Source organism: Pseudomonas sp. TE3899, from assembly GCF_056279105.1.
This window is the reverse complement of the sequence record NZ_JBWBQR010000001.1, coordinates 2,164,227-2,273,166: the sequence shown is the minus strand read 5'-3', so window position 1 is coordinate 2,273,166 and position 108,940 is coordinate 2,164,227. Positions and strand designations below refer to the sequence as shown.

The following is a 108,940-nucleotide window of genomic DNA, read 5'->3' as shown; positions in this document are numbered from 1 at the left end:
CCTTCGTCAACGCCATCGGCGTGCTGGATGCCCGCGCAAAAAGTGCCGGCGTGGCGATCCTTAGTGGCTGCAGCTCGGTGCCGACGCTGTCGTCAGCCCTCATCGATCAGCACCGCTCGCGTTTTAAGCGCATTGATCTGATCGAGCACGGCATTTCCTCTTCGGCCAAGATGCCCGGACTGTCCACGATCACCGGGGTACTGGCCTACGCCGGCAAACCGATCAAACAGCTCAAGAACGGCCAGGTGCACGAAGTGTTCGGCTGGCAGGACCTGACCCTGCGCAAGATGCCGCAAATGGGCACGCGGGTATTGGCCAATGTCGACGTGCCGGACATGGACATCTTCGCCAGCCGCTACGGCGCGCAGACCTTGCGGTTCAAGGCCGGCGCGGGGCTCAAGCTCGGCAATGTGGCGACCTTCCTGCTGGCCCAGGCCCTGCGTACCGGGCTGGTTCGCGACCACGAGCGCTGGGCCGCGCGTCTGCATCGGTGGGGCTGCGGGTTCGAGCGGTTTGGCGATGGCAAGAGCGCGATGTACATCGACGTCGTGGGCCTCGGCATGGACGACAAGCCGTTGTCCCTGACCGTGCAACTCACGGCGTTCAACGACAAGGGGCCGGAGATCCCCAGCTGCGCCGCCGTCGCCCTGGCCGCGAAAATGCTCCAGGGCTACGTGCCCGCACCCGGCGCGCGGCCGTGTGTTGGTGAAATCAGCGTCGATGAGTACATGGCCGCCATCAACGACCCGGACAACCTGCACATGTCCGTGGTGTTTTCCGACGGGCAGGGCTGAACATGCTCTACCTCGGCCTCAAATACGCCCACATCATCGCCGCGATTTTCCTGTTCGGCTTCGGCATGGGCTCCTACCTCTATTTGATCGCCGCCAGCCGCACGGCCAACCCGTTGGTCATCGCTCATGTGGCGCGGATGGTGGTGTGGTTCGACACCTGGATCACCACGCCGGCCGGTTTCCTGCAAATCATCACCGGCTATGGCCTGGTGAAACTCAGCGGCTTGCCCCTGACCACGGAGTGGGTCCTGACGGCGCTGGTGGTCTTCCTGTGCACGGGCGCGCTGTGGCTGCCGGTGCTGGTGTTGCAAAAGCGTTTGCAGGTGCTGGCGATGAGCGCGGTCGAGACCGGGGAGGGGTTGGCGGTCGAGTACGACGCGGTCTACCGCAAGTGGTTCTGGATGGGGGTGTTGGGCTTTCTCGGGATGTTCGTGATTGTGCTGATCATGGTGACGCGCATGACGCCGGGGCAGTGGCTTGAAATGTTGAGTTAAGAACACCGCCAACCCCCGTAGGAGCCGCCTTCGGCAGCTCCTGCAGGAACGTGTCTTATTGGTCGCCCTTGGTGTTGTTCTGGATATCCTGCAGGGCTTGTGTGGTCAGCGAGATGCAGTCTTTTTTGCCTTCCTCGGTGCCTTTGGCCTGTGCTTTCTTGGCCTGTTCTACGGCATCCTTGATGTTGTCTTGCAAATCGGCACTCTGTGCTTCGGTGCTGACTTGAGCATCCTTGATTTTCTGCAGATTGACCGTGCACAGGTCGTCCGCAGCAAATACCGAAGGTGCCAGCAGTGCAGCGGCGACGAACAATCCAGCAAGTGCAGAACGCTTCATGGAAATCTCCTTAATCGAAAGTTCGGTGCCGTTGCTGATGAGCTGTAGCACCGAGGCAATCAGGCCCTGAAAACAGGGCCTGGAAAATGACTATAGCTAAGCGTGGCAAAAAGGCCGGTGACGCTTACCCGCGTGTCAACGAATGAACGCCTGCAAGTCAGCCGTCAGCTTGTTGATCGCCGCTTTGAAGTCATTGGTGGTGATCTTCTGGCTTGAGTTCTTCAACTGCTCACCGAACACTTTGCGCACCACTTTGGCCATGATTTGGTTGTTGCTGGCGTCTACCAACTCGGCTTCCAGAAACAGTGTGGTGTCCTGGCTGCGATGGCCGGAAGCCGCACTCACTCCGCCCACCACGGCGGCGACCGGGACCACTTCGTACCATTGCATGCCTTCATTGGAGGCCGTGACCCCCGTGATCGCCGCCCGCAGGACCAGGGTTTTCGAACCGGCCGGGGCTTTTTTGGCGCTGGATACGACGCGGTACTTCTGGCCCAGCACACCCTTGGCGCTATTGGTCATGTAGGTCTGCAATTCTTCCAGGGTGCGCTGGTCGACCCGTTCGTTGGGTTTTGGCTTCGGATAGAGTTCCAGCTTCATGAACGCCACGGTGTCATAGGCGTTGGGATTCCATGACGGGCTGACCCAGCGCATGGCTTTCTCGCCGCTGGTGGTGGTCACTTCCTGGAGGTTGTTGTAGTTGGGCAGGAAGCCCGAGTACTGCTCCTTATCGGTGACTTTGGAGGTACAACCGCCCAGCAACAGGCTGGCCAGCGCGGCGCCGATAAACACGTTTCGGGACAGGTTCATGGTGGTGGGTGCTCCGTGGGGGGAACGCGTTATGTGTCGATAACGGTAGTTCAAAAAACACGGGAGCATGGGGCAGGTGGCCGCATCAGGCCGGATACTCAGGCGTCACGCAGCAAGTCGTTGGCGTTGAGCAGCTCGTAGGCAATCTCCGGGCGTTTTTCCAGGCTGCGGCGAATGGCGGCGGGGATCGCGGCGCGGGTCTTGCGGCACAGGCCCGGCAGTTCTTCGATCTGAATGCCGATCCCGCGCATGGTCCGCACCTCGTTGAAGCTGGGGATCAATTCCACGCGAATGCCCAAGCGCTCGTGCATCAGCTGTTGCAGGTGTGCAAGGTCGGCGAGGTCTTTGAGGTTTTCCAGGCGTTCGAGCAGGCGTTTCTCTTCCTGGCGGGTCAGGAACAGGATGCGCACATCCGCGCCGGGGGTTTCCAGCAACGGGTCACGCCCGCAGATGCAGGCGCCGGGAGGGCAGGGTGAGCGGATCGGGGCCGGGGTCGTCATGGCCTCAATCATAGAGGCCCGCGAACGGTTTTGCCCAGCGTGTTCAAGCGAGGTTCAAGGGCAGGCGTTCATGCAAGCCTGCCCTTGTTACTCACGCGGGTGAACATCGATATCAGTGAGCGGCTGGCCCCTCGTACTGCACGAGGATCGCGTTGGCCAGGTCTTCATCGGTGGCGTTGAGGCCTGGGTTGTCCTGGCGGATCTGTTGCAACACCGCCTCCATGTAGACCCCGCGGATCGCGCCGTTACTGGCGACAAACGCAGAGACGTCATCCCGGGCCGGAATCACCATTTTGTGGTCTTTGAACGTCGAATACAGCGAAGCGGAAACCCCTGCCGAAGTCGCGACATCCTTGCCGCTTACGGCCAGGGCAGACCCGATGGGCAGGCACAACATCAGTGAAGTAATGAGTAACATGCGGCGCATGGCGTCGTCCTCCAACAGCGTAAAGCGAAAAGGAAGTAACACATTACTTAGGAGGTGCGGCGAGGCTCAGGAGTTCCGTGCCCCCCGGCAAATGGCCACATGCTTCGGACTCTGCCACCGGTCTTAAACCGACGGGCCCACGGAAATAGGCTTAAATAACCACAGGATGGGGTCGATAACCTCTTCAGAGTCGTCTTTCGCAGCGTCCAACAGGGGAACAACAAAGTGTCCATAAAACTCCGGTTACTTCTGTTGATGGGGACGGGCCTGCTCACGGCATTGATCATGAGCCTGGTCAGTTACTTGGGGAACGCCCAGATGGCCCAGGCCGTGAACGACAGCGAAGTCAGCATGGCGGCGCTGCGCAATCACCTCGAAGCCGACATGATGCATGACGCCCTGCGTGCCGACGTACTCTCGGCCATGCTGGTGGGCTTGGGCAAAAGCGCCAGCAGCAAGGACGAGGTGCGCAGTTCCATCGAGGAGCACGCGACGCGTTTTCGGGAGGTGCTGGGTGAAAACCTCAAGCTGCCGGTCAACGCCACCATCATGGCCGGCCTGAACAAGGTCAAGCCGAGCCTCGATACTTACATCAGTGCCGCCGAACGCATTGTCGCGGTCGCACTGGAAAATCCTGAGGCCGCGCAACAGCAAATCGGTTCATTCAACGCAGTGTTCACCCAGCTCGAAGGTGACATGTCGGCGCTGAGCGAGCTGATTGAAACCAACACCCAACAGGCCAGCCAAGGTACTCAACAAGCCATCAGCCACGCCAACATCGCCCTCGGCAGTGTCCTCGCGGCCAGCCTGTTGTTGCTGTTGGCCCAGGGTCGTTGGGTGATCCTGAGCATCATGGCGCCGTTGCGCTCGGCCATTCGCATCGCCGACAGCATCGCCCATGGCAACCTCAGCGAACCGATCATCGAACCTACCGGCAACGACGAAGCCAGCAGCCTGATCCGCACCCTGGCAACCATGCAGCGCGACCTGCGCGGGATGATCGAAGTGGTGCGCAGCAACGCCCACGGCGTCAGCGGCATGAGCCAGCAATTGAGCAACGGTTGCCACGAAGTCGCCGGCAGCAGCCAGCAGCAAAGCGTCGCCGCCAGCACCATGGCGGCAGCGGCCAGCGAAATGACCGCCAGCATCGAAGAAATCACCCGCCACGCCAACCGCGCGCTGGACATGGCCAACCAGGCCGAAGAACTGGCCAAGGACGGCGGCAAGGTGATCCATCAGGTGGTCAGCGACATGGACGGCATCGCCCGTTCGGCGCAGCAGTCGGCCCAAGTGATTCGCACGCTGGACAAGGAGTCCGAGGGGATTTTCAGCATCATCCAGGTGATCAAGGGCATCGCCGACCAGACCAACCTGTTGGCGCTGAACGCCGCGATCGAGGCGGCGCGGGCCGGTGAACAGGGCCGTGGTTTCGCCGTGGTCGCCGATGAAGTCCGCAGCCTGGCGGGCCGCACCAGCGCGTCCACCCAGGAAATCGCCGCCATGGTCGCGCGCATCCAGCAAAGCACCCGTGAAGCCGTCACCAGCATGGAGGCCGGCGTGGCCCAGGTCGACAAAGGCATGGCCGTGACCGCCGACGTCGAACGCGCCATCCGCGAAATCCTTGAAGCCACGCTGAACACCACGCAACTGGTCAACGACATCAGCCGCACCATCGGCGAACAAAGTCTGGCCAGTAACGAAATCGCGCATCAGGTGGAAATGATTGCCGGCATGTCCGAAGACAACAGCAAGGTCATTGGTCGTACGGCGTCGACCACGGATGAGTTGTCGTCGCTGGCGGGGCAGTTGTCGCAGTCGGTGGATCGCTTCAGGCTTTAAACCTTTCCTTGCTGGGCAACAGACCTGAGTGCTGTAGGGTACTGGCGCCCCCAAGGAGAGTTGAAATGATTGATTTGGCCACCTGGAATCTGACGATCCCTGTAGGGACGCCCGCCAAAGTCATCGATACGCCGCGACTGGTGGATGGCTATACCGACAACTATTTTCGCTCCGGCGACTCGCTTTTTTTCTGGGCGCCGGTCACCGGGTCCAGCACGTCGAAATCCGAATTCCCACGCAGCGAATTGCGCGAAACCCTGAGCGACGGGACCCTGCGCAACTGGACCTATCCCGAAGCCGATCACCGCCTCAAGGCCGTGTTGAAGGTCAATCAAGTGCCTTCAACCGGTCGGATCGTGATCGGGCAAATCCATATCTACCAAGACAAAGGCCCGCTGCTGAAAGTGGAGTATCAATACGATGCAGCCACCAAAAAGGGCAATGTGATTGCCAACTATCGGCTGAAGCCGGGCAGGGAAGACATCACCGTCGTGATTGCCAGGGACATTGCCCTGGGCAAGCCATTTTCGTATGAGGTGCGCTTCAGTTCTGCCGGTTATTTGAATGTCAGTTCGCAAGGGTACAGCTGGGGCAAACAAATCAGCTCTAGCTGGAAGAACAAGCTGCTGTACTTCAAAGCCGGGGTTTATGCGTTGGATAACACCGGCTATAAAAATGAAGGGGGGCAGGTGACGTTCAGCCAACTGGACGTGGCGCATACCAGGCCCTGAGCTGCGGAAATAATGCTGTGGCGAGGAAGCCAGCTCCCCTCGCCACACGTGACTCGGCGTTTAGATACGAAACGCCTGACGCCCCACCAACAGCCACTTCCCATGCTGCTTCTGCCATATCTGCAGGTTCTCGATCTCGGTCGGCACCACTTCCGTGCCATTGAGCGCCTGCGCCGAGAAGTGATTACGCACCAGCGCCGTATCGCCCGACAAGGTAATGGTCTGCTTCTGCATCTCCAGGGTCTTGAAGGCACTTTTGCCGGTTTCGATATCAGCGATAAACGCTGCCTTGTCCTGAACCTTGCCGCTGGAATGGCCGTAGCTCAGGTTGGTCGCCGTCAGCTTTTGCAGCTCGGGAATGTCCTTGTGCAGCATGGCTTGGGTCAGATGGTCGACGGCTTGCGCCACGTCTTTCTCGGCGGTGGCCGGGGCGGCGGCGACGTAGCCGCTGAAGAGGCAGAGAAAACCGATCAGCAATTTGGCTTTTTGCATGGGTATTTCCTTGTTGTTGTAGGGGATCGAGACTGAGCTATTTGTCAGTCGTCGTACAACTTAGCAGAAATTTTGCCGGGCAAACAGACAGCGCTTTTGGCCGACCTGCCATTGGTCGGGCGCGAGGAACGGCCCCCCAGCGCGGTCCTTCCAAGGGAAAACGACCCTTGGGAACCCAGCCATATGAACGATGACCCTAAGCAAGAAGCCTTGGCCGCCTGGTACAAGCTGCTCAGGCAACCCGAAATCCGCATGGACAGTGAAGAGCACTACGACGAACTGCTGAAAGCCGCCGATGAGATGGAGCGCATTGGGCTGATCAATGGCTCGGAGTGGCGCGTACTGGTGCGCGAGGCGGGCGTCGCCTTTGCCAATTCGATTCAAGGCGTCGGCGGTGGAACCTGATGAGCAAAGCGATCAGCGCCAGCGACCTGGGCATCCACCTGAAGAAAGGCGATGAAGGCGCCTTGTTCAAATGGTTTGTCGCCAGCTTCCTGATGGGCAAACGCATCCAGGCAGACATCGCCGCCCAGGCGTATCGCGTGATTGTTGAAAAACACAGCCGCGACACCGCCCGCAAACTGGCCGCGTGTACCCATCGGGAGCTGGTGGCCATGCTCGGCGAAGCTCATTACGTGCGCTACGACGAAACCACCGCCGAGCGCCTGCGCCACTTGGGCAAAAAACTCAGCGATGAATACGCCGGTAAAATCGGCGCCATTCAGGGCGCCAGCGAAGACCGCCAGACCTTCGAAAAGCGCCTCGACGCCTTCGAAGGGGTAGGGCCGAAAACCATCGAAATCTTTATGCGTGACGCGGCGGCGGTGCTCTATTGAGTCCGCTCTACATCGGCTGCGCGGGTTGGACGCTGCCCCGGGAATACTGGCCGCTGTTTCCCGACACCGGCACCCATCTGCAACGCTACGCGACGCAACTGCCGGCCGTGGAAATCAACAGCTCGTTCTATCGCCCGCATCAACCTCAAACCTATTTGCGCTGGGCGCAATCGGTGCCCTCGGCTTTTCGATTTTCGGTCAAGCTGCCCAAGCTCATTACCCATGTGCAGCGCTTGCAACACTGCGAGGGCTTGCTCGACGAGTTTCTTGCCCAGTGCCTGAAACTGGGCGAAAAGCTGGGTTGTCTGTTGATCCAGTTGCCGCCGTCGCTGGCCTATGACGCCACGGTAGCCAGCGAATTTTTCCGCATCCTGCGGCAACGTTATGCAGGCACCGTGGTGCTCGAACCCCGTCATGAAACCTGGCGCGCGGCCAGCGGTTTACTGATCGAACACCGCATCGGGCGGGTCGCCGCCGATCCCTCGCCGATCACCGGCGGCACCACGCCGGGTGGCTGGTCCGGGGTGCGTTATTGGCGCCTGCATGGTTCGCCACGGATTTACTACAGCGACTATGACGTGGGCCGATTGCAGGTGTTGGCCCAGCGGATGCGCAGTTCGATGGAAGAGGGGACTGAGACCTGGTGCGTTTTTGATAACACGGCGAGCGGGTTTGCGCTGGGGAATGCGTTGAGTTTGCGGGCGCTTCTGGAACCGTGAGTTTGATGGTACGAGCCCAGTCTGCGATTGACTCAAGGCGCGCCCACCAATCCATTCAAATACTCAACTCGCTTTTGCGTCTGCTCCAGCAGGCAGAAGGTATGGATAGTGCCAAAACCACTGCCTTCCCTTGATTCGTAAGTCTCGAAGTCGCAACTGGCATCTCGCAAAGCAATCCAGGCCAACTGAGCCTTTTTCAGCATCTGATCCTGAGTGGGGGGCTTCCCGGAAATACCATTGTCTTTGTACCGCGCGATCAAGGTTTTGTAAGCCGCGTTCAGCGCCTGATCGGATGCTTTGAGTTTCTGCTGCAGGCAATCGTACATCTCGCCTTCATCGTTGGCGGCAGGGCAGATGTTGCTGGCTTGCGCGGTGGGGCATAGCGCGAAAAGCAGGGCTGGGACAAGCAATGAGCGGAGGCGGGGAATCGTTTTCGGCTCAATGCCGGTGTGCAGGCCATCCATGGTTCATCGTTCTCAGGTGTGTGGGGGGCGTCACTTTAACGGTCTGGTGCTGTTTGTAGCGAATTCGTTGGTGCGCGCGGTATTGTCACTCTCAGGGATGGTTGCGCATCAAGGAAAAAACATGACACTGACTACCGAAACGCTGATCGATATCGCGATGACCAACCCGGCCAACGCCGAGATAGCCCGGCGCTTGCCCGCACTTGGCCTGAACCAGTGCCTGTTGACGGCCGGTTGTCTGTTCCAGGCCGTTTGGAATCGGGAGTCAAACCTTCCGCCCGCCTGGGGCGTGAAGGATTACGACGTCTTTTACTTCGATGAGGATGTGTCCTGGGAGGCCGAGAATGAAGTCATCCAGATCGCCCAGCGGCTCTTCCACGACTTGGATGTGAACATCGAGATCAAGAATCAGGCCCGGGTTCACTTGTGGTACGCGCAACGATTCGGCAAATCGTATCCTCGACTGCAATCGGCGAAGGATGGCGTTGATCGCTACTTGATTGCTGGTACGTGCATCGCCATGGATCCCGTCACCGGGGAGGTTTATGCGCCTTACGGGTTAACGGATATCGAGCAGGGCCTGTTGCGCATCAACCCGGTCAATCATCAACCGGATCTGTTTGTGCAAAAGGCCCGCAGTTATCAGGCGCGCTGGCCCTGGTTGACGATCCTCGATCCCGAGGGCATTTAGCGCTCGGGCAGCGTCTACTGGCGCCATCGTCCATCTCACTTTGCCCGCCACCACCGATACATCCAGACACAGACCCAGACCGCCAAGTCGCGAACAGACGCGCGGGTTTGCTATGTCGTGATATTCTTCGCGCCAACTTGCTTTGACCCATTCCGTTCGCGCGCCCCTGAGGCGCGCAAACAGGATCAATGTCGCTCAAGTAGCTGAAGCCAATAATGATAAGAAGTCAGTTCAGTAGGGACATATAAACTGAGGTCGATGGACACGTCGGCCTTGTGTGCCCACCCTCCAATCCTGATGTGCGGGAACCCGCGACATGCTGCCTGCATGGCGTGAACCAGGGGCCTTCGCGGTTGGGATGGAAGGGCGGATGGCGTTTTATCATAGGTGCTACAGATGCTTAAGAAACTCAACACGGCCCTGCTGGGGCTGGCTTTGTCGATGGGGATCACGTCCGTTCACGCGGAAGAGGCAAAGAAAGTCGATGTGCTGCTGATTGGCGGCGGCATCATGAGCGCGACCCTGGGCGTGTGGCTCAACGAGCTGCAACCGGACTTGTCGATGGAAATGGTCGAGCGCCTCGACGGCGTCGCCCTGGAAAGCTCCAACGGCTGGAACAACGCCGGTACCGGTCACTCCGCACTTGCTGAGCTGAACTACACCCCGGAAGACGAAAACGGCAAAGTGTCGATCCCGAAAGCCGTTGAAATCAACGAAGCGTTCCAGATCTCCCGCCAGTTCTGGTCGTGGCAGGTTCAGCAAGGCGTGCTGAAGAACCCGCGTTCGTTCATCAACTCCACACCGCACATGAGCTTCGTGTGGGGCGATGACAACATCAAGTTCCTGAAAAAACGCTACGAAGCCCTGCAAGCGAGCCCGCTGTTCGCCGGCATGCAGTACTCCGAAGACCCGGCTGTGATCAAGAAGTGGGTTCCGCTGATGATGGAAGGGCGTGACCCGAACCAGAAAGTCGCGGCCACCTGGACCCCGATCGGCACCGACGTCAACTTCGGCGAAATCACCCGCCAGTTCGTTGCGCACCTGCAAACCACACCAAAGTTCGACTTGAAACTGTCCAGCGAAGTGCAGGACATCACCAAGAACGAAGACGGCACCTGGCGCGTCAGCTACAAAAACCTGAAAGACGGCACCAAATCCGAAACCGACGCCAAGTTCGTCTTCATCGGCGCGGGCGGCGGTGCACTGCACTTGCTGCAGAAGTCCGGCATTCCTGAAGCCAAGGAATACGCAGGCTTCCCGGTAGGCGGCTCGTTCCTCGTGACCGAAAACCCGACCATTGCCGAGCAACACCTGGCCAAGGCCTACGGCAAAGCTTCCGTCGGCGCACCGCCGATGTCCGTTCCGCACCTGGACACCCGTGTCCTGGACGGCAAGCGCGTGATCCTGTTTGGCCCATTCGCGACCTTCAGCACCAAGTTCCTGAAAGAAGGCTCGTACCTGGACCTGCTGACCAGCACCACCACCCACAACATCTGGCCGATGACCAAAGTCGGCATCAAGGAATACCCGCTGGTCGAGTACCTTGCCGGCCAACTCATGCTGTCCGACGAAGACCGCCTGAACGCCCTGAAAGAATACTTCCCGAACGCCAAAGCCGAAGACTGGCGCCTGTGGCAAGCCGGCCAACGCGTGCAAATCATCAAGCGTGATGAAGCCGCCGGTGGCGTGCTGAAGCTGGGTACCGAAATCGTGGCTTCCGAAGACGGCACCATCGCCGGCCTGCTGGGCGCATCGCCAGGCGCATCGACCGCTGCACCGATCATGCTGACCGTGCTGCAAAAGGTCTTCAAGGATCAGGTTGCATCCCCGGCCTGGCAAGAAAAGCTGCACCAGATCGTGCCGAGCTATGGCACTCAGTTGAACGGTAGCCCTGAGAAAGTGGCTGAAGAGTGGGCTTACACGGCGAAGGTGTTGCAACTGACTCCGCCGCCGGTGATTCCTCAGGTAGCGGCTCCGGTTGCTGCGCCGGCAGATGCTGGTAAGGCTCCGAAGGCTAATGCTGCAAGTGATATGGCTTTGTAAGTAGAGGCCTTGCCCGATTTGGGTGTCTGGATACTTATATCCGTAAAAAACCGCTGAACCGGTAACGGTCAGCGGTTTTTTTCCGGCCGAAATATATATTTTTTGGTTATTAGCTCGTCTGATCGACGTATTAGTGGTAAAGGGGGGGGGGGCTAGGGGCGAAAGCTTGTTGGGCTGAAAGATCGTAATTATCTCGCGATTGGCCGGCATCATTGAACAGGCTTTGAGTAGGCGTAAGAAATTATCGGTAATGTAGTGGCATTTAGATGGCTTTCCGCTCAAGATGGAATCTTAGAAAATAAAATGGATTTATAATGTATATTTCAATAGAGCAGTCTTTAGAGCTGGATAAGATAGTAAAAAGTTACGAGGTGGCTCTTAGAAGTTTTGTAGCTAGTGTGCTGGCAAAAAAATATACCGATCTAAATTCATTTGAAGTAGCACTAAATTCTATATCAATTTCAGATAAGCTTATATATTCAAAAAAGTTTGATGCGAAACTTAGAGGGTTTGTTTCGAAATCAGCTCAGCTATATGATTTAATTTGTAAGTGTAAAGTATCTCTGGATTCAAAGGAGTATAATAACGATGTTCCTTATGTTTCGGAATTGATTGACTTAATGCTAATGTTTTTTAATGCTCACTTTTCAGATAAGGCAATAGTTAAAGCGTTTAGTTCTATCGAGGAGTTTCATTACTGTTGCACTATTTATCACAAACTGCGAAATAGTCTGTCGCATCCGGCATCTCATCCCACGACCATTGCCGATGCAAACAAAGTAATTTACTTCATAGAAAGCGGGACACTGGCATTAAGTTCTACTTTTTTTTGGTATGTTTCTAAAGAAAAAATATCCAGTTATGTAAAAGCATATAACGAGATTGATGCTGATGGATTCCCTAAATATCATAATTTAAATCTTGCACCGTCAACGCATAAAAGATTGCTATGCCGTGACTCAGTGATAAAAGGGTTGTACGACGCGTTACTCGGCAATGATGTGCGTCAGCGATTGGCTGGGTCTGTTGTTCTATATGGATACGGTGGTGTGGGAAAAACAGCAATTACTACTGAGTTTTTATATAGGCTTATAAGAGATAAAAAAGACAAGAAATATCCAGATCTTGAATATCTACTGTTTTTTTCTAGTAAAGACGAGTACTTAAGGGCGAATAATACTTCAGGGGAGTTATATATTGATTCTGCGAAGCCTGAGTTTTCAAGTCTTGATGAGCTTAGGACGTTGATATGTACTTGCCTGAAGATAGAGGATATCTCTCAGATTAGCGGTAGGGGCATTGTTGCAATTGACAATATAGAGAATATAGAGAATGTCGAAAAACAGAAAATTATTGACTTTATAAAATCTTTGCCGCGAAGTGTTCAGTTTATCGTAACATCAAGGAACGAAGAAGCGTGTGAGGAAAAAATCCATGTCGAGGAATTTAGGAATGATGAAGTAGGTATCAATTTTGTAGAGGAGATTGTTGAGTCGGAAGGGTTTGATATCAATCTCAAAACAGGTATGGCTGGGCAAATATTAAAATCGTCTAAAGGTAATGCTCTTATTATTGTCCAGACGCTGAATATAATTGATAGGCAGGTGTCTACGTTTGCCGCAATAACTGCGTCGTTAGAAAGTATGCGATCAAAAAATTCTGAAATGATTGCTAATTTTATGTATAAAAATACGTTCGATGATGCTTTGAAATATTTGTCATCTAATGGATATCCCGTAAATGAATTGATGCAGTTGATTTCACTATATGACGAGCGAATTGAGTTGTATTCAATAAGTAAGCTCTTGAACTTGGAAATAGCAGATGCAGAAAGAATATGTAATTATCTTTTGGAGCGCCTAGTTCTTAAAAAAGTTGGAGAATTTTACGAGCTAAATGAGTTTGCTAAACGCTTTGTCTTTATTAAATTGCTCCCGGATCGATTTCAGCTAAATATAATAAAAGAAAAAATAAAAAGTCATAAGGAACGGATGAAGCTTAAGCTAGAGCAGCTGGATAGCACGCTTAATGCTAATTCTGCGCTCCACAGAATTGTTAATGAATGGCAGCCTAGGGATTACATAGATAAAATTGTAATCGCTGAATTGTTTTCGCTGTATGGTCAAGCCATTAAGTGCGTCAGACTCAATAATAAGAAAAAATACGAGCAGTTTTTGAAGGAGTTTGAAGAACATTCGTTTATTACTAACCATCCTTACATCCCTTTGCAAAAGGCACGTTTGTTAAAGGAAGGTATGTATAAGTTTTATAAAAACCATCCGGCGATGTTGACTCAAGTTGAACGCTTGTATGAAGAGGCGGTAGAGTCGATCGAATATGATTACAGGTATCTAATTAATAGTATGGCGCACGGTTCTTTGTTGATGATGTTCGGAATATTTCTGTGTCAGCATTTAAAGGAACACAGCAGGGCTATTCGGCTTTTGGAAGATGCCAAATTGATCCAGGGTGATCGTAGAGATAAGGGTTGGTTTATTATTTGTAATTATCTTTCATCGTCATATGAAAAAATGTATCTGAAAACTAAGGATGCTGTTTATAGTGAGCAGCTGAATAGTATTGTTTTTGATGTTATTTCTACGGCAAAAATGGCCCCTCTAAAACAAGGATTTAACATTGGTCAATATGAAAGGGAGTTTTCTAGGTGGTTGAAGGTGTAAGTAACTTGCTGGTGTTTCGATGCGATTGCTCAAAAAGTGGAGTCTTGTCAGAAGAATCTGAATGCAGAGGGGCTGAATGGTTTTTGATTTTACATGGGTTTATAGGGTAGTAATGGAAAGGAATGGTTTTATGTTAATAATAGATATCCCTTTTTTATCTTTTACGTAGTGTGGAGATGTTTCTGGAGGAGTTAAAACGTTGTTGTATAGAGGGTTGCAGAATCCCGATGTCCAATACTTTTTTACTGTTTAATATCAATCTGGTTTATCCCCTTCGCCCGACTCCTCGGACGAGGGGATTTATCAACACTATGGCATCTTAGCTGTGGCGGTATTAAAGATGAGCAATATAGTCAAAAGCGAACTGGCTTGTTTGCATTAGTAATTTGTAAGTGTCAGGAAGATGAAGCTGTGTTATGTCGTTGTCGTTTGTGAAAAGGCAGTGCTTTCTTCACTGCTTTTTTCATTTTCCGAGATTTCTAGATCGCTTGTGGCTTCGCTATATCTAGGGTGACTTGTAATTAAGGTGTTAGGGTCTAAGATCCATGCATCTGGTGTTTCGTATCCCAAGGTTTTACGGCCAGAGATATACGTATGCTCAGCTATGTCACCTCTGTTTTTCCATTTTACTCCAATAATTTGCGATGTTAAGTGCTCATATATTTTGAGGATCTGGGGCGCTCCGCCGATAGATGCATTTGCATATAGGTTTCGATCTGTCTTTACATCTATAAGCATATCCCTAATCACTTCGAATGGTTCCCAATCAATCTTGAATAGGTCGACTTGGTGCGGGCCAGATTTTTTTGAGTTCAGTCGCTCAGAAAACATAAGTCTTGCTTTTTTTACATGATCTTCATCGCCGGCAAATATCCATGGCTGCCCTTTCCACTCTTTTGCTGGATGAGCCTCAAAAAAATCCATCCCTGGACTATATAGAATGTGCCATATCATGAATTTTTTTCGAATCCAAGAGTAACCGCCGAACAGGAACTCAGCGGAGGGAATATCTTGCCCTTCAATTGCGTCGTGTATCTGAGATCTCAAACCTTCAAAAATTTTCAGTACATGCGTTTTTAGTTCGACTATGTCTTGGGCGCGAGACTTGGCTTTTTCGTATGTGGATATAGCAGATATCACTTGGTGCATTAAAGGATATGCCCAGCTGGTGTCTCCGGCAAAGCATATGAATGCGTCCGATCGCGGAAGTACATGTACTTTTTGGCCGCAATCCATTTTATTCGCGCCGTTTAATCGGCTATCTGAGACTACAATTAGTTCTTTGCAATTTTTTAATGTTCTAACCCACGCGGCTGTTATTGTCATGGGAATGGTGATGTCCTGTGTGATTGTTTCTAAGCTACTGACAAATCAAGCATGATTGCATGCTTTTTTTAATGATTAACTGATTATCAGCAGCTTCCTAAGCTAAGCAAGTTATCGGTCCACACTCCATCCGCATAAGTTCTTAGATAAGGTGAAGCATTGGTAGGTTTGACTACACCTACATTCGCTCGTTTTCCATTGGAGTCCATGACGAAAAAAGTATCTGTTCCTCCCTCGATCCGCCTGATGGCATCGCTGGTTGAAAGAAACCAAGGTACAGATGCATTCCCCACTTGAATGATACGCTCATGGGATCTCAATGAGTTTGACAACGTTATGCATGTGATTCTGCAGTCAGGCATTTTAGTCTTCCTTTTGTGAGTGGTTCAGAATCTTTGTGGTGGCAATGACTATAGACTCAACTTGAATTCTCGCTAGTTTTATAAACAAACAAGTCATGAGCAGGAAAGCTACGATAAGAAAAATCGAAGATGCCTTGTATGAGGAGGTAAGACTTCAATTTTTGGCGTGTCGGCTTACGGAACCTTCGGCGTTCTCTGATAATTCGCCGGACTTGCGCTTTGGGGGGCGCCTCGCTAACCTTCCCCCCGTCGCTGCCAATTCAGCGAACGGGTGTGGTAGCCCGGATACTTCATAGACCCAGAACGCCGTAGGGCGTTTTTTTGTGCTGGCTGCTTTGTGGCGGCTGTGCATGGGAGGCTTCGGCCTGCCGGGTTCCTATGACCGGTCTACCACCCTGTGTACAGCCGTCTCCCAGTTTGCGTGGTAGCAAAAGGGAGAGGCTCATTTCATAGGAGCTTCACAATGATAAAAGACACTCCAAATCCCCCTGGTTCAGACGGCCAAACTGAAGCCGATCCCATATCCGAATCCCGCAACCCAGCCATGGCCGAGCGCCGTCCCAATCCTATCTTCGCCATCGTCCCCAACGTAAACAACGAAACCCTCCTGGTTCACGCCTGTGAAACCCTTGCCTCGGCAAGCGTCATGGCCAGCGAGTTGGCGTTCATTCTCGAAGGGCCTAAGTTCAATTTGGCGTTGGGGATACAGCAGATGATTGCGTTGGCAGAGTTGTCGGTGAATCGGGTGCTGGATGAAGTTGATCCGCAGGGGTAGGTGAGGGCATCGCATTACCTGTTACGTAGTAAAAAGCCCACTGGACCGGTGACGGTTAGTGGGCTTTTTTGTGGGCGGGATTTGAGAGATGCGTAGCTAGCCTGTCGCATCTTCTGTTCTAGAAGAAGCCCAACGGATTGATGTCGTAGCTCACCAGCAGGTTTTTGGTCTGCTGATAGTGATCGAGCATCATCTTGTGGGTTTCACGCCCGACGCCGGACTTTTTGTAACCACCGAACGCGGCATGCGCCGGGTACAGGTGGTAGCAGTTGGTCCACACACGACCGGCCTTGATGGCGCGGCCCATGCGATAGGCGCGGTTGATGTCGCGGGTCCAGAGGCCGGCACCCAGGCCGAACTCGGTGTCGTTGGCGATGGCCAGGGCTTCGGCTTCGTCCTTGAACGTGGTGATGCTCACCACCGGGCCAAAGATTTCTTCCTGGAACACGCGCATTTTGTTGGTGCCCTTGAGCAGGGTCGGCTGGATGTAATACCCGGTCGCCAGGTTGCCCTCGAGTTTTTCCACCTTGCCGCCGGTCAGCAGCTCGGCGCCTTCGCCCTTGGCGATTTCCAGGTACGAAAGGATTTTGTCGAATTGCTGCTCGGACGCCTGGGCGCCGACCATGGTGTCGGTGTCCAGCGGGTCGCCACGTTTGATCGACAGGACTTTCTTCATCACCACTTTCATGAAGTCGTCGTAGATCGATTCTTGCACCAGTGCCCGGGACGGGCAGGTGCAGACTTCGCCCTGGTTGAAGAAGGCGAGCACCAGGCCTTCAGCGGCTTTCTCGATGAAGGTTTCTTCGGCTTGCATGATGTCGGCGAAGAAGATGTTCGGCGACTTGCCACCCAGCTCCACGGTGGACGGAATAATGTTTTCGGCGGCGGCGTGCATGATGTGCGAGCCGACCGGGGTCGAGCCTGTGAAGGCGATCTTGGCGATGCGTTTGCTGGTGGCCAGGGCTTCGCCGGCTTCTTTGCCGAACCCTTGCACCACGTTCAGCACGCCGGGTGGCAGCAGGTCGCCGATCAGTTCCATCAGCACGGTGATGCCCAGCGGGGTTTGCTCGGCAGGCTTGAGCACCACGCAGTTACCGGCGGCCAGGGCCGGGGCGAGTTTCCAGGCGGCCATCAGGATCGGGAAGTTCCATGGGATGATCTGCCCGACCACGCCCAGGGGTTCATGGATGTGGTACGCCACGGTGTTGCCGTCGATCTCGGCGGCGCTGCCTTCCTGGGCGCGGATGCAACCGGCGAAGTAGCGGAAGTGATCCGCCGCCAGCGGGATGTCGGCGTTGAGGGTTTCGCGAACGGCTTTGCCGTTGTCCCAGGATTCGGTGATCGCCAGCAGTTCCAGGTTCTGCTCGATGCGGTCGGCGATTTTCAGCAGCACCAGCGAGCGCGCCTGGGCAGACGTGGCGCCCCAGGCATCGGCAGCGGCGTGGGCGGCGTCCAGGGCTTTGTCGATGTCTTCGGCCGTGGAGCGTGGGAATTCGGCAATCGGTTGGCCATTCACTGGCGAGGTATTGGTGAAGTACTGACCTTTGACAGGCGCGACGAACTCGCCGCCGATGTAGTTACCGTAGCGGTGCTTGAAGGTCACGAGGGCGCCGGGGGCGCCAGGATGGGCGTAGATCATGACGAGTCTCTCTTGTTGTTTTTGGTGGTGGCCGTCCGGGTGACGGCCACTGTCACTTCAGTGGCCGAGTGGGTTCAGGAACCTTGAGGGGTTTCACCGCGCGCCAGGCGGGCATTGATGTCTTCGATGACTGCCGGCAATTCGACGATGGTGTCGATCAGGTAGTGCGGACGAGAGCCTTCGAACATCTTGATGATGCGGGCGCGCTCTTCGGCCAGTTTGTCGGAGGGCAGCGCCTGGTACTGTTCGTAGGTCAAACCCAGCGCGTTGCCGGAGCACGTCAGCGCGACTGTCCACATGCCGGCACTGCGGCCTTCGAGGATGCCGGGCCAGGTGTCGTCGACCTTGACGCAAGCGGCGACGTCGCTGATGCCCAAGGCGATCACGTTAGCCAGAGCCTGGGCCGGGTGTGGGCGGCCATTGGGCACTTCGTCGGTTGCTACCACGTGGTCGGCGACGTAGCCATTGTGGCGCGCCAGTTCCACCACTTTTTCCATAACGACAGCCGGATAACCCGAACAGGACCCGATTTTCAAACCCTGGTCGCGCAGCGCATCGATGGCGTTCAAGGCGCCAGGAATCAGCGCCGAGTGCAGGGCAATCTTCTCGATTTGCAGCGGCATGAAACGCTCATAAAGCGCTGTGACGTCTTCATCGGTCGGTAAGCGATCAAACACCGCACGGTACCGTTCGGCAATCTGTGGCTGGTTGCATAACGTGCGGATGTGGTCCCACTTACCCATACCCATGGGGCCGCGCGCTTCCTCCAGAGAAACCGCTACGCCAAACTCGGCAAAGGCCTCGACAAAAATTTGCGTAGGGGCGAATGAACCGAAATCTACGACGGTGCCTGCCCAGTCCAGGACCACGGCTTGCAGTTGAGCAGGTTGTTTGTAATGCATGGTGAATCTCCACTTTTGGGTAGGGGAAGACCGTCCCTCTCACCAGTGAGAAGTAGGGTTATCGATTGTTAAAGTGCGCTACAGAATCAGATGACAGGTGTTGAACTAGCGTCGAACAACTCCGCGATCATCGGCCGGTTTCTGCGAATACCGAGGCAGCACAAGTGGTAGTCGATGGAAAACGGGTGATTTACAAACGTGATCGGTTTTGTACCTGGGGTTTCGGCGTATTCGACGGCAGCGACAAAACCTATGCCGATGCCCTTGGCGATGGCATGAACAATGGCTTCCCGGCTGTTCAACTGCATCACACAGTTCAGCGAGACGTCGAGGCGCTTGCAGCTTTCCTCCACCAACTGGCGAGTGCGTGAACTTTTTTCCCGAAGCACCCACCTCTCGTTGCTGATCTGCTCGACGTGTACCTCTTTTTGACTTGCCCAGGGATGGTCTTCGCGCACAACGGCAATGATCGGATAGCGCCGGTAAAGTTGCGTATCAAAACGCTGGTCAAATTCGGACAGCGCCAGAATCGCCACATCAATGTCGAAATTGAAGAGCCTGTCCAGCGTCTCCTTTTCAGGGGAAAACGAGGTCTCGAGTTCGATGTCCGGGTGCCGCTGCATCAATTCGTACGTCAGGTTCATCGCAATGGGCGGGGAAACCGCCCCCAAGCGCAACATACCTATCTTGCGCTGCTTGAAGCTTTTCAAAAGTTGCACGGCTTCATCCTCTTGGCCGAACAGGCCCTGGGTGATCGCATAAAGCTTGTGTCCTGCCGAACTCATTTCGATAAAGCGGCCGCGACGATGGAACAGTTCTACGGAAAACTTCTTTTCCAGCGCGTTGACCTGCTCACTGACCGTCGGTTGGCCGACGCTCAGGTACTCGGCAGCGAGGGTGAAACTGCCGGTCTTCGCTACCGCATGAAAAGATCGAAGCCACTTGTGGTACTGGTACATAGAAGATCCTGTTCCTGAGCCGCAACCTATGATTCAAGCCTCTAAACCTTGTACTCAGCGCCTGATGAACAGCGCAACCACCGCGCTGCAAAGGCACGCGGTAGTGACCACAAGGAAGATCAACGACGTATTGCCGGTACTGTCGAGCATACTGCCGATCAGCGGTTCCGCCAGGCCCGCAAACAGATAGGACGAAAAGTTCATGACGCCGGTTGCCGTGCCAGCACGTTTTGCTCCGACCAGGTCAGGGCAGAGCGCCCAGAAACTTGACGCAGGGCCGTAAACAAAGAACCCGCAGAGGAATAACGCGATAAGACCAGTGGCGCTGTGTGGCGCAAGCGTCCACATCCACAGGCTGGTGGCGGCACCGAGCACCATGTAGAGCATGATTGCCAGGTAGCGTTTGGAACCGAACAGTTTGTCCGAAATCCAGCCATTACTCAGCGCGCCGATAGCCATGCCTACCGGCAGGGCAACAGTGATCCACTTTGGATCGATCATGCTGTCGCCGCTCTTCCAGTTGGCACCCAGAAAGTGAACAGGTACCCAGACGATCAGGCCATAGCGAGCGGCGTTCTGGAAACCCAGGGACACGGCGGCAATGATCAAACGAAAGTTTTTCAGGACGGCTTTATAGCGTTGCGCAGAGGTCTCGACTTCGCCATGGGCCACTTCGTGATTTTTGTCATCGGCATTCGCTACACCGGTGTCTGCGAGCGGCTCGAAGCCCATATCCTGTGGGCGTTCCCGCGCCACCAGGTAGAAGATTATCCCGCCCGCCAGCATCAGCAGCACGGGCAACCGAAAGATCCAGCGCCACTCCAGATGCATCACCTCAAGCACCACGATCGAAGTCACGTAAGAGAGGACCGAGGCGCAACCGGCGGCGAACACGTATAAGCCATAGACCTTGCCGCGCTCGCCGGCACTCCACCAGTTGGAGATCAGCCGACTGCCCGGCGCCCACCCCAACGCCTGGAAATAACCGTTGATGCCCCAGGGCAGGATCAGTGCGGCAAAATTGCCGGCGAAGCTGGTCACCCAGTTGGCGGCGCAGGACAACACCGCACCGGCGGTCATAATGCGGCGACCGCCGTATTTATCGGCAAGGTTACCGTTGATGGCCTGGCCGATGGCATAAGCCCAAAGCATGGCGGCCGATGCCCAACCGAGGTGTTCCTTGGTAAAACCGAATTCGGCCTGGATGCCCGGAATGGCGAAACCGAAGGTTTGCCGACCGGTGTAGAAAAACAAATAACAGAACATCGCTGCCAGCAACATGCGCCATTGAGCGACTCGGAATGAGGCGGTGTGTACGGCCAGAGCAGGCATGGTTTGGGCACGATTCATGATCTTTTCCTTATTATTGTTCGCTCTCACCAGTTGGCGCCGGCGGATGCACTCTTTTGTGAGGGCAGTAGGAAATCGTCGCGGCTCGTCATGCCGCTGACAGTGCTTGTCGGGTGTTGGCAGGGCTACGCGGCTTGAGAGCCGATAAAGTTTTTGCCCCTTGCGCCCTGCATGGCGAAAAGAATCATTTGCTCGGCTTGCTCCGCCGTTACGCCATAGTCGGAAAATTCCGTTTTCACGCCCAGGCTATGCAGGAATTCACGCAACTGATCCTGAGCTTTGTCCAGGTCGTTGCCGAAAATTCGTTGAAGGGTACGGTCGCGCACTGCGTCGTGACCCCAGGCCAGTCCCAGCACCCGCGGCAATGTAAAGGAGCAGGCGATGCCATGCGGCAGGCCGTAGTGCAGTGTCATCTCGTAAGATATGGAATGGGCAAGGGCGGTTTTGGTGTTGGAAAACGCCAATCCGGCCTTGAGGGCGGCCAATGCCATGCGCGAACGCAGTTCCTTGTTGGAGAGATCACGATGCAGCAGCGGCAGGCACTCCAGGATGTCCGCAATGGCGGAGATGGCGAAGGTGTCCGAAACCGGATTGGCGTTGATGTTCCAGACCGACTCCAGCGCATGAGACAAGGCATCCAGTCCTGTAGAGACGGTGACGCCGCCAGGAACGGTCAGCATCAGCTCCGGGTCCACAATGGCGACTTTGGGCCAGGTGCATTCAAGGTGCAGCGAGTATTTTTTGTGGTTGGCCGAATCCCAGATCGTCGCCCAAGGCGTCACCTCGCTGCCGGTACCTGCCGTGGTGGGCGCCGCGATCAGTATTTTGCTGCGCGCCGGGACGAAGGGTTTGCCGGTTGCCAGCAACGCGAGCAATTCATCAAAATGCCCCGATTCAGTCCCCACGATCAACGCCTTGGCGGTATCGATGGCACTGCCGCCACCCACTGCGATGACCGCCTGGCATTCGCCGGCTTGCTGCCAGAATCGTTCATAGGTCTCACGTAGCTGGGCCACGTCAGGATTAGGCTGGACATCTTCAATCACATACACCAGACGGTCGCCCAGCAGGTCTTGAATGCGATCAACCAAACCCAGCCCACGCGCCTCGGGAAAGGTCACAAGGGCGACTTTTTGGTTTTCAGTGATGTTGGCAAGCTCAAGCAGGCTGCCCCAGCCGAATCGTGTATCAACGGGATTGTGGAATCGGGCAATCATGGCGGGTCCTTTGTTTTTGTTGTTGGAAGTGGCCCCATACTCGGGGCGCTTCAACAACAGCTCAAATCGATAGTTCGCAGGCATTAATCGGCTGAACCGATACTTGATTCAATCTGAGTGCTTGCTAGTGGCGTGTTTAGTTGTGAACGCCACGCTGGATCGCGTTGCGCAATCGACCCGACACCGCGTCAGCGACGATCACCATGAGCGTGATGACGATGATGCAGGTGGCAGTCTCCTGATACTTGAATAGTTTCAGGCTGCTCACCAGCTCAAAACCAAGCCCACCGGCACCCACCATGCCGAGTACGGTCGCCGAGCGTAAATTGACTTCGAAGCGGTAGAGGACCACTGCAATCCAGGCAGTGATGACCTGCGGCAGTACCCCAAAAACGATGACCTGCAAGGGCCGTGCGCCGGTAGCCTGGAGCGCTTCAATCGGGCCTTGGTCGATCTCCTCGATACTCTCGGCAAAGAATTTCCCAAGCATGCCCAGGCCATGCAACGCCAGCGCCAGCACGCCGGGGAAGGGCCCAAGGCCTACCGCCGAGACAAATATCAGGGCCAGAATCAGTTCATTTATGCTGCGAGCGAAATTAAGAAATTGCCGGGTCGCGTGGAAGACCAACCGGTTTTGGCTCAGGTTGCGGGCCGCGAGAAATGACAGCGGAATGGCCATCAACACGCCGAGCAATGTGCCCCAAATGGCAATTTGCAGAGTCTCCACGGCGGGCGCCAGCAGTCGAGGAAGAATGCTCAGGTCGGGTGGGACGGTGCGTGCAAGGAAATCACCAATTTGTGGCAACCCTGCCGCGAGTTCGCCCACGCTTAATTGCGCTCCCGTGGCACTCCAGTGCAGAGTCAGAATGACCGCCAGCACGATTGCGCCAGTGGACAGCCAACCACGCGGTCCGCGAGGCAGGCCCACCGTCCACAGATAACGTTGCTGTTTCATGCTCAAACCCTCAGTTGCGCGCAAGGGGTCACCCGCTCGCCCGCGCTCGCAGTGGTACCTTGGGCGTCCGTTGTCTGGCCGGGGTATATGCGCTGCAAGTCGTCTTCGGTCATGCTGGAAGCGGTACCGTCATACACAAGTTTTCCGTGGGCCAGGCCTACGATCCGGTCTCCAAACTCTCGGGCGTAATCAACCTGATGCAGGTTGCACAACACCGTGATACCCAGCTCCCGCGTGGCGTCGCGCAAATATTGCAGCACCAGGCGCGCAGTCTTTGGGTCGAGACTGGCCACCGGTTCGTCCGCCAGAATCACTTTTGGGCGTTGCGCCAGAGCACGTGCGATGCCCACGCGTTGCATCTGCCCCCCGGAGAGCGAATCGGTCCGTTCGCGGGCTTTATGCGCCAGCTCGACGCGCTCCAGGCACTGCATGGCCAACGCCACGTCCTCGCGCCGAAACAACTGCATGATCGAGGTGAGCGTTGATACAGCGCCCAAGCATCCGGTGAGTACATTCTTCAGTACGCTGAGACGTGGCACGACGTTGTGGTGCTGAAAGATCATCGCCGCCTGACGTCGCAGAACGCTGGTGTCGCGGCAGGCCAGTGCGTCAATACCTGCCACTGAGAGCGTCCCTGAATCGGCTTGGACAAGTCGGTTGATACAACGCAGCAAAGTAGATTTACCCGCACCGGACTGGCCCAGCACCACCACGAATTCTCCCGCTGCCACCTCCAGGTCGATCCCACGTAAAACCGGGTTTGATCCGTAGTGCTTGGTCAGTTGGCGGATGCTGATCATTTGAGCCTCCGCAAATCGAGATCGAGCACCTTGGCGGTTTCGCGCACGACGTCGTAAGCAGCATCGGTAGTGGGCTGAAAGCCATCCAGTTGGCCCTGGTCACCCCAAGGCACATCCTTGATCGAAGCCAGGGCAGCAGCGACTTTTTGCTTGAGTGCCGGGTTGAGGTTTTGCCGCCAGACCATCGGAGACTCCGGGATCGGACGAGAACTCCACACCACTTGGAATTCATCCTGCTTGACCAGTCCTCTGGCGACGGCGTTGGTCAGAATGCGGTCGGCGACTGCGGCTGCATCCACCTTCCGGTTGGCTACCGCGAGGATGCTTGCGTCATGGGAACCGGAGAAAATTACCCGCGAAAACAATGTTGCGGGATCAAAACCAGCCTGTTCCAGTCCAGCTTTGGGGAACAGATGACCAGAAGCAGAGCTGGGGTCGACAAACGCGAAGGTGTGATTCTTGAGATCTGACAATTCGTGAATGCCGCTGTCCTTGCGAGCAAGGATCAAGCTCTTGTAGGCGCTCTGCCCCGTTTTTTTGGTGACGGCTACCGCGAACGCTTCAACGTCTGCGACCGACGTTGCCAGAACATAGGAGAAAGGGCCGAGGTAGGCCACGTCCAGTTTGCCTGCACGCAGTGCTTCGATGATGCCGTTGTAGTCCGTGGCGACAAAGGGTTCGACTGGCATGCCCAGTTTGGCCTCAAGGCTGCTGAGCACTTGCTTGCTCGATTCGATCATCGCTTGGGAGTCTTCCGACGGGATCAGGCCAATTCTCAATTTTTCGTTCGCTCCCGCTTGGCAGACCGCGCTTATCGAGAGGCAGGCAATAGCGGCGATACGCAAGAATCTGGAGAAATTATTCATGGCATTCCAGGCAGTTGGTGGGAGTGGCCTCAGGCTAGAAATGTCACGTGACAGTCATACGATCAATTCAATATAGGTTTTCGCAGCTAAGTATTGATGGAGTCTATGGATGTCGACCGCCAAGATGCGTGCCTTCCTCGCCGTGGCACGTCACGGTAGTTTCAGTGCCGGCGCGCGGGCACTTGGGCTCAGCCAACCTACGCTCACCACACAAGTCCAGAGCATGGAGCGGCAATACAATCTAGAGCTGTTCCACCGTCGCGGGCGGCGCATTGAGTTGTCCGATGTCGGCCGGCAATTACTGCCAATTGCTCAGGCAATGGCTGCGCTGGATCTGGACGCGCACAACCTGCTGCGAGACTCCGGCCGGCTTGACAGTGGTCAGCTCAAGCTAGGGGCGGTGGGGCCTTTCCATGTAATCGAGATGGTCGACAACTACCTTCAGCAGCATCCTCGCATCGATGTTTCGATACGGGTTGGCAATTCGGCGCAGGTGCTGGCTGATCTTGAGAATTACGTGACGGATATCGCGGTACTTGCCGGACGGCACGATGATCCAGGACTCTGCGCCGTGCATTACGCACGTCACGCCATCATCCTGTTTGCCCACCATGAGCATCCTTTCGCAGAACGCGATTCAGTACGACTTGAGGAGTTGGAGGGGCAGCGGCTGTTGCAACGAGAGCCCGGTTCCACAACTCGTCTGGTCCTGGAACAGGCCTTGATGGCGGCGCAAGTTGTGCCGCGCATCGCCATGGAAATCGGCAGTCGCGAGGCACTGCGTGAAGCCGTCGTGCGTGGGATCGGGCTGGGGGTGGTATCTGAAGCGGAGTTCATCGCCGATCCGCGTATTCGCACGATCCGCATCGAAGGGGATCCGCTCTACACCGAAACCTTTCTTTATTGCTTGGCTGAGCGTCGCTCCAGTCGACTGATCACATCATTTTTTGATGTGGTTCTTTCGGCGGAGGTGAACAGCTCACATTAGTTTGCCGAGTATTGAACGTCCGCTTTTCGCCGACTCCTTTATTGATCCCCTATCGGATAATGCTCAATCCGACACGCATAACTATTGCCATCGCCCTTACACACCCCATCCAGATACCGATAGTCAACCCGCACCGACTGTCCCTTTTTAGGCCACTGTCGCCGTGGCAGCGGGTTTTGATAATCAGGTTTTTCCGGAATGAACGTGACAGTCGCCCCAACTTCAGGGCATTCCACGGTGTTTGATACCGGGCTGACTTTCAGGATTCGGGCCTGTAGCTGGGGAGAGGGTTGTTTCAATACATCGGTAACCAGCAACTCCAGACTGCAAATTTGCCATGCGGCGGCGTGTACGGAGTCGCACATTACTAAGAGCGTTAAGGCAAACAGCACCGAGGGCGTGACACGGTTTTTCATGATTGCGTTTGCCTGCCTTGGACGCATCGAATCATCGGGCGATTAAATCTCTTCGGTGTCGAGCGACACGTTGATGTAGAAGAACTTTATATCGGGCCACAATTCGCGCTGGTTGATGGGCGTTTCCTCAGAAGCCATGACGAAGCTATACCCGAGATCTGTTTTTTTATCGCGATAAAAATAGGGCATGGAGTCCCAGACGCAGCAGTAAAACTTGAGTGGGGGCAGGGCAAAGCGTTGGGTCATGTAGCGCTCGGCCTTGAGCGCGTCAGCACCGGTTACGCGGTACTCGGCAACCAAGGGTTTTCCCTGTCGGTCCGTGGCTTGAGTGCATTGCAGAAATTCTACAAAGGCAGGTTTGTCACTCATCTTCGCCAGAAAATCCTCGCAGCCGGTTGCCGCGCTTGCCCAGCTCGACAGCGTGCACAGGACGAGTAAAAGCAGTCCGCGAATAAATCTGTTCACGTCTTCTCCGTCTTCTCCGTCTTCACTTTCTGCGCCAAATCCCCTGTCACCCCCGCCGTGATCACCCCGGCGCCCGGAGCCAGGTGAGTGACGGTGCTCGTCACGCTGGTGGTGATGTTGCGCGTATACGCATCAATCGCCACGCCCCCGCGCATATGCGCCGAGACCATTTGCGGCGAGATGACGCTGCGGGTGATGGTGGAGCTGACGGTGCGGAACAGGTTACCCAGGGCCGATACGATGGAGATGATGGTGAGGGCGGCGAAGGGAATGGACAGCCACATGACGCTCATCTTGAACAGCGCATGTTCGGTGGAGTAGCCGTTGAGGCTGCGGCAGTAGAGCACCGAGGCGATCAGGTAGGCGCCGGCCAGCGCCGCGATGGCCATGGGGTCGCGGATGTCGAAGGCCAGGCGTGCGCACAGCAGGCCGTAGATCACCAGGCTGGCAAGCACATCCGGGAGCAGGCTTTTCAGACCTTCCAGGGCTTTGGAGATGTTGTAGATCACGAAGCCGATGATCACGATCCAGCCCAGCACGGGAATGATGCCGATGGCCATGACGAGTATTGAGAGCAGCAGGCTTTTGATGATGCCGTGGTGCAGGTTGTGCCTGATCAGGTAGAAGACGAAGTAGCCGAAGGAGAACAGCGCGATTAACGCGAGGGAGCCCAACGCGGCTTCACGCGGGAGAAAAAAACTCAGGCCGCCCACCACCATCATGAAGGCCAGGCAAAGGTAAGCACTTTTGTTCATCGATGTTCGTCCGTGATCGGGAAGCAACCCGGGTGTTGTTCCGTTGGGCGTGCATGCTACTAATTCGCCATTACTTTTGTCGAGTTCGGCGGGATTAGGCAATAAATCAGCAGGATGGGGTCATCGGCCATGACGGCCCCGGTCTTATCCTGTGGGCAACGCGGTGCAACGCAACCGCCAGGATTGCTGAACGGTCGGTGATCAATGGATTGCCACTGTCATCCACTTGAACGATTCAGCACCTACGCTACTCCTCTGATATTCAACATCCGACTCAAAAGGCGATCGCAATGACCAAGACTTACAGCTACGCCGCGAAAGACCCCAAGGATTCGCTCAAACCTTTCACCTTCGAACGTCGCGCCCCGGGCGCCGATGATGTGCAGATCGATATCCTCTATTGCGGCGTGTGCCATTCGGACCTTCACACCGTGAAGAACGAGTGGCACAACACGTTGTATCCCTCCGTACCGGGCCATGAAATTGTCGGTCGGGTGACCGCCGTTGGCGCGAATGTCAGCAAGTTCAAGGTGGGCGATCTGGCGGGCGTTGGCTGCATGGTCGACAGCTGCCAGCACTGTGCGTCGTGCGCCGAAGGCGAAGAGCAATACTGCGAGAGCGGCTTCACCGGCACGTACAACGGCCCGGTGTTTGGCGGCGAAAACACTTTCGGCGGCTACTCGGACAATATCGTGGTCAAGGAGAAGTTCGTCCTGCGCATTTCCCATGACAACACTAACCTGGCCGCCGTCGCGCCGCTGCTGTGTGCCGGCATCACCACCTATTCGCCTCTGCACCACTGGAAGGTCGGGCCAGGCAAGAAAGTCGGCGTGGTCGGCCTCGGTGGCCTCGGGCACATGGCGGTGAAGATCGCCCATGCCATGGGCGCGCATGTGGTGCTGTTCACCACGTCGCCGAACAAGCGTGAAGACGGTCTGCGCCTGGGCGCCGATGAAGTGGTGGTGTCGAAGAACCCGGATGAAATGGCCAAGTTCGCCAACACTCTGGACTTCATCCTCAACACCGTGGCGGCGCCCCATGATCTGGACGCGTTCCTCAATCTGCTCAAGCGCGATGGCACGATGACGCTGGTCGGCGCGCCGGACAGTCCGCATCCGTCGCCGTCGGTGTTCAACCTGATCTTCAAGCGCCGCAGCCTGGCCGGTTCGTTGATCGGCGGGATTCAGGAAACCCAGGACATGCTGGATTTCTGTGCCAAACACGGGATTGTCTCGGACATCGAGATGATCAACATCCAGGACATCAACCAAGCCTATGAGCGCATGCTCAAGGGCGATGTGAAATATCGCTTTGTGATTGATATGGACAGCCTGAAGAAAGAAGCCAACGCTGCTTGATGGATCGCCCCTCGGGTTTGACCCGAGGGGCCTTTCAGCCTCCCCGCAAAAGATTCTCCCTATCACGCCCTAACACTGCCGCTATTAGCAGTCCTCCCCAGACGGTCTAGTCTTACCGTTGCGCTGGCGTACGCTGGCCGATTAATACCTGATAACGAGATAAGAAAGAGTCACAGGCTTGCCGTGGGCCCGTGTGCTGGCGGATCGTTCGCCAAACCCCTGAGTTCCCGTGTGGCCACACAGAGCAGTTGATCGAACTGCCAGGCCCAGCAGCCTATGTCTTTGATTTCGCTCATTGCTATTGCAGGCCTAGCCGGGCCGGGTAGCTGGATGAACACGACCAAAGGTAGCTATTACATGGCAACTGAATCGAAATGCCCGTTCAATCACGCCGCTGGCGGTGGCACGACGAACCGCGACTGGTGGCCGAACCAACTGAACCTGAAGATCCTGCACCAGCACTCGACCCTGTCTGATCCCCTGGATGAGGGCTTCAATTACGCCGATGCCTTTAAAAAACTCGATTTTGCCGCAGTGAAGGCGGACCTGAATGCGCTGATGACCGACTCGCAAGACTGGTGGCCGGCGGATTTCGGTCATTACGGGCCGTTTTTTATCCGCATGGCCTGGCATGCCGCCGGCACCTATCGCACCGGTGACGGGCGGGGCGGAGCCGGGTCCGGGCAGCAACGTTTCGCGCCGCTCAACAGTTGGCCGGACAACGTCAGCCTCGACAAGGCGCGCCGGCTGCTGTGGCCGATTAAGCAAAAATATGGGCAAAACATTTCCTGGGCCGACCTGATTGTCCTCACCGGCAACGTCGCACTCGAATCCATGGGCTTCAAGACCTTTGGTTATTCCGGTGGACGCGCTGATGTCTGGGAGCCGGACGAAGACGTGTACTGGGGCTCGGAAAACAAATGGCTGGGCGGCGACACCCGCTATGACAAAGGGCAGAAACCGGTGCAAGCGCCCGGCGATGTGCCACTCGTGGCCGAGCCCGGAAGAAATGAGGACAGCCGTACCGATCACGGACGCAATCTGGAAAACCCGTTGGCCGCTGTGCAAATGGGCCTCATCTACGTCAACCCTGAAGGCCCGGAAGGCGAGCCAGACCCGGTCAGGTCCGCCATCGACATCCGCGAAACCTTTGGCCGCATGGCCATGAATGACGAAGAAACCGTGGCGCTGATCGCCGGTGGGCCACGCCTTCGGTAAAACCCACGGCGCCGGGCCTGCCGACAACGTCGGGGCCGAACCGGAAGCGGCGGGCCTCGAACAACAAGGCCTGGGCTGGAAGAACAGCTTCGGCACCGGTAAAGGCCCCGACACCATCACCAGCGGCCTGGAAGTGACCTGGACCACCACACCGACCCGGTGGAGCAACAACTACCTGGAAAACCTGTTCGGCTTCGAGTGGGAGCTGACCAAAAGCCCGGCTGGCGCGCATCAGTGGACGCCGAAAAACGGGGCGGGCGCGGGGATTATTCCGGACGCGTTCGATCCGGCGAAACGGCGTAATCCAACCATGCTGACTTCGGACCTGGCGCTGCGTTTCGACCCGATCTATGAACCGATTTCCCGGCGTTTCCTGGCCAATCCCGACCAGCTCGCCGACGCGTTCGCCCGCGCCTGGTACAAATTGATCCACCGTGACATGGGCCCGCTCTCGCGCTACCTCGGCCCGGAAATGCCCGCCGAAGAATTGCTGTGGCAAGACCCGATCCCGGCGCTCGACCATGAAGTGGTCAACGACAGCGACATCGCGGCACTCAAGGGCAAACTCCAGGCCTCGGGGCTGAGCGTCTCGCAACTGGTGTCGACGGCTTGGGCGGCGGCTTCGACCTTCCGTGGCTCCGACAAACGCGGCGGCGCCAACGGTGGACGCCTGCGCCTGGAACCACAGAAGTCCTGGCAAGCCAACCAGCCTGGGCAGTTGGCGAGCGTGCTGGCGAAACTCGAAAGCATCCAGCGCGAGTTCAACAGCGGCGGCAAGAAAATCTCCCTGGCCGACCTGATCGTGCTGGCCGGCAGTGTGGGTGTCGAACAAGCCGCGAAAAATGCCGGCCACAGCGTGACCGTGCCATTCACGCCGGGGCGGATGGACGCCTCGCAAGAGCAGACGGATGTGGAATCGTTCGGCTTCCTCGAACCCATAGCCGACGGCTTCCGCAACTACCTCAAAACCCGCTACCGCGTACCGGCCGAGGCGTTGCTGATCGACAAGGCGCAACTGCTGACCCTCACCGCGCCCGAAATGACCGCGCTGATCGGCGGCCTGCGGGTGCTCAACACCAACGTCGGCCAGACCAAACACGGCGTCTTCACCCAACGGCCGGAAGCGTTGACCAACGACTTCTTCACCAACCTGCTGGACATGGGCGTGGAGTGGAAGCCGACGTCGGAGGCTCAGGAAGAGTTCGAAGGACGCGACCGCAAGACCGGAGCAGTGAAATGGACCGCGACCCGGGTTGATCTGGTCTTCGGCTCGAATGCGCAGCTGCGGGCGCTGGCGGAGGTGTATGCCAGCAGTGATGCGAAGGAGCGGTTTGTGAAGGACTTTGTGGCCGCGTGGGTCAAGGTGATGAACCTGGATCGGTTCGACGTGAAGTGATGTAAACGGCGAGAGAGCCCGCTGAATCAGCGATGGTCAGCGGGTTTTCTTTGCTCCGTGTTCACGCACACCTGTAGGAGCAAAGCTTGCTCGCGAAAGCGGCGTGTCAGTCGAAATCTATGTTGGATGTGCCGCCGTCTTCGCGAGCAAGCTTCGCTCCTACACAGAGCGCAGTGATCTGATCCGTATTTTCTCGCGCCATCTGCCTCTGTAACGAGATCAGCCACAGTCCCACAATGCCTCACCGGCCCGGCCGCCTGGGATCAACACATCTCACTGCGCCTGTTGCGCCGCAAACTCAAGTAGTAGGAGGCCTTATGGCTAAGATGGCGTTTTTCCTGGGTGGGTTTCTGGTGCTGACTGTCTTGATTGGTGCCTTGGCCACGATCTCTCCAGTGTGAGAACAAAAAAGCCCGCTGAACCGGTGACGGTGAGCGGGCATTTTTGTGGGTGGATTTCGGGTTACTCGTCGCCGTACATCAACGCCAGTTGGCTGATCCACTCGTCAGTCGCCGCGTACCGCACGAAATAGGCGTTCTTTTCTGCTGCGTTCAAACCGCTGAAAAACGGCAGGAAGTAGCCGTCGTTGTAGTACCCGTTCGCCCCTTGCATCGCGCCGCCCCACCACGCAGGGTTGTACCCCTCGAACGCGACCCATGGCGCAGGCACGGCGAAACGTTCACGACGAATGCTGTCGAGGAAGTCGACGCTATTTGTCACCAGCCGCACGTGGGTGGCATTGAAGGCTTCGTCGGATAGGAGACAGAGCAGGCGATGGGTTTTTTCGGTGTTTGCGTATTGCTTGACCACCGCATCGTTGAACGGTTTTTGCGTCTCGTAGTGGAATGCTGATTCCACGAGCGCCCAAAAATGATGGGCGTCTTCCTTGTCGATTAAAAACGAACAGTAGTAGGCCGGGACAGCGATGTTCTCCAGGGATACCGCTGGCGGATAGTCAGCCGGAAGGCGTGCCAGAGGCTCGGTAAAAACAACCTTCAATTCGTCCCGGGAATACCCGACGACCTGTTCCTTTGGGGCGGGCCTTGCGAGGGCTTTGAAACGACTGAAAAGACTCACTGCTTACCTTCGATCCTTCTAATTTCCGCTGTGGCGGCTGAGTAAACCTGTGGCAAGGGAGCTTGCTCCCCCGCCACAGGCGGGCGTTCTATCTAGTTGCCGTCCGCCACGTTGCGCTCAATCTCATCAATTTTGCGCTGCAGCTCTTCGGCATCCTGCTCTTTAACCCGGGTTGAGGACGGCGTGATGGTTTCATCCACGCCTCGGGTATCGCTGTCCTCGTCCTCAAGATCCCGCTCAACCACATTGACGGGTTTGCCAGATGTATCGGTGGGCATTGCTTTCGATTCATTGTTCATTTCGCATACCTCCATGGGCCTAATCATTGGAGGCGCTGATATCGCCGGAGTTCGAGATTTCTACAGTTCACTCTCGCGCCAGCGTCGCGCCTGGACGATCAGCGCCGGTGCAAAGTGCAGCATTACCATGCGCACCAGATGATGGGTCAGGATAAACACCACATTCAGCCCGCCACTGAACGCGACGATGGCGATGGTTTCGATGGCGCCGGGCATGTAGGCCATCCACAGCGACAGCGGATCGCTGCCCAGCACCCGCGAGGCCGCCACGGCGAAGGCGGCGGCGATGAGGATCATCAGGGCGACGGACATCACCCCGGAGCGGCCATGGCGTACCAGGTCCGGCAGGGAAATGTCCTTGAATTTCGAGCCGATCAGCACGCCGAGGATGACCGTGGCGAAATTGACGCTCCATGACGGCATCTGGAACTCAGCCAGCCAGCCCAGCTTGAGGTAGGTGCCCGTGGCGACAATGGCGGTCAGCATGAACGGTGCCGGGACGCCAATGCGCAGCAGCAGGCGACCGACGCCGATGCACACGGCGATCAGCGACAGCACGGTCAGCAGGGTGCTCGCGACCAGCGGGGTGTCTTCGGCGAGGACCAGGCTGGTTTGCGCAGGGATGAGGAAACTGACCAGCACGGTGATCGACAGCAGTCGCACCAGGTGCACGACGATCACTTTGCTGGACGCGCGCTCGGACTCCAGCAAGTCGAACACCGCAGCGAGGGCACCGGGGTAGACGGCGAGCAGTGAGTCCTTGAGGTTCCAGCCCGACACCTTGAACAGCCAGAAACCGGCCACGCTGATTTGCACGGCCAGGCACAGAAACAGAAAGCCCAGGCTCGGCAACAGGGCGGCGGCGGTGTGGCTGTCCCAGGCTTTGAACATCAGGCCGGTGGCGATCCCCAGCACCACTTGCACGTAACCGAGGCCCAGGGGCAGGGTGGGCGCAACGTTCAGGTTGCTGACGATCAGCGCTGTCGCGAGTATCGAGCCGAGCAACAGGCCATGGGGAACGCCGGCAGATTGCAGCGCCGCGCCGACGCCCGTGGCGATCAGCAAACACAGGAGGGTTTTCATGAGTCGTCCTTGAGTCTAGTTGTTACCCAATGTTTCAAACCATGCACGTTCTCCCATTTACCGCGTGCAGCGTCAAGCAGAAGGCGCTGCCTCCGGCCGATCTGTATGTTCAATCGGTTTCGATGAGGGCGTCAAAAATGCGCTGGTTTTAAGGGCCTCTTCGCGGGCAAGCCTCGCTCCTACAGGTTTTGTGGTGGCCGCGGGATTTTTGAACACCGCGAAACCCAACGCCTGATTTATTGCCCGCTAAACACCGCCCCCCTGCGCTCGGCAAACGCCGCCAGCCCTTCGCCAAAATCGGCACTCTCACACGCCTGTCGTCGCAACTCGGCAATCTGCTCCATCGCCTGCACCGGCAGCGGTTGCAGGTCTTCCAGAATCCGCAGCTGTTCCTTCACCGCGGCCACCGCCAGCGGTGCCTTGGCGGCGATGCCTTGGGCCATGTCCAGCGCCGTCGCTTCCAGTTCAGCGCTATCGACCAGTCGATTAATCACGCCGAAGCGTTCGGCCCGCTGGGCATCGAGTTTCTGCGCGGTGAAGAACATTTCCTTGAGCACATGAATCGGCAAATTATTGAAGAACCGCAGCAAGCCGCTGGTGGTGTACGGCAAGCCGATGTTCACCGGGGTCATGGCGAAACTGGCGCTGTGATCGGCCACCACCAGGTCGCAACTCATGGCCAGATCCACCGCGCCGCCCCACACGGAACCTGAGATCAGCGCGATGACCACGCCGGGGTAGGCGCGAATTCGGCGCAGCACTTGTTCGAGGGGCTTGCCGTAGGCAATGGGGTCGCGGTCATGTTGCAGTTCGCGAATATCGTGGCCGGCGCTCCACACCGGTTGCCCGACTTCGCCGCCGAGAATCACCACGGGGATGCGGCGGGCGGCGAGGGCGACGAGGCTTTCGTTGAGGGCATTGAGCAATTGGGCGCTAAGGGCATTGCGGTGGGTGGGATTACTAAAGACCAGTCGGGCGATGCGCTCATCGACGTGGTGGACGGTGACGGTCGAATTCATTGGGCAGTTCCTGTGGCGTGTGTGGGTGAATCGTTGGTGTCCTGGAACACCACGTTGGCGGCGAGCAGTGCGTTGATCGAAGCGTTATCGAAACCCGCCTCGCGCAGCACTTCAAGGGTGTGTTCGCCGAGCAGCGGCGGTGGGCGGCTGGCGGCGCTTTCGGTGGCGCTGAACACCGGCGTCACCACTTGGCGCACGGCGCCGAGGGTCGGATGCGTAACGATTTCGGTCAGTTGGCTGTGCAGCACTTGCGGGTCGTCGAATACTTCGTCGAGGGTGTTGATCGGGCCAGCGGGCAGGCCGGCTTCAATAAACAGCTCGGTCCACGCGTGTTTGCTGCGGGTTTTCAGACGGCTTTCGAGGATCGCTTTCAATTCTTCCCGACGCTCGACCCGCGCCTCATTGCTGGCGAAACGCGGATCGTCCGGCAGCGACGGCAAGTCGAGCAACACGCACAAGCGGCCCCACATGGCCGAGGTGATGGGTGCCAGATTCAGCGGGCCGTCCAGCGTCTGGAACACGCCATACGGCGCGATCACTGAATGCGCATTGCCGGTGCGGCGCGGCACGTCGCCGAGGCTGAGATAACGCTGGCCGTGCACACTCAATAACCCGACCAGACTGGCCAGCAACGAGGTGCTGACATGCTGGCCGCGCCCGGTCGTCGAGCGCTCCAGCAGGGCGGCCAACACCGCCGTCACCAGCCACATGCCCGAGGTCAGATCGCCAATCGCGGTGCCGGTGCGGGTCGGGTCGCCGTCGACAAAACCGGTCAGGCTCATCAGTCCCGAATAGCCTTGGGCGATCTGGTCGAAACCCGGCCAACGGCTCATCGGCCCGTCGGCACCGAACGCGTTGATGCTGCCGAGAATCAGCCGTGGATTGCGCGCACTGAGCACGTCGTAACCGAGGCCCATGCTCTCCAGCGTGCCGGGTTTGAAGTTCTCGATCACCACGTCGGCGTCGTCGATCAGGCGCTGGATCGTGGCCAGGCCTTCGGGGTGGCGGAAGTCGATGCACATCCCGCGTTTGTTGCGGTTGCACGAGAGGTAATAAGTGCTGACGCCACGGTCGAACGGGCCCCAGGTGCGGCTCATGTCGCCGCTCGGGCCGGGCTCGATCTTGATCACGTCGGCGCCGAGGTCGGCCAGCACCATGGTGCAAAACGGCCCCGAGAGTGCGCGGCTCAGGTCGACAATCTTGATGCCTTGCAAAGCTTGCATGGGATTCTCCAGTGAATGAAGTCTATTGCGGCAAGGTCTGGTCGCGGGTTTCCACGGCAAACGGCAGGATCAGTATGCCGGCGACAAACGCGGCGGCTGTCCAGGCGATGGGCGCACCGAGGGAGCCGTGCCAGTGGATCGCGGCCGCCAGCAGGAAGTTGACCCCGGCGCCGATAAAGCGCCCGACCGAGGCATTGAAGGCGAACGCCGTGGCGCGGATGCGGGTCGGGTATTGCTCGGGCAGCCACAGTGAGAAAATCGCGAAGTTGCCGCCGAAGAAACCGAGGAACACCAGCGACACCATGAACAGGTGCAGGCCGTCGTCCATGTAGAACACCCAGCCGAACGCGACGACGATTGAGGCGGCCATGCCGGCAAAGTAGATGCCCAGCGCCTTGCGCCGTCCGACGCGCTCCGCCAGCCATGGCGCGATCAGGCAGCCGAGGATGGTGCTCAGGGACAGGATCGCCGCCCCGATGGAGGCCAGGTGCACGGCGCCGACGTGGTCGATGCCGGCGCGGGTCGCCAGGGTGACTACGGCGGTGGCTTCGTACACCGAACCGGCCCACAACCCGACGATGGCGACACCGACCAAGGCTGAGCTGGTGAGCGTGCGACGACGAAACGCCGGAGCGAAGATCTCCAGCCAGGAGCTATGCACTTTCGGCTCTGTGGCTTCGATGATCACCTTGCGCGGCTCTTTGACTTTGAGCGCGGTATAAATCGCCACGAACGCCGGGAACAGCCCGCACAGGAACATTACCCGCCAGCCATACGTGGCGCCGACCGTGTAGTTGAGCAACGCGGCAATAAAGAAGCCCAGGTAGTAGCCGGTTTGCAGGTAGCCCGCGCCCATCTTGCGTCGGTCTTCCGGCCAGCACTCGGCCACATACGTGCCCGCCAGTGCCCACTCGCCGCCAACGCCGATCCCGGCAATCAGCCGAAACGCCGCCAGTTGCCAGATGTTCTCGGAGAACGCCGCCGCGCCGGTAAACAGCGAGTACACCAGGATGCTCGCGGCCAGCATCTTCACCCGGCCAAAGCGGTCGGCCAGCGGCCCCCAGATAAACGACAAGCCCCAGCCGATCAGAAACAACCCGAACAGCAAAGAACCGTACATGGCGATATTGGCGGGGGTGGCGGTGATGCCGGAGTTGGGCAGCAACTCGGTCATGGCCGGGATCAGCACGAGGGCGAAGATCACGGAGTCGACGCCATCCAGGACCCAGCCCAGGTAGACCGTCCAGAAGCCGCGAATCTGCTCGCGGCTCAGGGGCGTCTTGATCGGTTTTTCCCGTGTTGCAGATGCAGTCATTGCTCTAGACATGGCGATCTCCCAGTGACCTTGTTCAGGCCTATGGAAACGCGACGCGGCAGTGGCGGCCGGTGGCGCTTCGTTTGTTATGAGACGAGTCTAGGCGTCGTATCTCATAAACTAAAAATATGATATTCCTCTGGTCCCAACGGAAAATCCGATGGCTTTGGAGAGGCTCATGGACCTGCGCCAATTGCGCTATTTCATCAAGGTGGTCGAGTGCGGCACCATCACCCGCGCCAGTGAAGCGCTGCACATTGCCCAGCCGGCGATCAGCCAGCAGATGCGCAATCTGGAGCAGGACATAGGCATGCAATTGCTCGAACGCAGCGTCCACGGCGTGGTGCCGACGGCGGCGGGGCGCACGTTATATCGGCATGCCATCGAATTGCTGCGCCAGGCCGACGGCACTCAGGAACTGCTGCGCCAGGACGCCGAGTTTCCCCAAGGCAAAGTCTCGGTGGGCATGCCGTCGAGTACTGCGCGGATGCTGGCGATCCCCCTGGCGCGCACCATTCGCAGCCGTTATCCGGGGATCAAACTGGAGTTGATCGATGCGCCAAGCGCCGAGCTTGGCGGCCTGATCACCGTAGGGCGCGTGGCGTTGGCGGTGAACGTCGATGTGGTCGAGCGCCGGGGCGTGGTGTCGCAGCGGCTGCTGACTGAAACGTTGTACCTGGTGGCGTGGCCGGAATTTTCGTTGCCTGATGGCCCGGTATCGATTGAGGCCTTGGCGAAGATGCCGCTGGTGCTGCCCTGTGCGCCGAATACGATTCGCAGTCGGGTCGAGTCAGCGTTTCAGGAGGCTGGCCTGCACTGTGAGGTAGAGTTTGAAGCCAACTCCACCGACCTGCTGTTCGCGGCGGTCAAGGCCCGACTCGGCGTGACCATCCTGCCGTGGGCGGCGGCGCATGCCGAGCTGGAGCAGCACAAGTTGAAACTGGCCAGGATCGACCATCGACTGTTCACCCGGGAGTTGTCGCTATGCTGGCATGACACGGCAGTGCAGAGCAACGCGGTGCAGAAGGTCAAGGCGACCATTTTTGAATTGTTCGACGGGTTTGGGCGCCAACCGGGGTGGGCGGATGGGCGGTGATAAGCAGTGGGTTTTTGTGTGTGTTTGAGGGCCTCTTCGCGGGCAAGCCTCGCTCCTACAGGTTTTGTGGTGGCCGCGGGATTATCGAACACCGCGAAACCCTGTAGGAGCGAGGCTTGCCCGCGAAGACGTCAGCCCAGACACTCAAAATTCCTGATCAACTGTACTCATCATGCCGCCGCCACCAAGGCCCTTGTTCATGCCTGCCCAACGGCGCCCGATCCAGCCACTGATACATCCCCCACAACCCGTCCAGCCCACGGGCATAGGTGGAATAGGTGTGATAAATCACGCCGTCCTCACGCACAAACGCACTCAACCCCGGCCGGTCCCGCGAATAGGTGGGCGCGTCGGTGCCACAGGTCGCCGCGAACTGCTCGACTGGCTCGGGGACCTGCGATTCATCCATCGCATGGCCACCGCGTTGATAGTTGTATTCGATCGTTCCTTCACGCTGCTGCGCCTCGGTGAACGACACATTGAAGTCGGCCGTGAAATCGCTGTCAGGCGCCGACGCCCAGGGAAACGTCCAGCCCATCCGCTGCCGGTACGCCAGCAGTTTCGCCAACGGTGCGCGGGACACGGCCATCAGCGTCACGTCGTGGTGCGCCAGGTGCGTGACGATGCCGTCAAACCCATCGGCAATCGCCGAGCAGGACGGGCAGCCCGCCGTGTAATCGGGGCCGAACATGAAGTGATAGACCAATAGTTGCGAGCGCCCCTCGAACAGCGTGTCCAGCGTCGCCGGACCGTGCTCGGTGTCGAAACGGTACGCCTTGTCGACCCGCACCCAGGGCAGCGCCTGACGTTGTCGGGCGAGTTCATCGCTGCGGCGGGTCAGGTCCTTCTCGGCTTTGAGCAACTCCAGGCGCGCAGCCAGCCATTGTTCTCGTGTAGCGATCGTGTGCTTGTTCATCATGCTTGCCTCCCATCGGGGTCAGTCATCGTGAGATAGACTAAATTCGAGAATTCGGACGGTGGGAGTGACAAATGTGGCGCGATTCAGATGGATGCGCTGATCACGGCGGCGGCACGGGCGCTGGCGGCGGGTGATCCTCTCGGTGCGCTGAACCGGGTGGCCTTGCGCGACGATGCGGCAGCGCTGGCACTGCGCGGCATTGCGATGGCGCAGCTCGGTGAGCTGGTGTTGGCCAGGACGCTGGTGCAACGGGCGGCGCGGGCCTTCGGGCCGAAGGAAAGCCTGGCACGGGCGCGCTGTGTGGTCGCCGAGGCCGAGATCGCGCTGGCCTCGCGGGACCTCGGTTGGCCGGTCAAGCAACTCGACATGGCGCGGGTCACGCTTGAGGCACACGGCGATGGCGTCAACGCCGCCCATGCGCGCTATCTGGCAATCCGGCGCTTGTTGCTGATCGGGCAACTGGATGACGCCCAGCAACAACTCAGCGCACTCGACCTCGCGCCACTGCCGCCGGCCTTGCGTGCGGTACATGAACTGGTGGTGGCCGGGATCGCCATGCGCCGCGTGCAATCACAGTCGGCGCGGGCGGCGCTGACCCGGGCGCAAGAGGCCGCACGGCAAGCTGCGATCCCCGCGTTATCCGCCGAAGTCGAACACGCGATCAACCTGTTGAACACCCCGGTCGCCCGGTTGATTGCCCATGGCCAGGAGCGCCCCTTGTTACTGGACGAGGTTGAAGCCTTGCTCGCTTCAACCGTGCTGGTGGTGGACGCGTGCCGTTACAGCGTGCGCGGCGCCGGCATGTCGGTGGCGCTGGGCACGCGCCCGGTGTTGTTCGCCATCGCCCGGGCCCTGGCCGAAGCCTGGCCTGCCGACGTGTCGAGAGAAGCCCTGATCGCCCGGGCCTTTCGCCTGAAACTCAGTGACGAGTCCCATCGCGCCCGGTTGCGCGTTGAAGTCGGGCGATTACGCGCGGCCCTTGAACCGTTGGCCAGCGTGACCGCGACCCCGCGCGGCTACGCGCTGGTGGCGAGTGACGTTGTGCTGCTGGCACCACCGGTCGAAGAAAAATACGCCACGGTGTTTGCCTTCCTCGCCGACGGTGAATCCTGGTCCAGCTCGGCCCTGGCGCTGGCCCTCGGCACCAGCCAACGCACGGTGCAACGGACCCTCGACACCCTGGCGGCGGACGGCAAGGTGCAGTCGTTCGGGCGCGGACGGGCGCGGCGCTGGATGACACCGCCAGTGCCGGGTTTCGCGACGACTTTGTTACTCACGGCGCCGTTGCCCAGTGCTTAGGATCACCTCACCAACCCCGTGACGAGGAACACCTCATGAAACACTCAGCAGCCGAAATCATCCGTGAATATGGACCCTTTGCCGGTGTCGACGCCGTGCATGGCGTGAGCTGGGACGGCCAGCATGTGTGGTTCGCCAGCGGCGAAAAACTCAACGCCCTCGACCCTGCCAGCGGCCAGACCGTACGCTCGATCGATGTCACCGCCGATGCTGGGACCGCGTTCGATGGCGAGCACCTGTTCCAGATCGCCGCCGACCGCATCCAGAAAATCGACCCCAAGACCGGCCGCGTGCTCCATACCATCCCCGCCCCCGGCAACAGCGACTCCGGCCTGACCTGGGCGGAGGGCATGCTGTGGGTCGGGGAGTACCGCGACCGCAAGATCCACCAGATCGACCCCGAGACCGGCAAGATTCTGCGCACCCTCGAATCCAACCGGTTTGTCACCGGGGTGACCTGGGTCGAAGGCGCGCTGTGGCATGGCACCTGGGAGGGCGACGAGAGCGAGTTGCGCCGGGTCGACCCGGCCACCGGGGATGTGCTGGAAAGCGTGAAGATGCCGGCGGGCGTCGGTGTTTCCGGGCTTGAGTCCGATGGCGCTGACCAGTTCTTTTGCGGCGGTGGTGGGAGTGGCAAGGTGCGGGCGGTGCGTCGGCCGAAATGAGTCGTGCGCTGTTTTAAGATCAAAAGATCGCAGCCTTCGGCAGCGCCTACAGGGGAAATGCATTCCAGCCGAAGGCTGCGATCTTTGACGATTTCATGTGGGTGAAATTTCGTATGATTGGCGCTTCCTCCCGCCAGTCACAAGGATCCACCCATGGCTTTAAGCAAACGCGACCAAACCCACATCGAGCGTCGCCTGGTCGCCACTTTGACTGACGCGTGCGAGACGGCCAAAGCAGAAATCGTCGGTTTCTGCTGGCTGACCCATGAGGTCGATTACAGCGTGTTCCCTTCCAGTTTGCGGGTGATCTGGGTGTTCGATACCGAGGCGCAGAAGGACCTGGCGCTGGCCAGCGGGCAGGGCGAGCGCATGGTCGTGCTGACGGCCACCGCACTCGATGAAGCGCAGGTGCTCGTCAGCCCTGTAGCGGCTCATGTGCAGTTCGACTCAGAAGAACAATGTCAGCGCGTCAACGGCGGAAATTGGCAGCAACGCCTGGCGCGACGCCGTTCATAACTCGGCGCCAATCAACTTGAGGTACTCGGGGCTTTCAGAAATGGAATTGTGCCCCACCCCCGCAATCACCTTCATCGACGCCACACCCTGGATGAACTGGCCATAGAGCCGCACCGTGCTTGAACGGGGGATCACTTCGTCATGTTCCGCCGCGATCAACAGGGTCGGCACGCTGATGTGCGCCGCGTATTTCGCCGAATCAAACGTGTCCTTCAACAACCACTTCACCGGAAACATCGGGTACTGGCGGATGCCGAGTTCCAGCAGGCTGTTATAGGGCGTAACCAGGATCAGCCGCGCCGCCGGGCGTTGGCTGGCCAGGCGGATCGCCACGCCCGTGCCGAGGCTGCGACCGACCACGGCCACCTGCGGGTGTTCGGCGTAAACCCGGTCAAACAAATCCAGGGCATCACGGGCAATGGCCTCCTCGGAGGGCGACCCGGAACTGCCGCCGAAGCCCCGGTAGTGCAACAGGTAGATCGCCTGATCCGGGAAGGCTGCGGAAAACGAAGGCAGGTTTTGCGAGACATCCTCGGCATTGCCGCCGAAGTAGAGCAACGCCTTGGGGCCGTCGTGGGGGCGGACCGACACCTGTAAGTTTGCGTCTGCCACCGCCAACGTGAGCACGCTGTCGGGTGGGGCATAGGTGCTGGGTTGCGGGAAATAGATGAGCGCGCGCTGAAACACGAACAACGCCACGCAGAGCAGCAGGTAGAGGGCTGCAATCGATACGAGGACGTACACCAGGATTCGTGACATGAGGCTGACTTTTCTGGGAGACAACCGCAGTCTAGTCCAACGCCAGATCAAAAGATCGCAGCTTTCGGCGGCTCCTACGTGGGTCTATGTCCCCTGTAAATACCGTTTGAACCACTCCAGCGTCCGGCCCCACGCAAGCTTGGCGGCGGCCTCATCGTAGCGAGGTGTGGAGTCGTTATGAAATCCATGATTCACCCCAGGGTAAATGTAAGCCTCATAGGTCTTGCCCGCAGCTTTCAGCGCTTGCTCGAACGCCGGCCAGCCTTCGTTGATGCGGGTATCCAGTTCGCCGTAGTGCAGCATCAGTGGTGCCTTGATTCGTGGCACGTCTTTGGACTCGGGCTGACGACCATAAAATGACACCGCCGCGCCCAACTCCGGATAGGCCACGGCCGCCGCATTGACGACACCGCCGCCGTAACAGAACCCGGTGATGCCGACTTTGCCGGTGCCCGCCGCGTGATTCATCAGCCACTCGATGGCGGCGAAGAAATCGTTCATGAGTTTTTCCGGGTCGACGGTCTGTTGCAGCTCCCGGCCCTTGTCGTCGTTGCCGGGGTAGCCACCGACCGAGGTCAGGCCATCCGGGGCGAGGGCGATGAACCCGGCCTTGGCCACGCGTCGGGCGACGTCCTCGATGTACGGGTTGAGCCCACGGTTCTCGTGCACAACCACCACCGCCGGCACCTTGCCCGTGGCTTTCGCCGGGCGCACCAGGTAACCACGAACCTGGCCGTGGCCCTTGGGTGACGGGTAGGTGATGTACTCGGCGAGGATGTCCGGGTCGGTGAATTCCACTTGCTCGGCCAGGGCGTAATTTGGGCTCAGGGCGGCGAGCAGGGCGGACGCGGTCAAGCCGCCCAGGGCGAACAACGCCGCGCGGTCGAGGAACTCGCGGCGGTTGATCTGACCATGCACGTAGTAGTCGTAGAGTTCCAGCAACTCGGGGGCGAAGTCTTTGGCGGTCAGACGGCTCATTGGCGTGCTTCCTGTCGATGCTTGCTAGGCATTGGCCACTTTGGCAGTGCGGATGAACAGCGCGCGTACCTTGTCCCAGAAGTTGCCCCCCAATACAAAAAAACTGCCGATCAACATCAGGTCGCCCAGTAATTGAAGTTGCCACAGGTTCGGCCGCAACCCGGGCCAAATGCTGTCGACGTAGGGTTCGAGAAACGCCGAAATCAGCGGCAGGCAGAACATCACCAGGCCGATACGATGCCGAACCGGGCCCACTTCGGTTTCCGCGCTGGGCGCCAGCGACGTCACGTAGCCGAACACGCTGCGCTTCAATTGCTGGAACCCGGCCTTGCCCATGACCGCGATGACCAGGATCAGCAAGACCTTGTTACTGATAAACAGCACGCCAGTCAGTGCCGCGACCTTGGAGCCCGGCAGTCCGACGGCCGCCGCGAGCGGCACCATCAGCCATGACCCCAGCATCAAACACAAAATCACGATGCCCAGTTTGAAGCGCCAGCCGGCGGAGTGGGGTTGGGTGGTCATGAGCGTTGCACCTTTTTGACAGATCGCCGTGGTTTTAGGGGCCCTTGGAAAGCGTAGCAGCTGACTCGTAGACGTGAGCAAGTCGGCAGCGTGTTTGCGGCCGCTCGATTTTCTTTCGGGCGACTATGCTCCAGTCATCTTCCTTGGCCGGGAAACCATCCATGCCTTTACGTGCCGCCATGCTGATCCGGTCGGGACCGCTCCTGCTGCTGCTCGGCCTCGGCGGCTGCGCGCGCGTGGGGCCCGACTTTCAGCCGCCCGGCGAGGAATGGGTCAAGCACTGGAGCACACCGGCACTGGAGCAATCCAGCGAGCGGGGCGCGAGCCCGGACCTGCGCCAGTGGTGGCAAGTGTTCAATGACCCGGTGCTCGACCAGTTGATCACCGACGCGGATGCACACAATTCCAGCCTGAAAATCGCCGGCCTGCGGGTCATGGAAGCCCGGGCACAATTGGGCATCGCCCAGGCCGGGCGTTACCCGCAATTCCAGCAAGCCAGTGTCGATCTGCTTTACGCGCAGCGCCGGCAGTACAGCGGCAGCAACCCGAAGAACAGCCGGTTCTGGCAATTCAGTGAAGGCTTCGACGTCGGTTGGGAGCTGGACTTCTGGGGACGTTTCAGTCGGGCCATCGAGTCCTCGGATGCCAGCTACTTCGCCGCCCAGGCCAACTACGAAGACGTGCTGGTGCTGCTGCGCGCCCAGGTGGCCGACACCTACTTTTCCCTGCGCACCACCGAAGCGCGACTGCGGGTCGCCCGGGACAACACCCACCAGCAAAAGCGCAGCCTGGAGATTACGCGCAAGCTGTTCGCCAGCGGCCAGACCGCCGAACTCGACTTGCAACAGGCCAAGACCCAATACCTTGGCACCCTGGCCAGCATCCCCAGCCTCGAAGACCAACTGCATCGCACCCGCAATGCCCTGTCGGTGCTGACCGGGCAGGCGCCGGGTGAGCTGCCGCAAGTGACGGCCAATGAAGAACTGATCCCGCTGCTTGACCGCGCCGTGCTGCAGGACGTGCCGGCCAATTTGCTGCTGCGTCGCCCGGATGTGCGCGCCGCTGAGCTGAACGTCGCCGCGCAATCGGCGCTGATCGGCGTGGCCGTGAGTGATTTTTATCCGTCGCTGACCTTGCTCGGCAGCATCGTCTGGACCGCCAGTTCCGTGGGCGGCACGCCGAACAACCTGGACGTTGTCGGCGGCCCGAGCCTGCGTTGGAACCTGTTCGATCACGGCCAGATCAGCAACAACGTGCGGGTCCAGGACGCGCGTTTGCAGCAGTTGATCGAGTCCTACCGCGACACCGTGCGCCAGGCCGCCCGTGAAGCCGACGATGCCGCCAGCGGCTTGAGTCAATCCCTGGAGCGCGAACGCATCCTGCGCCAGGCCGAGGTGGCGGCCCAGCGCTCGCTGGTGCTGGCCCGCGCGCAATACAGCGAAGGTTTTTCAGACTTTCAGCGGGTGCTGGATGCGCAACGGGCGCTGCTCGAACAACAGGACAATTACCTGGTCAGCCGCAGCAATGCCGTCAGTAATCTGATCGCCCTGTACAAGGCTCTCGGCGGTGGCTGGTACGCCGCCCAGCCCATCCTCGATCGCGCCACGCAAAAGCAAATGGAAAAACGCACGGACTGGGGCGACCTGCTCGACGAATCCAGTCTTACCCCGTCCGATAAGGTGAACAACCATGAGTGAAGTCGCGCCGCCCTCTACTGAAGCGCCTGTTGCAAAGGCGCCAGCGCCGGCCGCCGATCCGGCCAGGAAAGGCATCAAGTGGGTGTTGCTGCTGATCCTGCTCAGCCTCGCCTGGTACGTGCTGGCGGACCGCTTCACGCCTTACACGCAGCAGGCGCGGGTCGGGGCGTTTGTCATTCCGGTGGCCTCGGAGGTGGCGGGGCGGGTGGTCCGGGTGAATGTGCGCAACAACCAGGACGTGCGGGCCGGGGACATTCTGTTCGAGGTCGATCCGCAGCCCTATCAGATCGCCGTTGACCGCGCCCGCGCCGACCTCGAATCGACCCGGCGCCAAATCGGCGCCAGCACCGCCGGCATCGCTGCGGCGCAAGCCTCGTTGCGCGCGGCCCAGGCCAATGAACTCAAGACACGCCAGGATAATCAGCGGCTCGAAGGCTTGTACCGCGCCGATAAAGGCACAGTGTCGGTGCGCCTGCTGGAAGTGTCGCGGGCCAATCTCGAACAGGCCTCCAGCCAGGTCGCTGCCGCCGAAGCCGAAGTGCAGCGGGCCAAAGAGCAGGAGGGCGGCAGCGAGGCGGATAACGCCGTGCTGCGTAGCGCCGCGACCGCGTTGTCGAAAGCAGAACTGGATTTGGCCAACACCCGCATCGGCGCGCGATCGGCCGGGCTGATCACCGACCTGCGCACCGATGTCGGCCAGTTCGCCGCCGCCGGCAGCCCGGTGATGACCCTGATCGCGATCCACGACGTGTGGATCAGTGCCGACATGACCGAGAACAACCTCGGCCTGGTCAAACCCGATACGCGGGTGGCCATTGTGCTGGATGCCTTGCCCGGCGAAGTGTTCGGCGGCCGGGTGCGCAGTGTCGGGTACGGTGTCAGTGTCGGCCCGGGGACCACGCCCGGCACTTTGCCGAGCGTGCAGAACAGCCGCGACTGGCTGCGTCCGGCCCAGCGCTTTCCGGTGGTGATCGAGTTCGATGAGGACGCCTTGAACGCCCTGCGCGACAGCCGTTCGATCCGCGCGGGCGGGCAGGCCGAAGTCATGGCGTTCCCGGCATCGGGCAATCCGTTGAACCCGCTCGGCCGAGTGTTCTTGAGTGTGATGAGTTGGCTGTCGTATGCCTACTAAGCGCACGGTTCGCGATCAGCGTGCTCTGCGTCTGGCCACGGGCACGGCGCTGTGCCTCGCAGCCAGTTTCGGCTTGGCCTTGCCGATTCCGTTTCTCGCGCCCGTGCTGGCGCTGCTGTTCCTGGCCACGCTCAATCAGCCGCTGCCGTTCAAGGCCGGGGTGGTGCTGGCACTGGTGGCGATGCTGACCACCGGCGTCGGCTTGTTGTTGCTGCCGTTGCTGCGCTATTACCCGGCCAGTGGATTGCTGCTGATTGGTGTCGGGTTGTTTGGGGTGTTTCGCTTTGGCCTGCGCGGTGGCAATAACCTGATCGTGACCTTTCTGGTAATCGGCCTGACCATGATTTCCGCGGCCGGCACCGCCAGTTTTGAACTGGCGGCGATGGTGATCGGCGCGTTGGTCAAGGGCTTGCTACTAGCGGTGCTGGTGGTGACGTTGAGTCATGGTCTGTTTCCCGAGCCAGCCAATGCGCCGCCGTCGCCCGCCGCGCCGATGCTCGCCACCGAAGACATCGACCGGGTGGCGTTGCGCGCCACGCTGATCGTATTGCCGGCGTTCCTGCTGGCGCTGATCGACCCGGCCAGCTACCTGCCGATCATCCTCAAAGCGGTCAGCCTCGGTCAGCAAAGCTCCACCACCACCGCGCGCAACGCCGGGCGTGAGTTGCTTGGTTCGACGCTACTGGGCGGTGTGCTGGCGATCCTGTTCTGGTGCGCCCTGAGCCTGTTCGTGCACCTGTGGATGTTCTTCCTGTGGATGCTGCTGTTCGGCCTGGTGCTGGCGCGCAAACTCTACGCCCTGAGCCCGACCCGGTTCAGCCCGGGGTTCTGGCTCAATACGCTGATCACGCTGATCATTTTGCTGGGCCAGTCGGTGCAGGACAGCGCGGCCGGCAAGGACGTCTACACCGCGTTTGCGGTGCGCATGGGGTTGTTTATCGGGGTGACGGTGTATGCGTGCTGGATGGTTCATGTGCTTGAGCCGCGCCGTCTAGAGGCCTAAGCGATTCCTGTGGCGAGGGAGCTTGCTCCCGCTCGGCTGCGAAGCAGTCGTAAAACCGGTGAACGCGGTGTACCTGGTACATAGCGGTGACTGGTTTTGGGGCCGCTTCGCGACCCAGCGGGAGCAAGCTCCCTCGCCACAGGTTTGGGGGGCATCTTCAAAAAGGGGACTGATCTATTTAAATCAATCCAATCGCGTCTGCCTCAGCTCTTCAATCGTCTCGATCAGCGCGTCATAGGACACCGGTTTGCCCAAGTGCCGGTCGAAACCGGATTTGCGAGTTTTTTCGACGTCGCTTTGCGCGCCATAACCGGTCAAGGCAATCGCTGGCACCGGCTTGATATGCGGCAGTTCACGCAGGGCGCGCATCAGCTCATAGCCGTTCATGCCAGGCATGCCCACGTCGGAGACCACCAGGTCATATTGCCCGGTCTGGGCGGCTTCCAGTGCCCGGTGTGGTTCAGCGAAGGCGATGACTTGGGCATCTTCCATTTCCAGCAGCATCTTCATCGTGTCCAGCACGTCCCGCGAGTCGTCCACCAGCAACACGGTGAGGCCGGCCAGACGTCCGGACTGTTCGCCGGGCTTGGTCGATGGCGTCACTTTGTCATGGGGCTGGCTCAAGGGCAGACGGACGGTAAAGGTGCAACCCAGGCCCAGCCCTGGAGAGGAGACCTCGACACTGCCACCATGGGCCTCGGTCAATTGCCTCACCAGCGACAGTCCGATCCCCAACCCGTTACGGTGATGGGTCGCGTGCTGATTGGCCGCTTGACCGAACAGGTCGAATACTTCATCCAGACTTTCGGTGCTCAAACCTACTCCGCTGTCCTGCACATCGAGCCGGGCCATGCCCGCTTCGCGGGTGGCGATCAAGCGGATCTGGCCACTCCCCGGGGTGAATTTCAGGGCGTTGTTCACCAGGTTCCAGATGATTTGTTCGACCCGGGTCGGGTCAGCATCGATGACCAACGCTTCAGGCAGTTGCAGCGTCACGTCGACGCCAGGATGGGCATTGGTCACCACCTGATACACATCGCGCAGCATCCGGTTCAAATCCACGGCGCTGCGCTTGAGCCGCAGCTTGCCGGTGCGCACCCGGGCCACATCGAGCAGATCATCGATGATCCGGGCCTGGCTGCTCACCGCGTCGCAAATGGTGTTGACCGCTTTTTCCGCCGGCGCCGTCGACTTGATCAGCGGCAGGCGCCGCAGCAGTTCGGCGTTGAGCTGAATCAGGTTCAGCGGGTGCTTGAGTTCGTGGGACATCACCGCAAAGAACTCATCCTTCAAATGGCTGCTGCTCTGGGTTTCCGCCAGTTGCTGGTTTTGCTCTTCATGCAGGCGCTTGTGACCCGTCAGGTCCCGGGCAATTTTTACGTAGCCCTGGAGGTTGTCACCGCGCAGCAGGGTGACTTCGCCGCTGCAGAAGAAGCGGCTGCCGTCCTTGCGCAGGTGCCAGCGTTCGTCTTCGTTGCGGCCATTGATGCGCACCGTCGACAGCTCGGTTTCAGGTACGCCGGCAGCACGATCTTCTTCGGAGAAAATGAAGTCGTAATAGGCGCCTTCGGCCTCGAATTTTTTGTAGCCGAAGATCAATTCCGCGCCTTTGTTCCAAGTGGTGATGATGCCCAGTTCATCGAGGGTGATGATCGCGTAGTCGCGGGTGCTTTCGGCGACCAGGCGCATGCGTTCTTCACCCAGGCGCAGCTCTTCTTCGGCGGCATGGCGCTTGGTGATGTCGATGAACGTCAGCACGGTGCCGTCGATGTGGTCGGCGCTGGAGCGGTAAGGCAGGAGGCGGGCGATGTACCAGCGATTGTCGGTGCTGCTGACTTCGCGCTCGATCATGTTCAAGGATTCGAACACCAGCGCCGCGTCGCCTGCCAGGTCTTCGTAATCCAGGCGATGGGTGATGTCGAGCAGCGAGCGCCCGGTGTCCACGGGCAACATGCTGAAGATATCGGTGGCCCGTGGCGTGAACCATTTGATGCGCATGCTGCTGTCGACAAACACCGTGGCAATGTCGGTGGAGGCGATCAGGTTGGTCAGGTAGTCATTGATCTTGTCGGTTTCTTCGACTTTGGTTTTCAGCTCGAAGTTGACCGTCAGCAGCTCTTCGTTGATCGACTGCAACTCTTCCTTGCTGGTTTCCAGCTCTTCGGTGGCCGAGCGCAGTTCTTCGTTGATCGCCTGCATTTCTTCGTTGGAGGCCTTGAGCTCTTCGCTGGAGACTTCCGATTGTTCGATGGTGTCCTGCAACTGCAACTTGGTGCGTTGCAGTTCCCGTTCAAGGTTGGACAGCACCTGGTTTTCGGTTTGCAGCACCGTGGAATTCGAGACTTCCGACGGGTCGACTTCGACCTCTTCGAACATCAGCAGCACGCACTCGCTCTCCGACTCTTCGTCACGGTAGGGGTGGGCCGCGAGGTCGACGCGGTAGCTGCGATCCTCACGCTTGATCGCCACCGTGCGCGACTTGACCATCTGGCTGCCTTGCTGCGCCTGGAACAGTGTGGTACGAACTTCCAGGCGCAATTCCGGAAGGATCAGCGTCAACAGATTGCGCGACAGCTCGCCGCCGACATGCCGCAGGAAACGCCCCGCGCTATCGCTCATGTGCAGGATGTCGGCATTGGCGTCGACGATCATGCTCGGCGGCGCCGAGTTTTCCAGGGCGCGTTGGTGAATGTCGGCAAACGACAGTTTGCGCGGCTTCTGGCTGGTTGGGGGCTGGCGGGTAATGTCGGTTCGCACATAGCCTCCACGGGGCATGGTCGGGGCGCGTCGGCTGCTGCCGGTGCCGGTCTTGGCCCGGAAGATCCGGTTGCGTTTGTCGACCGGGGCAAACAGGTCGTGGCAGGCATCCGCGCTCTCGGACGTGCCCAGGAACAGGAAGCCACCCGGGCGCAGGGCAAAGTGGAACATCTGCAGGATTTCCCGTTGGACCTCGCGGTCCAGGTAGATCAGCAGATTGCGACAGACGATCAGGTCCATGTGCGAAAACGGTGGATCGGACAACAGGCTGTGCTTGGCAAACAGGACCTTTTCGCGCAGCTCTTTACGAATCCGGTAGTGCTGGTTTTCTTTGGCGAAATAGTGACGCAATCGCGTGGGCGGCACATCGGTGATGATCGCTTGCGGGTACAGCCCGCTGCGCCCGATGCTGATGGCACGCTCGTCGATATCAGTGGCAAACAACTGCAACGACGCCTGGCTGGTGTCCAGTTGCATCTGATCGTTGACCAGCATCGCCAGGCTGTAAACCTCTTCGCCGGTGGAGCAGCCCGCCGACCAGATGCGGATTTCTTCTTTTTCCGGGTGGGCCGAGATGGCCGCGCTGACCAGTTGCGGCACCACGTCGCGTTCCAGCGCTTCGAAGGCCTCGCGGTCGCGGAAGAAATTGGTCACGCCGATCAGCATGTCGGCCAGCAACGCCTTGGTTTCTTCGGGGCTGCTCACCAGGTAGCGATAGTAGGCGGCCAGGTCCGGTTGCGCGGTGACCTGCATCCGCCGCTCGATGCGCCGTAACACGGTGGCGCGCTTGTAGTGCTTGAAATCGTGACCGGTGCCGGCGCGCAACTGGATCAGCACGTCACGCAACAACTGTTCGGCCGCCACCGCGTCGCGCTCGGCGACCGAGGCGATGGTTTGCAGATCGGGGTCGTTGGCCGTGGGCAGGGAAATCGCCTTGGCGTTGCGCCACAACTCCAGCAACTTTTGCGGCATCTCCACCACGGGCAGTACCAGGTCGACCATCTGGGTGTCGATGGCCGCCTGGGGCATGCCGTCGAACTCGGCGTCTTCCGGCGCCTGGGCCAGGGTCACTCCGCCTTGTTCCTTGATCCGCGACAAACCGACCGCGCCATCCGAACCGGTGCCGGACAACACCAGGCAAAACGCCCGTTCACGGTGCACATCGGCGAGGTCGCGGAAAAACAGATCGATGGCGCAAGTCCGCCCCAGGCGCGGGTCGGACGGGCTGACTTCAAGGTAACCGTCGTTCATCGACAGTCGATGGGCGGGAGAAATCACGTACACGTGGTTACGTTCGATAGCCACCTTTTCGGTGACCTGCAGGACCGGCATCTGGGTCGATTCCTGGATGATCTTGTCGGCACTGCTTTCGTGATCCGGCGACAGGTGCAGGATGATCACGAACGCCATGCCGTTGTCCTGGGGCATGTTTTCGAAAAACAGTTTGATCGCTTGCAGGCCCCCGGCGGACGCACCAATGCCGACGACACCAAAATCGAGTGGGTGCAGCGGGTGTTGCTCGGACTGGGCAACTTGGGTTGTCGAGTCGGGTGAATTCGTCATGGATAGGTGCCTTGAAAAGGCGACGTCCAGGCGCCGCGGCAAAATGGTGAGGCGGCTCCTGCCTTGGGAATCATCGGCAGGGCTATTTATATTCAGCAGTCGGGATTAGTGACATGCAGGCCAATAACGCAAATCGGGCGGCCGGGAAATTTAGCATTCTATTCGCAATTGGGGTGGACGTTTTGTGGAGGACTGAGTCGGCCAATCAATACCCTCCGGGCGCGCGAGCTCAGCCTTTTAAGCTTAGCCGATTATCAAGGGATAAGCTGCGAGTGAGAAGGTTCCCTGTCGCTTGGAACCAAGGTGCTCAATGGCAAGCCGTACACACAACCTGTGGCGAGGGAGCTTGCTCCCGCTGGGTCGCGAAGCGGCCCCAAAAGCAGTCGCCGCGGTGTATCAGGTACACCGCGTTCACCGGTTTTACGACTGCTTCGCAGCCGAGCGGGAGCAAGCTCCCTCGCCACAACAAAGATCCACCGCAAGCTCCCTCACCACAGGGGATCGGGTTGTCTCAGTGTCCGCCCACCACCATATGGCTGAACGGCGCCACATACGCCTGCAACGTCACCAGCCCGCCGACCAGGATCGCCAGCACGATGGAGTGGAAGAACACGTAACGCAGAATCTCCCCTTCATGCCCATACCAGCGGGTTGCCGTGGAGGCGACCACGATGGACTGGGCATCGACCATCTTGCCCATGACCCCACCGGAACTGTTCGCCGCGGCCATCAACACCGGACTGATCCCCAGTTGCTCGGAAGTCACCCGTTGCAAGCCGCCAAACAGCACGTTGGAAGCCGTATCGGAACCGGTCAGCGCCACGCCGAGCCAGCCGAGCAGGGTGCCGAACATCGGGTAGAAAATCCCCGTGGCGGCGAAGGCCAGGCCCATGGTGGCGTCCAGTCCCGAGTAGCGCGTGAGGTAGCCGAGGGCAAGCATCGCCGCAATGGTGATCAACGAATACCGCACCACCCACAGGGTGCGCAGGTACTGGCGCGCCAATTGCGGAATCGAATAACCCATCAGCAACCCACCGAGGATCGCCGCGAAGAAAATGCCGCTGCCGGTGGCGGTGAACCAGGTGAATTTGTAGATCGCGTCTTCGGTTTTCGGCGTCGGTACGACCGGCGGTACTTTCTCGACTTGCTGGTGCAGGGTGGTGAAGGTCAGGGCCGGGGAGAAGATCGGATTGGCCTCACGCAACGGTTTACCCTGCGGATCGAGGGTGGCGGAGTGGGTTTGTGGGTCGATCACGGCGCGGGTGTCGAACATGTTTTTGAAGCCCTGGGTGCCCCAGGCGAACACGAACACTGTGAGGATGATCCACGGCATCCACGCGCGCATGACCGCCGGTTTGGCATCCCCGGAAAACGTCGCACTGGCTTCGGGTTTTTGCTCATGCTCCGGGTCGATTTTCGAGTTGTCGACGCGCCCCGACAGCGCCGCCGAAGTGTGCACGGTGGCCGGTTTCCACACCTTGAGGAATCCGGTCAGGCACGCCATGGATATCAACGCGGCGATCACGTCCACCAGCATCGGCCCGTGGTAATTGGAGACGAGGAACTGCGGCACGGCAAAACTGACCCCTGCCACCAGAATCGGCGGCCAGATTTCCAGCATCTTGCGCCAACCGGCGAAGGCCCAGATCAACCAGAACGGCACCAGCACCGAGAAGAACGGCAACTGCCGCCCGACCATCATCGACAGCTCCATTTCATCCAGCCCGGTGACTTTGGCCAGGGTGATGATCGGGGTGCCGAGGGCGCCGAAGGCTACCGGCGCAGTGTTCGCGATCAGCGCCAGGCCAGAGGCGGCCAGCGGCGAGAAACCCAGGCCGATCAGAATCGCCCCGGTCACCGCCACCGGCGTGCCGAACCCGGCCGCGCCTTCGAAGAATGCGCCGAAGCAGAAGGCGATCAGCAGCAATTGCAGACGCCGGTCGTCGGTGATGCGTGCGAGGGAATCCTGCAGCACTTTGAACGAGCCGTTCTCGGTGGTCAGTCGGTGCAGGAAGATGATGTTGAGCACGATCCAGCCAATCGGCAGCAGCCCGTTGGCCGCGCCGAACAGCGCCGCCGTACCGGCCATGTTCGCCGGCATGCCGAAGGCGAAGATCGCGATCAGCAAGGCTGAGGCCAGGGCCAGCAGCGCCGCCAGGTGCGCCTTGACATGGAAAAACGCCAGGGAGGCCAGCATCACCACCACCGGCACTGCGGCCATGATGGTTGATAACACCGGGTTGCCGAACGGGTCGTAGATTTGCTGCCAGACCATGTTCCACCTCTGCTTTTTATTGTTGGAGGCGCAGATCCTTTGCGGGTAGGTTGCGTGGAGTATAGGTGGCATTTGGCCGCTGTCTTGGCGACCGTTTTCGCTGAGCTAACATCACTCAAGCGTGATTCGTTCATCCATAAGAAGAGGAATGCAGTAATGACCGAGCGCCATATGGTCCACACGGAAACCCTGTCCAATAGCTGCAAGATCGAGGTCAAGGCCAGGATATTGAGGGATGGTTCGCTGGAGATGTTTATCGGCGTCTACCAGCCGAACGGCGCGGTGATTGTGGAAGACCATGCTCCGAAGCCGCATCTGTTGGATATGGAAGCTGCGTTCGACTGGGGAATTGAGCAGGCGCGGGGGATCGGGAACAGCCAGCGGACGCTGTAACGCACATGGCGCTGTGGATGGACGCATTAGTAGCCCTTTAGTAGCATCGGCCATTCTCAGCGTTCAGGCGCATCAAGGATGATCCATGTCAGCTTTCCCACCGCGCATGTGGCCAATCACCGCCCTATGCGCATTGCTCAGCGGTTGCAGCCTCAACGGTTCCTACCCCGAGGTCGTTGACCCCAATCCCGCCAAACTGCGTTTTGTCGCCAACGTCGACAATGCCAGCCTCATGCTGTTCACCGCTGAACGCTGCCAGGGCTACACCACGGGTGTGCTCAATAATGTGTTTGCCCGCGACACTTCTCGGCGGGTGGGCATGAGCTTTGCGCCGCCGGCCGATGCTCGGGGCTACCTGGAAATCAAGCTCAAGCCCGAACAACCGGCCTTTCTGATGGTGTGCGGTTCGCCGGCGTTCAACCTCACGCCTGCGCCCGGCGCTGAATATGAGTTGAAGGTCGATTCCGTGAAATCCCGATGCGTGGCGTCCTTGCAGCAGGTCGAGCGGGTGGACGGCAAGACGCTGCGCACCTCGCTGCCGCTGGAGCACAAGGGCCTGGCCGCTTGCACGGGGACATCGCCGATCTTCCCGGTGGTGCCATTACCCGATACGCCAAAGCGCGTGGAGATGATTGATCGCATCATCAATGCCAGCGTGACGGCGGACATGAAAGTCGACTCCGCCGAGGTGACGCGTCTGCGTAGGCCGCCCGATAAACTGGAGCAGCAGATCAGCGCGCGCAAGTCGCAGCTATGGTTCACTTTTCCGGAGGAATACTGGGCTCAATACCGACGCAACTTCAGGACCTTCGATCATGAGATGAGCCAGGTCAACGCGCAGGCATTGACGCGTTATCGGGAGGAGTTTGGGTTGCGCTTGCGACAGTACGATGATCAGACGCTCGACACGTGGCAGGGGCCAGTCGCTGAGCAACTGACCCAGGCGATGCGCGAGTTTTACCTCAGCACTGACACCCGGCTGGCGCATCAGGCGTTCCGTCGTTTGGTTACGCCCATGGCGGAGCTGGACGACCAATACGGTGTTTGCCTGCGTTCAATGTCGTGCTGGAAATGGAATGTGCACTAAAACGTGAAGCTGCGAGACGAGCGGGGTGCGTGCTGCGCCAACTCGACGTCAAGCAGATGCTCGACCAGCACATCATTCAAGAAGCGGAACTGATCATTCAGCCCGACCACTTCGTTACTGAAGTGGTTGGCGGCGGCCGGCATCAGCAAGTCTTCGAACTGTGGGTCGAACACCAGCGCGATCTCTTTGCGAGACACCACCTGTTGAGAATAGTAGTTGCTGCCGAACACCGGGAAACTCACGGCCAGGGTAACGATGCGGATCATGACGGGTGCTCCTCAGTGGTGCCGATGTCCAGGAAAAAGCGCGAAAACAGGGTCAGCGTGACGGCGGTCAGGGCCAGGCAGGTCAGGAGATGGATCAACATGATGTGCCCCTCCGATGCGGGGTTTGCGTTGGGTATGGGCTGATCCTGCGCCGGACGGTTTTTTTGCGGAAGGCGTTCGTTACGATGGTGGATATCGACGGTAATGATGGTGAAGGTTTTTTCATAGACGACGGTGCCAAATCTGTAGGAGCGAGGCTTGCCCGCGAAGAGGCCCGCAACAACACCAACGATCTCCAGACGAACGGCCAAAACCCTCAACCTATACTCAACTCAATAGTCTTATAAGCACCGGACATTTCGTTCGGGAGCGCCTTTTAGGACACCGCGATCTTGAACCTGCGTTCGCTGATCGTCGCCGTGATGCTGGTGTTGGCGGGGTGCGCCACGTCGACGCGTGCCCCGGTGGTGGCGCCGGTCGTGGTGGTGTCGCCCAGCACCTGGCAGCAGGTGGACCGGGAGATCGTCGCGGCGTCGCAATCGGCCACCGAGCAGACCAAGATCTACGCGCGCGGTGCCATGGATTACTGGCGCACGCGGGTCTATCAACTGACCGAAGAAAACTTCATTCCCTGGTTCAGCAGTTACTGGACCCAGGAATGGCTGTCGATGAAGGTCAGTTGGTACACGCTCAGCGCCGCGGGCGAGCAGGACGCCTCAGCCAAGCGTTTGGCGGACTACCTGCTGGAGCAATACCAGCAGCGCGTGCTGGCGCCGGTCGCGGTGGAGATTGATCCCGACGCGATTCTCGGCCTGGCCACGGCCTTCTACGTCGACATACTCCAGGAAGAATTGCAGAAGATTTCCCAACGTCACGGCATACCGATGGCGCAGCTCAACGGCCGCCTGCAGAAAATCCCCGCCATCGCCCTCGGCCCCCCTTCGGCCCGGGACGCCTCGCTCTATCAGGTCGTGCACACCCAGCCGCTGAACACGTTGCCAGCCTATGCGGCGCTGATCGACAAGATCCACAAGGCGGGCGGGGACAAGGGCGTGGATTCGACCGACACCGCCATGGCGCCGGTGGCCAAGCGCGCCAGCCAGCGGATGGAGGCCGAGCTGCCCTCGCGCGGGGCCGCCAGTGCGGTGGCTGCGGCGGCGGGCAAACTGGCCGGCGGGTTGATCACCATTGGGGTCGCCGGGATTCGCGCGATTATCCGGGCCAATGACCGGCCGGACAGCGAGGCGCTGATTCGCAGCAGTTTGGGCAACACCTTCGACAAGGCCTGGACCAAGCTGGTGCAGAACCCGACGACCGGCGTCATGGCGGGCACGCTGTACCTGGCCGCGCAGATCGAGGGCAACCTGGCGGGGAGCGCTGAAGTACCGTCGGTCAGCTCGAGCGGTGGTGCTGTCGATTGGAGCCCGACAGAATCGACTACTCAGCAGGTCAACCCCTGACCAGTGCCGCAAGGGCTGAACACAGTCCCTGAGGTGGCCAAATAACCTGTGGCGAGGGGGCTTGCCCCCGTTGGGTCGCGAAGCGTCCCAAAAATCAGTCGTCGCAGTTCTTCAGGTACACCGCGTTGGCTGGTTTTACGACTGCTTCGCAGCCGAACGGGGGCGAGCGCCCTCGCCACAGAGGCAGTGTTCACAACGCCCTAACCCAGCAGGAGAACGACCATGTCCTACATCGACGGCCTGATCGCCGCAGTCCCCACCGCCAACCGCGAAAAATTCATCAAGCACGCCGAGGTCGCCGCCAAGATCTTCAAAGAGGCCGGCGCCCTGAGCATCACTGAATGCTGGGGCGATGACGTGCCCGACGGCAAGGTGACCTCGTTTCCGATGGCGGTGAAACTCAAGGAAGACGAAACCGTGATCTTTTCCTGGATCGTCTGGCCCGACAAGGCCACCCGCGATGCCGGGATGCAGAAAGTCATGGTTGATCCGCGCATGCAACAAGACGTCAACCCGATGCCGTTCGACGGCCAGCGCATGGTCTTTGGCGGCTTCAACGTTGTGCTGCAAGCGTAACCACCACTGCGGGATCACTCGTGCGCCGGGGTGATCCTGCAACTCTTGCGGTTGCGGATCTCGTTGTCCGTCGGTCGCTCCCGCACGAACTCGAAACGCGGCTCACCTTCGCTATAGTGAACCAGCCAGCCCCATTCCAGCTCGGCCTCGTCCTGACCGGGTTGCGGCGGCATCGCCCACCATGGCTCTTTGCTGATGATCTCTCGCATGGCGCCCTCCGGTTGATTCGGTTGGTTCAACTATAACGTGCATGTCAGGAGGTGCCAGGCGTGAGCGACGAATCCCATGAACCGCTCAAGCGGCTGTTCTTCGCCTTGAGCTGCGCCCCCGAGCCGCGCCGGAAGATTGCCCAGTGGCGCAGCGCCCTGCAACTGCGCAGCGGACGGCCGGTGCCGGCGGAAAACTTTCACCTGACCTTGATGTTTCTGGGCGCGGTGGGCGTGGCGCAGATTGCCGAGCTCTGCACGGCGGCGGCGAATGTGCGGGTGCCGGGCGCGCCGTTGCGAGTGGTGCTGGATCGAGTGGATGTCTGGCGCAAGCATGGGGTTCTGGTGCTTGTGCCGCAGCAGGCGCCAGCGGAGTTGTTGCGGCTGGTTTACGCGTTGGAACAGGCGATGTTGCCGTTCGGGTTTGAGGATTCGCCGAAGGAATTCAGGCCGCATCTGACCTTGATGCGCGACTATCGATTGCCAGTGCCTGAGTCCTCGACGCCACCAGAATTTGTGTTGCGGGCCGAGCATTTCACACTGTTCGAATCCCACAAGGGTCATTACCGAGCGCTGGCCGAATGGCCACTGGTGTCTCAGGACCAAAAAAAGGCGCCCGAGGGCGCCTGAAATTCACCTTAACCGAGGAGCCAGGTGAGGCCGTTCGCAGGAGGTGCAGCGGTGGTAAGGCGCTGCGTGAACGGAAGAAGGGAAAACAGCTATCACATGATCGTTCCCACGCTCCGCGTGGGAATGCCTCCACGGACGCTCCGCGTTCGGCTCTGGATGGGACGCGGAGCGTCCCGGGCTGCATTCCCACGCAGAGCGTGGGAACGATCGGGGTGTCAGTTATTTACCGAGTTTCACGCGGGTCCAGCCCCGGGTCATCACGCGTTGAACGCCAATCGGCATGTCCGGAATCGCATACAACGTCGCCATAACGGCCAGGGACGGATACGACCCCGGATCATTGCGAATCGCTTCATCCACCAACGGCGTCGCCGCCGCGTTGGCATTGCTGTAGCCGATGTTATTGGTGATCTCGGCGATGATGTCCGGGCGCATCAGGAAGTTCATGAACAGGTAGGCATTCTCGACGTTGGCCGCGTCTCGGGGGATGGCGACCATGTCGTAGAAACTGCCGGCGCCTTCTTTCGGGATGCTGTAGTCGATCTTCACCAGGTCGCCGGCCTCTTTGGCCCGGGCCTTGGCTTGCAACACGTCGCCGGAATAACCGACGGCCACGCAGATGTTGCCGTTGGCCAGGTCGGAGATGTACTTCGAGGAATGGAAGTACGCCACCGACGGCCGAATCTTCATGAACAGTGCTTCGGCTTCGGCGATTTGGTTCTTGTCCTGGGAGTTCACCGGGTAGCCCAGGTAGTGCAGGGCGGCGGGGAGCATTTCGGTCGGCGAATCGAGGAAACTGATGCCGCAGGCTTTGAGTTTTTCCGCGTTTTCCGGTTTGAACAGCAGGTCCCAGGAGTTGGTCGGCGCATTGGCCCCGAGCACTTCCTTGACCTTGGCCGGGTTGAAACCGATGCCGATCGAGCCCCACATGTACGGGAAGGCGTGACCGTTGTCCGGGTCGCTGGCCGAGGCGTTTTTCAGCAGCACCGGGTTGAGGTTTTTCCAGTTCGGCAGCTTCGATTTGTCCAGCGTCTGATAGACGCCGGCCTTGATCTGCTTGGCCAGGAAACTGTTGGACGGCACCACGATGTCGTAGCCGGATTTACCCGCGAGCAGGCGTGCCTCAAGGGTTTCGTTGCTGTCGAACACATCGTAGGTCACGCGGATGCCGGTCTCGTCTTCGAACTTCTTGACCGTGTCCGCGGCGATGTAATCCGACCAGTTATAGACGCGCAGCACCTTGTCGTTGGCCTGGGCGCCGGTGGTGATCGCGCCCACTAAGGACAGTGTCAGCAGAGTCCTGCCAAACATTTTCATCGGTACAACTCCATTCTTCTTATTCAAAAACACAAAACGTGTGGCGAGTGAGCTTTTGTGGCGAGGGGGCTTGCCCCCGTTGGGTCGCGAAGCGGCCCCAAAACCTGCAACCGAGGTGTATCAGGTACACCGCGTTCACTGGTTTTACGACTGCTTCGCAGCCGAACGGGGGCAAGCCCCCTCGCCACAGGGAAAGTGTTCACCTGACAGGGCATGTGTTCACTTAACTGAGAGCCGTCGCTTCGACTCGTTGATTGTTCTGCGGCTGCCACGACTCGCTGGCCGTCTGGTCCATCGCTTCCTGGATCGCTCGTTTACGGGTGGCTTCGGCGCGGCGGCTGAAGTACCAGACCATGAATGTCACAATCGAAACCGCCAACAGAATCAAACTGGCCACCGCGTTGATCTCAGGTTTAACCCCCAGACGCACCGCCGAGAACACTTCCATCGGCAAGGTCGTCGACCCCGGACCCGACACGAAACTCGCCAACACCAAGTCATCCAGCGACAAGGCAAACGACATCATCCCGCCCGCCGCCAACGAGGGCGCGATCATCGGAATGGTGATCAGGAAGAACACCTTCAACGGCCGCGCACCCAGGTCCATCGCCGCTTCTTCAATCGACAGATCCAGCTCACGTAAACGTGCCGAAACTACCACCGCCACATACGCGGCGCAGAACGTCGTGTGCGCAATCCAGATCGTCACCAGACCGCGTTCCTTAGGCCAGCCGAGCAACTGCGCCATGGCCACGAACAGCAGCAACAGCGACAGACCGGTGATCACTTCCGGCATCACCAACGGCGCCGTCACCAGCCCACCAAACAGCGTGCGACCTTTGAAGCGAGTCACGCGCGTCAGCACAAACGCCGCCAAGGTCCCCAGCGCCACCGCTGCAATCGCCGTGTAGCAGGCAATCTCCAGCGAACGCACCACCGAGCCCATCAGTTGCGTGTTGTCGAGCAAGCCGACGTACCACTTCACCGACCAGCCGCCCCACACCGTCACCAGTTTCGAGGCGTTGAACGAGTAGATCACCAGGATCAGCATCGGCAGGTAGATGAACGACAGGCCGAAAATCAGCATGAACTTTGAAAATCCGAAGCGTTTCATCCCCGTGCCTCCATCTCTTTGGCCTGGCTGCGGTTGAACAGCAGAATCGGCACAATCAGGATCAACAGCATCACCACCGCCAGGGCAGACGCCACCGGCCAGTCGCGGTTATTGAAGAACTCTTGCCACAGCACACGCCCGATCATCAGGGTCTCCGGGCCACCCAACAGCTCCGGAATCACGAACTCACCGACCACCGGAATGAACACCAGCATGCAACCGGCAATGATGCCGTTCTTGGCCAGCGGCACGGTGATTTTCCAGAAGTTGTTGAAGTTGCTCGAACCCAGGTCCGACGCGGCTTCCAACAGGCTTTCATCGTGCTTGACCAGGTTGGCGTACAGCGGCAACACCATGAACGGCAGGTAGGCGTAAACCACCCCGATGTAGACCGCCGTGTTGGTGTTGAGGATCTCGATCGGCGCCGAGGTCAGCCCGGTCCACATCAGGAACGCGTTGAGCAAACCGTTGTTGCTGAGGATGCCCATCCACGCATAGACGCGGATCAGGATCGCGGTCCAGGTCGGCATCATGATCAGCAGCATCAGGACGTTTTGCGTTTCCTTTTTCGCCTTGGTGATCGCGTAGGCCATCGGGAAACCGATCACCAGGCACATCACCGTACTGAGCAACGCCACTTTCAGCGAGCCGAGGTACGCCGAGATGTACAACTCATCCTGGGTCAGCAGGCTGTAGTTGCCGAGGTTGAGCAGCAGCTGGAATTTCTGCTCGGCGAAGGTGTAAATCTCCGAGTAGGGCGGAATCGCCAGCGCCGCTTCGGAGAAGCTGATCTTCATCACCAGAAAGAACGGCAGCATGAAGAACAGGAACAGCCAGATGAACGGAATGCCGATCACCACTTTGCGCCCGCTGGGGACCAGTCTCAGGAATTGCTGATTGAAGGTTTTCATGAGCGCAGTACCACGCCGCTGTCGTCTTCCCACCACACGTAGACCTGATCGTCCCAGGTCGGACGCGCGCCCCGGCGTTCGGCGTTGGCCATGAACGACTGCACGACTTTGCCGCCCGGCAGTTCGACGTAGAACACCGAGTGGCCGCCGAGGTAGGCGATGTCATGCACCTTGCCTTTGGACCAGTTGTAGCGCTGCTCCGGCTTGAGGGTGCTGACGAGCATTTTTTCCGGGCGGATGGCGTAAGTGATCGTCTTGTCCTGCACCGAGGTGCTGACGCCGTGACCGACGTAAATCTTCTGCTCCAGGTCCGGGCTGTGGATGATCGCGTGACCTTCAAGGTCTTCCACAACGGTGCCGTCGAAGGCGTTCACGTTGCCGATGAACTCGCAGACCATGCGGCTGACCGGTGCTTCGTAGATGTCCACCGGGCTGCCGATCTGGGCGATCCAGCCCAGGTGCATGATCGCGATACGTTCGGCCATGGTCATGGCTTCTTCCTGGTCATGGGTCACCATCACGCAGGTCACGCCGACCCGTTCGATGATCTGCACCAGTTCCAGTTGCATCTGCGAGCGCAGCTTTTTATCCAGCGCGCCCATGGGTTCGTCGAGCAGCAACAGCTTCGGACGTTTGGCCAGGGAGCGGGCGAGGGCGACGCGCTGACGCTGGCCGCCGGACAACTGATGGGGTTTGCGTTTGGCGTATTGGGTCATGTGCACCAGGCGCAGCATCTCTTCCACACGGGCGTCGATTTCGCTGGCGGACAACCGATCCTGCTTCAAGCCGAAGGCGATGTTCTGCGCCACCGTCATGTGCGGGAACAGCGCGTAGGACTGGAACATCATGTTGATCGGCCGCTCGTAGGGCGGCATGTCGGTGATGTCGACACCGTCGAGCAAGATCCGCCCTTCGGTCGGGCGCTCGAAACCGGCGAGCATGCGCAGCAGGGTCGATTTGCCCGAGCCGGAACCACCGAGCAGGGCGAAGATTTCGCCTTGATGGATCTCCAGGGACACATCGTCCACGGCGGTGGTTTCGTCGAACTTCTTGGTGACCCGGTCGATTTTCACCAACACCTTTTTCGGTGCCTGGTGACCTTCAAGAGCCTTCCTGTAAGTGCTGGAGGCATTTGCCATGTGAAACTCCCAACAGGTTTCAGTCGTCGGGCCAACGCGGCCTGACTTAATAGTTGATTGCAAGCCCTTGTCGTACGGTGCCAATCCATTCAAACGCGGTCCCTTGTAGGAGCGAGGCTTGCCCGCGAAGACGGCGTGTCAGTCGCCATCATCGTTGCCTGATACACCGCTTTCGCGGGCAAGCCTCGCTCCTACAGGGGTATTGCGTTTGGTTCGCTGGCCCATACCGCTCGGGCTTATTCGGCGCCGCCGTCCTGGCTGCCTGGTGGTGCTTGTTGTTGTCTTGTTTCGTTTTTTACGCGTGAAGAGGCAGCGCGCGTCGGCGCACCCGCCCGTTCACGAGGGCAGCTAAATCGTTGGGTGAGGGTTTAAGTCGTCAGCGTTTTTTACGTAGCGCCGCCCGTTGCCGGCACGCGTCGCCAAACGCCTGGAAAATACTTAAATACTGAGGATTGGAAAGCACCTGCCATTCCGGGTGCCATTGCACGCCGACGGCGAAGGTCGGGCTGTGTTCCACCGAGATCGCCTCGATCAAACCGTCCGGCGCAATCGCTTCTGCGCGCAGGCCCGGTGCCAGTCGATCAACGCCCTGGCTGTGAATCGAATTGACCCTGAACTCGGTCGGCAACTCCAACGCTTCGAACACGCCACCCGGCTGCACCGTCACGGCATGAGCCGGCGCGTATTGCACCGCCAACTCGGGACTGTCCGCTTCACGGTGATCGAGCATGCCCGGCAGTTCATGCACCTTCTGATGCAGGCTGCCGCCGAACGCGACGTTCATTTCCTGAAAACCGCGACAGATGCCCAGCACCGGAACACCGGCGGCAATCGCTGCACGTAATAAAGGAAGGGTCGTGGCGTCCCGGGCCGGATCGTGATCCGTGCCGGGAGCGCTGGCGGGGCCTTGATAGTGGAAGGGTTCCACGTTTGAGGGCGAGCCGGTGAGCAACAGACCGTCGAGCTGCGCGAGCAGGTCCTCGATATCAGTCAGTTCACCCAGGGAAGGAATGACCACAGGCAACCCCAGAGCCGCGACGCTGACAGCACGCAAGTACTTGTCGCCGCTGACGTGGTAGGGGTGCAGGCCAATCTGTTTGACGCACGCTGTAACGCCGATCAATGGCTTGAATGCCATTTTTATCACCTCGAAGTTTCACACTTGAACGAGCTTTTCCGGAGCTTAGCCTTGTTGATTTTAATTAACAACTCTCATGTAAAAAATTCTAAACGCCGGCCGTCCGATGCTGAGGATCTGCGCGGCTCTGGCGGCTTATCTGGCACTCTCGTCCCCATAAAAGGCCCGAAAATAAAGGTTGAAAGGCTAAGTGTTCGCTATTGACTTCACTTTGCCGTTCGGGTTGACTGGGCTCGCAACACCGTAGTGAACATAATAATTAACAGCTAATAGGTGCATCATGTCGGTCCCTCTGCGTACCGTTCAACTCAACGAAGCAAACGCATTCCTTAAGAAATATCCTGAGGTTTTGTACGTCGACCTTCTGATTGCGGATATGAACGGTGTGGTGCGCGGCAAGCGCATCGAACGCACCAGTCTTCATAAGGTTTACGAAAAAGGCATCAACCTCCCGGCGTCACTCTTTGCCCTGGACATCAACGGCTCTACGGTGGAAAGCACCGGCCTGGGTCTGGACATCGGCGACTCCGACCGAATCTGCTACCCCATCCCGGGCACCCTGAGCATTGAGCCGTGGCAGAAACGCCCAACCGCGCAATTGCTGATGACCATGCACGAACTCGAAGGCCAGCCGTTCTTCGCTGACCCACGGGAAGTGCTGGCGAATGTGGTGCGTAAATTCGACGACATGGGCCTGACCATCTGCGCGGCGTTTGAACTCGAGTTCTACCTGATCGATCAGGACAACGTGAACGGTCGTCCGCAATCGCCGCGTTCGCCGGTATCGGGCAAGCGTCCGGTGTCGACCCAGGTCTATTTGATCGACGACCTCGACGAATACGTCGATTGCCTGCAAGACATCCTTGAAGGCGCGAAAGAGCAGGGCATCCCGGCCGACGCCATCGTCAAGGAAAGCGCCCCGGCGCAGTTCGAAGTCAACCTGCATCACGTCAACGACCCGATCAAAGCCTGCGACTACGCGGTGTTGCTCAAGCGTCTGGTGAAGAACATCGCCTATGACCACGAGATGGACACCACCTTCATGGCCAAGCCGTATCCGGGCCAGGCAGGCAATGGTCTGCACGTACACATTTCGATTCTCGACAAAGAAGGCAACAACATCTTTGCCAGCGAGGATCCCGAGCAGAACGCCGCACTGCGTCACGCGATCGGCGGTGTGCTCGAGACCCTGCCGGCGCAGATGGCCTTCCTGTGCCCGAACGTCAACTCGTACCGCCGCTTCGGCGCGCAATTCTACGTACCGAACTCGCCGAGCTGGGGCATCGACAACCGTACCGTTGCGGTACGTGTGCCGACCGGTTCTGCCGATTCGGTGCGCATCGAACACCGCGTAGCCGGTGCCGACGCCAACCCGTACCTGCTGATGGCCTCGGTCCTGGCCGGTATTCACCACGGTTTGACCAACAAAATCGAGCCGGGCGCGCCCGTGGAAGGCAACAGCTACGAGCAGAACGAACAGAGCCTGCCGAACAACCTGCGCGATGCATTGCGTGAGCTGGACGACAGCGAAGTCATGGCCAAATACATCGACCCGCTCTACATCGACGTGTTCGTGGCGTGCAAGGAAAGCGAGTTGGCCGAGTTCGAAAACTCCATCTCGGACCTTGAGTACAACTGGTATCTGCACACGGTCTGATGGGTTTGGGCTGTTGGGGTTGATGTTGAATGTGAGGGCCTCTTCGCGGGCAAGCCTCGCTCCTACACAGGATATGTGTCGGGCACAAAAAATGTGCACGCCGCAGACCTGCAGGAGCGAGGCTTGCCCGCGAAGACGGCCGCCCAATCACCCCTGCAATCCCCTGATACACCGCCACAACAATCACTTATTCCTCTGCGTCGAGTCACAACAATGACAAACACTCGCAGCGACTGGGAACAACGCTTCCAGTCCTTATCCATCGAAGGCCGGGCCTTTATCGACGGTCAATACCGCGCAGCACTGAGCGGTGACACCTTCGAATGCATCAGCCCGGTCGACGGCCGTTTCCTGGCCAACGTCGCCAGCACCGACGAAGCCGATGCCAACGCAGCCGTCGCCGTCGCACGGCAGACGTTCGAGTCCGGCATCTGGGCGCGTCTTGCACCTGCCGAACGTAAAAAAATCCTGATCCGCTTCGCCGATCTGATCCTGGCGAACCAGGAAGAACTGGCCCTGCTCGAAACCCTCGACATGGGCAAACCAATCAGCGATTCGATGAACATCGACATTCCAGCGACCGCCAACGCGATCCGCTGGAGCGCCGAAGCCATCGACAAGATCTACGACGAAGTCGCCGCCACACCGCACGACCAGTTGGGCCTCATCACCCGTGAGCCCACCGGTGTGGTCGCCGCCATCGTGCCGTGGAACTTCCCGTTGATCATGGCCAGCTGGAAGTTCGCCCCGGCGCTTGCAGCGGGTAACTCGTTCATCCTCAAGCCTTCGGAAAAATCGCCACTGACCGCGATCCGCATTGCGCAATTAGCGCTGGATGCCGGGATCCCGAAAGGCGTGTTCAACGTCCTGCCAGGCTACGGTCACACCGTCGGCAAGGCGCTGGCGTTGCACATGGACGTCGACGTGCTGGCGTTCACCGGCTCCACCGCGATTGCCAAGCAACTGCTGATCTACGCCGGGCAAAGCAACATGAAACGCGTTTGGCTCGAAGCAGGGGGGAAGAGCCCGAACGTGGTGTTCGCCGACGCGCCGGATTTGCGCGCGGCAGCACAAGCGGCGGCGGGGGCGATTGCCTTCAACCAGGGCGAAGTTTGCACCGCCGGTTCGCGGTTGCTGGTGGAGCGCTCGATTCGCGAGCAGTTCATTCCGTTGCTGGTGGAAGCGCTGCAAGCCTGGAAACCGGGGCACGCCCTCGATCCGGAAACCACCGTTGGCGCAGTCGTCGATCAGCGTCAACTGGACAACGTGCTGCGCTACATCCAGGTCGGCAAAGACCAGGGTGCGCAGTTGATCGCGGGCGGCAGCCGCACCCTCGAAAGCACCGGTGGCCTGTACGTGGAACCGGCGATTTTCGATGGCGTGACCAACGCCATGACCATCGCCCAGGAAGAAATTTTCGGCCCGGTACTGTCGCTGATCACCTTCGACACCTTCGATGAAGCGCTGGCCATCGCCAACGACAGCATCTTCGGCCTGGCCGCCGGCGTCTGGACCAGCAACCTGAGCAAGGCCCACACCTTCGCCCGTGGTTTGCGCGCCGGCAGCGTCTGGGTCAACCAGTACGACGGCGGCGACATGACCGCACCGTTCGGCGGGTTCAAGCAGTCGGGTAACGGTCGGGACAAATCGCTGCACGCGTTCGACAAATACACCGAACTCAAAGCGACCTGGATCAAGCTCTAACACCTTACAGCGGCGGTCGCCAGCGCGTGCTGGCGGCCATCGGAGAAACGTATGAAACCAACAACACATGTCAACAGCTACTACGCCGCCACCCGTAACTTCACCGGCGAATTCCCGGTGCTTGAAGAACTGGTGGAGTGCGACGTCTGCGTGATCGGCGCCGGCTACACCGGTTTGTCCTCGGCGCTGTTCCTCGCCGAAGCGGGCTACAGCGTGACCGTGCTCGAAGCAGCCAAAGTCGGCTTCGGCGCCAGCGGTCGCAACGGCGGCCAACTGGTCAACTCCTACAGCCGCGACGTCGATGTCATCGAAGAACGCTATGGCGACAAAACCGCCGAAATCCTCGGCAGCATGATCTTCGAAGGCGCCGACATCATCCGTCAGCGCATCCAGCACTACGACATCCAGTGCGACTACAAGCCCGGCGGCATCTTCGCCGCGCTGAACAAAAAGCAACTCAAAGGCCTGGCCGAGCAAAAGAGCAGCTGGGAACGCTACGGCAACAAGAACCTGAAAATGCTCGACGCCGCCGACATCAAGCGCGAAGTCGGTTGCGACAACTACGTCGGCGGCCTGCTGGACATGCAGGGCGGCCATATCCATCCGCTGAACCTGGCCCTCGGCGAAGCCTCGGCGATCATCGGCCTGGGCGGCAAAATCTACGAACAATCGGCGGCGGTGGAAATCACCTACGGCGAACCGATCACCGTGCGCACCGCCAAAGGCGTGGTCCGCGCCAAGTACCTGCTGATCGCCGGCAACGCCTACCTGCCGCAAGGCCTCGACAATCGCGTGACCAGCAAAAGCATGCCCTGCGGCTCGCAAATCGTCGTCACCGAACCGTTGTCCGAACAGGTCGCACGCAGCCTGATCAAAAACAACTACTGCGTCGAAGACTGCAACTACCTGCTCGACTACTACCGCCTCACCGCCGACAACCGCCTGCTGTACGGCGGCGGCGTGGTCTACGGCGCCCGGGAACCGGACGACATCGAACAACTGATCAAGCCAAAAATCCTCAAGACCTTCCCGCAGTTGAAGGACGTGAAAATCGACTACCGCTGGACCGGCAACTTCCTGCTGACCATGTCCCGCATGCCGCAATTCGGTCGCATTGAGAAAAACGCCTACTACATGCAAGGCTACAGCGGCCACGGCGTTACCTGCTCACACCTGGCCGGCAAACTGATCAGCGAAATGATCCGCGGCGACGCCGAACGTTTCGATGCCTTTGCCTCCTTGCCGCACATGCCGATGCTTGGTGGCCGCACCTTCCAGGCGCCCCTCACCCGCCATGGGCGCCGCGTACTACGCACTGCGCGACCGGTTCGGCATCTAAAGTCCCTGTGTGAACGGGCCCCTGTGGCGAGGGGGCTTGCCCCCGTTGGGCCGCGAAGCGACCCCAAACCCGGCCACCGCGGTGTAACGGTTACACCGGGCGCAATGGTTTTACGACCGCTTCGCAGCCCAACGGGGGCAAGCCCCCTCGCCACAACGTCCAAACCAACACCATCTTTGTGGCGAGGGAGCTTGCTCCCGCTGGGTCGCGAAGCGTCCCCGTTTTGGGCTTTTCACCCACCACCCATCGAACCTGCTGAGCAACACGAACAAACGTGATTTAATACCCGCCTTTCACGTTTCTGGGACAGGGAAGCGGTGCTCCTCGCGGCCAAAAGTCGCCCGCCATCCACCCCCATAACCCCCTTAAGTAGTGCACACACATAAGGCTGTCATGGACACGGGCTCACGACTCAAATTAGTACGCGAAAGCTACAAACTGTCCCAGCGCGAGCTGGCCCGCCGTAGCGGCGTCACCAATGCCACCATCTCCCTGATCGAACAAAATCGCGTCAGCCCCTCCGTCAGCTCCCTCAAGAAACTGCTCGAAGGCATCCCCATGTCCCTGGCGGACTTCTTCACCTTCGACCAGCCACCGCGTGAGCATCAATACGTATTCCGCGCCAACGAACAGCCGGATCTTGGGCGGCACGGGCTGCGGTTGCTGTTGATTGGCGCTTCGGTGCCGAGTCGGCAGATGCGCTTGTTGCGCGAGCAGTACGCGCCTGGGGCTAGTTCGGGGGAAGAGCCTATCGTCCACTCGGAAGGCGAGGAGTGTGGGCTGGTGACGCGGGGGACGGTTGAACTCACCGTTGATGGGCAGATTAGTGTGCTGAATGCCGGGGATGGGTATTACTTTCCGACGACGTTGCCGCATCGGTTTCGCAATATTGGGGCGGATGAGGCAGAAATCATAAGTGCCAACACCCCGGCTAACTTCTGATATCGCAAATGGACACTGACCTGTAGCAACCTTCGTCCGTTGCTACAGGCATTCTTCAAAGTAAATGGACTTACCTGCATGACTACCCAACGCATCCGTGCACTTGCACTGTGTGTCTTCCATCACGATGGAAAGATACTGGTTAATGAATTTTGCGATCCCATCACCAAACAGACCTTCTTCCGCCCGCTCGGCGGAGGTATCGACTTTGGCGAAACCAGCGCCGAAGCCATTGAACGAGAGATCCAGGAAGAACTCGGTTTGCCGATCACCGATGTCCGATTGATCGGTACGCTTGAAAGCCTCTTTACGTATGCCGGTAAGCCAGGACACGAAATCGTGCAGGTTTACGATGCGAAGTTTGTGGATTCAGCTGTTTACGAATTGCCGTACTTGAACGCCCAAGAGAGCGATGGGGCTGCGTTCACAGCGAAGTGGCATTCATGCGCAAGCTTTACTGACGATTCGCCGTTGGTGCCTGATGGGCTTTACGATTTGCTTGGAAAAGTCGAATTGATAGGTTGACGCTCGCGACTCAATGACTGTGTAGCAATTAGCGTCAGGCTGTTTCTGACAAGTCACCGCTAAAAAATCTGTTGTCGTCGATTAATCATTCATTGGCTTGTTCGTTCGTCGGAGTAGTTATGGCAGGTAGTGTTTCGTGGAATATAGATTTGGGGAAAGTGCTGGATCGTGTCCTGAATTTTATATTCGGGACTGTGTCTAGCCGTTTGATGCTAGTCGGAATAGGGCTCATGTCCTACAATTTAAAAGATGTTTTGGTTTATGCTATTCAGACGGTAATACTCAAAAAAAATGATGCCCAGCCGCCCGGAAACAGCATCGGTTGGATGGAAGGTTTAGGGTTGTTGGTATTTGCTATTGGTCTTTTAATACCGCTTTATCATTGGCTTATTATTCTAGGAAAAACCTACAAGCAGATAGGTTGCTTTTCAAGCAAACTTATTTGCAAATGAGTGTTCCGCAACTGCAAGACGAATGTGAGAGGCTGTACGGAATAAAAAACGCTGACGCGCAAGCCATTCGAACGATTCTTGGACATCCAACCAACGTCAATGGCGCTATCGCTCTTTTTCAGTTTGGTTATATGAATGTTATCTATCAAGCGCCTTGGTTTCGTCTGCGCGATAAATGGTTCAAGATTCGCTATAACATCGGATTTTTAATTTGGATGTTGTTTCCGGTTCATATTGCTCTTTGTTTGCTCTTAGGTGCGCTGGAGCTTTATAATCCGGGGTTGTTAAATTCTGGTCCGTATGCAGGCCAAATATTTATTGCTCTCGCAATTTTGGAGTCCATGGGGGCATATTTAATTTTTGGTGACTTGAAGAGAATGGGTAGAGCGATAACATTGGTTGAGTTTAATAGATAGTAGTTGTCGCAGTTTAAAGAGGTGGCAGATCTATTTGAATAAGATCAGCCACCTTTTTCAGCATTGCAGTAACCGTAGCGACTCAAAGCCTCGCCAACAATGTACGGGGGCTTTTCAGTTGTCAGCGTTTCATGGCTTCGCACTGGTTCCGCAGATCGCTATTGGAAATCTGCCCGCAACTGCCATTGCCTTTCTTGGCATAGCAAAGATTGCGCTGGTCACTGTCCGAGATCTGGCCACAGCTGCCATTATTGGTTTCCGCATAGCAGGCATTGCGCATATCCGAGTTGTTGATCTGCCCGCAGCCACTGCCGCTCTGTTTTGCATAGCAATAGTTGCGCATATCGCTGTCGCTGATCTGTCCGCAGCCGGAGCCTCCTTTCTCTGCGTTGCACGCATTGCGCAAATTCGAATCATTGATCTGCCCACAGCTGCCGCCACTCTCCTTGGCGTAACAATAGTTGCGCTGATCACTGTTGGATATCTGCCCACAACTGGCATGGGCGTACCCGCTAAGCATCAACAACACAGCAATGATTACTCTCATTACGCACTTCCCTGATTTACCAGGAATCAGCCTGGCGCTGCTTGATCCCAAAAATGGTGACAGTTCTATTTAAACAAAGATCTATCACCTTATTTCCAGCGTCATTTCACCCAATTACACATTTAACGACCCCGTGCTCAATCAGCCCGCGCGCTCAACGCATCGGCAACGACAGCCGATCCAGAGCACAGCCGTTGGCCGGTGACTGCTCGGCCTGAAACAGTCGAACTCCGGAATCCAGATCGACAATGTGGATCTGACAGCCGCTCAAGACAGTAGGGCCGTCGGTAATACCGCCCTTGATCACATAGCGAGCGCCCGGCATGAACTCGGTGACAAAATCGACCGTGCATCTGCGGTTGCCGCTGGCCCCGCCTTCCAGCAAAAGATGGATCGGCTTGCCCGCTTCGATGGCTCGAAAACCTTCGGGTCTCGAGGGTGTCGATGGGTAGCCACCCCAGACCGAGAACAGTTGCCGAGCGGGTGTCACGGGCACCGATCGGCCGTATTTGCAGGCCATGGTCGGCGCTGCGCTAAGGGTCAGGTAGTTGCGACGATTGATCATTGCGTCCATTTCGCTGCGGATCTGCGCTTGTGGGGCGTTGGCGGGGGCTTCGTATTGCGGGATCGGTGAGCAGCCTGCGATTAGCAGCAGGAGTGAGCCTAAGTACAGCGGTTTCATGGGCGTTTGTGTCCGTGACGGTTTGAGAAATGGGCGGGATTACTGGTTCGAGCAAAATGAATCCCGCAGAGATAGGCCAAATAGGCGGCAGAGTGCCACTAAGTTGATATTGGTGGAAGGGGCGCGGGTTGCATGGCTGGATTGGCAGGGTGGGTTGTTGGACCAGCTTCAGGACGACGTAAAAAAACCGCAGACATGCGGTTTTTTTTGCGACTTGATTCGGGTTACTGATTCGGTGGCGTATCAAACCCACGCCGCTCAATCACCCGAAACACATCATGCACATCCCGGATCAGGATCCAGGCGATGTGGGTGACGGTGTTGATGTCGTTTTCGGCGTAGTCGGGGAGGGTGGTGCAGCCCATGAGGTTGAGGTATTTGAGGACGGCGTTGAGGCGTTCGCTGACGCAGTTGTGGAGTTCGCGGATTGGGGCGTCGTTGTCGATGAGGAGGACGGGGTAGTCGGTGGCGAATTGGGACATGGGGGTGAAGCGGCGTGGCGGATTATTCGTAGTCATAAGTTTCGATTCTTTATTGAGTGTATGAACTGCCACCCTTTTGCTGCGAAACAAAATGGGTGGCAACTGTGCGTGGGTTCGCAGACCAAGGCAGAATCAAACCCGGCAGACCCGTAGGTCTCCCACGCACAGTCGCCATAAAGTGAGGCTCAGGCGTAGCACGCCTGGGTTTCTCATGACTGAGCAGGATTGATTCTATTCGGTAGGGCTGCGAAACCCTATCGCCAATTTCTGTTAGCGACGGCTCGAATATAGGTGCGCACTTTGGTGCTCGCAACCGGGGTGTAGGACGCCATTACGGCCATCGTGGTGAAGGGGATTTGCTGGGTTTGGTGATGAAACCCTTGTGAGCCGGGCATTCGGAAATGTCTGAGGAAATTGGAGGCAGGGGATTGCGGTTGCTTCGCAGTCCAACGCGAGCAAGCTCCCTCACCACAAAGGGTGTTTTCCTACATGGTTTTCGGACGTGAAGATCAAAAGATCGCAGCCTTCGGTAGCCCCTACGTGGGTTGCGGGATGCTCAGAAATGATAAAGCCCCGAGTCTTCGGGGCTTTTTGAAGTGCTGGGGGGCTGCTTCGCAGCCCAACGGGGGCAAGCCCCCTCGCCACAAAAAAAGCGAGTGTGCGGCGGCTTGGCTATTGCGCGCTATGGGTGCTGTGTTTCGGGCCAGCCAGTGCCCAGGCGATGAGGCCGATCAGGGGCACGAAGACGATGACGACGATCCACACGCCTTTGTTGTCGACCTTGCTGCCGCTTTTGATCACTTTGTTGATCGCCCACAGTTCAATCACCACCAGTATTGCCGCGAGTGCGATCCAGACGTATTCGATTTGCATTAGCCACCTCCTGAAAGTCATTTCTTTAGGTGGGTGGTGGCGGGCAGGGTTCATTAAATGTGTAGTTGGGCAGAACACTAATCTGTGGCGAGGGGGCTTGCCCCCGTTGGGTCGCGCAGCGGCCCCAAAACCTATCACCACGGTGCATCAGGCACACAGCGTGCAATGGTTTTGCGACTGCTTCGCAGCCGAACGGGGGCAAGCCCCCTCGCCACAAGGTGTTTGTGTTGCTTCAGATCTATGTCAGTCAGACAGCGCCGGGGTGCGCGGCGGAATCATCCGCTTGCTGCCCGTTGCTTCAAACGCCGCCGCCAACCGCAGCAACGTCGAATCATCATAGGCACGCCCGGAAAACGTCAGCCCGACCGGCATCCCAATGTCCGCCATCACACCCATCGGCACGGTGACGGTGGGAACGCCCAAATGGCGGATGGCGAGGTTGCCATTGGCTACCCAAACCCCATTACTCCAGGCAATGTCCGCCGACGCAGGATTCACATCCGCATCCGCCGGCCCGACATCAGCAACGGTCGGGAACAGCACCGCATCCAGCCCAAGCCGATCCATCCAGTGTTCAAGATCAAGTCGGCGGGTTTGTTCCAGCCCTCGAAGTCCGTCGGGCACGGTGCTGATCTGGTCCCACGGCGTAATCCCGCGCTCAGCCATGCGCACATATTCATCCATGCCCGCCGCCAGATCGCCCTCGCGATTAGGCAACGTCCCCGGGTCATGGGGGAAGATCAGCGGCCCATCCACATCCGCCAGGCGATTCAATTTCGGATCGCCATTGGCCCGCAGGAAATCATCAAACGCCCACGCCGTCAGGTCCCACAACTCATGGTGCAGGAACTCCTTGGACACGATGCCGCGATTGAACACCGTCGGCGCGCCGGGGCGATCGCCTTCGCAATTGGACACCAGCGGGAAATCAACTTCGATCACTTCAGCGCCCGCCGCTTCAAGTGCCTGGCGCGCCTGTTTCCAAAGCTCGATCACCGAGTCGCGGGTGTTGATGCGTTGCCCGGTTGGGCCACCAATCCCCGGCGCTTCTGACGTACCCGCTTCAGGATCGGCATTGATGTACATGCGAGGAATACCAAGACGCTTACCAGCAAGTGCCTCGGGGTTGGCGGCCAGCTCGGCATAGGACGCAGGGCGCACCGAAGCAACGCTCGGAATCGGCACCCACGGTTGCAGCCGCCACAGGTCGCCGCGTGTATCGGGATCTTCCGCGACCACGACGTCGAGCACTTCAAGCAAGTCAGCCATGGTCCGGGCGAACGGCACGACCACGTCCATGGTCGGGGTCAGCGGCCAGTTGCCGCGCACCGAGATGATCCCGCGCGACGGCGTGTAGGCGCACAAACCATTGTTCGATGCCGGGCCGCGACCGCTCGACCAGGTTTCTTCCGCCAAACCGAATGCCGCGAAACTGGCGGCGGTGGCCGTGCCTGCACCGTTCGATGAGCCGGAAGCAAAAGGCGCCGTGAGGTAGTTCGCGTTGTACGGACTCTCAGCCCGGCCATAGACCCCGCGCTGCATCCCGCCGTTGGCCATCGGCGGCATGTTGGTCTTGCCCAGGCAAATCGCTCCGGCGCCGCGCAGCCGTTCGATGGTGAACGCATCGCGATGCGCGACAAGGTTGGCGAAGGCCGGACTGCCGGACGCAGCGGTCAACCCCTTCACTAGGTAACTGTCCTTGGCCGTGTAGGTGATGCCATCGAGCGGGCCCAGCGTCTGGCCTTTGGCCCGGCGGGCATCGGAGGCTTGGGCTTCGTTCAGCGCCTCGGGGTTGCGCACCACCACGGCGTTGAGGGCGGTGGCGGTGTCGGGGCCGTCATAGGCGTCGATGCGGGCGAGATAAGCCTGGACCAACTCAACTGACGTGGTCTGGCCCGATTCGAGCGCCGCACGCAGCTCGGCAATGGAAACCTCGGTGACCTCGATCATGCTGTTCTCTCAAAATGGCTGTTCATGGTTGTTCTCGTTGTACGGCAGTGCGCGCAGTGTCTGGGCTTTCAATGGGCGCTATTTAAGCACGGCGCAGGGCGCCCCATCATTCAAGCAGCGGCACCAGGCGCGGTTCGATGGAATCGGCGAGCACCTCAAGCAGCGCCAGCGTGACCGGCAGTTTGAAGCGCCGACGCCCGGCGCTGCCCGGGTTCAGGTAAAGCACCTGGCCGCGCCATTCGATGCTCGGTTTGTGCGAATGGCCGGTGATCACCAATTGGATACTGTCATCCAGATTGGCCGCCACGTCGGCGATGTCATGCACCAGCAGCACCTGCCAGCCGTTGAGATCGAACCGCAGACAATCGGCCAATTCGCGCGCCCAGGGCGCGTCCAGGTCATTGTTGCCGCGCACCACCTGCACCGGCGCAATCGCTGCCAACTGCGCGAGGACCTCCGGGCTGCCGATATCCCCTGCGTGAATGATGTGCTCACAGCCTTGCAGGGCGGCGATGGCTTCGGGGCGGAGCAGGCCGTGGGTGTCGGAAATGACCCCGGTTTTCATCGGCCGTGCGCCGCGTTCGCCAATTGCCCGGTGTCCACCCGCACGAAGATCGAGTCGCCGATCGCGGTAAGCACATCGCCGGCGTAGACCTCGCAGATGACGCGGGTTTTGCGCCCGACATCGCCCTCGACTTTCGCTCGCAGGGTCAGCGGCACGCCCATGGGCGTCGGTTTGATGAACTTGATCCCAAGGTTGCCGGTGACGCAATCGATGCGCGGCAGGCTTCCCGGTTCACGCTGCTCCACGCGGTAGTGATAGGCCATCGCCGTCCAGTTGGAGTGGCAGTCGACCAGCATCGCGATCAAACCGCCGTAGACCAGATCCGGCCAGCCGCAGTATTTGGCATCGGGAATGTGCTCGGCGATCACGTGCACGCCGTCTTCATGCCAGACGCTCTTGATGTGCAGCCCATGCGGGTTGCTGCCGCCGCAACCGTAGCAGACGCCTTCGGGCGCGGCGATGTCTTGCAGGGACGTTTCGAAATGAGGCATGGCGCGGTCCTTCTGAACGATTAGAGCCAGACGTTGGCGGAGTTTAACGCTGAACGCGGTCGGGCATGTATTCGCTACCGGCGCCTGTCCGATCAACCAGACGAATGCTGTCGCGTCCGCCACGCTTGGACGCGTAGAGCGCGGCGTCACCTTGCTCGATCAATGCTGCCAGGCTGACGGGCGGTTGATCGAAGAGGGTGGCGCCGATGCTCAGCGTCACCGTTTCGGGCGTGGTGAATGTTTGTGCGGCGGTTTGCTGAAATTGTTCGCGCAGAGCGTTGCCCAGGCTGATGACCCGCTCGGTCGAGGTGTTATTGAGCAAGATGATGAACTCGTCACCGCCGAGCCTCGCCGCCAGCGCCGCTTCGGGCAGGTGCGCGCGAATCAGCTCGCTCAGGGCCACGAGCAAGCGGTCGCCGGCGGTGTGGCCGTGCAGGTCGTTGACCGGTTTGAAGTGGTCGATATCGATCAGCAGCAAGGCGCCAGGGCGAGTTGCGCAGACGTCCTCGAACAGGCGCGGTGCCCGGACTTCGAGGGCGCGGCGGTTGTACAGGGCGGTCAACGGATCGCGTGCCGCCAGCCGGGCGATCTGTTTCTCCCGCCGGTAGCGTTCAGTACCGGTCATCGACAACGCGATCAGCATGATGGCCATCGCGCCTTCGACCAGGGAAATCTGGATGATCTCGCCCCGCAACGCGGCCAGATCGATCAGCGTGCCCGGAATCACGGCGGTCAGTGCCTTGGCCACATAGAAGCTGCCGTGGATCAGCAGCACATAACGCAACTGCACCGCGCCCACGCTCAACGACTTGCCGTGCGGGCGCAAGAGTAAACTGGCCCGCAACGTCGATAGCGCGACCAGCAGCGAGTTGGCCAGCAGCATGACTTTCGACCAGATGGGCCCGTCCGGTAACAACAGCATGGCCAGCCAAACGAGGAAGATCAGCCACCAGCCGCGGGACAGGCGCGTTTGCGTGAAGCGCGCAACGCCGAGCAGGAACAGGAAGTGGGCGGTCACCAGCAGGCCGTTGGCGAACCAGATGCCGATCAGCAGAAAACCGCTGCTGCGTAGCAGGGCGAGGGTGGAGCCCACGCTGATCGTGGCAAACCCGGCGCTCCAGAACAGCAGCGAAGGCTCACGAATACTGCGCCATTCGATCGCCAGGTACAGCGCGGCGGCCGCGGCAAGCGCGACCGAGAGTGTCAACATCGTGAGCGGGTCGAGCGGCATTTCCTGACGGGCCTGGCTGGTTGTTGGAGAGAGACGGCGATTGTATGCGTTTGGCCCTGTTTTTCGCAGAGGCCGGCGCTAAAGCCACGACTCCACAATCCGCCGATCCAGCTCTTCCCAGTCGGCCATGCCCAGCACTCGCGTGGTGTTGAGGCCGCGCAAATACCCGCGCAACTGGTTGGCGACCGCGCGCACCGACTCCGAATCGGGCGCCTGCTCGCGCAGCACGATTTCGTACTCGACCAGGTATTCGGACACCCGGTCGCGGAACTCAGGCAAAACGGCATCGCGGATCAGATCAAATGTTCGCACTGCGGGCCTCATGATTTTTTCGATTGGGATTGAGTGTGGATCAGTTTACGTGCCACGCCAGCAGAATCGAGACACCTTTTTTGTAGTCCCCATCATTCATGATCGATCGTTGTGGTCCTACATTTTCATCGGAGTGCTCCTACAACGATCTTCCACGCCAGTCTCTAGTCTGGACAGCTTCGGGCATTGTTCACAATCGTTCGGTGATTAAAGAAACAGATTGAGCAGTGCCAATTGCGGGGTGATCAAGTCAATGAAGAACGTTTCAAGTTCAATAAGCGCTTTTGTAGTCTCCGTCCTGCTCCCGAGCATGACGTTTGCAGCGACAGGCACCGTCCGTTTTACCGGTACTTATGTGGATAAAAGCTGCAGTGTCGAGACCGGTGACCTCAAACAGAAGATCAACATGGGGGATGTGGCCTTTACCAATATGCCGAGTGTCAGCGGTGCGTCTTTCGTGACCCAAGGCGTCAGGAAAATCACACTGGAAGTCTTTTGCGCCTCAAGAGGTTCCTTCCGGACCATTGTGATGACCTTTAAAGCGACGACGGGCGGCACGGGCGTCGATCCCAATGATCGTCGGTTACTCAAGGTGACCGGTACCGGGGGCGGCAACGCAGCCAAGGGTGGCGCCATTGCGATCGTTGCGGTGAATGAAGGCAATCGGATTATCAACCTGGGGAGCACCTTCGATAACACCATCGTCGGTAACTTGAAATCCGTCGGCGGCGGTGCGGGTTATGGAACGGTCGAAGTCGGCGCGGCGTATGTGCTCAATGGCCAAGCGATCAAGGCCGGGGTGGCGAATTCGAGCTTGCCGTTTGAAATCTCATATGAATAAAAGATAAGGGGGGCAGCGACTGTAATAGAGGGTTTTATTTTGTGCCCTGACGCTCAACGCAAACCCGGTGCCGGGAATCACGCATGTGGCGGTACGCATTACGGATGTCGCGCACAACTTGGGGCAACACCGTCACTGTTTCGGCGGTTGTGGCTTGTCCGTCGTTTCGGTCGAGGAGTCGGCTTCTTTTTCCATGGATTGGGAGTCGGCGCCGGAGCTTGAACCTGACGCTTCCTCGCCCTTTTTGTTGGCCTTCTCGTCGTTGGATTCAGCGGTGGCCGGGGTGGCGGATTCTGCGGCGGTCTTCTCGGCGGCCAACGCGACAAGGCTGCAGGGCATCAGCAGGCTCGCGAAGGTGAGCGCGGCGATTGTTCTGTTCATCGTTTTATCCTCCAGCGAGGGGTACAAAACGTTGGAAGAACAGGACGGGAAAAGGTGCTAAGCCACTGACGAGCGGCACAAGTCGCACGAACATGGACAGAAAACGCACACCACGGCCCCATCGCGCCGGCATTTTCAACCCTCGGCCATTTGTCACATTCAGTCTCATTTCATTGCAGATAGTGGCCAGCCCAACGCGTTTCCAATGAGGCTGCCCCGTGTTTCAACGTCTTCTGTGTTCGCTGTCCGTTTTGAGCCTGTCCATCGCCGCCGCCCAGGCTGCCGAGAGCGCTGCCCTCGATACTCCGCACCTGCGCAGCATCGACAATTTCCGCGATATCGCCGGCATTACCACCGCCTACTCCACGGCCCACGATGGCACGATGCGCAGCGGCGTGTTCTATCGCTCCAACGCGCTGACGCCGTCGGCGGCGGATCTGGCCACGTTGAATGGCCTCGGCATCAAGGCGATCTACGACCTGCGCACGCCGAGTGAGATCGCCGCCACGCCCGACACACTACTCACCGGGGCGACCTACGAGAACATCGACATCATCGGCAGCACCACGTCCGGCGCGAACATCACCACGGTCTCGTTCAAAAGCGCCGCCGATGCCATCGCCATGATGCAGCAGACCAACCGCGCGTTCGTCAGTGATGCGGGGATGCGCAGCCAGTTCACCCGGTTGTTCAATGAACTGGCGAGTGTCGACGGCGCCGCGCTGTTCCACTGCACCGCCGGCAAGGACCGCACCGGTTGGACCGCGGCTGTGTTGCAGAGCATCGCAGGCGTCGACAGCGCCACGATCATGAGCAACTACCTGGCGACCAACGACTACACCGCCGCGCGGGTGGCCGCGACCCTGAAGGCGATGCCGGCGAGCATGGCAGCGGTCTATGCGCCGCTGCTCGGGGTCGAGGCCAGCTACTTGCAGGCAGGTCTGGATCAGGTGATCGCGCAATACGGCAGCATGGACAATTACCTCAAGCAAGGCCTGGGTCTGTCCCAGGAAACCCTCTATGTGTTGCGCGGCAAAATGGTCGAATACAACAGCCTGCCGGGCCAGGCCGGCCTGATCGGCAACGCCGCTGCCGGCGCGCAGTTGTTGCAACAGTTGCAGAACAGCCACCTCTCCGGCACCTACAGCGTCTACAACAACTACCTGCAATCGGCCATCGATGCCGGCAGCCTCGGTGGGGTCGAATCCACCGTCGGCGGCCAGGTGCATGCGGACGCTGCCAGTTATCTGCTGCGTCAAGGCGCGATGATCGAACAGGCGTCGGCGCCGTTCAGCAGCGGCACGGACCTCAAGGTCGGCCAATACCGGTTATGGAGCACCGCGCTGACGGGCTATCTGGGCACTGACGGCTCGGCCCACACCGCCAGCAGCAACGAGCACAGCCAAGGGTTGATGGTCGGCCTGACGCAACGCTTATCCGAACAACTTAGCGCCCATGCCGGCTTCGGCTACAGTCGCGGCAATGTCGGCGGGGCGGGCGGCGAGGCGGATACCGACCTGACCTTTTTCAGCGTGGGTGCGCGTTATGCGCCGGGCGGTCTGGAACGCGGACTATTTGTCGACGCCGACGTCAATGCCGGTTGGCTCGACTACGACAGCAAGCGCGACCTCGGCGGTGGGCTCGGTTCGGCCAAGGGCGACAGCCATGGCAACCTCAGCGGGGCGAGCCTAGCGCTGGGCTACCGTTTGCCGGTGAGCGGCATGATCCTCGAACCGAGTCTCGGTGTGCGCGTCAGTCATCTGGACGTGTCGGGCTTTCAGGAGAAGGGCAGCGAACTGGCCCTCGATGTCGATGGCCTCCAGGCCACCCGCCGCAGTGCCGTGGCCAACCTCAAGGCCTCGTTCGCACCGATGGGCATGGGCGCGTGGAACCTGGTGCCGGGTGTTGAAGTGGGTTACGAGCATGTGCTGGGCGATCACACCGTCGACAGCGAAGGCCACTTGCTGGGCCTGGACATCGAACAGCGTGCCGCCTTCGACAACCGCGATCAGTTCAGCGGCGGCGTCAATCTCATGGCCAACCTTGGCGCATTGAGCCTGGGTGCCGAAGTCGGCGCCAGCGGTGGAGGTGACAGCCACGGCTTCAGCGGCGGTCTCAAGGCCAGCTATCTGTTCTGATCAACACCCAAACTGTGGCGAGGGAGCTTGCTCCCGCTGGACTGCGCAGCAGTCCCCTGCTTTTCAGATAGAGCAGGGGGCCGCTTCGCGACCCAGCGGGAGCAAGCTCCCTCGCCACAGGTTGCTCGTCGTGTTCAACGCCGGTTTTTCAAGCCGTTTTTCGCCTCCGCCGGGCTGATACCGTAGGCGTTCTGGAAGTACTGGCAAAACCTGCCGACATTGCTGAACCCGTATCGCACGGCCACCTCGGTCACGGACGTGAACGCACCGTCCGCCAGTGCAGCGTAGGCGCGCTCCAGACGCACCTGCCGCTGATAGGCCACGATCGACATGCCCACAAACCGCCGAAACCCCTCCTGCAAAGCACGCTGGCTGACGTTGCTCAGCCGCGCCAGCTCCGTGCCGCTGACCAGGTTGTCGGGATGTGCCTGAATGTACTCGACCGCCCGCTTCACATGCCGTGGCGCAATCAGCGGCTCAGGGCGGCGAAGGGCTTGGCTGAAGTTGTGCGGCCAGGCCTCCAGCACCGCGTCCACCAGCATTTCCCGAAGGCGCGAGGGCATCAGCGTACCGGCGTTGATCAGCAGGTCGAACTCGGTGCCCGTGGCCAGATCGATCAAAGCCTTGATGCCCTGGAACGCCGGGGAATCCAGATCCACCTGTGGCTCGAAAATCAGCGGGTTCAAGATCGGCTTGCCCAGCAGCATCGACAGACGTTCGGTGATCACCCCGCGCCGGATCGAAATCCCGTGCTGCGCATGGTTGTCGATAAACCGCATCGAGCGAATATCCGCCTTGTCGATCGCCAGCCCAACGTGGGCAACGCCTACCGACTCGGTGCCGTGGTTGAAGACAATCGTGCCAGCGGTGGGAATGACGAAAGTGATTTCATCCACGGGATCGGGAAAGGCCACCGTGAAGTCGCCTCGATAGTGCATGCGGCGAAAACTCACGCCTTCGTGCCGGCCGTAGACCCCGCCGATGATGATGTGCCCCGGCGGGGGCGGCGTGTCGGCGTAGCGGTTGCCGAACAGCTTCGAGAACAGCGCGCCGAAGCCGTCGCAGCGCATGTCGTTGGACCTGAGGATGATTGACTGGCGTGTCGAGGTTGAGAACACCTTGAGGGGCACCTTGGGCAGGGCAATGGGGGCAGGGCGGGGAAGATAGCAGGCGGGGCGTGACAGGTTTGTTACGGGGGTTGCTTGGACTATTTTTAACAGGCCCATCGCATGATTTCAGAGGAGACACAGCATGGACCGATTCACTGGCGGCTGCCTGTGCGGCAATGTCCGGATCGAGGCCTCGGGCCGACCCTATCGCGTCGGCCTGTGTCACTGCCTCGACTGCCGCAAACATCACGGAGCGTTATTTCACGCTTCGGCGATTTTCCCCCAGGAGGCGGTGACGATCGAAGGCGAAACCCGCGACTACGCCGGGCGGTGTTTCTGTCCCCGCTGCGGCTCGTCGGTGTTCAACCGCAGCGCCGACGAAATCGAAGTCAACCTCGGCTGCCTGGACGCACCCGACCAACTGACGCCCACCTATGAAAGCTGGACCGTGCGTCGCGAGTCCTGGCTGCCGGCGTTTCCGCTGACGCGACGGTACGCGGGTGATCGTGAAGGCACGGGGCGGTTTGAAGAGTGACGGATGCCGACGCGTCACTGCACCAAGTAGAGCGCCTGTGAATCTTGCAGCGGGTGCGCCAGCTTAATGGCCCGTTCGACGACTCGTCGTTCCTCGCCCGTAAGCTGCTTCCTGCCCATCTCATGAAAGGTGCCACCGGGATCGATGTGCACTGAAAAAAGCCCGATCAGATCGTCGCCGGATTCCTCGAGGATCAATTCCAGGTGCGCCTCGTTTGAGGTATTCGCCGTTAAATAGGTAAATCCTTCAACGAGCGCGCGACCACACCAGTGCAGCTCATCCCATGCCAGAAAATTCCCTTGCTCGCTGCCAATGCCTTGCAGATTCCAGGATGTCGACTCCTCTGGAAGTGCTTGCAGGGCTGGCAGTAATCGTTCGCAAGCGAGGATCTCAAGTTCGTACTTGCGCTCGCCCTGGGGAGCTGGATGCGCGCACGCTTGGGCCACGCCGATGACGTGTGCTTTCAAGAGATGGCTTTGCGAAATTTCGGAAGGTTGTTCACTCCAGCCATTCAAGTCGGACACGGGCGGGCACCAGATCAGCAGAATGGTTGCACCGGCTTCCGGGCGGTCGTCGCGATCAAAGAACGCGAATGTCTTTTTACCCACGGCCGGCACGATATCGTTGAGGTGGATGACCGGAGCGCTGTAATCAATGCCCGAATCCAGTGACCAGAACCTTGGACGGTAAATTTTCATTTGAACCGCCCGGTCACACAACGCTGGCACGCTGCAGGCTGCTCATATGCCCGACGCCCGCAGCTTTCAGGCGGATCACCAGATCCTCTCGCGCCGCGCGCCCACCGGCACGGACGTATTCAAGCTCCGACGCCGTGATCAATACCACCGGAACCAGGCTGACCGGCGATAAGGGCATGTCGTCCAGGCGGGTCGGGAAATCCGCTTCCGGGGCACCCAGCAAGACGCCGGTCGAGTCGTCAGCGGTGATGAAATGTTGGGGAAGTTGATCTTTCATGTGGTGCGACTGGCTGACCCCGGGACATTCGAGGGAGAGCGCGCCGTATTGTTCAAGCTGATGGGTGATTCCTCCCGCGTCGGCCACGGTCTTGGCCACGTGTTCCAGCAGCTCGAAGGCCCAACTGCGCTGGAAAGGATTGACCTCACCCACAGGGCCGCGGGCGTGCACGGGGATATCGGCGGTTTCGATGAATAACTCCATTTCGAAACCATTGCCCATCCCTTCAGTATCATCGAACGGGTCGGACAGGCCTTCGGTGGCGAGGATGATCGAATCGCCACGGCGGACCACCCGGTAGGCCTGGCGGGTCGAGGGCCAGTAAGGTCCACCTGACAGGCTCGGACTGATGAAGTAGGCAAGGACATCCTGCTCGACGGTGCCGACCGCGCGCCAATGACGATCCAGGCACGCCTCGCTGGCATGTCGAGCGGCCTCATTGGCCACTTCGAATGCTGTCGGGTTGTCGGCAGCTACCGGCTCGGAAAATGCGTGAGGTGGCTGGGCGTCCGGGGTTGCTGGACCTTTCAGTGAACCGAGAAGCTTCTTGAAAAAATTCATGTGCGTTCCGTGCTGGATGTTGGTTAGGCCCAGCAAACGTCAGCAGCCACTGAGCCGATGGCAGGCATTATGTGCGTTGTCTTAGCGTTTATTAACCACCGCCGTTCACTGGCCTTCAAGGGGCGGCAAGCGGTGGTGCAATCGACTGTTTGACGACCGACCCTGAAAATGGCCGCTCACTGTTTGCTTGATTGCTCTCTGATCTGCGTCAGGCTGAGACGAGGGGTCAAGGCTTCCGGGTCGACTCTGACCTCAATCAACGATGGCCGGGACATGGTCAGGCAGCGCTCGAAGGCGGGCGCAAAGTCGCAGGTCTCGGCGACCACCTCGCCATGCAGTCCATAGGCTTGGGCCAGTGCGGCGAAATCCGGGTTGTGCAATTGCGTGCCGGACACGCGCCCAGGGTAATTGCGCTCCTGGTGCATTCTGATGGTTCCGTACATGCCGTTGTTGACCACCACGAAAATCACATTGGCCCCGTATTGCGCGGCGGTGGCGAGCTCCTGACCATTCATCAAGAAGCAGCCATCCCCGGAGAACGAAACCACCACGCGATCCGGACAGGTCAGTTTGGCGGCCACGGCAGCCGGCACGCCGTAACCCATGGAGCCGTTGGTGGGACCTAACTGGGTGCGGTAATGGCGGAACTGATAGAAGCGTTGAAGCCAGACGGCGTAGTTGCCGGCGCCATTGGTCAGGATCGCGTCATCTGGAAGCCTGCGATTCAACCACTCAATGATGTCGGCCATTTGCACTGGGCCGGGGGAGGATGTGCGTTCCAGGTTTTGCAGGTAATGCTGATTCAGCGTGCGCGTCCACTCACTGGTTTTTTGCGGGTTTGTGGGTGACAGTCCTGCGGCTGCTTTTGCAAAGCTCGACATACTGCTGTTGATCGCCAACGCCGGTTGATAGACCCGTCCCAGCTCTTCAATACCTTGGTGAATGTGAATCAGGGTTTGCTTGGGGACGGGAATATCCAGGGCCACGTATCCGCCTGTCGACACTTCCCCCATTCGCGAGCCGACGACCAGCAGCAGGTCAGCCTCTTTCACGGCTAACGACAACTGTGCGGAGGCCGCGAATCCAAGATCGCCGACATAGTTGGGGTGCCGATTGTCGAACAGGTCCTGACAACGAAAGGAGGCGGCCACCGGGAGATGCTGTTGTTCTGCAAAAAGGCGAATGTCCTGCACGGACTCGGGATCCCAGCCGCTGCCGCCCAACACCATCAATGGCCGTTCCGATTGCTCAAGCAGTTGCTGCATGGCCGCCATTTGCTCGACTGCCGGCGTCATCAACACCCGTTTGAACGCGCCGGCATCACTGACCTCGGCCATTTCGGTCAGCACGTCTTCTGGCAGGGCGACCACGACCGGCCCCGGCCTGCCATTGACTGCTCGGTGAAACGCCTGGCTCACCAGTTCGGGAATTCTTCGGGTGTCGTCGATTTGTACGACCCACTTCGCCAAGGGGCCAAACATCTGGCGGAAGTCGACCTCTTGGAATGCTTCGCGATACTGCTGATCGCGAGCGACCTGGCCAATGAAGAGGATCATCGGCGTCGAGTCCTGGAAGGCGGTGTGGACGCCAACCGCGGCGTTGGTTGCACCTGGGCCGCGAGTCACGAAGCAGATGCCCGGCGCTCCAGTGAGCTTGCCGTAGGCTTCTGCCATATAGGCGGCACCGCCTTCCTGACGGCAAACAATCAGATCGATGTCTTCTTGCACGTCATGCAATGCGTCGAGAACCGCCAGGTAGCTTTCTCCCGGCACACAAAAAGCCCTTTTGACGCCATGGATGCGCAAGGCATCCACCAATATCTGACCTCCGCTACGACGAGAAATGGTTTTATTCATTGTGATCTCCTGAGGCGAATGGTGAAGAAGGAAAAGGGCTCACTTTCTGGCGGTTCTGACGCGTTCAGAGGGAAAAACAGCGGGTAACGTCTGCGCCCGATTCTGAGCATCATCGCGTAGGGGGACAAACGATGATTGCTCAGCACTTCATTCCCTCAGCTATTGAAGTCGGACTGAATAATGGGACGTTATCCTTCGCTGGCCCACACCCCGGTCGCCGCCGTGCGCCGGACATAATCGCTAAAGTCCCGCGCCGGCCGCCCTAACGCACGCTGGACGCCATCGGCTACCGACGTATTGCGGCCATCGAGCACGGTGGTGAACAGGTACAGCACCAGGTCGATCACTTCGGCTGGGAGTTCTGCCTGTTCCAATGCTTGGCGATAATCGTCCGCCGGGACTGAGGCGAACTGGATATCGCGCTGGGTCTCACGGGCGATTTCCTTGACCGCTTCGGCAAAGGTCAGCGCGCGTGGGCCGGTCAGTTCATAGAGTTGGCGTGAGTGTCCGGGTTGGGTCAGCGCCGCGACGGCGATTTCGGCAATGTCTTCGGCATCGATGAAAGGCTCGGCGATAGTGCCCACGGGCAGGACAAGTTCCCCTTGCTGGATGGGCTCGAGGAAGTGCGCTTCGCTGAAATTCTGGAAAAACCAACTGGCGCGCAGGATCGTCCAGTCGACGCCGCCGGCCTGTACGACCTGTTCGGCCTGTTCGGCTTCGACCTCACCGCGCCCGGACAGCAACACCAGTTTGCGGACGCCGCTGTTGACCGCTTGATCGGTGAAGGCCCGGACCGTTTCGAGCGCGCCCGGGACGGCGAGGTCGGGTTGAAAGGAAAGGTACACCGCGTAAATGCCCTCCAGCGCAGCCGCCCAGGTGCTTCTATCTTCCCAGTCGAAAGCGGGGCTCGCCGCGCGAGAACCCAGGCGAACGGGCCGGCCGGCAGCTTGCAGGCGTTGGGCAATTCGCCGTCCGGTTTTGCCGGTGGCGCCGAGAATCAGGATGGTTTCTTGTTCGGTTTTCATCGTTTCATCTCCTTCGGGTTAATGTGAGTGATGCTCACGTTTAAAAGATGATAGTCCCTCATGTTTTACTGTCAACGGGCAGAATTGCCGAGCCCGACGTACGGCAAAAACCCCGTGGTGGCCCGGTATCGGTCCGATGCTAAAGTGAGCCTATGTCATGTTCTCGTCCGGGAGATATACGCCAGTGCCCAAGAAAACCCTCGATACCGTCGAACCGTCTGTTGCAGAGCCGACGCGGCGCAATCCCACGCAGCAACGCAGCCGCGACCGCCAGGAGCGGATTCTCGCCGTCGCCACTGATTTGATCGCGAGCAAGGGCAGTGACCAGGTCAAGATGAGTGAGATTGCCGAGCGTTCAGAGATCTCGATCGGCTCGCTGTATCAGTACTTTCCGGACAAAAGCTCGGTGATTCGCACGCTGGCCGAGCGCTATAACGCTGAAAGCCGTCGTTGTATCGAAGAGGCGCTGGGCGCCGTTGAGGACGCGCAAGGACTGAGAACGGCGTATTCCGAGTTGCTCGATCTGTATTACGAAATCGTTCTGGCGACACCGGCCATGCGGGATATCTGGTCCGGGATGCAGGCGGACAAACAGCTGATGGCGCTGGAGTTGCAGGAGAGTCGTGTGGCAGGCGGGATATTGAGTGATGCGATGCTGCGGGTGTTTCCGGGCAGTGATGCGCGACAGGTTCGGGAGTCGGCGTTTCTGATCTGGCATCTCGGAGAGGCGACCATGCGCTTGGCCGTTTCCTGTGCCCCGGAGGAGGGGCGCGGCCTGGTCGAGGCCTTCAAATCCATGTCGTTGCGCGAAATCATGGCGCCGGCGGCCGGATCGAGTGAGCCCGATCCAGCCGTCGACGTGATCAGCTAAGCCAGATCATCGGCCTGGTGCCGTTCAGGCACCTGGCTCGCCTCGTCGCCCCATGTGCGGTTGACGCGTTGCCCACGGATGACCGCCGGCCGCTTGGCAATCTCCTCGGCCCAGCGCTGCACATGGGTGTATTCCTGGGCCGAGAGAAACTCGGCCGCCGAGTACACGTTATTGCGCACCAGTTGGCCGTACCAGGGCCAGACCGCAATATCGGCGATGGTATAGCTGTCACCGGCCAGGTAAGGGCTTTCACCAAGACGACGATCGAGGACATCCAGCTGACGCTTGGCTTCCATGGTGAAGCGATTGATCGGGTACTCAAGCTTCTCCGGCGCGTAGGCGTAGAAATGCCCGAAACCGCCACCCAGGTACGGTGCCGCGCCCATTTGCCAGAACAGCCAGTTCAGGGTTTCGGTGCGTCCAGCCGGATCAGTCGGCAGGAAGGCGCCGAACTTTTCCGCCAGGTACAGCAGGATCGAACCGGACTCGAACACGCGAATCGCAGGTTCAACGCTGCGGTCCAGCAATGCCGGGATCTTCGAGTTCGGGTTGATCTCGACAAAGCCGCTGGAGAACTGATCACCTTCGCCGATGCGGATCAGCCAGGCGTCGTACTCGGCGCCGGTGTGCCCCAGCGCCAGCAGTTCCTCGAACAGGATGGTCACCTTCACGCCATTGGGCGTGGCCAGCGAATACAGCTGCAACGGATGCTTGCCCAGGGGTAACGCCTTGTCATGGGTCGGCCCGGCAATCGGCCGATTGATGCTGGCGAATTGGCCCCCGGACGGTGCGTTATTTTTCCAGACCTTGGGCGGAACGTAGGACGCTTTGCTCATGAGACGGACCTTATCTAGTGTGCTTGCCGTGATCACATGGACCGCGGATGGACAGTTCGTAGGGACAGATCACCCCCGTTGTTCGGCCACCAACAGCAACGACTGCGGCACAGGGCTTTGCGGGTGCTGCGGCTCCTGCAGGCCGGCCAGCCGAAACCCGGCCATGTCCAGCGCATTGAGCCAACTGGACAAGGTGCGAAAGTACCACGGCATGGGTTGCCATTGGCCCTTGAACCCGGCAAAGGTCTCTTCCCGCCAGCCATCCTGATAATCGCCCGCCGCCACGGTCCAGGGGTGCAACGTCTGGATCACCAGCGCACCGCCGGGGGCGAGCAGGGCGTTCATGGCGGCGAGCAGCGGAATGATGTCCTGATGCAATAAAGCGAAGTTGGCGCAGATCAAATCAAAGCCACTGCCAATATCCACCTGTGCCTCGACCAACTGTTCATAGCTCGCCACATGCACCGGCGCTGACCCCGCCGCCCGCGCCGCCTCGACCAGCGTCCCGTCGCCATCCACCCCGACCGCCTCAATGCCCCGTTTAGCCAGCGCCCGCAACAGCCAGCCTTCGCCGCAGCCCAGATCGAGCACGCGCTCGGGCTGCCGGCCGAGTATCGCCAGCAGGATGGCCTGGTCGGTGACCTGGACACGGCTTTCGAGCGTGCCGCTGCGGATGGCTTCGATCCAGGATTGGGCGTTGTGGTGCCAGCTCTGGAGCAGGGTGGATTCGGGGCTGGGCATATGGATGTCCGGTTTGGGGGGCTGAAGGCAAGAATAGAAAAAACCCGCAACTCAGTGCGGGTTTTTTTTACGCTTGAAAAATCTGCATTAGCGCTTACCCGGCGCTCGCCAGTTTCCCGGTGGACAACCGACGCTTATAAGCACTGTCCCGACTCGCCAACCAGAAATACAGCGGCGACGTAATCAGTAGCCCCACCACCCAGGAAAGATCCGCGCCGTTGATGTGCTCGGAAATCGGCCCGACGTACAGCGGCGTGTTCATGAATGGAATCTGCACGATGATCCCGATCGCATAGGCCAACAGCGCCTGTGGGTTGTAGCGGCCATAGATCCCGCCATCGACGTGGAAGATCGAGTCGATGTCGTACTGACCTTTGTGGATCGCGTAGAAGTCGATCAGGTTGATCGCGGTCCACGGCACCAGCACGACCAGCAGTACCAGCACCATGTCGACGAAGTGGCCGATGAAGTCGGCCGAGGCGCCGACAGCGGCGAAGCAGCAGGCACCGAGGACGATGATCGAGAGCACGGCGCGGCTCTTGGCGGTGGGGATCCAGCGGTAGGCGAAGGTTTGGATCAGGGTGATCAGCGACAGCACGGCGCCGTAGAGGTTGAGGGCGTTGTGGCTGATGACGCTGAGCAGGAACAGCACCAGCATCAAGGGGCCGATGGAACCGGTGGCGAGTTTGACCGCGTCCATGGTGTCCATGCCGACCGGTGTGGCGAGGACGGCGACGGCGCCGAAGATGAACGAGAGGCTGGAGCCGAGCACGGTGCCCAGGTAGGTGGTCCAGAAGGTCGAGGCCACGGGTATGTCGGCCGGCAGGTAGCGCGAGTAGTCGGAGACGTACGGCGCGAACGCGATCTGCCACAGCGCCGCCAACGACACGGTGGCGAGCCAGCCGGAGATGTTGAAGCTGCCACGGGTGAGAAAGTCAGCGGTCTGCACGTGGGTGAAGATGTAGCCGAAGCCGAGCACGATGCCGGCGCCGAGCACCCAGGTGCCGATGCGGTTGAGCACGTGGATGAAGCGGTAGCCGATGATGCCGATGATGCCCGAACCGAGGGCGCCGATAACGATGCCCACCGGCACCGGCACGCTGTCGACCACGCCATGCAAGGACTTGCCGGCGAGGACGATGTTGGAGGCGAAGAAGCCGATGTACATGACTCCGGCGATCAGCACCACCAGTAGCGCACCGAGGGAGCCGAACTGGGCGCGGCTCTGGATCATCTGCGGGATGCCCATCTGCGGGCCTTGCGCCGAGTGCAGCGCCATCAGCACGCCGCCGACCAGATGCCCGACCAGAATGGCGACGATGCCCCACACCAGGTTCAGGTGGAACAGTTGCACACCGAGGGCGCCGGTGACGATGGGCAGCGGCGCGATGTTGCCGCCAAACCAGAGAGTGAACAGGTCCCGGACCTTTCCATGGCGATCTTCCGGGGGAACGTAGCCGATCGTGTGTTTCTCGATCAGCGGGGCGGAGGTTGTTGCAGAGGTGACCATGACGAACTCCAAGGCAAAGTGAGTACGTGGACGTACTTCGGTGAGCGCCGCATGGGCGACGCTTTTCTTGTTGGAGTGATGATGTGCAATGCACTGGGATAGATAAATTAGTAAGTTTGTTGCCTTAAACCTTAAAAAATATATGCCCGTGGTTTGGGTGGGTCCGGTATGTTCTGGGTGCGGTGTTCGCGCGGTTAACCAGCCAACACCGCCCTCTGTAGGAGCAAGGCTTGCCCGCGATGGCGTCTGCGAGATCGCTATCGCGGGCAAGCCTTGCTCCTACAGGATATGCGTGTGGTGTGTGTTTTCTGGAGGGTCCGCATGGCCGCTTACAACCTGCGACAGCTGCGCTATTTCGTCACCACCGCCGAGTGCGGCAGCGTGGCGGAAGCTTCGCGCAAGCTGTATATCGCCCAGCCGTCGGTGTCGACAGCGATCAAACATCTGGAAGAAAGCTTCGGCGTGCAGCTGTTTATCCGCCATCACGCCCAGGGTGTTTCGCTGACGCCCAGCGGCTCGCGGTTTTACCGCAAGGCGCTGGAGCTGTTGCGGGTCGCCCACGAGTTTGAGCAGAACGCCCTGGCGGACAACGACGTGGTGGCCGGGCAGATCGATATCGGCTGCTTTGAGACCGTCGCGCCGCTGTACCTGCCACGCTTGATCGCCGGGTTCAAGGAGCGCTGGCCGGGGGTGGAAATCCGCATTCGCGACGGCGAACAGCAGGAACTGGTGCAGGCCCTGACCGCCGGCAGCATCGACCTGGCGATGCTGTTCGAACACGACCTGGACAGCACGATCGAGACCGTTCCCCTGATGCCGCCGCAGCAGCCCTATGCTCTGCTGCCAGCGGACCATCGCTTCGCGCAACAAGCAAAAGTGTCGCTGGACGACCTGGTGCTGGAGCCGATGATTTTGCTCGACGTGGTGCCGAGCCGAACCTACTTCGTGAGCATTTTCGAAGAGCGCGGGCTGACCCCGCACATCGTCTTCAGCTCGCCGTCGATCGAGATGGTGCGCGGCATGGTCGGGCGCGGTTTTGGCTTTTCGATTCTGGTGACCAAACCGTTCTCGCCGTACACCTATGACGGGCAACAACTGGTGTGCATCCCGCTCGCCGAAACGGTGACCGGTTCGGGATTGTCGGCGGCGTGGCTCAGACGGTCGCAACTGACCAAACCGGTGCAGTTGTTCGTGGATTACTGCCAGGAAGAATTGGCCCGACTCTATACCTGAGCGTCGGGCCTGATCCTTAACTGATCGATGCCAACATCCGTTGCAGCAGGGCATCGCAGCCGTTCAACTGCTCGACGCTGACGAACTCGTCCGGCTTGTGGCCCTGATCCATGCTGCCTGGACCACACACTACCGTTGGAATGCCTACCGCATCAAACAGTCCGCCTTCAGTGCCGAACGCCACTGTCCCGAACTCCCGGGAACCCGAGAAGGCTGCGATCCATTCAGCCGCTTCGCTGCGCTCATCAGTCACCAAACCGGGATACGCCGACAACTCGCTGAAGCGGATATCGCTCTGCTCACTCACGGCGCGCATGCGTGGCAGGACCTGCTGCTCGGCGTAAGTCTTCAGCTCCTGCGCCACATCGTTTGGATCAAACGAGGGCAGGGCGCGGACTTCAAAATCAAAACGGCAATCAGCGGGCACGATGTTCAACGCCTTGCCACCGGAGATCACCCCGGTTTGCACCGTGCTGAACGGCGGATCAAAACGCCCGTCGTGATGCTCCGGCGCCTTGAGCCGCTGGCCAATTCGCCCCAGTTCAACGATCAGTTCGGCGGCGTATTCAATCGCATTGACCCCCAGCGGCGCGTACGCCGAATGGCAGGCTTGGCCATGAATGTCGCAGCGCATCGCCAGTTTGCCCTTATGACCCAACACCGGTTTGAGCTCGGTCGGCTCGCCAATGATGCACAGCATCGGTTTGACCGGGCGCTGTTCCAGCACTTTGAGCAGCGAGCGCACGCCCAGGCAGCCGACTTCTTCATCGTAGGACAGCGCGATGTGCACCGGCCGCCGCAGCGTGGCCTTCACCAGCGCCGGCACCAGGGCGAGTACGCAAGCGATATAGCCTTTCATGTCCGCCGTGCCGCGCCCGTACAGCTTGCCGTCGCGCTCGCTGAGTGCGAAAGGCGTCACGGTCCACGGCTGGCCGTCGACGGGCACCACATCGGTGTGCCCCGACAGCACGATGCCCGGCACATCCGCCGGGCCGATGGTCGCGAAGAGGTTGGCCTTGCTGCGCTCGTCGTTGTAGACCAGTTCGCACGGCACTTCGAAGCGGGCGAGGTAGTCGCGGACAAACTCGATCAGGTGCAGGTTGGATTCGCGGCTGGTGGTGTCGAACGCCACCAGCGTTTCCAGCAAATCGCGGCTGGCGCTCATCGGTCGTCTCCGGCGACGCCGTAGCCTGGGGACCTGTCGGGCGCCAGGGCGCGGTCGATGTAGTCCTGAAGCTGCGGGCGATAGGCGTCCCACAATTGTCCCAACTGGCCAATCGGGTCTTCATCCGCCCAATCCACCCGCAGGTTGATGATCGGCCAGGTCAGTTCGCCGACCACGACCATCGCCGCCGAATGCACCGGCCCGGCTTCACCACCGGCCGCGATGGCCGCTTGCATCGCCGCCAGCAAGCGATCGGCCAACTGACCTTCGCCTTGCTCAAAGGCGCGGACCATGGCCTCGATCACCGACCGGTCCGCCAGCATGTTGCCGGCCGCCACGCAATGCTCGCCGGATACGGCGTTGTGGGTGCCGAGGGTTTCCGAGCCGCTGAAATGCGCGGTGCGACCGAGGTGGTCAATCGCGGTGACCTGGCGATATTGGCTGTAGCCGTTGCGGGTCAGGACTTTGTCCAGCGCATCTGCGGGCGCGAGGCCTTGCTCCATGAGGGCGAGGGTTTCCGGGCCGAGGGACGGCAACGTGATGTTTTGCGTCGAAACCGCGCCGACGCCGGGCAGCAGCCACGGGCAGCGGGCGCCGACGGCGATGCTGGAAGAACTGATGGCGATACCGAGCTGGCCGGTGTCGGGGCAGCGGGCGGTGATGGAGAAGGTCATGGGTTTTGCTCCTTGTCTGGCCTTGGAGAAAGTGTTGTCTGGGCGGGCGCCTTCGCGGGCAAGCCTCGCTCCTACATTTGGAATGCGTTCCCCTGTAGGAGCGAGGCTTGCCCGCGAACGCCGCGCCTCGGTCTACCGGTACTTACTCCGGAATCACCGCAATCACATCAATCTCCATCAACCACTGCGGTTGCCCCAGCGCCGACACCACCAACCCGGTCGAAATCGGAAACACACCTTTGAGCCACTTGCCGACTTCCTGATACACCGGCTCGCGGTAGCGCGGGTCGATCAGATAAGTGGTGGTTTTCACAATGTGGCTCAGGTCGCTGCCGGCTTCTTCCAGCAGCTGTTTGACGTTGCGCATGGCTTGCTCGGCCTGCGCACGCGGGTCGCCGAGGCCCACCAGGTTGCCCTCGAAATCGGTCCCGACCTGGCCGCGAACATACACGGTGTTGCCAGCGCGGACGGCTTGGCACAGGTCATTGTCCAGGCTCTGGTTCGGGTAGGTTTCCTTGGTGTTGAACATGCGGATGCGAGTGTGGGTTGGCGTGGCCATGTGAAGCTCCTGCAAAAGAATTAAGCGCTGACGATGGTTTTGTGGGCGAGCGGGGCGGTGTCGGCGGCACGCTGGTCGGCATCGCGGTAGTCGAGGTATGAACGCTGGATGGCGATGTGGTCGGCCACGTACTTGGCGTCATGCCAGACGCCCCAGATAAACGACGAACCACGCCGTGACTGCCACGGCAGGCCGAGGAAATACACGCCAGGCTCGCTCGACACGCCACGCTGATGCTGCGGCTTGCCGTTGTCGTCGAACGCGTTGACCTTCAGCCAGCTGTAATCCGTGGCAAAACCGGTGGCCCAGATGATCGACGTGACGCCGGCCTTGACCAGGTCGAGCTCAAGAATCGGGTTCGTCACGCAGTCCGGGTCCGGGAAGGTGTGCCGGGCTTCCGGTTCTTCCGGCAGGTCCAGGCCATTACGCTCGATGTAGGCGTCGGCGGCATCGAGCAGTGCCTTGTAGTTCTCATCGCCACGGGCCAGGTTTTCCGCCAGGTTGCGCTGGAAGGTCGCCACGGCGCCATTGAACGATTGGGTCAGGCCGACCAGGGTCATGCCGCTATGGGCCAGGCCTCGGAAGTCCACGGTGCGACCGCCATGGGCGCCGCTGACGGCGATGGTCACGTGCTCGCGCCCCGGCTTCATCGCCGCTTGATCCCACTCACCGAGCACACCCAGCCACCAGCAGAAATCACGGTTGCGGTAGGCGCGAGGCGGGCGGTCGTGAGCGCCGACCGAGAGGTACACCTTCTTGCCGGCAGCCTGCAATTCATCGGCGATCTGCACCCCCGACGACCCTGCACCCACCACCAGCACCGCGCCTTCGGGCAGTTGCTGCGGGTTGCGGTATTCAGCGGAATGGATTTGGGTGAACGGCGCGTCTTTCGGTGCAATCGGCGGGATCACCGGGCGCTGGAAAGGCCCGGTGGCGGCCACCACACGGTTGGCTTCGATCACGCCTTCGGAGGTTTCAACCGTGAAACCCGGGCGACCGACATTGCGCTCGACCTTCAACACGTCCACGCCAGTGCGGACTGGTGCGTTGAATTTCTTGGCGTAGGCTTCGAAATAATCGGCCACCCGCTCTTTCGGGGCAAAGCCGTCGGGGCTCAGATCGTCGAACTCCATACCCGGAAAGCGATCGTGCCAGGCCGGACCATTGGCCACCAACGAATCCCAGCGCCCGGTGCGCCAGCGTTCGGCAATACGATTGCGCTCCAGCACCAGGTGCGGCACACCGAGTTTGCTCAAGTGTTCACTCATGGCCACGCCAGCTTGACCGGCGCCAACGATCAGCGTGTCTATTTTTATTGTTTCAGTGGTCATCTCTTTACCCTTCGAAGTGGGAGTCAGGTCGGTTATGGCCTGCCATCTCTTGGGCTCAAGACTAGGGTTCACCCCGGTATCGGTAAAATATTATTAAGTTGGGAACTGAGCATAAATAACGGATGCAGAGCGTTGAGCCCTGGCTTGCACAGGTTAAAAGGGAGAGATTGAGCCATGAACAGACAAACACTCAGCGACACCTACCGCGCCTACATCGACTGCCTCAACCGCCAGGACTGGCCCGCCCTGGGCCAATTGGTGGATGAAGACGCGCATTACAACGGCCAGCGCATCGGGTTATCCGGCTATCGGGTGATGCTGGAGCGCGATTTCCGTTCGATCCCGGATCTGCGCTTCGTCATCGAACGCCTCATCGCCGACCCGCCACACATCGCCGCCAGGCTGTGTTTCGACTGCACGCCAGTGGGAGAACTGTTCGGTTTGCCGGTGAACGGGCGGCGGGTGGTGTTTAGCGAGAATGTGTTTTATGAGTTCAAACACGGGAAGATCTGGAACGTCTGGTCGGTCATCGACAAGGCCGCGGTCGCGGCGCAGATCCTTTAAAAGGGGACCAATACCTGTGGTGAGGGGGCAAGCCCTTGTTGGGCTGCGCAGCAGCCCTGAAAACTGGGGGCGCTTCGCACCCCAACGGGGGCAAGCCCCCTCGCCACAGGGACGATGTTCAGTCAAAAGCACCGATCAGGCTTTGCTGGCCGCCAGGTAAGCGCCCAGTCGGCTGCCCATTTCGGCGCCCAAGGCTTGCAAGCCACTCAATGGCCGGACCATCACTTCAAATTCAACGATTTTGCCTTCCCCATTGAACCGGATCATGTCGATCCCTTTTAGCTCCTTGCCGCCGACCTGCGCGCTGAACTCGAGTACGACATTCAACCCGTCCGCTGTCGCCAATTCGCGGTGATATTCAAAGTTTTCAAAAACGTCGACCACGGTGTTCAGAATCATCGCCACCACGGCTGCTCCCGGGTATGGCGTGTGCGCCATGGGCGAGCGGAACACGGCTTTTGGGTCCAGCAACTCGGGCAAGGCCTGCAAGTCGCCCTGGCGGATCATCGCGTGCCATTGCTTCAAGGACTCGGCGGCTTTGGGGTGCAGGTTCAGTTCAGGCATTTTCAACTCCTTATTGTTGTTTTTTGGTCTGTAGAAACGCGGCCATCGCGGCGAAGCGCTGACGTGTTTCATGCTCGAAAATACGATTGGCCAGCGGGTCCAGCAACCCGCCGAGCCAACGCGGTCGTAGGCGGACGCTGAAGGTGTAGATCAACTCCGACCGGTTGTCACCCAGATCACGATGACGCATCGACGCGGCCCACCACGCAAACACGCCCTCAGGCTCGACCAACAAGGCTGCGGCGACCTGTCCCGGCTGGAAGTTGACGAAACGGGTGCGCATGGAAAAGTAGCGTTTCCAGCCTCGTCCTTCATTGAACGTGATTGCGCCGATATACGGGCGGATGCCGCCACCTTCGACCCCGGCGCGGGCCAACAGGGTGTCCCACTGCATGCGCACCGTGTGATTGTGGAAGGCTTCGAAGGCGTCGGCTGCGCTGGCGGGCATGATCAGGCTGATTCGGTGTTGGGTCACACGTAGTCCTCGACGATTTTCGCCATCTTGCACCGGGGTTGGAGTATTGCAAAAAGCGCAATCATATTCAGATACACTTCGATGATGCCAAAACATCATCACGCGCCGTTGCGTTTCACCCGTATCGCTCACAGCATCGTCACCCGATTGCTGTTGCTAGCGCTGTGCATGGTCATTTTTGGTGCCGTGGTGCGTTATTACGTCTTGACCAATTTCCTGCGTGAAGACCTGAGCAGTGTGGTTGAAGGCCAGCAATTGACCCTCGCCACCTATGTTGCCAAGGACATCGACTACAAACTCGTCCAGCGTCAATTGATGCTGGATCGCCTGGCCGATTCGGTTCCGACCGATCTCCTGACGCAGCCGCAGCAGCTGCAAACGTGGCTGAAAGCGCATTACGAGTTCCAAACGCTGTTCACCGCAGATTTGTTCATCGTCAGCGGCAAAGGGCGTTTACTGGCGAATTTCCCGGAACCGGTGGATACCGACTTCGCCGAGCGTGATTACATCCGGGCAGGGCTGGCGGGGCGCTCGTTGATCGGTCAACCGGCGCTCGACAAGGCGACCCAGACGCCGATCCTGCCCATGTCCGCGCCCATCAAGAATGCCGCCGGTGAAGTCCAGGCGGTTTTGGTCGGCGTCAGCGTACTGGGCGCCACGGGGCTGCTGGATTCGTTGCTGCAGAGTCGCGTCGGCGATGCCACCGGGGATTTTCTGCTGGTGTTCCCCGATAGCCGCTTGTATATCGAGTCTTCCAGCCGTGATGTGCGACTCAATCCAACGTCGGCCCCCGGCGTCAATGCCTTGCATGACCGGGCGATGGCGGGGTTTCGCGGCACTGGGCTGACCCTCAATTCAAAAGGGGTCGAGGAAGTCGCCGCCATCGCCGCCGTTCCGAGCGCCAATTGGTTCATCGTCGCCCGTTTGCCCGCCAGCGAGGCGTTTGCCACCGTGACGCGCACCCAGCATTTCCTGATGAAGGGCGCGGTGTTCTCGATTCTGTTTTTCGCCACGTTCGCCTCCATTGGTCTGTATTTTGTGTTCCGCCACCTGTTCCGTGCTGCCGAGCAGGCCGATCGCATGACCCGCGATGAACTGCCCCACGCGCCCCTGGCGGTGGTGCGTGATGATGAAGTCGGGCACTTGATTTCGGCGTTCAATCGGCTGTTGCTCAAGTTGAATGACAAACAGGATGAACTAAAGAAAATCGCCCATCACGACACCCTGACGGGCCTGTGCAACCGCCATCACCTCTCCGGTCGCCTTCGGCAGGTGTTGTCCCTGGCGCGACGCACCGGTACCCAGGTTGGCCTGTTGTTCATGGACCTCGATGGTTTCAAACACATCAACGACACGTTGGGCCACGAGGCGGGCGATGAGGTGTTGCGCCAGGTGGCGCGGCGCTTTTCGTCCGTGGTGCGCGAGAGCGATACCCTCGCGCGCATTGGCGGCGATGAGTTTGTCGTGCTGCTGAGCGACCTGGGCGTCGACGCCGAACAGACCCTCAGCCGCGTGGCGACCCAATGCATCGAGGCCTTGAGCGCACCGTTTTTTATTTCCGGCACGGTATGCATTGTCGGTGTGTCGATCGGCATCGCCTTGGGCGACGGGCAAAGTTCCGCCGACACGCTGCTGCTGGCTGCCGACCGCGTGATGTACCAAGCGAAGAAAACCGGGCGTGGGCGGTATGTGACTTATAAGCTTTAGGCCTTTAAGCTGGCGGCTTTCCCCGATGACCAAGGATGGAAAGTGGCCATGATCACAATCGGTAGTCAGAACAACGCCCCGACGCCGCAACATCAGCATCACGATGTTTATGTTTTTCACATCGACCCGTCCAGGCCCGACAAACCGTTGTGTTTCGAACAGTCGATTGGCGGCGGGCATTGCGAGCAGGGCGGGGCGATATGGCTAGCGGTTGCGGAGCTTGAGGCCTGGCCCGGTGACTGGCGCCAGCACCTGGAAAAATCCGGCTGTGGCTGGGTGGCCGCACTGGTGGATGCCCATCACGCTGCTGATCAGTCGACTATCGTCGCCATGATCCTCAAACAGCACGCCAAGCCACCGAGCCTGTGGGGTTCAACCGCCGGCTGGTTCAAACGCAACTTTTCCATCACCGGCCGCTACGGCGTTTAATTGAGGAGCAACCCGATGAGCCAGACCCTGGAACGGGCCATTGCAATCGCCGCGGCCGCCCACGAAGGGCAGGTCGACAAGGGTGGATCGCCTTACATCCTGCATCCACTGAAAGTCATGTTGCGGGTGACGACCCTGGAAGAGCGGATCGTCGCCGTGCTGCACGACGTGGTCGAAGACACCGGCATCAGCCTCGAAGCGCTGCGCCAGGAAGGTTTCAGCGAAGCGGTGTTAGAGGCGATTGCATCGGTCACCAAAGTTGAGGGTGAATCCTATGAGGCGTTCGTCGAACGCGCAGCGCTGAACCCGATAGGCCGAGTGGTCAAACTCGCGGACCTGGAAGAAAACAGCGACTTGTCGCGGATTGCGCAGCCGTCATGGGACGATCTGGAGCGGGTTGAGAAGTATCGGCGGGCGATTGGCGTGTTGCGGTCGTAACACGCCAGATCAATGTGTGCAGAGAGGGTTTATCACCGCGCCGTGGTCGCACTCAAGGCATCCCACACCGCCATGACCTGAGTCACCGACGCATCCATCACCGCATGGGGAATCTCGTCTCTGGCCAGCGCCGTCAAGCCCAACAGAAAACTGTCAAACATGGCGGCCAGGGCTTTGGTGTCGGTAGTGACCGGCAGTTCGCCCTGAGCAATCGCGCGTTCGATGCAGACGATAATGCCCGCCCGGTTGCGAGCCCGGGCCTCGGCCAGTGGCGCAGAAACGGCGGTGGGCTGTGCCGAGCAGGTGTTTTTCACCCCAGGCGTGCGCCCGGTCCTCGGGGTGGTGATGACCTGGATGCTGGCGCACAACATTCTTTATACCTATGTCGCGCCGTTCGTGACCCCGGCCGGGCTGGCCAGCGATATCGATCTGGTGCTGCTGGTGTTCGGCATCGCCGCGTTGCTGAGTATCTGGATCACCGGGCGGTTGGTGGACCGGTATCTGCGCAACGCCGTGTTGCTCAGCCTCGCCACGTTCGCCGCGACAGCCTGCGTTTTCGGGTTCTTTTCCCAATCCGTGATCGTCATCTATGTCGGCACCTTTGTCTGGGGCCTGACCTTCGGCGGCGCCGCGACACTGCTGCAGACCGCACTGGCTGATACGGCGGGCGAGGGCGCGGACGTTGCCTTGTCCATGAACGTCGTGGCCTGGAACGGCGCGATCGCCATCGCCGGTCTGTTCGGTGGTGTGCTGCTCGATCAGGTCGGTGTCGTGTCGTTTCCGTGGGTATTGCTGGTGTTATTGCTGGCGGGGTTATGGATTGCCGTTGGCGCGCGGGTGCATGGTTTTCCGCAGGGGCAACGGCAGGGCGGTGCGGCGGTGGTCGGTCATTGATGGGGGCGAGGGTTTACGACGCCTGGTTCAAATCGAGCGCTGATTCACCCGCCGGGTCAGTTCCTCGGCGCACTCCTTGCGCTCCGAATAGCGATCAACCAGGTCGGGGCGATCGCGCAGCAGCAACGTGAACTTGACCAGTTCCTCCATTACATCCACTACCCGGTCGTAGAGCGCCGAGGGTTTCATGCGGTTGCCCTCGTCAAACTCCAGATAGGCTTTGGGCACCGAGGATTGATTGGGGATGGTGAACATGCGCATCCAGCGCCCAAGCACGCGAAGTTGATTGACCACGTTGAAGGATTGCGAGCCGCCACACACCTGCATCACCGCCAGGGTCTTGCCCTGGGTCGGGCGAATCGCGCCGATGGCCAGCGGCACCCAGTCTATTTGGGCCTTGAACACCGCCGACATCGAGCCGTGACGCTCCGGCGAACACCAGACCTGGCCTTCGGACCATTGCATCAGCTCAAGCAGTTCCTGGACTTTCGGGTGATCGTTCGGCGCATCGTCCGGCAGTGGCAAACCGGAGGGGTTGAAGATCCGCGTCTCGGCGCCGAAGTGTTCGAGCAAACGCGCGGCTTCTTCGACCATCAGGCGACTGAAGGAGCGGGCGCGGGTCGAGCCGTACAGCAGCAAAATCCGTGGTTTGTGCGGACCGGTTTGATCAGGAGTTTGAATCAGTGAGGTGTCGAGATTGGGCAGCGGGTGAGTCATGAAAGGCTCCAGTTACAAGGTGCTGATGCGGTCGAGTTCCCGCTTCAAGGCATCGCGATCAAGTTCGGCGAAGGGCAGGGCGAGGAAGGCTCTGCAGCGGGTTTCGATACGTGCCAGGGTTGATTGGAAGGCGGCGGATACCGCGGCTTCGTCGCCCGACACCTCCGATGGATCTTCCAGTCCCCAATGGGCTTTCAGCGCCGGGCCGAAGTAGACGGGGCAAGCCTCACCGGCCGCCTTGTCGCAGACCGTGATGACGACGTCCGGCGGGTTGGCTTCGAAGGCGTCGTTGCCTTTGCTGCTCAAGCCTTCGATGGCAATCCCGGCTTCTTGCAAGGTGATCAGGCTGCGCGGCAGGACCTGGCCCTTGGGAAAGCTGCCGGCGCTGACCGCTTCGAAGCCCTGCGGCGCCAGATGATTGAACATCGCTTCGCTAAGGATGCTGCGGCAGCTATTGGCGGTGCACATGAATAGAACGCGCATGGAAACTCCGATGGGTCAGGTCAGCAGCACGCTGCGGTATTGAGTGGGCGGTCGCTCATCTGATTGAGGCGGGCGGTGTTTTCCTCAAGCCAGTCGGCGTTGGCGTGCAATGTGGTTTCAAGCACCGCGCGAACCCAGGCGGGCAGTTCGGGATTGAGCCGGTAATACACCCATTGCCCCTGGCGTCGATCAAGCAGCAGGCCGCATGCCCGCAGCTGCGCCAGATGGCGCGAGATCTTTGGTTGGCTGTCGTCCAGCGCACAGACCAACTCGCAGACGCACAACTCGCCCTCACGGGTGATCAGCAGAGTGGCCCGGGCGCGGGTTTCGTCGGACAGGCATTTGTAGAGGGCGGGAGGGCTGAGCATGGGGGGCGTCTTAGAGGTGTGGAAGTCCGAATATACGGATGTCCATATGTATCGGGCAAGCTGCTTTTTAGCCCGATAGGCAACTGCTGCGTCCTCTGCACATCTGTGTAGGAGCGAGCGGTGTCGGCCACGAATTCTGTGAACACCCTCAAACGAATGTAGGAGCATGGCTTGCCCGCGATAGCGATCTTATGGACGCCATCGCGAGCAAGCTTTGCTCCTACAGGGCCGGGCGATTAGCCGGGCTTGTGGTTATCCAGCATCCGATCGGCCGCCATCTCACCCATCAGGAGCGACCGATGCAACACCAGCATCGTGTGGCGTCGCGGGCCCTCCGTCAGCTCGACGAGATCGTTGACCATCTTGCGGGCCGTTGATAACGATTCGTAGACCTCGACCAGCAACGTTTCGTCATCCACCGCTGCGTCGATGGTGAAGAAGGTGCCGGAACTGCGGGGCGGTATCTGCGTTTTCGTCGCCCCGGGGTTGAGGTAATGGCTGAGCGCGCGGTCGGCGGCCTCTTTCATTTTCTTGGGGGCAATCTCGAAAGAGGCGTCTCAGGGGACTGGACCGGCATTCGGGGGATTGGGTGTAACTTTGAACATAGATGAAACTCCAGTACTAGCTAATAGGAGCCATCACTTTCGCTACCAAACGAGGAGGTGGTGGCCATACACAGGTTGGTAGACCGGAGTACTGGAACCGGCGCCCCGAAGGGACCCTGCGCATGGCCACCAAAAAGCATCGACCTAAGAAAGCGTCTGCATTCGGCTATGCGCCAGTACACCGGGCTACCAAACCCGATCGCTGTTTTTCAGCGACGGGGAAACGATAAAGCTCAGGCACTAGACGCACAAGCCGGCGGATTCTGGCGTACGCGTAGGTAACGGCGCAAGGCGTTGTAGCCGTTTATGACGTAACACTGAGTGTCTTTAAACGGTCGTCGTTAAACATGTTTAGGCGTTGCGCTCGCGGACGCCTTCGCGGGCAAGCCTCGCTCCTACGAGGATGGCGGAGGCGGTGGAGATCTCTGGCAGGCCTGAACGCCGGGCTTTCCTGACCATTCGTTCAATCGATAGTCATCATCAGAAAATGCGAGTTCTGTTTTTTCAGCATCGGAGGAGGATAGCGTCATACCGATCTCGCTTCTGAAGGAACCTGCGCGATGAGACTCTCAACTGCTTTCGCCCTTGTCGCCGTACTGACCGGCGCTTTCGCCGCCACCGCCCCGGCCTACGCCGCTGACCCGCAGGCTTGTCATTTCGTGCCGATGGGGGATAGCAGCGCCAACCTGCAACATTCTCAATCGGTGGGCGTGCTCTACAGCGAAAACACCGTCAACACCCTCCAATACCTTGAGAACTACCATTCGGTCGCGGTCAACGGCAGTAAGAACGCCGCCCTCGATTCGCGCATCAGCAATGCCTTCATCAAAAGCTCCGATCCGACGCTGGCGATCAACTGGCTGATGGGTTCGCTGCAGAAACAATTCGCCTCGGTCACCGTCTACGACAACCTTGATGCGCTGGTGGCTGCGCACCCGGATGTGGTGGTGATGCTGGACACTTACAGTCGCTTGGTTTCGAAGCGCAACAACCAGGTCGAAGCGCGATTCCTCGCCAAGTTCTACGACGCGAACCTGCAATACATCGGCAAGGCCGAAGGCTCCCGCGAACAGCAAATGCCTTCGGTCTGGGTCCACGGCAAAGCGGCACCCGAGATTGCCGCGCAAATCGACCAGCAGACCGAGTTGCAGGTGAATGCGTTGAAACAGTTCGATGCGTCGCTGAAGGCGTTGGTGACCTCGGGCAATGTGGCGCGGGTGGCGACTAACTGAGGCGATTGTTGCCTCAGTCTTTCCGCCTGTTTCTCAAGACCGCTGATAAGTGATCCACGACCTGCGCTTCAAAAGTGCCTTCGTCGCCATCAGCGCAGAACACCGCGCAGGGCGCCGTGTGCCCGTTCGCGGTGCTGTCGGGCGGTTTGGGCGCGACTGGGGATCCGTTCGACACGAGGGGAAAAAGCATGGCTGATGGCTCAGGGGAAAGGGTCACGACGCTACGGCGTCCCGCAGGTTGCCAGAAAACAAATTCACCACCGCTTCGATTGTTTTTATGCCGCGCTTTGGCTAACCTTGCACAAACCCGCAAGATCAGGCATAAACATGCATCCGGTCATCGAACTTCCTTCCCTGCGCCGACAAAAAATCCTCTTGATTCTGGAACGTGACGGCAAGGTCATGGCCTCCGAACTCAGCCAGCATTTCGCCGTGTCCGAAGACACCATCCGCCGTGATCTGGCGGAACTGGACAGCGCGGGCCTGGTGCAGCGGGTGCACGGCGGGGCATTGCCGCGGCCCAAGGACAGCGGCAAGGACTACTTCACCCGTGTCAGCGAAACCGATGAAGTGAAAACCCACCTGGCGCAACTGGCCGCGCGGTACGTGCAGGCTGGCCAGATCGTGATTTTCGATTCCGGCTCGACCACGCTGCAGATTGCCCGGTCGTTGCCGGCGGATATCACCATTACTGCCGTTACGGCCTCGCCGATGATCGCGATCACCCTGGCGGAATTCAAAGGCATCAAGGTGATCCTGGCCGGCGGTCAGCTCAATCCGGCGACGATGTCGGCGAGCGGGCATGACACGTTGCGGCTGTTTCAAGGGATCAAGGCGGATTTGCTGTTCACCGGGGTGTGCGCGATTCATCCCGAGGTCGGCATCAGCTCGCTGCACTTCGATGAAGTACCGGTGAAGCAGGCGATGCTCGACAGCGCGGCCCATGTGGTGGCGGTGACCACGGCGGACAAACTGGGCGCGGTGGAGCCCTTTGTGGTTGCGCCTTGCCGACGTATCCAGACGCTGATCACCGAGCGTCATCTGGCGTCGGGCAATGTCGAGGACTATCAGCGGCTGGGCATCGAAGTGGTGCAAGCCGATATGGCGGTTTAAGCGCTAGTGCAACAAATGCACGGCCAGGCCGATCAACCCACAGCCGATCAACACCTCGATCACTCCGCGCTTGAAGCGAAACAACGCGACCGCCGCAGCCATCGCGATCAGCGCCGAAGGCCAGTCGAGGTGGCCGCTGAAGCCGTTGGGCCAGAGCACGTGGTAGCCGAAGAAACCTGCCAGGTTGAGAATTACCCCGACCACGGCGGCGGTAATGGCCGTCAGCGGCGCGGTGAATTTCAGTTCGTTGTGCGTCGACTCCACCAGCGGCCCGCCGGCGAGGATGAACAGGAATGACGGCAGGAAGGTGAACCAGGTGACCAGTGTGGCGGCGAGGGCGCCAGCGAGGAACAGGTGCTCGGCGCCGAACACCTGCTGCACATAGCCGCCGACAAAAGCGACGAAGGCCACCACCATGATCAGCGGCCCGGGCGTGGTTTCGCCCAGCGCCAGACCATCGATCATCTGCGTCGGCGTCAACCAGCCATAGTGACCGACCGCGCCCTGATACACATACGGCAACACCGCGTAGGCACCACCGAAGGTCAGCAACGCAGCTTTGGTGAAGAACCAGCCCATCTGGGTCAAGGTGCCGTCCCACCCGAACAACGCGGTGAGCACGCCCATCGGCAATGCCCACAGGACGGCGCCGATCAGTGCCAGGCGCAGCAGTTTCATCGCACTGAAACGGGCATGTTCAGGTGTCGGGGTGTCGTCATCGATCAGTGCCGGGCCGTAGGAGGCGTTCGCTGCGCGGTGGCCGCCGTTGCTGAATTTCTCAGGGACCCACCGTCCGCCGAAATAACCGATCACGGCCGCCCCCAGCACAATCAGCGGAAACGGCACATTGAACGCAAAAATGGCCACGAATGAGGCTGCTGCGATCCCCCATAACCACCCGTTCTTCAATGCCCGCGAGCCGATTCGATGGGCCGCCTGCAGCACAATCGCGGTCACCGCCGGCTTGATCCCATAAAACAATCCGGCCACCACCGGCACATCCCCGAAGGCGATGTACACCCAGGACAAGCCAATCAGGATAAACAGCGACGGCAACACAAACAGCACACCGGCCATCACGCCGCCCAGGGTCCGGTGCATCAGCCAGCCGATGTACGTCGCCAACTGTTGCGCCTCCGGGCCGGGCAACAACATGCAGTAGTTGAGCGCATGTAGAAAACGCCGCTCCGACATCCAGCGCCGACGCTCGACCAATTCCTGATGCATGATCGAAATCTGCCCGGCCGGGCCACCGAAACTGATGAAGCCGAGCTTGAGCCAGAAGAGGAAGGCTTCGCGTAGGGGTACGGCTTGGGGTTTTGCGAATGTATCGCTCAAGAGGTGAGCCTTTTTCATAGACCGGCGGTTTGCTTACAGTAGCGGGGAATAGGTGCGCGCGTTTGATCGTTCCCACCCTCTGCGTGGGAACGATCAAGCACCGCTTCCGTAGGAGCAAAGCTTGCTCGCGAAGACGGCATCACATCCGGCAATGATGTGACTGACAGACCGCTTTCGCGAGCAAGCTTTGCTCCTACGGGGACGGGTGTGCTTGAGACTTACTGCGTCCCGAACATCGCCGTCCAGTAGATCCCGCCATCACTTTTCGGGTCCACCGCATACGCCGCACCGAGTTCGTGGAACTGCGGGTTCATCAGGTTGGCGCAGTGCCCCGGGCTGCCGAGCCAGCCATCGACGACTTTGCGGGTAGTGTCTTGGCCGGCGGCGATGTTTTCGCCGATCTGCTGCGCGATGTAGCCGCCCAGTTCCGCGCGGTCACCTGGGGTACTGCCGTCGCGACCC

Annotated in this window: 111 protein-coding genes and 5 pseudogenes (2 of these 116 only partly in view); 46 read left to right on the top strand and 70 right to left on the bottom strand. The window is 59.4% G+C overall.

Annotated elements, in window-relative coordinates:
- On the top strand, positions 1 to 794 hold the 3' portion of the coding sequence (locus ACZ89E_RS10180) for a saccharopine dehydrogenase family protein (protein ID WP_476255542.1). 334 nt of this gene lie to the left of the window's left edge; the window shows 794 of its 1,128 coding nt (coding positions 335-1,128); the start codon falls outside the window, past its left edge; it ends in the stop codon at positions 792 to 794.
- A 2-nt stretch (positions 795 to 796) separates the two neighbouring features.
- Positions 797 to 1,288, top strand: a complete 492-nt coding sequence (locus ACZ89E_RS10175; protein WP_476255541.1) for a DUF2269 family protein — start codon at positions 797 to 799, stop codon at positions 1,286 to 1,288.
- 55 nt (positions 1,289 to 1,343) lie between these two features.
- On the opposite strand, the gene ACZ89E_RS10170 is transcribed toward ACZ89E_RS10175, so the two are convergent.
- The 4 genes from ACZ89E_RS10170 to ACZ89E_RS10155 form a co-directional block, all read right to left on the bottom strand.
- Positions 1,344 to 1,625 carry a hypothetical protein gene (locus tag ACZ89E_RS10170; protein WP_476255540.1) on the bottom strand — a complete coding sequence of 94 codons (282 nt, stop codon included), beginning with the start codon at positions 1,623 to 1,625 and terminating at the stop codon, positions 1,344 to 1,346.
- Between the two features lie 135 nt (positions 1,626 to 1,760).
- Positions 1,761 to 2,435 carry a DUF3313 domain-containing protein gene (locus tag ACZ89E_RS10165; RefSeq protein WP_149662172.1) on the bottom strand — a complete coding sequence of 225 codons (675 nt, stop codon included), beginning with the start codon at positions 2,433 to 2,435 and terminating at the stop codon, positions 1,761 to 1,763.
- A gap of 98 nt (positions 2,436 to 2,533) precedes the next feature.
- Positions 2,534 to 2,935 carry a hypothetical protein gene (locus ACZ89E_RS10160; protein ID WP_149662173.1) on the bottom strand — a complete coding sequence of 134 codons (402 nt, stop codon included), beginning with the start codon at positions 2,933 to 2,935 and terminating at the stop codon, positions 2,534 to 2,536.
- 112 nt (positions 2,936 to 3,047) lie between these two features.
- Positions 3,048 to 3,362, bottom strand: a complete 315-nt coding sequence (locus ACZ89E_RS10155) for a DUF2388 domain-containing protein (RefSeq protein ID WP_149662174.1) — start codon at positions 3,360 to 3,362, stop codon at positions 3,048 to 3,050.
- A 225-nt stretch (positions 3,363 to 3,587) separates the two neighbouring features.
- Here ACZ89E_RS10155 and ACZ89E_RS10150 point away from each other — a divergent pair.
- From ACZ89E_RS10150 to ACZ89E_RS10140, 3 genes and pseudogenes are all read left to right on the top strand, one after another.
- Positions 3,588 to 4,343 (top strand): annotated as a pseudogene (locus ACZ89E_RS10150) (HAMP domain-containing protein); the annotation flags it as partial.
- Entirely contained in the window at positions 4,338 to 5,201 is an 864-nt protein-coding gene (locus ACZ89E_RS10145) for a methyl-accepting chemotaxis protein (RefSeq protein ID WP_429527550.1), read from the top strand. The pseudogene ACZ89E_RS10150 and the gene ACZ89E_RS10145, both read left to right, overlap by 6 nt.
- Before the next feature lie 65 nt (positions 5,202 to 5,266).
- Entirely contained in the window at positions 5,267 to 5,932 is a 666-nt protein-coding gene (locus ACZ89E_RS10140) for a polysaccharide lyase family 7 protein (RefSeq protein WP_476255539.1), read from the top strand.
- Positions 5,933 to 5,992: 60 nt separating this feature from the next.
- On the opposite strand, the gene ACZ89E_RS10135 is transcribed toward ACZ89E_RS10140, so the two are convergent.
- Positions 5,993 to 6,424 carry a nuclear transport factor 2 family protein gene (locus ACZ89E_RS10135; protein ID WP_463260272.1) on the bottom strand — a complete coding sequence of 144 codons (432 nt, stop codon included), beginning with the start codon at positions 6,422 to 6,424 and terminating at the stop codon, positions 5,993 to 5,995.
- Positions 6,425 to 6,607: 183 nt separating this feature from the next.
- Here ACZ89E_RS10135 and ACZ89E_RS10130 point away from each other — a divergent pair, with 183 nt between their 5' ends.
- The 3 genes from ACZ89E_RS10130 to ACZ89E_RS10120 are packed head-to-tail and all read left to right on the top strand — an operon-like array spanning position 6,608 to position 7,979.
- Positions 6,608 to 6,829 (top strand): hypothetical protein, encoded by a 222-nt coding sequence (locus ACZ89E_RS10130; protein WP_463260273.1) that lies wholly within the window; start codon positions 6,608 to 6,610, stop codon positions 6,827 to 6,829.
- Entirely contained in the window at positions 6,829 to 7,260 is a 432-nt protein-coding gene (locus ACZ89E_RS10125; protein WP_476255538.1) for a DNA methylase, read from the top strand. Before ACZ89E_RS10130 ends, ACZ89E_RS10125 begins: the two co-directional genes overlap by 1 nt.
- Complete coding sequence (locus tag ACZ89E_RS10120; RefSeq protein ID WP_149662180.1) at positions 7,257 to 7,979, top strand: DUF72 domain-containing protein; 723 nt, start codon at positions 7,257 to 7,259, stop codon at positions 7,977 to 7,979. Before ACZ89E_RS10125 ends, ACZ89E_RS10120 begins: the two co-directional genes overlap by 4 nt.
- 32 nt (positions 7,980 to 8,011) lie before the next feature.
- On the opposite strand, the gene ACZ89E_RS10115 is transcribed toward ACZ89E_RS10120, so the two are convergent.
- Positions 8,012 to 8,443 carry a lysozyme inhibitor LprI family protein gene (locus ACZ89E_RS10115; protein ID WP_476255537.1) on the bottom strand — a complete coding sequence of 144 codons (432 nt, stop codon included), beginning with the start codon at positions 8,441 to 8,443 and terminating at the stop codon, positions 8,012 to 8,014.
- Positions 8,444 to 8,564: 121 nt separating this feature from the next.
- On the opposite strand from ACZ89E_RS10115, the gene ACZ89E_RS10110 reads away from it, so the two are divergent.
- The 3 genes from ACZ89E_RS10110 to ACZ89E_RS10100 all read left to right on the top strand — a co-directional run bounded on the left by ACZ89E_RS10110 (position 8,565) and on the right by ACZ89E_RS10100 (position 13,858).
- Positions 8,565 to 9,134, top strand: coding sequence for a nucleotidyltransferase family protein (locus ACZ89E_RS10110; protein WP_476257036.1), 570 nt, complete (start codon positions 8,565 to 8,567; stop codon positions 9,132 to 9,134).
- A gap of 396 nt (positions 9,135 to 9,530) precedes the next feature.
- The gene (gene mqo, locus ACZ89E_RS10105) at positions 9,531 to 11,177 is read left to right on the top strand and encodes a malate dehydrogenase (quinone) (protein ID WP_476255536.1); all 1,647 of its coding nucleotides are present in this window, start codon (positions 9,531 to 9,533) and stop codon (positions 11,175 to 11,177) included.
- A gap of 314 nt (positions 11,178 to 11,491) precedes the next feature.
- Positions 11,492 to 13,858, top strand: a complete 2,367-nt coding sequence (locus tag ACZ89E_RS10100; protein ID WP_476255535.1) for a hypothetical protein — start codon at positions 11,492 to 11,494, stop codon at positions 13,856 to 13,858.
- Positions 13,859 to 14,272: 414 nt separating this feature from the next.
- Here the strand turns inward: ACZ89E_RS10100 and ACZ89E_RS10095 are convergent, their stop codons facing one another.
- Complete coding sequence (locus tag ACZ89E_RS10095) at positions 14,273 to 15,184, bottom strand: hypothetical protein (RefSeq protein WP_476255534.1); 912 nt, start codon at positions 15,182 to 15,184, stop codon at positions 14,273 to 14,275.
- A gap of 86 nt (positions 15,185 to 15,270) precedes the next feature.
- Positions 15,271 to 15,546 carry a DUF3892 domain-containing protein gene (locus ACZ89E_RS10090; protein WP_476255533.1) on the bottom strand — a complete coding sequence of 92 codons (276 nt, stop codon included), beginning with the start codon at positions 15,544 to 15,546 and terminating at the stop codon, positions 15,271 to 15,273.
- Positions 15,547 to 16,009: 463 nt separating this feature from the next.
- Between ACZ89E_RS10090 and ACZ89E_RS10085 the strand changes: the two genes are divergently transcribed.
- The gene (locus ACZ89E_RS10085) at positions 16,010 to 16,321 is read left to right on the top strand and encodes a DUF6124 family protein (protein WP_463260282.1); all 312 of its coding nucleotides are present in this window, start codon (positions 16,010 to 16,012) and stop codon (positions 16,319 to 16,321) included.
- A gap of 118 nt (positions 16,322 to 16,439) precedes the next feature.
- On the opposite strand, the gene exaC is transcribed toward ACZ89E_RS10085, so the two are convergent.
- The 8 genes from exaC to phnD all read right to left on the bottom strand — a co-directional run bounded on the left by exaC (position 16,440) and on the right by phnD (position 25,009).
- Entirely contained in the window at positions 16,440 to 17,960 is a 1,521-nt protein-coding gene (gene exaC, locus ACZ89E_RS10080; RefSeq protein WP_476255532.1) for an acetaldehyde dehydrogenase ExaC, read from the bottom strand.
- A gap of 74 nt (positions 17,961 to 18,034) precedes the next feature.
- The gene (gene phnX / locus ACZ89E_RS10075) at positions 18,035 to 18,862 is read right to left on the bottom strand and encodes a phosphonoacetaldehyde hydrolase (protein WP_169370325.1); all 828 of its coding nucleotides are present in this window, start codon (positions 18,860 to 18,862) and stop codon (positions 18,035 to 18,037) included.
- A gap of 86 nt (positions 18,863 to 18,948) precedes the next feature.
- Positions 18,949 to 19,821 carry a LysR substrate-binding domain-containing protein gene (locus ACZ89E_RS10070; RefSeq protein ID WP_169370324.1) on the bottom strand — a complete coding sequence of 291 codons (873 nt, stop codon included), beginning with the start codon at positions 19,819 to 19,821 and terminating at the stop codon, positions 18,949 to 18,951.
- 54 nt (positions 19,822 to 19,875) lie between these two features.
- On the bottom strand, positions 19,876 to 21,171 hold the full coding sequence (locus tag ACZ89E_RS10065; RefSeq protein ID WP_169370323.1) for an MFS transporter: 1,296 nt from the start codon (positions 21,169 to 21,171) through the stop codon (positions 19,876 to 19,878).
- A 125-nt stretch (positions 21,172 to 21,296) separates the two neighbouring features.
- Positions 21,297 to 22,388 carry an iron-containing alcohol dehydrogenase PsrA gene (gene psrA, locus ACZ89E_RS10060; protein WP_169370322.1) on the bottom strand — a complete coding sequence of 364 codons (1,092 nt, stop codon included), beginning with the start codon at positions 22,386 to 22,388 and terminating at the stop codon, positions 21,297 to 21,299.
- Between the two features lie 136 nt (positions 22,389 to 22,524).
- A complete protein-coding gene (gene phnE / locus ACZ89E_RS10055) occupies positions 22,525 to 23,343 on the bottom strand; it encodes a phosphonate ABC transporter, permease protein PhnE (RefSeq protein WP_476255531.1) in 819 nt (272 codons plus the stop codon).
- Positions 23,344 to 23,345: 2 nt separating this feature from the next.
- Positions 23,346 to 24,143: a phosphonate ABC transporter ATP-binding protein gene (gene phnC, locus ACZ89E_RS10050; RefSeq protein WP_169370320.1), complete on the bottom strand. Its 798-nt coding sequence runs from the start codon at positions 24,141 to 24,143 to the stop codon at positions 23,346 to 23,348.
- Positions 24,140 to 25,009, bottom strand: coding sequence for a phosphonate ABC transporter substrate-binding protein (gene phnD / locus ACZ89E_RS10045; RefSeq protein WP_476255530.1), 870 nt, complete (start codon positions 25,007 to 25,009; stop codon positions 24,140 to 24,142). The genes phnC and phnD overlap by 4 nt, the downstream gene beginning before the upstream one ends.
- 109 nt (positions 25,010 to 25,118) lie before the next feature.
- On the opposite strand from phnD, the gene ACZ89E_RS10040 reads away from it, so the two are divergent.
- Entirely contained in the window at positions 25,119 to 25,997 is an 879-nt protein-coding gene (locus ACZ89E_RS10040) for a LysR substrate-binding domain-containing protein (RefSeq protein ID WP_463260286.1), read from the top strand.
- Positions 25,998 to 26,035: 38 nt separating this feature from the next.
- Here ACZ89E_RS10040 and ACZ89E_RS10035 read toward each other — a convergent pair whose 3' ends face one another.
- Genes ACZ89E_RS10035 through ACZ89E_RS10025 form a run of 3 tightly spaced genes read right to left on the bottom strand, consistent with a single transcriptional unit; the run spans position 26,036 to position 27,633 of the window.
- Positions 26,036 to 26,413 carry a hypothetical protein gene (locus tag ACZ89E_RS10035; protein WP_476255529.1) on the bottom strand — a complete coding sequence of 126 codons (378 nt, stop codon included), beginning with the start codon at positions 26,411 to 26,413 and terminating at the stop codon, positions 26,036 to 26,038.
- Between the two features lie 42 nt (positions 26,414 to 26,455).
- Positions 26,456 to 26,878, bottom strand: coding sequence for a DUF4952 domain-containing protein (locus tag ACZ89E_RS10030; RefSeq protein WP_476255528.1), 423 nt, complete (start codon positions 26,876 to 26,878; stop codon positions 26,456 to 26,458).
- On the bottom strand, positions 26,875 to 27,633 hold the full coding sequence (locus ACZ89E_RS10025; protein ID WP_476255527.1) for a hypothetical protein: 759 nt from the start codon (positions 27,631 to 27,633) through the stop codon (positions 26,875 to 26,877). The genes ACZ89E_RS10030 and ACZ89E_RS10025 overlap by 4 nt, the downstream gene beginning before the upstream one ends.
- Positions 27,634 to 27,923: 290 nt before the next feature.
- Between ACZ89E_RS10025 and ACZ89E_RS10020 the strand changes: the two genes are divergently transcribed.
- Together ACZ89E_RS10020 and katG are read left to right on the top strand one after the other, a co-directional pair.
- Positions 27,924 to 28,991 carry an NAD(P)-dependent alcohol dehydrogenase gene (locus ACZ89E_RS10020; RefSeq protein ID WP_476255526.1) on the top strand — a complete coding sequence of 356 codons (1,068 nt, stop codon included), beginning with the start codon at positions 27,924 to 27,926 and terminating at the stop codon, positions 28,989 to 28,991.
- 330 nt (positions 28,992 to 29,321) lie between these two features.
- Positions 29,322 to 31,605: pseudogene (gene katG, locus ACZ89E_RS10015) on the top strand (catalase/peroxidase HPI).
- A 462-nt stretch (positions 31,606 to 32,067) separates the two neighbouring features.
- Here katG and ACZ89E_RS10010 read toward each other — a convergent pair.
- The 6 genes from ACZ89E_RS10010 to ACZ89E_RS09985 all read right to left on the bottom strand — a co-directional run bounded on the left by ACZ89E_RS10010 (position 32,068) and on the right by ACZ89E_RS09985 (position 37,633).
- Positions 32,068 to 32,682 (bottom strand): hypothetical protein, encoded by a 615-nt coding sequence (locus tag ACZ89E_RS10010; protein ID WP_476255525.1) that lies wholly within the window; start codon positions 32,680 to 32,682, stop codon positions 32,068 to 32,070.
- A 92-nt stretch (positions 32,683 to 32,774) separates the two neighbouring features.
- Positions 32,775 to 32,981 (bottom strand): hypothetical protein, encoded by a 207-nt coding sequence (locus tag ACZ89E_RS10005; protein ID WP_476255524.1) that lies wholly within the window; start codon positions 32,979 to 32,981, stop codon positions 32,775 to 32,777.
- 60 nt (positions 32,982 to 33,041) lie between these two features.
- Positions 33,042 to 34,064: an AbrB family transcriptional regulator gene (locus tag ACZ89E_RS10000; RefSeq protein WP_476255523.1), complete on the bottom strand. Its 1,023-nt coding sequence runs from the start codon at positions 34,062 to 34,064 to the stop codon at positions 33,042 to 33,044.
- A gap of 236 nt (positions 34,065 to 34,300) precedes the next feature.
- Complete coding sequence (scpB, locus tag ACZ89E_RS09995; RefSeq protein ID WP_476255522.1) at positions 34,301 to 35,083, bottom strand: methylmalonyl-CoA decarboxylase; 783 nt, start codon at positions 35,081 to 35,083, stop codon at positions 34,301 to 34,303.
- Positions 35,080 to 36,306, bottom strand: coding sequence for a CaiB/BaiF CoA transferase family protein (locus tag ACZ89E_RS09990; RefSeq protein ID WP_476255521.1), 1,227 nt, complete (start codon positions 36,304 to 36,306; stop codon positions 35,080 to 35,082). The genes scpB and ACZ89E_RS09990 overlap by 4 nt, the downstream gene beginning before the upstream one ends.
- Positions 36,307 to 36,328: 22 nt before the next feature.
- A complete protein-coding gene (locus ACZ89E_RS09985; protein ID WP_476255520.1) occupies positions 36,329 to 37,633 on the bottom strand; it encodes an MFS transporter in 1,305 nt (434 codons plus the stop codon).
- Between the two features lie 166 nt (positions 37,634 to 37,799).
- On the opposite strand from ACZ89E_RS09985, the gene ACZ89E_RS09980 reads away from it, so the two are divergent.
- Complete coding sequence (locus ACZ89E_RS09980) at positions 37,800 to 38,717, top strand: LysR substrate-binding domain-containing protein (protein ID WP_476255519.1); 918 nt, start codon at positions 37,800 to 37,802, stop codon at positions 38,715 to 38,717.
- A gap of 157 nt (positions 38,718 to 38,874) precedes the next feature.
- Here ACZ89E_RS09980 and ACZ89E_RS09975 read toward each other — a convergent pair whose 3' ends face one another.
- Entirely contained in the window at positions 38,875 to 39,633 is a 759-nt protein-coding gene (locus ACZ89E_RS09975) for a DUF899 domain-containing protein (protein ID WP_463260596.1), read from the bottom strand.
- A gap of 90 nt (positions 39,634 to 39,723) precedes the next feature.
- Here ACZ89E_RS09975 and ACZ89E_RS09970 point away from each other — a divergent pair, with 90 nt between their 5' ends.
- The 3 genes from ACZ89E_RS09970 to ACZ89E_RS09960 all read left to right on the top strand — a co-directional run bounded on the left by ACZ89E_RS09970 (position 39,724) and on the right by ACZ89E_RS09960 (position 42,116).
- The gene (locus ACZ89E_RS09970) at positions 39,724 to 40,935 is read left to right on the top strand and encodes a helix-turn-helix domain-containing protein (protein ID WP_476255518.1); all 1,212 of its coding nucleotides are present in this window, start codon (positions 39,724 to 39,726) and stop codon (positions 40,933 to 40,935) included.
- Positions 40,936 to 40,970: 35 nt separating this feature from the next.
- Positions 40,971 to 41,600 (top strand): Vgb family protein, encoded by a 630-nt coding sequence (locus ACZ89E_RS09965; protein ID WP_476255517.1) that lies wholly within the window; start codon positions 40,971 to 40,973, stop codon positions 41,598 to 41,600.
- 153 nt (positions 41,601 to 41,753) lie between these two features.
- Positions 41,754 to 42,116: a hypothetical protein gene (locus ACZ89E_RS09960; protein ID WP_476255516.1), complete on the top strand. Its 363-nt coding sequence runs from the start codon at positions 41,754 to 41,756 to the stop codon at positions 42,114 to 42,116.
- Here the strand turns inward: ACZ89E_RS09960 and ACZ89E_RS09955 are convergent.
- From ACZ89E_RS09955 to ACZ89E_RS09945, 3 genes are all read right to left on the bottom strand, one after another.
- Positions 42,111 to 42,875, bottom strand: a complete 765-nt coding sequence (locus ACZ89E_RS09955) for an alpha/beta hydrolase (protein WP_476255515.1) — start codon at positions 42,873 to 42,875, stop codon at positions 42,111 to 42,113. The two genes, ACZ89E_RS09960 and ACZ89E_RS09955, sit on opposite strands and share 6 nt — an antisense overlap.
- Before the next feature lie 84 nt (positions 42,876 to 42,959).
- Positions 42,960 to 43,853, bottom strand: a complete 894-nt coding sequence (gene yghX, locus ACZ89E_RS09950; protein WP_476255514.1) for a YghX family hydrolase — start codon at positions 43,851 to 43,853, stop codon at positions 42,960 to 42,962.
- Positions 43,854 to 43,877: 24 nt separating this feature from the next.
- On the bottom strand, positions 43,878 to 44,378 hold the full coding sequence (locus tag ACZ89E_RS09945; protein ID WP_476255513.1) for a transporter suffix domain-containing protein: 501 nt from the start codon (positions 44,376 to 44,378) through the stop codon (positions 43,878 to 43,880).
- A gap of 179 nt (positions 44,379 to 44,557) precedes the next feature.
- Here ACZ89E_RS09945 and ACZ89E_RS09940 point away from each other — a divergent pair, with 179 nt between their 5' ends.
- Genes ACZ89E_RS09940 through ACZ89E_RS09930 form a run of 3 tightly spaced genes read left to right on the top strand, consistent with a single transcriptional unit; the run spans position 44,558 to position 48,210 of the window.
- Positions 44,558 to 46,075 carry an efflux transporter outer membrane subunit gene (locus ACZ89E_RS09940; RefSeq protein ID WP_463260597.1) on the top strand — a complete coding sequence of 506 codons (1,518 nt, stop codon included), beginning with the start codon at positions 44,558 to 44,560 and terminating at the stop codon, positions 46,073 to 46,075.
- Positions 46,068 to 47,207, top strand: a complete 1,140-nt coding sequence (locus ACZ89E_RS09935; RefSeq protein ID WP_463260300.1) for an HlyD family secretion protein — start codon at positions 46,068 to 46,070, stop codon at positions 47,205 to 47,207. Before ACZ89E_RS09940 ends, ACZ89E_RS09935 begins: the two co-directional genes overlap by 8 nt.
- A complete protein-coding gene (locus tag ACZ89E_RS09930; RefSeq protein ID WP_476255512.1) occupies positions 47,197 to 48,210 on the top strand; it encodes a DUF2955 domain-containing protein in 1,014 nt (337 codons plus the stop codon). The genes ACZ89E_RS09935 and ACZ89E_RS09930 overlap by 11 nt, the downstream gene beginning before the upstream one ends.
- Before the next feature lie 183 nt (positions 48,211 to 48,393).
- On the opposite strand, the gene ACZ89E_RS09925 is transcribed toward ACZ89E_RS09930, so the two are convergent.
- Together ACZ89E_RS09925 and ACZ89E_RS09920 are read right to left on the bottom strand one after the other, a co-directional pair.
- Positions 48,394 to 52,530, bottom strand: a complete 4,137-nt coding sequence (locus ACZ89E_RS09925) for a CheR family methyltransferase (RefSeq protein WP_476255511.1) — start codon at positions 52,528 to 52,530, stop codon at positions 48,394 to 48,396.
- Between the two features lie 511 nt (positions 52,531 to 53,041).
- Positions 53,042 to 54,805 carry an L-lactate permease gene (locus ACZ89E_RS09920; RefSeq protein WP_476255510.1) on the bottom strand — a complete coding sequence of 588 codons (1,764 nt, stop codon included), beginning with the start codon at positions 54,803 to 54,805 and terminating at the stop codon, positions 53,042 to 53,044.
- Positions 54,806 to 54,961: 156 nt separating this feature from the next.
- Here ACZ89E_RS09920 and ACZ89E_RS09915 point away from each other — a divergent pair, with 156 nt between their 5' ends.
- A complete protein-coding gene (locus ACZ89E_RS09915; protein ID WP_149658494.1) occupies positions 54,962 to 55,198 on the top strand; it encodes a hypothetical protein in 237 nt (78 codons plus the stop codon).
- Between the two features lie 85 nt (positions 55,199 to 55,283).
- Positions 55,284 to 56,285 carry a hypothetical protein gene (locus ACZ89E_RS09910; RefSeq protein ID WP_476255509.1) on the top strand — a complete coding sequence of 334 codons (1,002 nt, stop codon included), beginning with the start codon at positions 55,284 to 55,286 and terminating at the stop codon, positions 56,283 to 56,285.
- Here the strand turns inward: ACZ89E_RS09910 and ACZ89E_RS09905 are convergent.
- Positions 56,282 to 56,551 (bottom strand): hypothetical protein, encoded by a 270-nt coding sequence (locus tag ACZ89E_RS09905; RefSeq protein WP_463260307.1) that lies wholly within the window; start codon positions 56,549 to 56,551, stop codon positions 56,282 to 56,284. The two genes, ACZ89E_RS09910 and ACZ89E_RS09905, sit on opposite strands and share 4 nt — an antisense overlap.
- Positions 56,548 to 56,862: a hypothetical protein gene (locus ACZ89E_RS09900; protein ID WP_463260308.1), complete on the bottom strand. Its 315-nt coding sequence runs from the start codon at positions 56,860 to 56,862 to the stop codon at positions 56,548 to 56,550. The genes ACZ89E_RS09905 and ACZ89E_RS09900 overlap by 4 nt, the downstream gene beginning before the upstream one ends.
- Before the next feature lie 81 nt (positions 56,863 to 56,943).
- Here ACZ89E_RS09900 and ACZ89E_RS09895 point away from each other — a divergent pair, with 81 nt between their 5' ends.
- Positions 56,944 to 58,011: a hypothetical protein gene (locus ACZ89E_RS09895; RefSeq protein WP_476255508.1), complete on the top strand. Its 1,068-nt coding sequence runs from the start codon at positions 56,944 to 56,946 to the stop codon at positions 58,009 to 58,011.
- A gap of 222 nt (positions 58,012 to 58,233) precedes the next feature.
- Entirely contained in the window at positions 58,234 to 58,587 is a 354-nt protein-coding gene (locus ACZ89E_RS09890; RefSeq protein WP_149658489.1) for a DUF1428 domain-containing protein, read from the top strand.
- A gap of 14 nt (positions 58,588 to 58,601) precedes the next feature.
- Here ACZ89E_RS09890 and ACZ89E_RS09885 read toward each other — a convergent pair whose 3' ends face one another.
- On the bottom strand, positions 58,602 to 58,796 hold the full coding sequence (locus ACZ89E_RS09885; RefSeq protein WP_123409727.1) for a hypothetical protein: 195 nt from the start codon (positions 58,794 to 58,796) through the stop codon (positions 58,602 to 58,604).
- Positions 58,797 to 58,856: 60 nt separating this feature from the next.
- On the opposite strand from ACZ89E_RS09885, the gene thpR reads away from it, so the two are divergent.
- A complete protein-coding gene (thpR, locus tag ACZ89E_RS09880) occupies positions 58,857 to 59,423 on the top strand; it encodes an RNA 2',3'-cyclic phosphodiesterase (RefSeq protein WP_476255507.1) in 567 nt (188 codons plus the stop codon).
- Positions 59,424 to 59,642: 219 nt separating this feature from the next.
- On the opposite strand, the gene ACZ89E_RS09875 is transcribed toward thpR, so the two are convergent.
- The 5 genes from ACZ89E_RS09875 to ACZ89E_RS09855 form a co-directional block, all read right to left on the bottom strand.
- Positions 59,643 to 60,740 carry a polyamine ABC transporter substrate-binding protein gene (locus ACZ89E_RS09875; RefSeq protein ID WP_476255506.1) on the bottom strand — a complete coding sequence of 366 codons (1,098 nt, stop codon included), beginning with the start codon at positions 60,738 to 60,740 and terminating at the stop codon, positions 59,643 to 59,645.
- Positions 60,741 to 60,963: 223 nt separating this feature from the next.
- Positions 60,964 to 61,854 carry an ABC transporter permease subunit gene (locus ACZ89E_RS09870; protein WP_149658485.1) on the bottom strand — a complete coding sequence of 297 codons (891 nt, stop codon included), beginning with the start codon at positions 61,852 to 61,854 and terminating at the stop codon, positions 60,964 to 60,966.
- Complete coding sequence (locus tag ACZ89E_RS09865) at positions 61,851 to 62,765, bottom strand: ABC transporter permease subunit (RefSeq protein WP_123409723.1); 915 nt, start codon at positions 62,763 to 62,765, stop codon at positions 61,851 to 61,853. Before ACZ89E_RS09865 ends, ACZ89E_RS09870 begins: the two co-directional genes overlap by 4 nt.
- Complete coding sequence (gene potA, locus ACZ89E_RS09860) at positions 62,762 to 63,904, bottom strand: polyamine ABC transporter ATP-binding protein (protein WP_133835963.1); 1,143 nt, start codon at positions 63,902 to 63,904, stop codon at positions 62,762 to 62,764. Before potA ends, ACZ89E_RS09865 begins: the two co-directional genes overlap by 4 nt.
- A gap of 376 nt (positions 63,905 to 64,280) precedes the next feature.
- Positions 64,281 to 65,042 carry a gamma-glutamyl-gamma-aminobutyrate hydrolase family protein gene (locus ACZ89E_RS09855; RefSeq protein ID WP_476255505.1) on the bottom strand — a complete coding sequence of 254 codons (762 nt, stop codon included), beginning with the start codon at positions 65,040 to 65,042 and terminating at the stop codon, positions 64,281 to 64,283.
- Positions 65,043 to 65,322: 280 nt separating this feature from the next.
- Between ACZ89E_RS09855 and ACZ89E_RS09850 the strand changes: the two genes are divergently transcribed.
- The 7 genes and pseudogenes from ACZ89E_RS09850 (at position 65,323) to ACZ89E_RS09820 (ending at position 72,077) form a co-directional block, all read left to right on the top strand.
- Positions 65,323 to 66,699: a glutamine synthetase family protein gene (locus ACZ89E_RS09850; protein WP_133835965.1), complete on the top strand. Its 1,377-nt coding sequence runs from the start codon at positions 65,323 to 65,325 to the stop codon at positions 66,697 to 66,699.
- A 213-nt stretch (positions 66,700 to 66,912) separates the two neighbouring features.
- Positions 66,913 to 68,403, top strand: a complete 1,491-nt coding sequence (locus ACZ89E_RS09845) for an aldehyde dehydrogenase (RefSeq protein ID WP_476255504.1) — start codon at positions 66,913 to 66,915, stop codon at positions 68,401 to 68,403.
- A 51-nt stretch (positions 68,404 to 68,454) separates the two neighbouring features.
- Positions 68,455 to 69,742 (top strand): annotated as a pseudogene (locus ACZ89E_RS09840) (NAD(P)/FAD-dependent oxidoreductase).
- 393 nt (positions 69,743 to 70,135) lie between these two features.
- Entirely contained in the window at positions 70,136 to 70,684 is a 549-nt protein-coding gene (locus tag ACZ89E_RS09835; RefSeq protein ID WP_007895886.1) for a cupin domain-containing protein, read from the top strand.
- 78 nt (positions 70,685 to 70,762) lie between these two features.
- Positions 70,763 to 71,209, top strand: coding sequence for an NUDIX hydrolase (locus ACZ89E_RS09830; RefSeq protein ID WP_149658480.1), 447 nt, complete (start codon positions 70,763 to 70,765; stop codon positions 71,207 to 71,209).
- 119 nt (positions 71,210 to 71,328) lie between these two features.
- Positions 71,329 to 71,661, top strand: a complete 333-nt coding sequence (locus tag ACZ89E_RS09825) for a hypothetical protein (protein ID WP_476255503.1) — start codon at positions 71,329 to 71,331, stop codon at positions 71,659 to 71,661.
- Positions 71,658 to 72,077, top strand: coding sequence for a hypothetical protein (locus ACZ89E_RS09820; protein WP_476255502.1), 420 nt, complete (start codon positions 71,658 to 71,660; stop codon positions 72,075 to 72,077). Before ACZ89E_RS09825 ends, ACZ89E_RS09820 begins: the two co-directional genes overlap by 4 nt.
- A 121-nt stretch (positions 72,078 to 72,198) precedes the next feature.
- Here the strand turns inward: ACZ89E_RS09820 and ACZ89E_RS09815 are convergent, their stop codons facing one another.
- The 9 genes and pseudogenes from ACZ89E_RS09815 to ACZ89E_RS09775 all read right to left on the bottom strand — a co-directional run bounded on the left by ACZ89E_RS09815 (position 72,199) and on the right by ACZ89E_RS09775 (position 79,210).
- A complete protein-coding gene (locus tag ACZ89E_RS09815; protein WP_149658478.1) occupies positions 72,199 to 72,624 on the bottom strand; it encodes a hypothetical protein in 426 nt (141 codons plus the stop codon).
- A 154-nt stretch (positions 72,625 to 72,778) separates the two neighbouring features.
- Complete coding sequence (locus tag ACZ89E_RS09810; protein ID WP_476255501.1) at positions 72,779 to 73,306, bottom strand: hypothetical protein; 528 nt, start codon at positions 73,304 to 73,306, stop codon at positions 72,779 to 72,781.
- 224 nt (positions 73,307 to 73,530) lie between these two features.
- Positions 73,531 to 73,824, bottom strand: coding sequence for a fructose-bisphosphate aldolase (locus ACZ89E_RS09805; RefSeq protein ID WP_463260318.1), 294 nt, complete (start codon positions 73,822 to 73,824; stop codon positions 73,531 to 73,533).
- 636 nt (positions 73,825 to 74,460) lie between these two features.
- Positions 74,461 to 74,661 (bottom strand): PLDc N-terminal domain-containing protein, encoded by a 201-nt coding sequence (locus tag ACZ89E_RS09800; protein WP_149658475.1) that lies wholly within the window; start codon positions 74,659 to 74,661, stop codon positions 74,461 to 74,463.
- Positions 74,662 to 74,904: 243 nt separating this feature from the next.
- Complete coding sequence (locus ACZ89E_RS09795; protein WP_476255500.1) at positions 74,905 to 76,611, bottom strand: amidase; 1,707 nt, start codon at positions 76,609 to 76,611, stop codon at positions 74,905 to 74,907.
- Between the two features lie 106 nt (positions 76,612 to 76,717).
- On the bottom strand, positions 76,718 to 77,176 hold the full coding sequence (locus ACZ89E_RS09790; RefSeq protein WP_149658473.1) for a metallophosphoesterase family protein: 459 nt from the start codon (positions 77,174 to 77,176) through the stop codon (positions 76,718 to 76,720).
- Complete coding sequence (locus tag ACZ89E_RS09785) at positions 77,173 to 77,667, bottom strand: PaaI family thioesterase (protein WP_476255499.1); 495 nt, start codon at positions 77,665 to 77,667, stop codon at positions 77,173 to 77,175. The genes ACZ89E_RS09790 and ACZ89E_RS09785 overlap by 4 nt, the downstream gene beginning before the upstream one ends.
- A 58-nt stretch (positions 77,668 to 77,725) precedes the next feature.
- Positions 77,726 to 78,292, bottom strand: a pseudogene (locus tag ACZ89E_RS09780) (GGDEF domain-containing protein); the annotation flags it as partial.
- Positions 78,293 to 78,976: 684 nt separating this feature from the next.
- The gene (locus ACZ89E_RS09775) at positions 78,977 to 79,210 is read right to left on the bottom strand and encodes a hypothetical protein (protein ID WP_149658470.1); all 234 of its coding nucleotides are present in this window, start codon (positions 79,208 to 79,210) and stop codon (positions 78,977 to 78,979) included.
- 220 nt (positions 79,211 to 79,430) lie between these two features.
- On the opposite strand from ACZ89E_RS09775, the gene ACZ89E_RS09770 reads away from it, so the two are divergent.
- Positions 79,431 to 80,051 carry a fimbrial protein gene (locus ACZ89E_RS09770; protein ID WP_463260322.1) on the top strand — a complete coding sequence of 207 codons (621 nt, stop codon included), beginning with the start codon at positions 79,431 to 79,433 and terminating at the stop codon, positions 80,049 to 80,051.
- Positions 80,052 to 80,183: 132 nt separating this feature from the next.
- Here ACZ89E_RS09770 and ACZ89E_RS09765 read toward each other — a convergent pair whose 3' ends face one another.
- Entirely contained in the window at positions 80,184 to 80,432 is a 249-nt protein-coding gene (locus ACZ89E_RS09765) for a hypothetical protein (RefSeq protein WP_149658468.1), read from the bottom strand.
- A 218-nt stretch (positions 80,433 to 80,650) separates the two neighbouring features.
- Between ACZ89E_RS09765 and ACZ89E_RS09760 the strand changes: the two genes are divergently transcribed.
- Complete coding sequence (locus tag ACZ89E_RS09760) at positions 80,651 to 82,570, top strand: tyrosine-protein phosphatase (RefSeq protein WP_476255498.1); 1,920 nt, start codon at positions 80,651 to 80,653, stop codon at positions 82,568 to 82,570.
- A gap of 134 nt (positions 82,571 to 82,704) precedes the next feature.
- On the opposite strand, the gene ACZ89E_RS09755 is transcribed toward ACZ89E_RS09760, so the two are convergent.
- Entirely contained in the window at positions 82,705 to 83,640 is a 936-nt protein-coding gene (locus ACZ89E_RS09755) for a helix-turn-helix transcriptional regulator (RefSeq protein WP_476255497.1), read from the bottom strand.
- Between the two features lie 181 nt (positions 83,641 to 83,821).
- Here ACZ89E_RS09755 and ACZ89E_RS09750 point away from each other — a divergent pair, with 181 nt between their 5' ends.
- The gene (locus tag ACZ89E_RS09750; RefSeq protein ID WP_476255496.1) at positions 83,822 to 84,214 is read left to right on the top strand and encodes a GFA family protein; all 393 of its coding nucleotides are present in this window, start codon (positions 83,822 to 83,824) and stop codon (positions 84,212 to 84,214) included.
- 14 nt (positions 84,215 to 84,228) lie between these two features.
- On the opposite strand, the gene ACZ89E_RS09745 is transcribed toward ACZ89E_RS09750, so the two are convergent.
- The 4 genes from ACZ89E_RS09745 to ACZ89E_RS09730 form a co-directional block, all read right to left on the bottom strand.
- The gene (locus ACZ89E_RS09745; protein WP_476255495.1) at positions 84,229 to 84,912 is read right to left on the bottom strand and encodes a hypothetical protein; all 684 of its coding nucleotides are present in this window, start codon (positions 84,910 to 84,912) and stop codon (positions 84,229 to 84,231) included.
- Between the two features lie 13 nt (positions 84,913 to 84,925).
- On the bottom strand, positions 84,926 to 85,750 hold the full coding sequence (locus ACZ89E_RS09740) for a suppressor of fused domain protein (protein WP_476255494.1): 825 nt from the start codon (positions 85,748 to 85,750) through the stop codon (positions 84,926 to 84,928).
- 176 nt (positions 85,751 to 85,926) lie between these two features.
- Positions 85,927 to 87,606, bottom strand: coding sequence for a thiamine pyrophosphate-binding protein (locus tag ACZ89E_RS09735; protein WP_476255493.1), 1,680 nt, complete (start codon positions 87,604 to 87,606; stop codon positions 85,927 to 85,929).
- Positions 87,607 to 87,794: 188 nt separating this feature from the next.
- Positions 87,795 to 88,631 carry an NAD(P)H-binding protein gene (locus ACZ89E_RS09730; protein ID WP_476255492.1) on the bottom strand — a complete coding sequence of 279 codons (837 nt, stop codon included), beginning with the start codon at positions 88,629 to 88,631 and terminating at the stop codon, positions 87,795 to 87,797.
- A 157-nt stretch (positions 88,632 to 88,788) separates the two neighbouring features.
- Here ACZ89E_RS09730 and ACZ89E_RS09725 point away from each other — a divergent pair, with 157 nt between their 5' ends.
- Entirely contained in the window at positions 88,789 to 89,502 is a 714-nt protein-coding gene (locus ACZ89E_RS09725) for a TetR/AcrR family transcriptional regulator (RefSeq protein ID WP_476255491.1), read from the top strand.
- Here ACZ89E_RS09725 and yghU read toward each other — a convergent pair.
- From yghU to ACZ89E_RS09710, 3 genes are all read right to left on the bottom strand, one after another.
- Positions 89,499 to 90,338, bottom strand: coding sequence for a glutathione-dependent disulfide-bond oxidoreductase (yghU, locus tag ACZ89E_RS09720; protein ID WP_476255490.1), 840 nt, complete (start codon positions 90,336 to 90,338; stop codon positions 89,499 to 89,501). The genes ACZ89E_RS09725 and yghU overlap by 4 nt on opposite strands.
- Positions 90,339 to 90,407: 69 nt before the next feature.
- Positions 90,408 to 91,079, bottom strand: coding sequence for a class I SAM-dependent methyltransferase (locus ACZ89E_RS09715; RefSeq protein ID WP_476255489.1), 672 nt, complete (start codon positions 91,077 to 91,079; stop codon positions 90,408 to 90,410).
- A 94-nt stretch (positions 91,080 to 91,173) separates the two neighbouring features.
- A complete protein-coding gene (locus ACZ89E_RS09710; RefSeq protein ID WP_476255488.1) occupies positions 91,174 to 92,589 on the bottom strand; it encodes a purine-cytosine permease family protein in 1,416 nt (471 codons plus the stop codon).
- A 321-nt stretch (positions 92,590 to 92,910) separates the two neighbouring features.
- On the opposite strand from ACZ89E_RS09710, the gene ACZ89E_RS09705 reads away from it, so the two are divergent.
- Complete coding sequence (locus ACZ89E_RS09705) at positions 92,911 to 93,822, top strand: LysR family transcriptional regulator (protein WP_213939365.1); 912 nt, start codon at positions 92,911 to 92,913, stop codon at positions 93,820 to 93,822.
- 16 nt (positions 93,823 to 93,838) lie between these two features.
- Here the strand turns inward: ACZ89E_RS09705 and argE are convergent, their stop codons facing one another.
- From argE to ACZ89E_RS09685, 4 genes are all read right to left on the bottom strand, one after another.
- Entirely contained in the window at positions 93,839 to 94,987 is a 1,149-nt protein-coding gene (gene argE / locus ACZ89E_RS09700) for an acetylornithine deacetylase (RefSeq protein ID WP_476255487.1), read from the bottom strand.
- Complete coding sequence (locus ACZ89E_RS09695; protein WP_476255486.1) at positions 94,984 to 95,661, bottom strand: DUF1028 domain-containing protein; 678 nt, start codon at positions 95,659 to 95,661, stop codon at positions 94,984 to 94,986. Before ACZ89E_RS09695 ends, argE begins: the two co-directional genes overlap by 4 nt.
- A gap of 142 nt (positions 95,662 to 95,803) precedes the next feature.
- A complete protein-coding gene (locus ACZ89E_RS09690) occupies positions 95,804 to 96,220 on the bottom strand; it encodes a RidA family protein (RefSeq protein ID WP_140667693.1) in 417 nt (138 codons plus the stop codon).
- Between the two features lie 20 nt (positions 96,221 to 96,240).
- Complete coding sequence (locus ACZ89E_RS09685; RefSeq protein ID WP_476257035.1) at positions 96,241 to 97,587, bottom strand: flavin-containing monooxygenase; 1,347 nt, start codon at positions 97,585 to 97,587, stop codon at positions 96,241 to 96,243.
- 138 nt (positions 97,588 to 97,725) lie between these two features.
- On the opposite strand from ACZ89E_RS09685, the gene ACZ89E_RS09680 reads away from it, so the two are divergent.
- Positions 97,726 to 98,115, top strand: a complete 390-nt coding sequence (locus tag ACZ89E_RS09680) for an ester cyclase (RefSeq protein WP_476255485.1) — start codon at positions 97,726 to 97,728, stop codon at positions 98,113 to 98,115.
- A gap of 135 nt (positions 98,116 to 98,250) precedes the next feature.
- Here the strand turns inward: ACZ89E_RS09680 and ACZ89E_RS09675 are convergent, their stop codons facing one another.
- A complete protein-coding gene (locus ACZ89E_RS09675) occupies positions 98,251 to 98,679 on the bottom strand; it encodes a nuclear transport factor 2 family protein (RefSeq protein WP_476255484.1) in 429 nt (142 codons plus the stop codon).
- 10 nt (positions 98,680 to 98,689) lie between these two features.
- Positions 98,690 to 99,127, bottom strand: coding sequence for a hypothetical protein (locus tag ACZ89E_RS09670; protein ID WP_476257034.1), 438 nt, complete (start codon positions 99,125 to 99,127; stop codon positions 98,690 to 98,692).
- A gap of 108 nt (positions 99,128 to 99,235) precedes the next feature.
- Here ACZ89E_RS09670 and ACZ89E_RS09665 point away from each other — a divergent pair, with 108 nt between their 5' ends.
- Genes ACZ89E_RS09665 through ACZ89E_RS09655 form a run of 3 tightly spaced genes read left to right on the top strand, consistent with a single transcriptional unit; the run spans position 99,236 to position 101,728 of the window.
- Positions 99,236 to 100,861: a sensor domain-containing diguanylate cyclase gene (locus ACZ89E_RS09665; protein ID WP_476255483.1), complete on the top strand. Its 1,626-nt coding sequence runs from the start codon at positions 99,236 to 99,238 to the stop codon at positions 100,859 to 100,861.
- A 48-nt stretch (positions 100,862 to 100,909) separates the two neighbouring features.
- The gene (locus ACZ89E_RS09660) at positions 100,910 to 101,290 is read left to right on the top strand and encodes a hypothetical protein (protein ID WP_133836002.1); all 381 of its coding nucleotides are present in this window, start codon (positions 100,910 to 100,912) and stop codon (positions 101,288 to 101,290) included.
- Positions 101,291 to 101,305: 15 nt separating this feature from the next.
- A complete protein-coding gene (locus ACZ89E_RS09655) occupies positions 101,306 to 101,728 on the top strand; it encodes an HD domain-containing protein (protein WP_133836003.1) in 423 nt (140 codons plus the stop codon).
- 32 nt (positions 101,729 to 101,760) lie between these two features.
- Here ACZ89E_RS09655 and ACZ89E_RS09650 read toward each other — a convergent pair whose 3' ends face one another.
- Entirely contained in the window at positions 101,761 to 102,099 is a 339-nt protein-coding gene (locus ACZ89E_RS09650) for a TetR family transcriptional regulator C-terminal domain-containing protein (protein ID WP_476255482.1), read from the bottom strand.
- On the opposite strand from ACZ89E_RS09650, the pseudogene ACZ89E_RS09645 reads away from it, so the two are divergent.
- Positions 102,029 to 102,622 (top strand): annotated as a pseudogene (locus ACZ89E_RS09645) (MFS transporter); the annotation flags it as partial. The gene ACZ89E_RS09650 and the pseudogene ACZ89E_RS09645 overlap by 71 nt on opposite strands.
- 27 nt (positions 102,623 to 102,649) lie before the next feature.
- On the opposite strand, the gene arsH reads toward ACZ89E_RS09645, so the two are convergent.
- The 4 genes from arsH to ACZ89E_RS09625 form a co-directional block, all read right to left on the bottom strand.
- Positions 102,650 to 103,339 carry an arsenical resistance protein ArsH gene (gene arsH / locus ACZ89E_RS09640; RefSeq protein ID WP_133836006.1) on the bottom strand — a complete coding sequence of 230 codons (690 nt, stop codon included), beginning with the start codon at positions 103,337 to 103,339 and terminating at the stop codon, positions 102,650 to 102,652.
- Positions 103,340 to 103,351: 12 nt separating this feature from the next.
- Positions 103,352 to 103,822 (bottom strand): arsenate reductase ArsC, encoded by a 471-nt coding sequence (locus ACZ89E_RS09635; protein ID WP_476255481.1) that lies wholly within the window; start codon positions 103,820 to 103,822, stop codon positions 103,352 to 103,354.
- A gap of 20 nt (positions 103,823 to 103,842) precedes the next feature.
- Positions 103,843 to 104,190, bottom strand: a complete 348-nt coding sequence (locus tag ACZ89E_RS09630; RefSeq protein WP_133836008.1) for a metalloregulator ArsR/SmtB family transcription factor — start codon at positions 104,188 to 104,190, stop codon at positions 103,843 to 103,845.
- 236 nt (positions 104,191 to 104,426) lie between these two features.
- Positions 104,427 to 104,717: a DUF6124 family protein gene (locus ACZ89E_RS09625; protein WP_476255480.1), complete on the bottom strand. Its 291-nt coding sequence runs from the start codon at positions 104,715 to 104,717 to the stop codon at positions 104,427 to 104,429.
- Between the two features lie 638 nt (positions 104,718 to 105,355).
- Between ACZ89E_RS09625 and ACZ89E_RS09620 the strand changes: the two genes are divergently transcribed.
- Both ACZ89E_RS09620 and ACZ89E_RS09615 read left to right on the top strand, forming a co-directional pair.
- Entirely contained in the window at positions 105,356 to 106,027 is a 672-nt protein-coding gene (locus tag ACZ89E_RS09620) for an ATPase (RefSeq protein WP_476255479.1), read from the top strand.
- A 327-nt stretch (positions 106,028 to 106,354) separates the two neighbouring features.
- The gene (locus tag ACZ89E_RS09615) at positions 106,355 to 107,140 is read left to right on the top strand and encodes a DeoR/GlpR family DNA-binding transcription regulator (RefSeq protein ID WP_149658444.1); all 786 of its coding nucleotides are present in this window, start codon (positions 106,355 to 106,357) and stop codon (positions 107,138 to 107,140) included.
- A 3-nt stretch (positions 107,141 to 107,143) separates the two neighbouring features.
- Here the strand turns inward: ACZ89E_RS09615 and chrA are convergent, their stop codons facing one another.
- Together chrA and ACZ89E_RS09605 are read right to left on the bottom strand one after the other, a co-directional pair.
- Entirely contained in the window at positions 107,144 to 108,478 is a 1,335-nt protein-coding gene (gene chrA, locus ACZ89E_RS09610; protein WP_463260347.1) for a chromate efflux transporter, read from the bottom strand.
- Positions 108,479 to 108,696: 218 nt separating this feature from the next.
- Positions 108,697 to 108,940, bottom strand: the 3' portion of a protein-coding gene (locus ACZ89E_RS09605) for a CAP domain-containing protein (protein ID WP_149658442.1). Its footprint extends 608 nt past the window's final position; the window shows 244 of its 852 coding nt (coding positions 609-852); its start codon lies off the right edge, out of view; the stop codon is at positions 108,697 to 108,699.

What these genes read in the sequence shown, in the direction of transcription:
- ACZ89E_RS09785 (WP_476255499.1), bottom strand. Translation starts at nt 77,667, where the DNA reads ATGCCTCATTTCGAAACGTCCCTGCAAGACATCGCCGCGCCCGAAGGC.
- ACZ89E_RS10100 (WP_476255535.1), top strand. Translation starts at nt 11,492, where the DNA reads ATGTATATTTCAATAGAGCAGTCTTTAGAGCTGGATAAGATAGTAAAA.
- ACZ89E_RS09845 (WP_476255504.1), top strand. Translation starts at nt 66,913, where the DNA reads ATGACAAACACTCGCAGCGACTGGGAACAACGCTTCCAGTCCTTATCC.
- ACZ89E_RS10065 (WP_169370323.1), bottom strand. Translation starts at nt 21,171, where the DNA reads ATGAATCGTGCCCAAACCATGCCTGCTCTGGCCGTACACACCGCCTCA.
- ACZ89E_RS10110 (WP_476257036.1), top strand. Translation starts at nt 8,565, where the DNA reads ATGACACTGACTACCGAAACGCTGATCGATATCGCGATGACCAACCCG.
- ACZ89E_RS09740 (WP_476255494.1), bottom strand. Translation starts at nt 85,750, where the DNA reads ATGAATTTTTTCAAGAAGCTTCTCGGTTCACTGAAAGGTCCAGCAACC.
- ACZ89E_RS09825 (WP_476255503.1), top strand. Translation starts at nt 71,329, where the DNA reads ATGGCAGGTAGTGTTTCGTGGAATATAGATTTGGGGAAAGTGCTGGAT.
- ACZ89E_RS09940 (WP_463260597.1), top strand. Translation starts at nt 44,558, where the DNA reads ATGCTGATCCGGTCGGGACCGCTCCTGCTGCTGCTCGGCCTCGGCGGC.
- potA (WP_133835963.1), bottom strand. Translation starts at nt 63,904, where the DNA reads ATGGCAAATGCCTCCAGCACTTACAGGAAGGCTCTTGAAGGTCACCAG.
- mqo (WP_476255536.1), top strand. Translation starts at nt 9,531, where the DNA reads ATGCTTAAGAAACTCAACACGGCCCTGCTGGGGCTGGCTTTGTCGATG.
- ACZ89E_RS09615 (WP_149658444.1), top strand. Translation starts at nt 106,355, where the DNA reads ATGCATCCGGTCATCGAACTTCCTTCCCTGCGCCGACAAAAAATCCTC.
- ACZ89E_RS09885 (WP_123409727.1), bottom strand. Translation starts at nt 58,796, where the DNA reads ATGCGAGAGATCATCAGCAAAGAGCCATGGTGGGCGATGCCGCCGCAA.
- ACZ89E_RS09835 (WP_007895886.1), top strand. Translation starts at nt 70,136, where the DNA reads ATGGACACGGGCTCACGACTCAAATTAGTACGCGAAAGCTACAAACTG.
- ACZ89E_RS09800 (WP_149658475.1), bottom strand. Translation starts at nt 74,661, where the DNA reads ATGCAAATCGAATACGTCTGGATCGCACTCGCGGCAATACTGGTGGTG.
- argE (WP_476255487.1), bottom strand. Translation starts at nt 94,987, where the DNA reads ATGAGCGCCAGCCGCGATTTGCTGGAAACGCTGGTGGCGTTCGACACC.
- ACZ89E_RS09620 (WP_476255479.1), top strand. Translation starts at nt 105,356, where the DNA reads ATGAGACTCTCAACTGCTTTCGCCCTTGTCGCCGTACTGACCGGCGCT.
- ACZ89E_RS10145 (WP_429527550.1), top strand. Translation starts at nt 4,338, where the DNA reads ATGCAGCGCGACCTGCGCGGGATGATCGAAGTGGTGCGCAGCAACGCC.
- ACZ89E_RS10135 (WP_463260272.1), bottom strand. Translation starts at nt 6,424, where the DNA reads ATGCAAAAAGCCAAATTGCTGATCGGTTTTCTCTGCCTCTTCAGCGGC.
- ACZ89E_RS09665 (WP_476255483.1), top strand. Translation starts at nt 99,236, where the DNA reads ATGATGCCAAAACATCATCACGCGCCGTTGCGTTTCACCCGTATCGCT.
- ACZ89E_RS10140 (WP_476255539.1), top strand. Translation starts at nt 5,267, where the DNA reads ATGATTGATTTGGCCACCTGGAATCTGACGATCCCTGTAGGGACGCCC.
- ACZ89E_RS10090 (WP_476255533.1), bottom strand. Translation starts at nt 15,546, where the DNA reads ATGCCTGACTGCAGAATCACATGCATAACGTTGTCAAACTCATTGAGA.
- ACZ89E_RS09650 (WP_476255482.1), bottom strand. Translation starts at nt 102,099, where the DNA reads ATGTTGTGCGCCAGCATCCAGGTCATCACCACCCCGAGGACCGGGCGC.
- ACZ89E_RS09790 (WP_149658473.1), bottom strand. Translation starts at nt 77,176, where the DNA reads ATGAAAACCGGGGTCATTTCCGACACCCACGGCCTGCTCCGCCCCGAA.
- ACZ89E_RS10175 (WP_476255541.1), top strand. Translation starts at nt 797, where the DNA reads ATGCTCTACCTCGGCCTCAAATACGCCCACATCATCGCCGCGATTTTC.
- ACZ89E_RS09745 (WP_476255495.1), bottom strand. Translation starts at nt 84,912, where the DNA reads ATGAAAATTTACCGTCCAAGGTTCTGGTCACTGGATTCGGGCATTGAT.
- ACZ89E_RS09695 (WP_476255486.1), bottom strand. Translation starts at nt 95,661, where the DNA reads ATGACCTTCTCCATCACCGCCCGCTGCCCCGACACCGGCCAGCTCGGT.
- ACZ89E_RS09930 (WP_476255512.1), top strand. Translation starts at nt 47,197, where the DNA reads ATGCCTACTAAGCGCACGGTTCGCGATCAGCGTGCTCTGCGTCTGGCC.
- ACZ89E_RS09985 (WP_476255520.1), bottom strand. Translation starts at nt 37,633, where the DNA reads ATGTCTAGAGCAATGACTGCATCTGCAACACGGGAAAAACCGATCAAG.
- arsH (WP_133836006.1), bottom strand. Translation starts at nt 103,339, where the DNA reads ATGACTCACCCGCTGCCCAATCTCGACACCTCACTGATTCAAACTCCT.
- ACZ89E_RS10115 (WP_476255537.1), bottom strand. Translation starts at nt 8,443, where the DNA reads ATGGATGGCCTGCACACCGGCATTGAGCCGAAAACGATTCCCCGCCTC.
- ACZ89E_RS10005 (WP_476255524.1), bottom strand. Translation starts at nt 32,981, where the DNA reads ATGAACAATGAATCGAAAGCAATGCCCACCGATACATCTGGCAAACCC.
- phnE (WP_476255531.1), bottom strand. Translation starts at nt 23,343, where the DNA reads ATGAAACAGCAACGTTATCTGTGGACGGTGGGCCTGCCTCGCGGACCG.
- ACZ89E_RS09935 (WP_463260300.1), top strand. Translation starts at nt 46,068, where the DNA reads ATGAGTGAAGTCGCGCCGCCCTCTACTGAAGCGCCTGTTGCAAAGGCG.
- ACZ89E_RS09910 (WP_476255509.1), top strand. Translation starts at nt 55,284, where the DNA reads ATGTCAGCTTTCCCACCGCGCATGTGGCCAATCACCGCCCTATGCGCA.
- ACZ89E_RS09765 (WP_149658468.1), bottom strand. Translation starts at nt 80,432, where the DNA reads ATGAACAGAACAATCGCCGCGCTCACCTTCGCGAGCCTGCTGATGCCC.
- ACZ89E_RS09805 (WP_463260318.1), bottom strand. Translation starts at nt 73,824, where the DNA reads ATGACTACGAATAATCCGCCACGCCGCTTCACCCCCATGTCCCAATTC.
- ACZ89E_RS09975 (WP_463260596.1), bottom strand. Translation starts at nt 39,633, where the DNA reads ATGAACAAGCACACGATCGCTACACGAGAACAATGGCTGGCTGCGCGC.
- ACZ89E_RS10095 (WP_476255534.1), bottom strand. Translation starts at nt 15,184, where the DNA reads ATGACAATAACAGCCGCGTGGGTTAGAACATTAAAAAATTGCAAAGAA.
- scpB (WP_476255522.1), bottom strand. Translation starts at nt 35,083, where the DNA reads ATGAATTCGACCGTCACCGTCCACCACGTCGATGAGCGCATCGCCCGA.
- ACZ89E_RS10165 (WP_149662172.1), bottom strand. Translation starts at nt 2,435, where the DNA reads ATGAACCTGTCCCGAAACGTGTTTATCGGCGCCGCGCTGGCCAGCCTG.
- ACZ89E_RS09795 (WP_476255500.1), bottom strand. Translation starts at nt 76,611, where the DNA reads ATGATCGAGGTCACCGAGGTTTCCATTGCCGAGCTGCGTGCGGCGCTC.
- ACZ89E_RS09725 (WP_476255491.1), top strand. Translation starts at nt 88,789, where the DNA reads ATGTTCTCGTCCGGGAGATATACGCCAGTGCCCAAGAAAACCCTCGAT.
- ACZ89E_RS09890 (WP_149658489.1), top strand. Translation starts at nt 58,234, where the DNA reads ATGTCCTACATCGACGGCCTGATCGCCGCAGTCCCCACCGCCAACCGC.
- ACZ89E_RS10085 (WP_463260282.1), top strand. Translation starts at nt 16,010, where the DNA reads ATGATAAAAGACACTCCAAATCCCCCTGGTTCAGACGGCCAAACTGAA.
- ACZ89E_RS10155 (WP_149662174.1), bottom strand. Translation starts at nt 3,362, where the DNA reads ATGCGCCGCATGTTACTCATTACTTCACTGATGTTGTGCCTGCCCATC.
- ACZ89E_RS09755 (WP_476255497.1), bottom strand. Translation starts at nt 83,640, where the DNA reads ATGCGCTGCGACGGCTTCGGCGCGCTGTTCTCGAAGCTGTTCGGCAAC.
- ACZ89E_RS09920 (WP_476255510.1), bottom strand. Translation starts at nt 54,805, where the DNA reads ATGGTCTGGCAGCAAATCTACGACCCGTTCGGCAACCCGGTGTTATCA.
- ACZ89E_RS09655 (WP_133836003.1), top strand. Translation starts at nt 101,306, where the DNA reads ATGAGCCAGACCCTGGAACGGGCCATTGCAATCGCCGCGGCCGCCCAC.
- phnD (WP_476255530.1), bottom strand. Translation starts at nt 25,009, where the DNA reads ATGAATAATTTCTCCAGATTCTTGCGTATCGCCGCTATTGCCTGCCTC.
- ACZ89E_RS10170 (WP_476255540.1), bottom strand. Translation starts at nt 1,625, where the DNA reads ATGAAGCGTTCTGCACTTGCTGGATTGTTCGTCGCCGCTGCACTGCTG.
- ACZ89E_RS09670 (WP_476257034.1), bottom strand. Translation starts at nt 99,127, where the DNA reads ATGCCCGCCAGCGCAGCCGACGCCTTCGAAGCCTTCCACAATCACACG.
- ACZ89E_RS10160 (WP_149662173.1), bottom strand. Translation starts at nt 2,935, where the DNA reads ATGACGACCCCGGCCCCGATCCGCTCACCCTGCCCTCCCGGCGCCTGC.
- ACZ89E_RS10000 (WP_476255523.1), bottom strand. Translation starts at nt 34,064, where the DNA reads ATGAAAACCCTCCTGTGTTTGCTGATCGCCACGGGCGTCGGCGCGGCG.
- ACZ89E_RS09715 (WP_476255489.1), bottom strand. Translation starts at nt 91,079, where the DNA reads ATGCCCAGCCCCGAATCCACCCTGCTCCAGAGCTGGCACCACAACGCC.
- ACZ89E_RS09675 (WP_476255484.1), bottom strand. Translation starts at nt 98,679, where the DNA reads ATGCCTGAACTGAACCTGCACCCCAAAGCCGCCGAGTCCTTGAAGCAA.
- ACZ89E_RS10035 (WP_476255529.1), bottom strand. Translation starts at nt 26,413, where the DNA reads ATGAAAAACCGTGTCACGCCCTCGGTGCTGTTTGCCTTAACGCTCTTA.
- exaC (WP_476255532.1), bottom strand. Translation starts at nt 17,960, where the DNA reads ATGATCTACGCCCATCCTGGCGCCCCCGGCGCCCTCGTGACCTTCAAG.
- ACZ89E_RS09960 (WP_476255516.1), top strand. Translation starts at nt 41,754, where the DNA reads ATGGCTTTAAGCAAACGCGACCAAACCCACATCGAGCGTCGCCTGGTC.
- ACZ89E_RS09810 (WP_476255501.1), bottom strand. Translation starts at nt 73,306, where the DNA reads ATGAAACCGCTGTACTTAGGCTCACTCCTGCTGCTAATCGCAGGCTGC.
- ACZ89E_RS09820 (WP_476255502.1), top strand. Translation starts at nt 71,658, where the DNA reads ATGAGTGTTCCGCAACTGCAAGACGAATGTGAGAGGCTGTACGGAATA.
- yghX (WP_476255514.1), bottom strand. Translation starts at nt 43,853, where the DNA reads ATGAGCCGTCTGACCGCCAAAGACTTCGCCCCCGAGTTGCTGGAACTC.
- ACZ89E_RS09945 (WP_476255513.1), bottom strand. Translation starts at nt 44,378, where the DNA reads ATGACCACCCAACCCCACTCCGCCGGCTGGCGCTTCAAACTGGGCATC.
- ACZ89E_RS09630 (WP_133836008.1), bottom strand. Translation starts at nt 104,190, where the DNA reads ATGCTCAGCCCTCCCGCCCTCTACAAATGCCTGTCCGACGAAACCCGC.
- ACZ89E_RS09815 (WP_149658478.1), bottom strand. Translation starts at nt 72,624, where the DNA reads ATGAGAGTAATCATTGCTGTGTTGTTGATGCTTAGCGGGTACGCCCAT.
- ACZ89E_RS09955 (WP_476255515.1), bottom strand. Translation starts at nt 42,875, where the DNA reads ATGTCACGAATCCTGGTGTACGTCCTCGTATCGATTGCAGCCCTCTAC.
- ACZ89E_RS09625 (WP_476255480.1), bottom strand. Translation starts at nt 104,717, where the DNA reads ATGAAAGAGGCCGCCGACCGCGCGCTCAGCCATTACCTCAACCCCGGG.
- ACZ89E_RS10125 (WP_476255538.1), top strand. Translation starts at nt 6,829, where the DNA reads ATGAGCAAAGCGATCAGCGCCAGCGACCTGGGCATCCACCTGAAGAAA.
- ACZ89E_RS10070 (WP_169370324.1), bottom strand. Translation starts at nt 19,821, where the DNA reads ATGTACCAGTACCACAAGTGGCTTCGATCTTTTCATGCGGTAGCGAAG.
- ACZ89E_RS09830 (WP_149658480.1), top strand. Translation starts at nt 70,763, where the DNA reads ATGACTACCCAACGCATCCGTGCACTTGCACTGTGTGTCTTCCATCAC.
- ACZ89E_RS10020 (WP_476255526.1), top strand. Translation starts at nt 27,924, where the DNA reads ATGACCAAGACTTACAGCTACGCCGCGAAAGACCCCAAGGATTCGCTC.
- ACZ89E_RS09850 (WP_133835965.1), top strand. Translation starts at nt 65,323, where the DNA reads ATGTCGGTCCCTCTGCGTACCGTTCAACTCAACGAAGCAAACGCATTC.
- ACZ89E_RS10130 (WP_463260273.1), top strand. Translation starts at nt 6,608, where the DNA reads ATGAACGATGACCCTAAGCAAGAAGCCTTGGCCGCCTGGTACAAGCTG.
- ACZ89E_RS09710 (WP_476255488.1), bottom strand. Translation starts at nt 92,589, where the DNA reads ATGGTCACCTCTGCAACAACCTCCGCCCCGCTGATCGAGAAACACACG.
- ACZ89E_RS09925 (WP_476255511.1), bottom strand. Translation starts at nt 52,530, where the DNA reads ATGACGAATTCACCCGACTCGACAACCCAAGTTGCCCAGTCCGAGCAA.
- ACZ89E_RS09635 (WP_476255481.1), bottom strand. Translation starts at nt 103,822, where the DNA reads ATGCGCGTTCTATTCATGTGCACCGCCAATAGCTGCCGCAGCATCCTT.
- ACZ89E_RS09965 (WP_476255517.1), top strand. Translation starts at nt 40,971, where the DNA reads ATGAAACACTCAGCAGCCGAAATCATCCGTGAATATGGACCCTTTGCC.
- yghU (WP_476255490.1), bottom strand. Translation starts at nt 90,338, where the DNA reads ATGAGCAAAGCGTCCTACGTTCCGCCCAAGGTCTGGAAAAATAACGCA.
- ACZ89E_RS09970 (WP_476255518.1), top strand. Translation starts at nt 39,724, where the DNA reads ATGGATGCGCTGATCACGGCGGCGGCACGGGCGCTGGCGGCGGGTGAT.
- ACZ89E_RS09865 (WP_123409723.1), bottom strand. Translation starts at nt 62,765, where the DNA reads ATGAAAACCTTCAATCAGCAATTCCTGAGACTGGTCCCCAGCGGGCGC.
- ACZ89E_RS09660 (WP_133836002.1), top strand. Translation starts at nt 100,910, where the DNA reads ATGATCACAATCGGTAGTCAGAACAACGCCCCGACGCCGCAACATCAG.
- ACZ89E_RS09705 (WP_213939365.1), top strand. Translation starts at nt 92,911, where the DNA reads ATGGCCGCTTACAACCTGCGACAGCTGCGCTATTTCGTCACCACCGCC.
- ACZ89E_RS09990 (WP_476255521.1), bottom strand. Translation starts at nt 36,306, where the DNA reads ATGCAAGCTTTGCAAGGCATCAAGATTGTCGACCTGAGCCGCGCACTC.
- ACZ89E_RS10025 (WP_476255527.1), bottom strand. Translation starts at nt 27,633, where the DNA reads ATGAACAAAAGTGCTTACCTTTGCCTGGCCTTCATGATGGTGGTGGGC.
- ACZ89E_RS09905 (WP_463260307.1), bottom strand. Translation starts at nt 56,551, where the DNA reads ATGATCCGCATCGTTACCCTGGCCGTGAGTTTCCCGGTGTTCGGCAGC.
- ACZ89E_RS09980 (WP_476255519.1), top strand. Translation starts at nt 37,800, where the DNA reads ATGGACCTGCGCCAATTGCGCTATTTCATCAAGGTGGTCGAGTGCGGC.
- phnC (WP_169370320.1), bottom strand. Translation starts at nt 24,143, where the DNA reads ATGATCAGCATCCGCCAACTGACCAAGCACTACGGATCAAACCCGGTT.
- ACZ89E_RS09730 (WP_476255492.1), bottom strand. Translation starts at nt 88,631, where the DNA reads ATGAAAACCGAACAAGAAACCATCCTGATTCTCGGCGCCACCGGCAAA.
- ACZ89E_RS09855 (WP_476255505.1), bottom strand. Translation starts at nt 65,042, where the DNA reads ATGGCATTCAAGCCATTGATCGGCGTTACAGCGTGCGTCAAACAGATT.
- ACZ89E_RS09750 (WP_476255496.1), top strand. Translation starts at nt 83,822, where the DNA reads ATGGACCGATTCACTGGCGGCTGCCTGTGCGGCAATGTCCGGATCGAG.
- ACZ89E_RS09680 (WP_476255485.1), top strand. Translation starts at nt 97,726, where the DNA reads ATGAACAGACAAACACTCAGCGACACCTACCGCGCCTACATCGACTGC.
- ACZ89E_RS10040 (WP_463260286.1), top strand. Translation starts at nt 25,119, where the DNA reads ATGTCGACCGCCAAGATGCGTGCCTTCCTCGCCGTGGCACGTCACGGT.
- ACZ89E_RS09735 (WP_476255493.1), bottom strand. Translation starts at nt 87,606, where the DNA reads ATGAATAAAACCATTTCTCGTCGTAGCGGAGGTCAGATATTGGTGGAT.
- ACZ89E_RS09870 (WP_149658485.1), bottom strand. Translation starts at nt 61,854, where the DNA reads ATGAAACGCTTCGGATTTTCAAAGTTCATGCTGATTTTCGGCCTGTCG.
- psrA (WP_169370322.1), bottom strand. Translation starts at nt 22,388, where the DNA reads ATGATTGCCCGATTCCACAATCCCGTTGATACACGATTCGGCTGGGGC.
- phnX (WP_169370325.1), bottom strand. Translation starts at nt 18,862, where the DNA reads ATGCATTACAAACAACCTGCTCAACTGCAAGCCGTGGTCCTGGACTGG.
- ACZ89E_RS09915 (WP_149658494.1), top strand. Translation starts at nt 54,962, where the DNA reads ATGACCGAGCGCCATATGGTCCACACGGAAACCCTGTCCAATAGCTGC.
- ACZ89E_RS09875 (WP_476255506.1), bottom strand. Translation starts at nt 60,740, where the DNA reads ATGAAAATGTTTGGCAGGACTCTGCTGACACTGTCCTTAGTGGGCGCG.
- ACZ89E_RS09690 (WP_140667693.1), bottom strand. Translation starts at nt 96,220, where the DNA reads ATGGCCACGCCAACCCACACTCGCATCCGCATGTTCAACACCAAGGAA.